Raw genomic sequence first — 112478 nt, forward strand, 5'->3', positions numbered from 1 at the left:
AGCTTCAGGTCCTTGGCGTAGTCCGGTATGGCGGACTTCAGGGAGTCGAGCGACATGTCAGGTCACTCCCCGGCCAGCAGCGCGACCGGGTCGAGCGTCTCGTCGCCCTTGGTCCAGTTGCAGGGGCACAGCTCGTCGGTCTGCAGGGCGTCCAGGACCCGCAGGACCTCCTTCGGGTTCCGGCCGACGGAGCCCGCGGTCACCATGGTGAACTGGATCTCGTTGTTCTGGTCGACGATGAAGACCGCGCGCTGCGCGAAGCCGTCCTCGCCCTCGATGCCGAGCGCGCGCATCAGCTCGTGCTTGGGGTCGGCCATCATCGGGAACGGCAGGTCGGTCAGGTCCGGGTGGTCCTTGCGCCAGGCGTGGTGGACGAACTCCGAGTCACCGGAGAAGCCCAGGATCTGCGCGTCGCGGTCGGCGAACTCGTCGTTCAGCTTGCCGAAGGCCGCGATCTCGGTCGGGCACACGAAGGTGAAGTCCTTCGGCCAGGCGAAGACGACCTTCCACTTGCCCTCGTAGGTCTTGTGGGTGATCGTCTCGAACTCCTTGCCCTTCTCCAGCGAGACGCAGGCGGTCAGTTCGAACTCGGGGAACTTGTCACCGACAGTGAGCACACGCTCTCCTTGCAGCGAAGAAACACTCAGTTTGCGAGTGTTTCCCATGGGTTGGACGTTGCCGATGTTGGCACAGGCCGCATTGATTAGGGAAATAGCTACACTCGGTCGAGTTGATCGACGGTTGCTATCAGTGATCGCAAATATGTGCAAGGATCCTGGAGGTACGGCCGTGGGAATGACCACGGGAAAGAGGCGCCAGCCCAGCCTGGCCCAGCTCCGCGCCTTCGCGGCCGTCGCCGAGCACCTGCACTTCCGTGACGCCGCCGCCGCGATCGGCATGAGCCAGCCCGCCCTGTCCGGCGCCGTCTCCGCCCTGGAGGAGACACTCGGTGTCACCCTCCTGGAGCGTACGACGCGCAAGGTCCTGCTCTCGACCGCGGGTGAGCGGCTCGCCGTCCGGGCCAAGGCGGTGCTGGCGGAGGTCGGGGCGCTCATGGAGGAGGCGGAGGCGGTCCGGGCGCCGTTCACCGGTGTGCTGCGCCTGGGCGTGATCCCGACCGTGGCGCCGTACCTGCTGCCCACCGTGCTGCGCCTGGTCCACGAGCGCTACCCGGCCCTGGACCTCCAGGTCCACGAGGAACAGACCGCCAGCCTGCTCGACGGGCTGACCGGCGGGCGGCTGGACCTGCTGCTCCTGGCCGTGCCGCTCGGCGTGCCCGGCGTCACCGAGCTCCCCCTGTTCGACGAGGACTTCGTGCTCGTCACGCCCCTGGACCATCCGCTCGGGGGCCGCGAGGGCATATCCCGCTCGGCGCTGCGCGAGCTGAAGCTGCTCCTCCTCGACGAGGGGCACTGCCTGCGCGACCAGGCGCTGGAGATCTGCCGGGAGGCCGGACGCGAGGACGTCCCGGCCACCACCACGGCGGCCGGGCTGTCGACGCTGGTGCAACTGGTGGCGGGCGGCCTGGGCGTGACACTGCTGCCGCGCACCGCGGTCCGGGTGGAGACCACCCGCTCCAGCCAGCTCCTCACCGGCTTCTTCGCCGACCCCGCGCCCGGCCGCCGCATCGCCCTCGCCATGCGCACGGGCGCCGCCCGCGGCGCGGAGTACGAGGAGCTGGCGGCGGCCCTGCGCGAGGCCCTGCGCGGCCTGCCGGTACGGACCGTCGGCCCCTGAGACCCGGCGGACCCCGCGCGGCCGGCTTCCGTACCGGTCCGCCGGAGCCGGCGCCGCCACCGGCCCGGTCCCGGCGGTCACTCCGTGCGCAGCCCGTCCGGCCGCATCAGCCGCAGCAGCGGCGGCAGGCTGAGCAGCGTCACCAGCAGGACGACCGCCGCGCCGACGCCGGTCATCCCCAGCACGCCCGCCCAGTCCACGCGCACCGGCGCGGCCGACATCCTCAGCAGCACCGAGCCCAACGCGATCCCCACCACCGAGGCCAGCAGCAGGCCCAGGGCGACCGGAACGGCCGTCTGCCACAGCACCGACAGGCTCAGCGTGCGCCGCCGCGTGCCGAACGCGACCAGCGCCGACAGCAGCCTCCTGCGCTCGCGCAGCTGCTCCAGCTGTGCGACCAGCAGGCTCGCGCCGATCAGTGCCAGCACGCACGCGGCGCCGACGAACAGGCCGGTGCGGACGGAGGCGAACCGGGGGGACTGCTCGGTGGCCGTCCAGTTCGCGGTGTACGTCATCGGGCCGATGGCCGCCGCGGTGTTGCGCACGTGCTCCCGCGCGTCCCCCACCGACTCGTCCAGCGCCACGTACACCTGCCCGGACAGCGCCGGGACGGCCGCGGCGGGCAGCGCCCCCCGGGTGAGGAGGAGACCGCCCCGGTCGGAGCCGGTCAGCCGGGTGTCCGGACGGGCCTGCTTCAGGTCCCGCGGCACCGGCCAGGCGACCTGGGCGGAGTTCGGGTCGCCGCCGTAGGCCGGGTCGAGGTACAGCGTGCGGCCCGGCTCGGCGAGCTCCGGCGTGTCGGTGTCCCACTCCGCCCCCGCGACGGCGAACACGTCGCCGTCCCGGCAGGACGGCAGCTCGGCGATCTGCCGCAGGGCCGCGCAGTCGCCGGCCGTCACCTGCGTGCTGCGCCGCGGGTCCCGGCGCCGGTCGCCGAGGACCCCCTCGTAGTAGGCGTACGCCGTGCGCACGCCCTCGGTGCGCCGCAGCTTTTCGGCGGCGGCGTCCAGCGGCGCCGTCCCCGGCACGTCCACCTGCATCTGCGCCCGGGTCAGGTCCCGGCCGGTGTCCCTCGTGTAGTCGTCCTCGACGCCCGCGAACAGCATCTGCAGCGCGATCGCCCCGGCGACGGCCACCGCGATGCCGTTGACCATGCGGGCCGCCGTACCGCTGCTCAGCTGGAGCCGGCGCACGGCCAGCTGCCAGGACACCGCGCCGCCGCCGAGCCGGGCGACGACCGTCTCCACCAGCCACGGCAGCAGCGCGGTCACGCCGACCAGCAGCAGCATTACGCCGCCACCGACGAGGTACTGGTTGAAGTCGCCGTGGGAGCGGCCCTTGCCGAGCATCGGGTAGAGCATCGCGAGACCGGCCGGCGGCAGCAGCAGCCGCCACCACAGCCGGCGCCGCGCGGGCCTGGCCGTGCGGACCACGCCGAGCGGTTCGACGACCACGCCGCGCAGCGCCAGCAGCGTCACCAGGACGGCCGCCGCCGGGACCGCCACCGCGACCAGCAGGGCCAGCAGGGGCGAGGGGTTGAGGTAGCCCGGGAACACACTGACGCCGAACACCTCGGCCCGGCCCGCCGCCTGGCGCCCGATCAGGAAGAAGACCGCGCCGAAGGCCAGACCCAGCACCGAGCCCGCCAGCGCCTCGCCGGCGGCGATCCGCCGGGTCGTCCGGCCGTCGGCGCCCACCAGCCGCAGTGCCGCCAGCCGCCGGTCGCGCCGTTCGCCGCCGAAGCGGACGGCCGCGGCGACGAAGACGGCCACCGGCATCAGCAGCACCACGAAGACGACCAGGACGAGCAGGAGCAGGACCGGGTCCATCCGCTCGGTGGAGCCGTCCGCGTACCCGAACTCCTCCAGGCGGACCACCCGGCCGCCGTCGATGTGCGGGGCGAGCCCCTCGGCACCCCGGTAGAAGGCGAGCTCCGCCGAGCCGACCAGGCCGCTCTCGCCGATCGTGCCGACGATCCGGTCCGGCAGCCGCTCGCGCAGCAGCTCCCCGGAGTCCGACTCCAGCAGTTCCCCCAGGGCGGGGGAGACCACCATCTCACCGACCGCCGGGAACTCCTCCACGCCCGGCGGCAGCGGCGCCCGCGGCCCCTCGGGCTCCAGCGCGCGCCCCCGCACAGTCTTGTCGCGGAAGTCCGTGTCGGCGTGGGCGACCACCACGGTGCCGTCCCCGGCGGGGATCCGGCCGTCGTGGAACGGGATGTCCGCGCGGGCCGCCTCCCGGTCGTGCCGGACGTCGAGCGCGTTCGGGATCGCCGTGGTCAGCAGCAGCAGCGCCACGCCCAGCCCCACGCCGACGGCCGTCAGCAGCGCCCGGATCCGGCCCTCGCGCCCGCCGGCGAACGCGAACCGGACGCCCAGGGCCAGGTCCGCGCCCCACCGCCGGGCGCTCATACGGCGTGCTCCATGTCCCGGGACTTCCCGTCCCGCACGACGATCTCGCGGTCGGAGTAGGCGGCCACCCGCGCCTCGTGCGTGACCAGGACGACGGCGGCGCCCGCGGACCGGGCGGCGTCGGTGAGCAGCTCCATCACGCGTTCGCCGTTGAGGGAGTCCAGCGCGCCGGTCGGCTCGTCGGCGAACAGCACCCGGGGACCGGTGACCAGCGCCCGCGCCACGGCGACCCGCTGCCCCTGCCCGCCGGAGACCTCGCCGGGCCGCTTCCTGCGCAGGTCGTCGACCTCCAGCCGCTCCATCCAGGACAGGGCGGTCCGCTCGGCCTCCTTGCGGGAGGTGCCGTTCAGGCGCAGCGGCAGGGCGACGTTCTCCACACAGGTCAGTTCCGGCACGAGCTGCCCGAACTGGAACACGAACCCGAACTCGCTGCGCCGCAGCGCGCTGCGCCGGGCGTCGTTCATCGCGGACAGCTCGCGCCCGTCGTAGGTGATCGTCCCCGAGTCGGGGGTGACGATCCCGGCGAGGCAGTGCAGCAGCGTCGACTTGCCGGACCCGGAGGGGCCCATGACGGCGACGATCTCGCCGGGGTGGATGGAGAAGTCGGCGCCGTCGAGCGCCGTGGTCGGCCCGTAGGCCTTGCGCAGCCCTTCGGCGGCGAGCAGCGAGCCGGTGGGGAAGGTCATCGGGTCACCGCCGAACGGAGTTTGCCGAGCCGCGCCGCGGTCAGCTCCAGCCAGCGCAGGTCGGCCTCCAGGTGGAACAGGGCGTGGTCGCAGACGAGCTGGTCGGCCAGGTCGCCCTTGCGCTTGCGGTCGGTGAGGACGCGCATGCTGCGCAGGTGCTCCGAGCGCTGGGTGTCGAGGATCCCGGCCGCGTCGCGGTCGGTGAGCAGTGCCAGGACGACCTTGGTGTACAGGGTCGACTGGAGGTACGGCTCGGGCTTCTCCGGCGTGGCGAGCCACCGCTCGACGTCGGTGATCCCGGCGTCGGTGATCGCGTACCGCTTGCGCTCGGGCCCGTCGCCCGCCTCGATGCCGTCGACCTCGACGAGGCCGTTCCTCAGCAGGCGGGACATGGTCGAGTAGACCTGCCCGTAGTGCAGCGGCCGGTCGTGGCCGAACTTCTCGTCGAAGGCCCGCTTGAGGTCGTAGCCGTGGCGGGGGCCGGACTCCAGGAGCCCGAGGAGGGTGTGACCGATGGACATGCCGGTCACTCTACACACGGTGTATACACCGCGTGTATACATGGCGCGCGCAGAGCTCGAGGGAACGGTGAATCCGCAGCTCAGGGCCGGTTGTCACGGTTCCGTCACGGGCGCCCGGCGCTTTTTCCGATGCCCGCGGCGGAACCGGTCGTCACTCCTGCCGGTCCCCCGGTTCCGCCGGGCGGTCCGACGGCCCGGGAGCGGCGGGCGGCCGTCCCCGGCGGGGGAGCGGGCCGGTGCCGCCGGGCAGGCGGCCGGCCTCGGCCAGGGCCCGGCGCAGCAGGAACTCGATCTGGGCGTTGGCCGAGCGCAGCTCGTCGCCCGCCCAGCGGGCCAGCGCCTCGTACACCAGCGGGTCCAGCCGCAGCAGCACCTGCTTGCGCTGCTGCGGCCGGCGCCGCGGAGCGGGGTCCCCGGACGGCGCGGTCACTGGTAGAGCGTCCCCGTGTTCAGGACGGGCTGCGCGGCGCGGTCCCCGCACAGCACCACCATGAGGTTCGACACCATCGCCGCCTTCCGCTCCTCGTCCAGTTCCACGATGTCCTGCCGGGCGATCCGCTCGAGCGCCGCCTCGACCATCCCGACCGCCCCGTCCACGATCTGCCGCCGCGCCGCGACGACCGCCCCGGCCTGCTGCCGCTGGAGCATCGCCGAGGCGATCTCCGGAGCGTAGGCGAGGTGGGTGAAGCGGGACTCGATGATCTGCACCCCGGCCGCCTCCACGCGCGCGTGCAGCTCGGCGGCGAGCTTCTCGGTGATCTCCTCGGCGTTGCCGCGCAGCGACAGGCCGTCCTCGTCGTGGGCGTCGTAGGGGTACTCGATGGCGATGTGCCGCACGGCCGCCTCGGTCTGGGTGGAGACGAACTCGAGGTAGTCGTCCACCTCGAAGGTGGCCCGCGCGGTGTCCTCCACCCGCCACACCACGACGGCGGCCAGCTCGATCGGGTTGCCGTAGGCGTCGTTGACCTTCAGGACGGCGGTCTCGTGATTGCGCACCCGCGTGGAGATCTTGGTGCGCGAGGTGAGCGGGTTCACCCAGCGCAGCCCGTCCTGCCGGATCGTGCCCCGGTACCGCCCGAAGAGCTGGACCACCCGCGCCTCGCCCGGCGCGACCATGTTCAGTCCGCTCATGGCCAGGAACGCGGCGAACGCCACCAGGATGCCGGCGACGATCAGCACGGCCTTGACGCCGGCGGCCGGGACCGTCGTCGCGGCGACGATCAGGCCGGCGCCGGCCAGCAGCCCGGCCAGGCCCAGCAGCAGGGCGAGCCCGCCGCCGACGCTGTGGGCCGGGAACTCCCGGACGCGGGGTGCCGGCATCTCCGGGACGTCGGCGGCGGCCTGGGTGTCGTGCGTGGACATGGACGGGTCCCCCTTCTCGTGCGGCACTTCGCGCGGTGGCGTGCGCGCGGTGCCACGCATAGCGTTCATTTATCCAAGTGATATCACTTTAACCTGTCATGACAACCCCGCGCCACCCTCGTGCGTCGGTTCCGTTGGAGCGGGTGCTGATTGTCACGTCCGTAAAAGACCGGATCGGGCGCCCTTTGTCGTATCTGACGGTGTTAGCTTTCTGAGCTGACCTGAGCGTGAAACCTGTGTGACTGCTGAGCACACGTGGACGAATCGGAGCGGATCGGACCGATGGGACGAGCGGAAGAGAGACGAGCGCGGCAGCGCGGTGGCCGCCGCGCGGCGCCGAAGCGTCGCCGCTCGTCGGGCGCGGCCGGGAAGGGCGGCATACGCCGGCTGTTCACCTGGAAGAAGATCCTCGGCACGGTCTTCGGCCTGTGCCTGCTCGGCATGGGCGCCTTCGTCGTGCTGTACCTGGTGATCGACATCCCCGAGGGGAACGCCGACGCCAAGCTGCAGAGCAACGTCTACAAGTACGGCGACGGCTCGGTCATGGCCCGCGTCGGTGAGCGCAACCGCGAGATCGTCAACCTGGCCAAGGTGCCCAAGGACGTCCAGCACACCTTCGTCGCCGCCGAGAACAAGACCTTCTACAAGGACTCCGGCGTCGACCTCAAGGGCACCGCGCGCGGCGTGCTCAACACGCTCGCCGGCAAGGGCGCGCAGGGCGGCTCCACGATCACCCAGCAGTACGTCAAGAACTACTACCTCACCCAGGACCAGACCATCTCGCGCAAGCTGAAGGAACTGGTCATCTCCCTGAAGCTGGACCGCGAGAAGTCCAAGGACTACATCCTCGCCGGGTACATCAACACCAGCTACTACGGCCGCGGCGCCTACGGCATCCAGGCCGCCGCCCAGGCCTACTACCGCGTCGACGCCGAGGACCTCACCGTCGAGCAGGGCGCCTACCTGGCGGCCCTGCTCCAGGCGCCGAACCAGTACGACTGGGCGATCGCCTCCGACACCGGCAAGCGGCTGGTCCGGGAGCGGTGGGACTACGTCCTGGACAACATGGTCGAGCAGCACTGGCTGGACGCCGCCGAGCGCCGGGCCATGGAGTTCCCGGTGCCCAAGGAGCCCAAGCCCGCCCCCGGCATGGGCGGCCAGACCGGCTACCTGGTGGACGCGGCCAACGCCGCGCTGGAGCGGCAGCTGGTCGCGCAGGGCAGCGCCGAGGACATGAAGCAGGCCCAGGCCATGGTCGAGGCCGGCGGCTGGACCATCACCCTCAACATCGACAAGAAGAAGCAGGCGGCGCTGGAGCGGTCCGTCAAGGCCCAGCTGACCGACAAGCTGGACCCCGAGGGGAACGAGGTCGACGCCAGGGTCCAGGCGGGCGCGGTCTCCGTCGACCCGAAGACCGGCGCGGTCGTGGCGATGTACGGCGGCATCGACTACCTGAAGCACTACAGGAACAACGCCACCCGCGACGACTACCAGCCCGCCTCCACCTTCAAGCCGGTCATCCTGGCCGCCGCCGTCGACGAGGACGCCACCACCCAGGACGGCACGCCGATCACGGCGAGCACGGTCTACGACGGCACCAGCAAGCGCCCGGTCGTCGACCACGGCCGCCGCGTCGGGTTCGCCCCCGAGAACGAGGACGACCGCGACTACGGCGACATCACCGTCCAGGAGGCGATGAACAAGTCCGTCAACTCCGTCTTCGCGCAGATGGGCGTCGACGTCGGCATGGACGAGGTGGTGGAGGTCGCCGGCAAGCTCGGCATGGAGACGGAGGGCATGCAGGCGGTGCCCGCCCAGACCCTCGGCTCGATGGGCGCGAGCCCGCTGGAGATGGCCGGGGTCTACGCCACCCTCGACCACCACGGCAGGAAGGTCACCCCGGCCGTCGTGAAGTCGGTCGAGCACAACTCCCGCCGGGTCGAGTTCCCCGATCCGATCGGGGAGCAGGTCATCAGCCGGGAGGCCGCCGACACGGTCACCTCCGTGCTGACCGGCGTGGTCGACGACGGCACCGCCCGCGTCTCCGTCCGCGAGAACCCGCTGCGCGGCGGCCAGCAGGTCGCCGGCAAGACCGGCACGTCCGACAACAACAAGTCGGCCTGGTTCACCGGTTACACCCCGGACCTGGTCACCTCCGTCGGCCTGTTCGGCGAGGACCCCAAGACCTACGCGCAGGTCCCGATGTACGGCGCGGGCGGCGAGGACCGCGTCAACGGCGGCGGGTTCCCGGCGCAGATCTGGGCGGCGTACACCTTCGGCGTGCTGGACGGGATCAGCCGGTTCGACCTGGAGACCAAGCAGGGCGCGGCGGTCCAGCCGACCCGGACGCCCACCGCGCCGCCGCCGACGACCGAGGAGCCCACCTCCGCGCCGCCGACGACCGAGGAGCCCACCTCCACGCCGCCGACGACCGAGGAGCCCACCTCCGCGCCGCCGACGACCGAGGAGCCCACCTCCACGCCGCCGACGACCGAAGCGCCCACCCAGACGCCGACGACCCCGTCGCCGACGGGGGAGGAACCGGAGAACCCGCTGTTGCCGAACAGGGCCGACGAGGAACGCTGAGACACGTGGGGGGCGCCCGGCAGCCGCCGGGCGCCCCCCACGCCGTCGCGTCACCGGTTCAGCTCGAACCAGACCACCTTGCCGGTGCTCAGCCGGGTCGCGCCCCACCGCCGGGCCATCCGGTTGACCAGGTACAGCCCGCGCCCGCCCTCGTCCGTGGCCCGCGCCTGCCGCAGGCGCGGCAGCTGCGGCACGTCGTCGCCGACCTCGCAGCGCAGCACGCCCGTGCGCAGCAGCCGCAGGGTGACCGGCCGGGAGGCGTACCGCACGGCGTTGGTCACCACCTCGCTCACCAGCAGCTCCACGGAGTCGGTGAGCTCCTCCAGGCCCCAGCGGGCCAGCTCCCGGCGGGCCAGGCGCCGGGCCCGGCCGGGGGCGGTCTCCTCCGGCTCCAGCTCCCAGTACGCCACGTCGCTCGGCGCGATCCCGTCGAAGCGGGCGGCGAGCAGCGCGATGTCGTCGTCCCGGTCGCCCGGGCCGAGCATGTCCAGCACCTCGTCGCACAGCGCCTCCAGCGGCGGCGCGTGGTCGGCCCCGGTCAGCTCGGCGGTCGCCTCCAGCCTCTCCCGCAGCTGCTCTATGCCGGTCCACACGTCCCGCAGCCGGGACTCCACCAGACCGTCGGTGTACAGCAGCAGGGTGGCCCCGGCGGGCGCGTCCAGCTCCACCGCCTCGAAGTCGACGCCGCCGACCCCGATCGGGGCGCCCGCCGGCACCGACAGCACCTCCGCCCGGCCGCCCAGGTGCAGCAGGACGGGCGGCGGATGGCCGGCGTTGGCGACGGTGATGCGGTGGGCGACCGGGTCGTACACGGCGTACAGGCAGGTCGCCATGCGGTCGGTGCCCAGGCGCTGGGCCTGTTCGTCGAGGTGGTGCAGCACCTCCTGCGGCGGCAGGTCGAGCCCGGCCAGGGTCTGCGCGGTCGTGCGCAGCTGGCCCATGATCGCCGCCGAGGTCATGGAGTGGCCCATGACGTCGCCGACGACGAGGGCGACCCGGCTGCCGGGCAGCGGGATGGCGTCGTACCAGTCGCCGCCGACCCGCGCGGTCTCCGCGGCGGGCAGGTAGCGGGAGGCCAGCCGCACCCCGGTGCAGCGCGGCAGGGTCTCCGGCAGCATGGTGCGCTGCAGTTCGTCGGCGATGTACGCCTCGCGGCCGTAGAGCACCGCCTTGTCGATGCCGAGGGCGCTGTGCGTGGCGAGCTGGGCCGCCACCAGCAGGTCGTCGGCCTCGAACGCGATGCGTTCCGGGCCGCGCAGGAACAGCGCCGCCCCGATCACCCGGCGTCGCCCCCGCAGCGGCGCGAGGATGGCGCGCTGTCCACCGGGCACCGCGAACCCGCCCTCCTCGCCGAGCAGTTCGGGGAGCGCGGCGCGGGCGGCGGGCGCGTCCGTGAAGACCGGCCGCACCCCGCGCAGCACCTCGGCGAGCGCGCTGCCCGGCCGCACCTCGCACAGCTCGGAGCCGACCGAGTCCAGCTCGGACGGCTCCGGCTGCACCGCCGGCATGAACCCGCCCTCGGTGTCGCGGTCGGCCGGTATCCGGTCGGTGCGGCGCAGCCGCAGCACCAGCGGGCCCGACGGCCGCTCGTCGCCCACCGGCAGCGGCTCGCGCAGGTAGACGAGGATCGCGTCGGCGAACGTGGGCACGGTGGCCCGGCACAGGCCCATCACGATCTCGTCGAGGTCCATGCCCCGGGCGATCCGCCGGGTCGCGGCCCCCACGAACCTCAGCCGGTCCCCGTCCCGGCGCATCGGCGTGGGCCGGCCGGGCGCGGGGACCTGCCCGGTACGGCGCTCGGGTCCCGCCGGCATCCCGGCGGCCGGGGCCACGACGGCGCCCGGCTGGGCCGGAACGCCTTCGGGCGCGGGCCGCGGCCGGTGCGTGTCGGGCTCGGCCGCCTGCCCGGCGACCGGCTGGGAGTGCTCGAAGGAACCGGCCGGGCCCGGCTCCGGGCCGGGCGGCGCCTCCGAGGCCCGTCCCTGGGCGCCCGGAGCGGGTAAGGCCATCGCACCGGGCGTGTGCGCCGGAGCGGGGGCAGGAAGCAGCGCCCCGCGGGGATCCGCGGGGTCGACGCCCGCCGTGGGGCGTTCGGAGGAGGTCGGGTGCTCCGTCACGCGTGTCGAATCCATCCGTCCGGGGCCACGCGCCGCGCGCGCGGTTCGTCCCGCAGAAGTCCCGATACCCGGTATACCTGCCCCAGGAACGGAATTCCCGTGTGGTCAGAGGCTGTTTTCGTGCCGTCGGCGGACCATCTGCGGTCCGTTCCGGCGGTGCCCTCGTCCCTTTCGCTCACGTCCTGCCGCCCCTCGGTGACGATCGGTCAAGCCCAGCGCGTGTTCCGCTCGTTGCCGCCGCGCTCCCTTGCGGAGGACGATCCTACGTTTCCTGCCCGGGGGCGTATCAAGGGTCTCATGGGGACACGTGCGCGGGCGTGCGGTCCCAGTCCTCCGGCAACGACGGTACCGGCCACGAGGGGTCCGGGCGCCAGTCCTGCCAGCCGTCGCAGAACGGCGGCCCCCAGGCGTCGATCACCTCCACCGCGGACCGCCCCGCCCGGCGCACCCGCTCGGCGAGAGCGGCGTCCATCAGCCCGTCCCGCTGGGCCTGCGCGAACTCGTCCTCGTCCCGCCAGTGCCAACGGCCGTCCGGCTGGACGGAGATGTCCAGGAAGTGGTCCTCGGAGTCGACGCCGCCCGGCCAGCGGGCCAGCGGCTCCTCCAGGTTCACGTACCAGTTCTTGAACCGCCAGCCCGGCTCCCAGAACAGCCACACCGACCAGGGCTCGCCCGGCCGCGCCAGCTTCAGCACACCGGTGCCGAACCACCGGTCGCGCTGCACGGTCCGCGGCTTGGTGTAGCGCGAGGCCAGCGGCTCGTGGTGGACCGGGGTGCCGTCGGCGAGCGCCGGCTTCACGCACTCGGTGCCCGGCGCCATCCACACGGCGAGCAGATCGGCGTCGTCCCGTACGACGGTGACGGGGCGCGCGATGTGTATGCGCGGGCCGGCGTTCTCCCGGTACCGCCACAGGATCTGGCTCCCGGGCGCCCAGCGGGGCGCCGCCCCTCCCGCCCGGGCCGCCGCCTCGGCGGCTCCTGCCGCCGTACCGTCCGCGTGCGCCGCCGCGCCGCCCGTTCCCGCCGCTGCCGTCACCGCTTCACCGTCCGTCATGGCCAGATATTAGGCACCCGGTACAAAGGACGCTGCGGCGCGCGTCACGGTTCGCACACCGGGTGCGCGGGCGGCGCGGACCCGGTCAGGGACGCGTCATCCGCAGGACGTCCAGCGCCTCGTCCAGCTGATCCTCGGTCAGGTCGCCGCGCTCGACGTAACCGCCCTCGATCACCACCTGGCGGATCGTCTTCCGCTCGGCCAGCGCCCTCTTGGCGACCTTGGCGGCCTCCTCGTAGCCGAGGTACTTGTTGAGCGGGGTGACGACGGACGGCGACGACTCGGCGTACTCGCGCGCCCGGTCGCGGTGGGCCACGATGCCGTCGACGGTGCGGTCGGCCAGCAGCCGCGAGACGTTGGCGAGCAGCCGGACGGACTCCAGCACGTTCTTGGCGATGACCGGCAGCATCACGTTGAGCTCGAAGTTCCCGGCGGCCCCGGCGGTGGCGACGGTCGCGTCGTTGCCCACGACCTGCGCGCACACCATGAGCACGGCCTCGGGGACGACCGGGTTCACCTTCCCCGGCATGATCGACGAACCGGGCTGGAGATCGGGCAGGGAGATCTCCGCCAGGCCGGTGCGCGGCCCGGAGGACATCCAGCGCAGATCGTTGGCGATCTTCGTCAGGCCGACGGCGATCGTCCGCAGCTGCCCGCTGGTCTCCACGATCCCGTCCCGGGCGCCCTGCGCCTCGAAGTGGTCGCGCGCCTCGGTGAGCGGCAGCCCGGTCGCGCGGGCCACCTCCTCGATGACGGCGGCGGAGAAGCCGGGCGGGGTGTTGATGCCGGTGCCGACGGCGGTGCCGCCCAGGGGCAGCTCGGCGAGCCGGGGCAGGGAGGCCCTCAGCCGCTCCACGCCGTACCGGACCTGGGCGGCGTACCCGCCGAACTCCTGCCCCAGCGTCACGGGCGTGGCGTCCATCAGGTGCGTCCGCCCGGCCTTCACCACGTCGGCGAACTCCTGCGCCTTGCGCTCCAGCGCCGCCGCCAGGTGCTCCAGGGCCGGGACCAGGTCCCGCGTGACGGCGGCCGTGGCGGCGATGTGGATCGAGGAGGGGAAGACGTCGTTGGACGACTGGGAGGCGTTGACGTGGTCGTTGGGGTGCACGTCGCGGCCCAGGCGCTCACCGGCGAGCGTCGCGATGACCTCGTTGGCGTTCATGTTGGACGAGGTCCCGGAACCGGTCTGGAACACGTCGACGGGGAAGTGGTCGTCCCACCGCCCGGCGGCCACCTCGGCGGCGGCCTCCTGGATCGCCCGGGCGATCTCCCCGTCCAGGACGCCCAGCTCGGCGTTGACCTTCGCCGCCGCCTTCTTGATCTGCGCCAGTGCCTCGATGTGCGCGCGCTCGATGCGCTGCCCGGAGACGGGGAAGTTCTCCACCGCCCGCTGGGTCTGGGCCCGCCACTTGGCGTGGGCGGGCACCCGCACCTCGCCCATGGAGTCGTGCTCGATGCGGTACCCGGCCCGGCCGGTCCCGTCCTGTCCCTCGTCGGTCATCGACGATCACCTCCACGTCTCACAGCGTCCGCGACGGGACCACTGTTCCCCGTGGAGGCGAACCGTCACCGCGTCCGTCAGCCCAGGCCGGGACCGCGCACCGGGATGGACGTGAAGGTCGGCTGCGGAGCCGGGTCCTGGAAGAAGTCGTTGCCCTTGTCGTCGACGACGATGAAGGCGGGGAAGTCCTCCACCTCGATCTTCCAGACGGCCTCCATGCCGAGCTCCTCGTACTCCAGGACCTCGACCTTCTTGATGCAGTCCTGCGCCAGGCGGGCGGCGGGACCGCCGATGGAGCCCAGGTAGAAGCCGCCGTGCGCGGCGCACGCGTCGGTCACCTGCTTGCTGCGGTTGCCCTTGGCCAGCATCACCTTGGAGCCGCCGGCGGCCTGGAACTGCTCCACGTAGGAGTCCATGCGGCCGGCCGTCGTCGGACCGAAGGAGCCGGAGGCGTACCCCTCGGGGGTCTTGGCCGGGCCGGCGTAGTACACCGGGTGGTCCTTCAGGTACTGCGGCATCCCCTCGCCCGCGTCCAGCCGCTCCTTGATCTTGGCGTGCGCGATGTCGCGGGCCACCACCAGCGGGCCGGTCAGCGACAGCCGGGTCTTGACCGGGTACTTGGTCAGCTCGGCGAGGATCCGCTCCATCGGCTGGTTCAGGTCGATCCTCACCACGTCGCCCTCGTCGAGCTGGGCGTCGGTGGTGTCCGGCAGGAAGCGCGCCGGGTCCCTCTCCAGCTGCTCCAGGAAGACGCCCTCGGCGGTGATCTTGGCGACGGCCTGGCGGTCGGCGGAGCAGGAGACCGCGAGGGCGACCGGGCAGGAGGCGCCGTGGCGCGGCAGGCGGATCACGCGCACGTCGTGGCAGAAGTACTTGCCGCCGAACTGCGCGCCGATGCCGATCTTCTGGGTGAGCTCGAAGACCTTCTCCTCCAGCTCCTTGTCCCGGAAGCCGTGGCCGAGCGGCGAACCCTCGGTGGGCATGTTGTCCAGGTAGTGCGCGGAGGCGTACTTGGCGGTCTTCAGCGCGTACTCGGCGCTGGTGCCGCCGACGACGATCGCCAGGTGGTACGGCGGGCAGGCGGCCGTGCCCAGCGAGCGGATCTTCTCCTCCAGGAACTTCATCATGGAGGCCTCGTTCAGGACCGCCTTGGTCTCCTGGTAGAGGAAGGACTTGTTGGCGCTGCCGCCGCCCTTGGCCATGAACAGGAACTTGTAGGCGTCCCCGTCGGTGGCGTACAGCTCGATCTGGGCGGGGAGGTTGGAGCCGGTGTTCTTCTCCTCCCACATGGTCAGCGGCGCCATCTGCGAGTAGCGCAGGTTCAGCTTGGTGTAGGCGTCGTAGATGCCGCGCGAGAGGGCCTCCTCGTCGCGGCCCGCCGTCAGCACGTTCTGGCCGCGCTTGCCCATCACGATCGCCGTGCCGGTGTCCTGGCACATGGGGAGCACGCCGGCGGCGGCGATGTTGGCGTTCTTCAGCAGGTCCAGCGCCACGAACTTGTCGTTGCCCGACGCCTCGGGGTCGTCGATGATCCGGCGCAGCTGCGCCAGGTGCGCGGGACGCAGGTAGTGCTGGATGTCGTGGATGGCCTCCTCGGCCAGCTTGCGCAGCGCCTCCGGCTCCACCTTCAGGAACGTCCGCCCGTCCGGCCCCTCGACGGTGGAAACGCCCTCGGAGGTCACCAGCCGGTAGGGGGTGGTGTCCTCTCCCTGGGGAAGCAGATCGGTGTACGCGAACTCAGGCATCTCGCCCATTCCTCACTCGACGGACTGCGGCTGGCCTCCATGGGCAGCGCCCACCAGCGTAGAACCTGCCGCCGGCGGTGGATCTGTGAGGTAAGGCTCAGTTCGCCGCGCCCGGCCCGCCGCCGGATCGCCTCCACCCCTAGGGCCTCTCGTTCGGATCATGCCGGGCTCGCGGGGCCTGGTGCCGTGCCTCGCCGCGTTGTCGTCGGTTGCCATGGCTCCGCCATGGCGCCCTCCTCCGCCTTGCGACGCACGGCACCAGGTCCCGCTCCCTGATCCGACCTGATCCAAACGAAAGACCCTAGTCGCGATCTATCGCGTTTCGCTACGCTGCTGCCGTGGACCTTCACCAGCACACACCGCAGCCGCAGCAGCCCGCCGCCCCGCCCGTCTCCGGGCTGCGCGCCTCGGACGCCGACCGGGACCGCGTCGCCGACATGCTCCGCGAGGCCCTCGCCGAGGGCCGTCTCACCGCGGAGGAGCACGCCGAGCGCGTCGAGGGGGTGCTGGCCGCCAGGACCGTCGGCGAGCTGGACGCGTTCGTACGGGACCTGCCCGCCGCGCACGAGGACCGGGGCGGCCGGGCCCACGCGCCCGCCCCCGGCCGCCCCGGAGCCGGCGCCCTCCCGGCCGGCCCCGACGAGAACGTCGTCGCGGTGTTCGGCGGCGTCGTCCGCAAGGGCCGCCGGCGCGCGGGCCGGCGGATCCACGCCTGGGCGGTCTTCGGCAGCGTCGAGATCGACCTCAGCGAGGCGGTCTTCGAGTACCAGCAGGTGGTGATCAAGGCGTTCGCGATCTTCGGCAGCGTCGAGATCCGCGTTCCGCAGAACGTGTCGCTGCACGGCATGGGCGGCGGTGTGCTGGGCAGCTTCGAGGTGGACGCCCTCGACTCGGCCGAGGCGGAGGCCCCCGTCGTCCACGTCGACGGCTGGGCCGTGCTGGGCAGCGTCGAGGCGCGGCCCCGGCGGGGCAGGGTCGTCGCGGACATCCTCGACCGGGTCCACCGCAAGGTCGACCGGAGCCTGCGCAAACACCTGGATCATTGACGGTCGTGAATCCGGCCGGTCCCGCGGCGGCCCGGCCGGCTCCCGCGCGGGTGTGACGACCCCGCGGAGCCGACGGATGGGAACTCAGTGCATAGGCGCGCACACAGTGGGTAGGCCTTGCTGCATCGTCTCTCGCTCGCGAAGCCGTCGTCAGGAGTAGACCGTGCTGCAACCGCCGCATTCGTCCCTGCAGGTAGCTGCCGTTCCGGCCCAGCGGGTGCCCGTGCGAGACAGGGACCACGACGCCCCCTGGCACACCGAGGCGGTGTGCCGGCGCGACGAGGCCGGCCTGTTCTTCGCGCCCTCCAAGGAGCCCACGGCTGCCCGGCTCTCGCGGGAGGAAGCGGCCAAGCGCGTCTGCGCGCGCTGCCCGGTCATGGTCGAGTGCCGCGAGCACGCGCTGCTCCAGCCCGAGCCGTACGGCGTCTGGGGCGGCCTCACGGCCGCCGAACGCCGCGTGGTCCTGGCCCGGCGCCGGCGCCGCGAGGTGGAGCTGAAGAAAGCGGCGCGCACGACCGGCCGCATAGCGGCGGCCGGTTAGCCGGCCGCCGCGAGACGGACGGGAAGCGCCCGGGAACGTCCGGAGGAAGGGGCACCCCTGCGCGCGGAGGGTGCCTCCTCCGGTGCCGCGGGGGCGGCGCCCCGGGGCGCGGGGGCTACTTCGCCCGGTCGAAGTCGATCGCGCTGTAGGCGCGCAGCTTGCTCAGCCGGTGCTCGGAGTCGATCCGGCGGACCGTGCCCGACTTGGAGCGCATGACGATCGACGACGTCATGGCGGTCTCGGAGCGGTAGCGCACCCCGCGCAGCAGTTCGCCGTCGGTGATGCCGGTCGCCGCGAAGAAGACGTTGTCGCCGCGGACCAGGTCGTCGGTGGTCAGGACGCGGTCCAGGTCGTGCCCGGCGTCGACGGCCCGCTGCCGCTCCTCGTCGTCCTTCGGCCACAGCTTGCCCTGGATGGTGCCGCCCAGGCACTTCACCGCGCAGGCCGAGATGATGCCCTCGGGGGTGCCGCCGATGCCGAGCAGCAGGTCGATGCCGGTGCCCTCGCGCAGCGCCAGGATGGAGCCGGCGACGTCGCCGTCGGAGATCAGCTTGATGCGGGCGCCGGTCTGCCTGACCTGATCGATCAGGTCCTGGTGGCGGGGGCGGTCCAGGATGCAGACGGTGACGTCCTCGGGCGTGGACCGCTTGGCCTTGGCGACCCGGCGGATGTTCACCGCCACCGGGGCGTCGATGTCGACGAAGTCGGCGGCCTCCGGTCCGGTGACCAGCTTGTCCATGTAGAAGACGGCGGACGGGTCGAACATCGCCCCGCGCTCGGTGGCGGCGAGGACGGCGATCGCGTTCGGCATGCCCTTGGCCGTCAGCGTGGTGCCGTCGATCGGGTCGACGGCGATGTCGACCTCGGGCCCGGTCCCGTCACCCACGCGCTCCCCGTTGAAGAGCATCGGCGCCTCGTCCTTCTCGCCCTCGCCGATGACGACGACGCCGTTCATCGACACGGTGTGGACCAGGGTCCGCATGGCGCGCACCGCGGCGCCGTCGGCGCCGTTCTTGTCCCCGCGCCCGACCCAGCGGCCCGCGGCCATCGCCGCGGCCTCGGTGACCCGGACCAGCTCCAGCGCCAGGTTGCGGTCGGGGGCCTCGGAGGGGACGTCCAGCTCGGACGGCAGGTGATGGTGCTCGGTCATCGGAGCGCACCTTTCTGATACGACGACGGCCGGATGAGGGTGTTGGCCACGACTCTATCGTTAGGCAGACAAAATGAGCAGGGGACCCCACGGATGAGCGCTCCGGGCACCTGCGACGATAGGAGGCGTGGCAGGTACGAACGGCAAGCAGAAGACGGCGCGGGACATGATCCTCTCCCTGGCCGTCATCGTGCTCGTGGGCGGCGTCATGTGGCTCTTCATCCCGCACGACGACGACGCGGAACCCGACGTCAGAAGGGTCGACTACCGGGTCGAGCTGCTCACCGCGCGCCGGGCCGCGCCCTACCCGGTCGCCGCGCCCGAAGGCCTGCCCGAGGCGTGGAAGCCGACCTCGGTCCGCTTCCGGGGCGACGACTTCGACCGCTGGCACCTGGGCTACCACGCCCCGGACGGCGAGTACGTGGCGGTCGAGCAGTCCACGGAGAAGCGCTCCCGCTTCATCGAGGAGGCGAGCCAGGGCGCGCGGAAGACCGGGGTCACCCAGGAGATCGGCGGCCGGACGTGGGTCCGGTACACGGGCGGCCGGTACGACGCCCTGGTGCTGGAGGACTCCCCGGCGGACGAGGGGGCCGGCGGCAGCGCCGGGCGTGCGACGACCCTCGTGACCGGCACGGCGTCGTTCGACCAGTTGGCGAAGGTGGCCGCGGCCCTGAGGACGGCGTGAGCCCGGAAGGCGCACGAGGAAGGCCCCCGGCGGTGTGCCGGGGGCCTTCCTCGTGTCCGGGCGGGGCTCAGACGGTGGTGACGACCTGCTCGTAGGCCAGGCGCGGGGAGCGCGGGTACCAGGCGTCCGGGCCCGGCTTGCCGATGTTGACGACGATCAGCGGGGTGTGGTCGTCGTCGAGGAACTCCTTGCGGACGCCCTCGACGTCGAAACCGGTCATCGGGCCGGCGGCCAGGCCGGCGGCGCGGACGCCGACGATGAAGTAGGCGGCCTGGAGGGCGGCGTTCAGCGTGGCGGAGTTCTCGCGCACCGGCCGGTCGGCGAAGAAGGCGTCCTTGGCCTGCGGGAAGTGCGGGAAGAGCTCGGGCAGCTCCTCGTGGAACTCGTTGTCCGCCGACAGGATCGCGACCAGCGGGGCGGAGGCCGTCTTGGCCTGGTTGCCCTCGGCCATGTGCTTCACCAGGCGCTCGCGGGCCTCGGGGGAGCGGACCAGCGTGATGCGCAGCGGGGACTGGTTGAAGGCGGTCGGACCGTACTTGACCAAGTCGTAGATCGCCTGCACCTGCTCGTCGGTCACCGGCTCGTCGGTGAAGGTGTTCGCGGTGCGGGCCTCGCGGAACAGCAGATCCTGGGCGGCGGGGTCGAGGAGGAGAGACATGCGTGACTTTCTTTCCGTATGGGCCGGGTTACGGAGTCGACCTTACGCCAAGGAAGTTCAACGTTCAACCAATGGGGGACGGTGATCCGCTTCACATCCTCCGGGGAGTCAACCGAGTGACGCAGGACACACCCGATGGCCGATGACTCCGGCCGCCACGCCCGGTCGTACCAGGTGACACGCGACCGCACGCACCGGAGAGGGATCACGTCGGCATGACGAACACCGCGGACACCGCGAACGGCACGACGAGCGCGAAGGGGGCCGCCTACTTCCCGTCCATCGAGAAGAAGTACGGCCGTCCCGTCGCCGAGTGGAAGGAGCTGATCCGCGCCTCGCCCCTGACCCGGCACATGGAACTGGTCACCTGGCTCAAGACGGAGCACGGCCTGGGCCACGGGCACGCCAACGCCCTCGTCGCGCACACCCTCGCCGAGGCCGCGGGGAAGTAGCCGCCCGCTACGGGGCCCCAGGGTCCTCCCGCTCCCCGGCCACCGCCTCGGTCTCCTCCGCCAGGGCCGCGTCCAGCCGGGCCCGGGCCCCGTCCAGCCGGCTCCGGCAGATCCTCGCCAGCTCCTCGCCCCGCTCCCACAGGGCGAGGGACTCCTCCAGCGTCGTACCGCCCGCCTCCAGCCGCCGTACGACCTCGATCAGCTCGTCCCGGGCCTGCTCGTATCCGAGCGCCTCGGTCCGGGCCGCCGTCTGCTCCACCTCGCTGGTCATCTGTTCACCCTATGCGTCGACTCGTACGGAGAACTCACCCTCGGACACCCGCGCGCGCAGCGCCTCCCCGGCGCTCACCTCGCCCGGATCGCGCACGGCCTGCCCGCCGGCCCGCTGGAGCACCGCGTACCCCCGCTTGAGGGTCGCGGCGGGGGAGAGGGCCTCCACGCGCGCACGTGTGTGCGTCAGCTCGGAATCGGCGCGGTCGAGGTGGTGCCGCAGGCTGCGGCGGACCCGGTCGAGCAGGGACGCCACCTGCTCGGCCCGCTCGTCGACCATCCGGTACGGGTCCTGGACCGCGGGCCGCGCGAGCGCGTGGGCGAGTCCCCGCTCCTCCCGCTCCACCAGCGCCCGCACACAGCGCCGCGCCCGGTCCCGCAGCAGCCGTACGCGCTCGTGCTCCTCGCCGACGTCCGGCACCACCTTCTTCGCCGCGTCGGTGGGGGTAGAGGCGCGCACGTCGGCGACGTAGTCGAGCAGCGGGGTGTCCGGTTCGTGGCCGATCGCCGACACCACGGGCGTACGGCAGGCCGCGACCGTGCGCACCAGCTGCTCGTCGGAGAACGGCAGCAGATCCTCCACGCTGCCGCCGCCCCGCGCGACGACGATCACGTCCACGTCGTCGATCGCGTCGAGCTCCTCGACCGCCCGCACCACCTGCGGCACCGCGTGCACGCCCTGCACGGCCACGTTGCGCACCTCGAAGCGCACGGCCGGCCAGCGGCGCCGCGCGTTCTCCAGCACGTCCCGCTCGGCCGCCGAGGCCCGCCCGCACACCAGCCCGACGAGGTGGGGCAGGAACGGCAGCGGCTTCTTGCGCTCCGGCGCGAACAGGCCCTCCCGCGCGAGGGTCTTCTTCAGCTGCTCCAGGCGCGCCAGCAGCTCCCCGACCCCCACGGGCCTGATCTCGGCGGCCCGCAGCGACAGCTGCCCGCGCGGGGCGTACCACTCGGGCTTGGCGTGCACGACGACCCGGGCGCCCTCGCCGATCACATCGGCGACCGCGTCGAACACCTGCCGGTAGCAGGTCACGCTGACGGAGACGTCGTACGACGGGTCGCGCAGCGTCAGGAACACCACCCCCGCGCCCGGCCGCCGCGACAACTGCGTGATCTGCCCCTCGACCCACACCGCGCCGAGCCGGTCGATCCACCCCCCGATGAGCCGCGACACCTCACCGACGGGAAGGGGGGACTCGGGAGTCGTGTTCACAGCCATGCGCCCGAGCGTAACGGCAGGCGCCGACAACGCCCCGGCCCGCGCGCCCGCCCCGCCCCGGCCGGATCCCGCCCGCGCGCTCACCCCGCACCGGCCGGATCCCGCCCGCGCCCCCGGCCCTGGACCACCAGCACCACCAGCCCGGCCAGCAGCCAGACCGCACCCACCACCTGCGCCGCCCCGGACGCCTCCACGATCACGGCCACGGTGACCACCGCCCCCAGGACGGGGACCAGTACGTGCCGCCACCAGCTCACCGCCGGGCCCTCGCGCCGCACCGCGAACCAGCCCACCACGCTCGCGTGCAGCAGCGTGAACGCGGTCAGCGCGCCGATGTCGACCACCGACACCAGGTAGTCCATCCCGTCGTCGCGCCGCGCCGCCCACACCGCCGCCACCAGCGTGACCGCGGCCGCGCACAGCAGCGCCACCCGCGGCACCCCGGAGCCGGTCCGCGCCAGCACCCGGGGCAGCCGCCCCTCGCGCCCCATCGCGAACAGCAGCCGCCCGGCCGCCGCCTGCCCGGCCAGCGCCGCGAACGCGGCGCCGATCGCCTTGCTCGCCGCCACCAGGTCCCGCAGCCACGTCCCCACCGACGCCTCCACGGCGTCGTAGAACGCCGACCCCTGCCGCTGCGGCTCCGCCGCCAGCCGCGCCGACGGCACCGGCTCCAGCAGCGCCACCAGATACGTCTGCGCCACGAACAGCAGCCCCGCCAGCGCCAGGCAGAACAGCAGCGCCCGCGCCACCCGGTGCGACCCGCCGGTGGCCTCCTCCGCGAACGTGGCGATCGCGTCGAAGCCGAGGTACGACAGCACCGCCACCGACACCGCGCCGATCACCGCCGACAGCGCGAACGCCCCCTGCGAGCCGTCCCCGGTCAGCGGCGACAGCCAGCCCCGCTCCGCGCCGTCACGGGCGAGGACGACGAGCGCCGCCACGACGAACACCAGCAGGACGACGATCTCCATGGCCAGCACCAGGAAGCCCACGCGGGCCGCCGCCCGCACGCCCCACAGGTTCAGCAGGGTCGTGATCACCACCGCCAGCACCGTCCACACCCACCGCGGCACCCCCGGGACCAGCTCGTGCATCGCGATCCCGGAGAAGAGATAGGCGACGGCGGGGATCAGGACGTAGTCCAGCGCGGCCATCCAGCCGGCGACGAAACCGGCCCCCCTGCCCAGCCCCGCGCGCGCGTAGGCGAACACCGAGCCCGCCCGCGGGACCACCCGCACCATCTGGGCGTAGCTGAACGCGGTGAACGCCATCGCCACGGTCGCGATCAGGTACACCAGCGCGACCGCGCCGTGCGACCTGGCGTCCAGCGTGCCGAAGACACCGACCGGTGCCATCGGCGCGATGAACAGCAACCCGTAGACGACCAGGTCCCGGAAGCCGAGCGTGCGCCGCAGACCGCGCCCCCCACCGCCCTCCCGGTCCGCCGCGCCGCTCCCGGACGCCCCCTCCCTCCCCGACATCCCGGCCATCAGAGCCTCCGTCCCCGTCTCACCCGTCGCTCCGGCCTCCCGGCTCACGGCTCACGGCCAGTCTCCCCGGGAACGCGACGGCCACGCGATCTCCGACCCGCCGAACGCGGCCTTACGATGGTCCCCATGACCGCTTCGCCTGGCCGCCGTGTCCTGCTCGCCGCTCCCCGGGGCTACTGCGCGGGTGTGGACCGCGCCGTGATCGCCGTGGAGAAGGCCCTGGAGCAGTACGGGGCACCGATCTACGTCCGGCACGAGATCGTCCACAACAAGTACGTCGTCCAGACGCTGGAGAAGAAGGGCGCCGTCTTCGTCGAGCGGACGGAGGAGGTCCCCCCGGGGAACATCGTGATGTTCTCCGCGCACGGCGTGGCCCCCGCCGTCCACGAGGAGGCCCAGCGCGGCCGGCTCGCCACCATCGACGCGACCTGCCCCCTGGTCACCAAGGTCCACAAGGAGGCCGTCCGCTTCGCCAAGGAGGACTACGACATCCTCCTGATCGGCCACGAGGGCCACGAGGAGGTCATCGGCACCTCCGGCGAGGCCCCGGACCACATCCAGCTCGTCGACGGGCCGGGCGACGTGGACAAGGTCGAGGTCCGCGACCCGTCCAAGGTCGTCTGGCTCTCCCAGACCACGCTGTCCGTCGACGAGACCATGGAGACCGTCGACGCCCTGAAAGAGAAGTTCCCGCAGCTGGTCTCCCCGCCCAGCGACGACATCTGCTACGCCACGCAGAACCGCCAGCTCGCGGTGAAGCAGATGGGCGCCGAGGCCGACCTGGTGATCGTCGTCGGCTCCCGCAACTCCTCCAACTCCAAGCGGCTCGTCGAGGTCGCCGAGCAGGCCGGGGCCCGCGCCGCGTACCTGGTGGACTTCGCCGACGAGATCGACGAGACCTGGCTGGACGGGGTCTCCACGGTCGGCGTCACCTCCGGCGCCTCGGTCCCGGAGGTCCTGGTCGAGCAGGTGCTGGAGTGGCTCGCCCGGCGCGGTTTCGAGGACGTGGAGATCGTCAAGGCCGCCGAGGAGTCCATCACCTTCTCGCTCCCCAAGGAGCTGCGCCGCGACCTGCGCGACGAGGCGGCGGCGCTGGTGGCGGAGCGGGGCGGCGCGGGGGCCTCCGGCGCCGAGTGACGTCCGGCGGCGGGGCCGGCCGCCCGTCCCCGTCGGGCCGGCCGCCCGTCCCCGTCGGGCGGGCCGCCCGTTCCCGCCCGACGGACAGTGGGCGCCGGTCGTCCGTCGTACCGTAGGGCCATGCAGATCTTCGGCGTGGACATCGGCGGATCCGGCATCAAGGGCGCCCCCGTGGACCTCGACAGAGGTGACCTGGCGGCGGAGCGCCACAAGGTGCTCACCCCGCATCCGGCGACGCCCGACGGCGTGGCCGACGGCGTGAAGCAGGTCGTCGACCACTTCGGCTGGAGGGGACCGGTCGGCCTGACCTTCCCGGGCGTGGTCACCGACGGCGCCACCGTCCGTACGGCGGCGAACGTCGACCGCGGCTGGATCGGCACCGACGCCCGCGCGCTGTTCGGCGACCGGCTGGGCGGGCTGCCGGTGACGGTCGTCAACGACGCGGACGCGGCGGGCGTCGCCGAGATGCACTTCGGCGCCGGCCGCGGCCGCCGCGGCACCGTCGTCGTCCTCACCTTCGGCACCGGCATCGGCAGCGCCGTCTTCACCGACGGCGTCCTCGTCCCCAACACCGAGCTGGGCCACCTGGAGCTCGACGGCCACGAGGCGGAGAAGCGCGCCTCCGGCAAGGTCAAGGACGACCTCGACCTGTCGTGGGAGCAGTGGGCCCACCGGGTCCAGAGGTACCTGGCCCACGTCGAGATGCTGTTCTCGCCCGAGCTGTTCGTCATCGGCGGCGGCGTCAGCCGCAAGGCCCACAAGTTCCTGCACCACCTGGAGGGCATCAGGGCGGAGATCGTCCCGGCCCGGCTGCAGAACAACGCGGGGATCGTCGGGGCGGCGATGCGGGCGGCGGGCTGAGGGGGGCCTCAGCCCGGCGGGCGGCCCCGGGCGGCGCGGCGGCGGACCAGGCGGACCCTCCGCACGATCACGGTCAGCCCCGCGAGCAGCGTCCCCCCGTACAGCCACCCCGCCTCCGTGGCCAGCGCGGTCACCAGTCCCATCAGCCGCCCGCCGACGCCGTCCCCGCTCTCGGCGACGGCCGTCAGCCCCACGGCGAACGCGATCGGCACGACCACGGGCGCGGCCGACAGGTCGCCCCGGCGCACCCATAGCCCGGTCAGCACGCACACCGGCAGGAACAGCACGCCGTACAGCGTCGGGGAGGCCCCGAACAGCGCCCGGTCCAGACCCCCGAGCGCGGCCGCCGCGGCCGCGCAGAACAAGCCGCTGCCCAGCCCGGTCAGCCGGGGGTTGGGCATCCGCCGCACGGCGCGTACGGCCCGGGCGACCAGCGGCGGGCGTCCGGCCGGCACCGGGCGTCCGGTCCGCGCGGCGGAGGCACCGGACGGCCGCGCGGCCCCGGGCCGCCCGGCACCCCGCGCCGGCCTGTCCCGCCCGCCCCGGGGCCCCGGCCCGCCCGGCCGGCCCTTCGCTCCCGGCCCGCCCGGACCGGACCCCTTCTTCCCCTGCCGGACCAGCCCGGCGTCCGCCGCCCGCCCGTCCGGCCCGCCGCGCGGACCGGACACGCGGGGTCCGGGCGCCGCCCGGCGCCCGGACCCCGCGCCCCCTGCCGCCCGCGCCGGCGTCACCGGCCCCTCGCCCGTCCCGCGGCCCGCCGAGTCGCCGGCGGACCCGCGGCCCGTCTGCGGGGGCAGAGGAGGCCCGCTCCGTCGCTCGCCGTATCGCGGGGATCGCGTCCTGTGTTGCTCCACTGGACCAACTTAGGTCGGTTTATGTGCCGAATAGGCCCTCAGACACGCCGTCGGGCACGGCTTGGCCGACCGTTCGACGCCGCGCCGGGACCGGGCGGGGCACGCCGTAGACTGGTGGATCGGCCCGTGCGTCGTCCCTGCCAGCCGCGAGGGACCCGGGCCCAGGAAGCCGAAGTCCAGTTCCAAGTCCCAGTCCCCTCATCCTCACGTACGGGAAGTCGCAACGTGTCGCTCACGATCGGAATCGTCGGTCTGCCCAATGTCGGCAAGTCGACCCTGTTCAATGCCCTGACCAAGAACGACGTGCTGGCGGCCAACTACCCGTTCGCCACGATCGAGCCCAACGTCGGCGTCGTGGGCGTGCCGGACGCCCGGCTGGCCAAGCTGGCCGAGATCTTCTCCTCGGAGAAGGTCATCCCGGCCACCGTCGACTTCGTCGACATCGCCGGCATCGTGCGCGGCGCCAGCGAGGGCGAGGGCCTGGGCAACAAGTTCCTCGCGAACATCCGCGAGTCCGACGCGATCTGCCAGGTCATCCGCGCCTTCAAGGACGAGAACGTCGTCCACGTCGACGGCAAGGTCTCGCCCAAGGACGACATCGAGACGATCAACACCGAGCTGATCCTGGCCGACCTGCAGACCATCGAGAAGGTCCTTCCCCGCCTCCAGAAGGAGTCCCGGATCAAGAAGGACGTGGCGCCCAAGGTCAAGGCCGTCGAGGAGGCCAAGGAGATCCTGGAGAAGGGCGACACGCTCTTCGCCCACGGCATCGTCCAGGGCGGCGAGCGCGCCGAGCTCCTGCACGACCTGCACCTGCTGACGACGAAGCCGTTCCTCTACGTCTTCAACGTCGACGAGGACGAGCTGGTCGACGAGGACTTCAAGAACGAGCAGCGCGCGCTGGTCGCCCCCGCCGAGGCGATCTTCCTCAACGCCAAGCTGGAGGCCGACCTGGCCGAGCTCGACGAGGACGAGGCCCTCGAACTGCTCCAGTCCGTCGGCCAGGACGAGCCCGGCCTGGCCACCCTGGCCCGCGTGGGCTTCGACACCCTGGGCCTGCAGACCTACCTCACCGCCGGCCCCAAGGAATCCCGCGCCTGGACCATCAAGAAGGGCGCCACCGCCCCCGAGGCCGCCGGCGTCATCCACACCGACTTCCAGAAGGGCTTCATCAAGGCCGAGGTCATCTCCTTCGACGACCTGGTCGAGACCGGCTCGGTCGCCGAGGCCCGCGCCAAGGGCAAGGCCCGCATGGAGGGCAAGGACTACGTGATGCAGGACGGGGACGTGGTGGAGTTCCGCTTCAACGTGTAGGTGCGATTGCACTACGTCGATTCTGCCGAATGAACAGGCCGGGAGAGGCTCGGCTTGTCGGAATCGGCGCGTAGGTCAGGGCCGTACCAGGGGATCGCTCTCCTCGCCGATGGCGTCCCCTGCCGCGGCGACCGTGTAGATCCGCATCACCTCGGGCGTTGTCACGTTGTTGGGCGGGCAGGTGTCTGATGGTGCGTCGTGGTGTGGTGGAGCCCGGTTCCGGGTTGTGCTCAGGCCGTGGCAGCGGCGCCGGCGACTCCGGTGATCTGCTCCCAGATTGCGAAGCGGACGGTCGTCTCGGCTCGGTAGTCGTGTGCGGGCATCAGATGGCGGCGGGGCCGGAAGGGGCGCGAGATGCCGCTGAACGCGGACAGGAACCGCTGTGCTCCGCCCACGGAGCGGAAGCCTTTCATCGCCCGTTCGCGCTGCTTGGTGGGCTGGTGGCTGTTCTCCGCCCTGTTGTTCAGGCCCTTGTGCGAGCGGTGCTCGACGGAAGGCATGACCTCGCGGTGGGCCGCGCCGTAGGAGCGGAGCTTGTCCGTGACGATCACCCGTGGCACCGTGCGCGTCTTCTTCATCGGGCGGCGGAAGAAGCGCCCGGCCGCGGCCTTGTCCCGCCGGTTCTGGACGAGGATGTCGAGTACGTTGCCGTCCTGGTCGACGGCACGCCACAAGTACTTCAGCTCACCGTTGACCTTGAGGAAGACTTCGTCCAGGTGCCACTTGTCCCCGGGCCGGGGCCGGCGGCGGCGCAGTCCGTTCGCGTGGGCCTGGCCGAACTTGGCGCACCAGCGACGCACTGTCTCGTAGGAGACGATGACGCCTCGCTGGAGCATCGGCTCCTGCACCTCACGGAAGCTGAGCGGGAACCGGAGGTACAGCCACACGCAGTGGGAGATCACCTCGACCGGGTACCGGTGCCCCTTGTACGACGGCGACGTACTCCCCACGGACGACCCCTCCCAGCGTGATCAACAAGGAGATCATCCCACTCGGCCAGTCAAGGTGACAGCGCCCGCCTCGGAGTCCGAGCGGCGGATGGTGGCCCGGCTCACCGCCGAGCACCCCCGGCTGCCCTGGGACCGGCTGCTGTTCAGCGCCAAGGAGGCCGTCTACAAGGCCTGGTTCCCGGCCACCCGCCGGTGGATCGGCACGGCCGCCGTCGAGGTCGCGTTCACGGCCGGGGGACTGCTGACGGCCGAGATCCGTCCCGGCCGTACGGCACGACCGGACCGTACGGCGGCGGCGCCGGTGCCGGCCGGGTGGCCCACGGGGGACGGCGAGCCGGCGGTGGCCCGCTGCGCGGGACGCTGGCGGATCGCCCGGGGTCTCGTGCTCACCGCCGTGGCGGTGCCGGCCGCGGCGGGATGACCCGCCGGGCCGGCCGGCCCGGCGGTCCCGGCGCTCGGCGGCCTCAGGGGCCGAGGACCACGGTCCGCCCGTCCGAACCGGCGGCCGGGGACTCCCGGGGCCGCTTGCCCCGGCGGAACTCCTGCGGGCTGACGCCCCGTTCGCGCTTGAACGCGGCGCTCAGCGCGAACGGCCCCGAGTACCCCACCTTCGCGGCGATGCTGGCGACCGAGAGACTCGGGTCCCGCAGCATTTCGGAGGCGAGCGTCAGCCGCCATCCGGTCAGGTAGGAGATCGGCGGCTCACCGACCAGTTCGGTGAAGTGCCGGGCGAGCGCGGCCCGGGAGACACCGACGGCGGACGCGAGCGAGGCCACCGTCCAGGGCTCGCTGGGCCGCTCGTGCAGCAGCCGCAGCGCCCGTCCCACCGCCGGGTCGCTCTGCGCCCGGAACCAGAGCGGCGCACCTGTCCCCGGTTCCATCAGCCAGGTGCGCAGGACGTTGATGAGCAGCAGGTCGAGCAGCCGGTCGAGGACGACCTCCTGGCCGATGTCCTCCTTGTCGACCTCGGCGGCGAGCATGCCGATCAGCGGGGTCCGCGCGGCCGACGCGGGCTGGACGAGCATCGCGGGCAGGCTGGCGAGCAGCCTGCGCCCGACCTCGTTGGGCGCCTGGTAGGTGCCGCTGAGCATCACGGTCGACCCGGCGCGGTGCGGCTCGCCCCAGGTGCGCACGCCCAGGGACATCGACCGGGCGACGTCCTGTCCCGTGGCGGTGGTGCAACGCTGCTCCGGGTCGACGGTGATGGTGGGAGGCGTCGCCGGGTCGTCGACGAGCGTGTACGGCTCGGGCCCCCGCATCACGGCCACGTCCCCGGCCGTGATGCGTACCGGCTCGCTGCCCTCGCGGAGCACCCACGCCGAGCCGTGCAACAAGGTGACCAGCGACAGGGCCGCGCGGTCCTCGATGCGCAGCCCCCACGGAGGGTTGAACACCGATTTCAGCAGGAAGGCACCGCGCGCCTTGGGACTCTCCAGCAGCCCGCTGAGCGTATCCATCACCATCACCCCGTACCGTCGTGGATCACGTGCGTGTGCCCAGTGTGTCAACGCCCGGTGTCAACGCGCCACGGAATCACGCCTGTTCGCCATCACACCGGTCAGCAGGGCGAGCGCGCCCAGACAGGCGGCCGTACGGACGGCGTTGGCGCGGCGCCAGGGGAGCTCGTACGCCGCCCGCGCCTCGGCCAGGGCGGTGGCCGAGGCGCCGGGGGCGGCGCGCAGCCGGCGGTTGAGGGGGAGGTTGACGCAGACCGTCGTCACGACGCTGAGGCCGTACAGCACGGCGGCGGCCCGGACCCGCCGGGCGGCGTCGCCGCGGCCCGCGCGGGCGAGTCTGCGGGCGGCGAGGCCGGTCGCCACGAACACCCCGAGGAAGAGCGTGCCGAAGGCGGCGTCGTCGTCCAGGGCGTCGTTGGCCCGGCGCATCGCGGCGACGAAGCGCTCGTCCTCGCGGCGGCCGAGGACGGGCATCACCCCGATGTCGAAGGCGAGGTAGAGGCCGGCCATCAGACCGGTGCCGAGGGTCGCCGCGACCAGCACGGGATCCTTGGGAGCGGCAGAATTCACGACGTGTTCCTCCGATCGGCGCCGGCCGGCCGGCGCCGGGTACGGCTCACCGCGGTTCCAGGATTCCGGTGAGCGTGCGGCGATAGGCACCGCCCAGCACGGTCCGCCCCATCAGGCGCACCGGTGCGGGCATCACCCCGTCCGGCTGCGGGAGCGCGTCCAGCAGCCAGGGCGGCAGGACGCGTTTGACGTGGAAGGGCGCCGCCGCGAGGACACGGCGCTCCAGGGCTGCGAACACGTGCGCCGGTACCCGGACGAAGACGGGGAAGGTCAGCTCCTCCTCCTCGTGCAGATGCCGGTGGAGGACGGTGTCGAAGGTGTCGACGGGACCGCCGATCAACTCGGCGCGTCCGCCCTCCAGGGCCTCGGTCACCCGGAGCATCGAATCGTCCAGCGCCACGTGGTCCTGCACCATCCGGTGGGAACCGGCGGCGATCTCCGGCACGTGTTCGATCAGCCCCGGCCAGAGGATCTCGTCCTCCGTGCGGTGGTGCCAGTCCAGGATGGCCCGCAGTTGCCGCCACCACTGCGCGGCCCGGGGGAGGCCGGCGGCAGTCAGCAGCGGTGCGGCGGCCACCAGCCGTCTGGAGTCACGCCGCAGCGCGAGGTGCGTCTGCGCGAATCCCCGCAGGTGACGGGGGAGCCCGGCCACGCCCTTGCCTCCCCACAGCAGCCCGTCCATCGCGTCCCTCTCCTCTCTGGGCCCCGGCACTTCGCCGCCGGAGCGCCTGGGCTCGGCCGGCCCGTCGCCGAGCACGGCCGGTACGGTGGTCCGCCGGCTGCCGGATCCACCGGGCCCGGCGGACCACCGCTGTGCGACACCGTCCCGCCGGGTGGCTCGGTCAGACGTCCCAGACGCCGGTGGCCGCGGTCTCCTTGGCGTAGTCCGCGAAGTCCTTGGGCTCCCGCCCGAGCGCCTCGCGGACGCCGTGCACCAGGCTGGCGTTGCGCCCGTCGACGATGAGGGTGAAGAGGTCGGCGAACTCCTCCGGCTCGCCCAGCTCGCGCAGGGCCGCGCGGTAGTCGTCGGCGCTGACCGGGATGTAGGTGATGGTCCGGCCGGTGGCCTCCGACAGTTCGCGGGCGATGTCGGTGAAGCTCAGCAGGCGCGGGCCGGACAGCTCGTAGGTCTTGCCGATGTGCCGGTCGTCGGTGAGCGCGGCGACCGCCACGTCGGCGATGTCGTCGGCGTCGACGAACGGTTCGACGGCGTCACCGGTGGGCAGGGCCAGCTCGCCGGAGCGGACCGGGTCGAGGAAGAAGCTCTCGCTGAAGTTCTGGTTGAACCAGTTGGCGCGGACGACGGTCCAGTCGCAGCCGGACGCCTTGAGGGCGTCCTCGCTGGCGACGGCGCCCTCCTCGCCACGGCCGGAGAGCAGCACCAGGCGGCGGACGCCCCGCTCGACGGCGACGGCGGCGAAGCGCCCGACCGCTTCCCTGGCCCCGGGGAAGGCGAGGTCCGGGTAGTAGGTCACGTACGCGGCGCCGGCTCCGTCGAGCGCGGCACCCCACGTGCTCTCGTCCTCCCAGACGAAGGGGGTCTCACTGCTGCGCGAGCCGACCCGGACCGCGCGGCCGAGCCCCCTCAGGCGCTCGACGACGCGCCGTCCGGTCTTGCCGGTGCCGCCGATGACGAGGGTGGGTGCGGTGCTCTGTGTCTGAGTGCTCATGAAGTCCATTGAAGTCTTCAAGCAGCAGACGGAACATAGCTCCTGGGCTCACCTTCATACGCGATCGTCTCGCCGCGTGAGTGCGATGCGTAGGCACACAGGGCGTTGCGCGCGGCTCACCGGCCGACGGCGACGGCCATCAGGACGAAGGCGGCGACGGCGAACAGGGTCCGCACCCCGTGCAGGGCGTTCCACCGCCCCTCGAACGCCGTGCGGGCGGCCCGTTCGTCGCCCCGGTCCCGCGAGGACTCCAGGGCATTGTTCAGCGGGACGTTGCCGCCCGAGGTGATCAGGTGCCCCACGAGCGCGCAGACCGCGGCGATGCCCACGAGGGTTCCGGCGCCTGCCTCACGCCCGTCCGGGGCGACGAACCAGGAGGCGGCCGGGAAGACCAGCGACCCGAGGAAGAGCAGGAGGAAGAGCGGCCCGGGTACTTTCCGGTTGATGCCCCGCATGACGAGGGTGAAGGGGGCGTCGTCCACCTCCTTCAGGGCGGGCATGACACCCGAGAGGAAGGCGAACATGTAACCGGCGTAGAGCCCGGTGCAGACGAGGGCGAGGATTTCGAGGGTCTCCGACATGCCGATCATCATCGCCACCCCGCCCCCGTCTTCGCAGGGCTTGCCGCGAACCGGCGCCGGGGGCCGGCCGCCGGCCCGTCGCCGCCTCGTCCTCGGAGCGCACCGCGGCTCCTGTGGACCCGGCGTCGAGACGCCGTGTACAACGCCACGCATCCGGCGGTGACGGACTCGGACGAGAGGGTCCTCGCGGCGTGGCGCGCTGGGCGACGGGGGGCGAGACGCCGGAGGGGAGCGGCGGAGGCGCCGCAGGCACCGCCGTACGCCAGGCCCGCGGCCGGACACCGCCTGCGGCGCCTGAGGCCCGGCCGCCCGGTCCGTTTCCCCGTGCCACTCGCCGGACCCGGCGGGCGGCTTCCACCGCGCCGGGGCCGGACTCCCGGTTCAGGTGCGCAGGTGGGACGCGCCGTTGAGGTCGACGATGGTTCCCGAGGCCCACGCCGCCGCCGGGGACGCGAGGAAACGCACGGTGGCGGCGATCTCCTCCGGTGTGCCGACCCGTCCGAACGGACTCTCCGCACGCAGGCGCTCGCCCTCCGGGCCGGACAGTTTCGCCGCCTGCCGTTCGGTGGCCACGAACCCGGGCGCGACGGAGGTGACCGCGATGCCGTGCGGGGCCAGCGCCACGGCCAGCGACTGGCCGAGGGCGTGCAGCGCCGCCTTGGTCGCCCCGTAGGCGGGGAAGTCCGGTTCGCCCCGGAACGCTCCGCGCGAGCCGATGTTCACGATCGCGCCGCCGGCGCCCCGGCCGACGAGGTGACGGGCCGTGGCCCAGCTCAGGTCGGCCGCGCCCAGGAGGTTGACGTCCACCATCCGCCGCCAGACCCGCTGCCAGTGCGCCAGCGGGGTCTGTGCGATCGGGTGCCGGGTGTCCGCCGCGGGCGCCACGGCCGCGTTGTTCACCAGCACGTCCACCGCGCCGAGTGCGGCCACCGCCTCGGCCACGACCCGCTCGGCCGCGCCGGGTTCGCCCAGGTCGGCCTGGATCAGCGTGTGTCCGGTGCCGGGCAGTTCCCGCAGGGTCCGTTCGGCGTCCGTACGGCGGCCCGCGTACTGCACCGCGACCCGGTCACCGTCGGCGGCGAAGGCCGTCGCGACGGCGCGGCCGATGCCCCGCGATCCGCCGGTGACCAGGACGCCCCTCATCGGGCGAACACCATCGACTCGTCCCGGAAGGACTTGAACTCCAGGGCGTTGCCCGCGGGATCACGGAAGAACGCGGTCCACTGCTCACCGGGCTCGCCGGGGAAGCGAAGGTGCGGCTCGATGTCGAACGGCACCCCGGCGGCGCGCAGCCGCTCGGTGAACCGGTGGAAGCGCTGTTCGTCCAGCAGCAGGCCGTAGTGCGGGATCGGCACCCGGTGCCGTCCCACCAGGCTGGTGCCGGCCGGCCGCGGCGCCGTCGGCACGAGGTGGGTCACCAGCTGGTGGCCCTCGAGGTTCCAGTCCACCCAGTGCTCGGTGCTGCGTCCCTCGGGCAGGCCCAGCACCCTCCCGTAGAAGTCACGGGCGGCGACCAGGTCGTCGACCGGGATGGCCAGGTGGACAGCGGGTCGGTGAGACATCGGGGCCCTCCGGTGGGCTCGGTGACCGCAGCAGCGTGACCGAGACGATGTCCTAATGTCAACATTGAGACATTGCTTTCGGTGGCTTCGAATGCCGGGTTGGCGTCGATCATTGTCCGGATGTCAACATTGGTTCCATGTCATCCGCACTGCCGAAGGCAACCCGGCGCGGCCTGGCCGACGAAGCCGCCGACCTGGTGCGCGCGGCCATCTTCTCCGGCCACTTCGCGCCCGGAGCCGCGCTGCGCGAAGTGGAGCTGGCCGAACGCCTCGGGGTCAGCCGCGGCTCGGTCCGGGAAGGACTGGCCCGGCTGGCGCAGGAAGGGTTGGTACGCGGCGGCTGGCACCGCGGTACCACCGTCATCGAGGTGACGGCCGAGGACGTGCAGGAGGTGTACGCGCTGCGGGCCGCACTGGACCGCCTGGCCGCGACCACCGCGCGGCGAGCCGCGACCGAGGAGCACCTCTCCGGGCTGGACCGGCTGGTGGCCGAGATGACGGCCGAGATCGCCGGGGACGGCGACGCCCACCGGCTGGTGGCCCTGGACATCGCCTTCCACGACCAGATCTACGCCGCCGCCGGGAACCGCAGGCTCACCACCGCCTGGCGGACGATCCGCTCCCAGGTGCACCTGTTCCACCTGCGTCGCGTCGACGCGGCCTACGACCACTACCGCGCGCGCGTGGTCGACGAGCACCGCGAACTCGCCGCTCTCCTGCGCTCGGGCGACAGCCGGACCCTGGCCCGCCGGGCCGAGGAGCACGTGGACTCCGCACGGCGCAGCCTGCTGGCCGGCTTGCCGGCCCGCGCGGTGGCGGGGAGCGCCGAGGCGTCCGGCCACCACTGAGCGCGGTGCACCCGCGCAGCCGTCGGCGCGGGCTGGCCACCCGTGCGCCCGGCCGCCCGCGACGCGGCCGGGAAGACACTCCTCCGGCTCAGCCCGGGGGCCCGGGGACGGTCCACGGTCCGGCCTCCACCCACGGGCGTCCTCGTGAGGACTCGATCCCGCGGGAGGTGCCCGTTCACCGCGGCGTCGACCGGCCGCTCCGGGCACCGGTGCCCGGAGCGGCCGGCCTCGACGGGCATTCCGTGTGACCTGCCGGCCGCGCGCGGCGACCCGCGGCGGAGGAGGCCGGGCCGTCGTCCCCCGGTGCGGGCTTACCGGGAGGCGCACCCACGATCGCGGGCGGGACGGACGAGTCCCCCCGGTGCGGTGAACCCGGAACGCGCGAGGGGCCGCGACCGTGGATCACCGGGACCTCACCACCGTCCGAGCGCTGGTTCCGCCTTGCCGTTTTGCGCACCGGCGGCCGCCGGGGCCGTTCCTCAGGGGGCGTCGCGGGCAGCGGAGCCGACCATGGGTGCCGCGCACCCGGGAACGCAGCGGCCTGGTTCGGGCTCCGCGGTGCGACGAATCTGATGGTCGTGCAGGTGCCGCGATCGCCGGGCAGCTGCCCACCCGCATCGGCGCCCGCCCGGTTCGCCGGGCCGGCCGAAGAGCCGTACTCCCGAACTCCCCCGAGGAACACCATGACCATCACCGACACCGGCACCGGCACCGTGAGCTGGAACCCGGAGGCCCTGGCCGAGATCGTCTCGAACGACGGCGGCCGGCCCGTCCTGTTCACCAACGCCCGGGTCATGACGATGGACCCGCTGATCGGGACCATGACCGGGGCCGACCTCCTGTTCGTCGGCCCCCTGATCGTGGGCGTCGGCCCCTCCCTCGTCACCGCGGCACAGGACGACGACGCCATCGTCGTCGACTGCGCGGGCATGACCATCGTCCCCGCCGTCGTGGACACCGTCGCCCTGGCCGGCGGACGCGGCCGGCGCTCGGAGTGCGTCGCGACGCTGACCCCGGGCAACACCACCGACTTCCTGGTGGTGCCCGACGAACTCGCCGCCGACGTGCCGAGCGCGGTGACCACCCTCATCTCCCGCCCGGAGCGGGTCCGCGCTCTGGTCGCAGCCGGCCGGCCCGTCCTGTGGGCGGGCACCGACGCCCCCGGCCGGGTCACCGCCCCCGAGACGGGCGTCCCCGCCGTACCGGACCTGACCGGCAGCCCGCGGCTCGGCGTCTGGATCGACCGGAAGGACTTCCTGCACCAGGAGCTCACCGCCGACGGCCGCTACGACGAGACACGGGGCGGTCGCCCCCACGCCTACCGGGGCCGGTTCTGGATCGACGGCGACCGCATCGATTACCTGGACGACCTCGGCTTCTGGGCCTACGGGGAGTTCAAGGGCGACGAACTGCACCACGCGGGCTACGTCATGAAGCAGAGCTGACCGCCGGCCGCCGTGCGGCGGACACGGCGGCCCGGCCCCGCGCAGGCCACGCACGACCGGTTCCGGAACCCCGCCCGTCCCCGCCCCGCTCCCGGGCGCGCGGCACCCGGGGAAACGGCGCCCCGGCCGCCGTGGCCGGGACGGCCGGGACCGGAAACCGGGCAGCGCCGGTGCCGCCGACATCCCACCCCCCTCCTCGAGTCATGGAAAGCGGATCCCTCATGCACGCCGACGACACCACCGGCGCGGCCGTCCTCGAACAGATCCGCCGCCGCCCCCCGAACGAGCGGCGCATCCTGTTCACCGGCGCGACCATCGTCACCATGGACCCCGCTCTGGGCGTCCTGCACAACGCCGACCTGCTCGTCGAAGGCGACAGCATCGCCGCCGTCGGCCCGGACCTCGACGCCGGCGACGCCGTGGCCGTCGACGCCGTCGGCACCGTTCTGAGCCCCGGCTTCGTCGACACCCACCGGCACGCCTGGGAGGCGCAACTGCGCCGGATCATGCCGGACGTCGACGACCTCGGCGCCTACGTCAGGTCCACCCTGGCCGGCTACGCCACGGTCTACCGGCCCGAGGACATGTACATCGGCACCAGGCTGGCCGCCCTCACCGCGCTCGACGGCGGCATCACGACCATGCTCGACTTCTCCCACAACTCCCGTACCCCCGAACACTCCGACGCCGCCGTCGAGGCCCTCCTCGACACCGGCATCCGCGGTGTGCACGCCTCCATGGGCCCGCACTTCGGCGACTGGGACGAGCAGTGGCCCGGCGACCTGACCCGCCTCAAGGAGCGGTACTTCAGCAGCGACGACCAGCTGCTGACCCTGCGCCTGGCGGCGCTCGCCACCGACGAGATCGCCGGACCGGCGCTCGCCTACGGCCCCGAACTCGCCGGCGTCGCGCGGGACCTGGGCATCGGAGTGAGCGTGGACGCGGTCTTCGGCACGGCCTCCTCCGAGGCGATCCTGCGCTGGGCCGAGGACGGCATCCTCGGCGCCGGCGTCACCCTCATCCACGCCACCGGACTGACCCCCGAGGCGTGGAGGGCGATGGGGGAGACCGGCACCACCGTGGCGCTCGCCCCCACCTCCGACGCCCAGATCGGCCTGGAGACCGCGATCCCCGCCGTCGACGAGGCCCTGTCCGCCGGCATCCGCCCCGGACTGAGCGTCGACGTCGAAGTGGCCCTGGCCAGCGACATGTTCACGCAGATGCGTTCCCTGCACGCCATCCAGCGGATGCGGGCCGTCGACGCCGTCCACGGCACCGGCCGGGAGCCCCGCCGCATCACCACCCGCGACGTCCTGGACTTCGCCACCCTCCAGGGCGCCCGCACCAACGGACTGGACGGCGTCACCGGCTCGCTCACCCCGGGCAAGAAGGCCGACGTGCTGGTCATCCAGGCCGAGGACCTCAACAACATGCCGCTCAACGACCCCATCGGCACCGTCGTGCTGGGCTCCGACGCCCGCAACATCGGCACCGTCCTCGTGGGCGGCGAGGTACGCAAGTGGAACGGCCGCGTCCTCGACGTCGACCTGCCCGCCCTGCGCCGCGAAGTCCACGCCTCGCGCGAGCACGTGCTGAACACACCGGCTGCCTGAGCATCCCCTCCGCCGCCCCCGGCCGGCCCTCCTCCGGCCGGGGCGCCCACCGGCCCCGACGCCGTCACCGGCCGATCCCGTGGTGCGACGGGCGGAGCGGACGGACGCTCACACGCCGAAGTCCTGGTGGTGGGCGTGGCGGTCGGCGCGTGTGCCCCGGAAGGTCCTGGTCAGCCGGAGGGCCGACGCGACGAGCACGGCGAACAGGAGGCCTACGCTGATCAGGAAGGTCCACTCGGCCCACGCGGCGCCGGCCCGACCGGACTCAAGTGCCGAGAACAGCTTCGCGCCCACGGGGTAGGAGACCGCGCAGACGATGACGAGCTGCCAGAACGGCAGCACCCTGAGCGGCTTGGACCATGCGGTGACGGCAAGGGTCAGAGCGGCGGTCAGGGCGACGACGACATCGATTCGATCCATGGGCCGATCCTTTCGCGCGGAACCCGCCGAGACGTCGGTCACCAGGAGGAACCTCGTCTAGACCGCAAGGTATAGACCGGCGGTACGGCACCGGGACCGACCCCGGGCAGACACCCGGACCGGTCCGGGCGCCGGTGACACCGGACCTCCCGAAGCAGGGCGCCGGGATCCACCCGCCCGCAAACGAAGAGAACTCCCGTTGCAGAAGAATGACTTCATGGTTGATCCCACGCACACCTCCGCCGACCAGCCGGGCCCGCACCGCGTGGCGGTCCTCAGCCACGACGGTGTCGGAGCGTTCGAGGTCGCCCTGGCCGTGCAGGCTTTCGCAGCGGCGAACGACCACGCGCGTGACGTGCTGTACGAAGTCGCCGTGGCCGGACCCGAACGTGCCCTCGTCACGCGTACCGGATACGCCACGAGTTTCCGTCTGGTCCCCGACCGCCCCCTGTCCTGGGCGGAGTCGGCACACACCCTGATCGTGCCGGCGTACCCCGAACAACTGCGTACGCCGACCGCCCTCATCGAGACGGTCCGCCGCGCGCACGCCGGGGGTACGCGCGTCGTGTCCCTGTGCCTGGGAACCTTCCTCGTCGCGGCTGCGGGCCTGCTCGACGGCCTGAGGGCCACGACGCACTGGCACTGGGCCGACCGGCTCGCAGCGCTCCACCCGATGGTGCGGGTGCAACCGGAACGCCTGTTCGTCGAGGACGGCGGCCTCTTCACGTCGGGAGGCGGCACGGCGGCCCTGGACCTGGTGCTGCACCTGATCGAACAGGACCACGGATCGGCGCTCGCGGCGGAGATCGCACGGTTCATGGTCGTCCCGCTCCGCCGCGACGGCGACCAGACGCAGTACGCGAGATGGGAGGTGCCCGGCCGGACGCGCTCCCTGCAGGACACCCTGCGGTGGGCGGAGGAGCACCTCGACGAGGCGTCCACGGTCGCCGCGCTCGCGGAGCACGCGCGCATGAGCACGCGCACGTTCACGCGCCGGTTCCGCGAGGTGGTCGGCGTCTCACCGATGGAATGGCTGCAACGCGTCAAGGTGCGCCGGGCGCAGGAGCTGCTGCAGCGCACCACCTGGACCATGGACCGGATCGCCGAAGCCAGCGGCTTCGGTTCGGAGGCGGCCCTCCGCTACCACTTCACCCGGCTCACGCAGATGCCGCCCGGCCGCTACCGCCGCACCTTCGGCACCGCGCGCGGGCGGCGTCCCGAGACGGCCGGAGTGGCGTGATGTTCAACTTTTGCGTCCGTCATTGCGTGGCCCGTGCCGGACCAGCACGTCGATCATGGACGACATGAACGACGTACAGAAGCGGATCGAGCGGTCCGGCACCGTCCGGATCGGCGACCGCACGGTTCACCGCATGTCCTTCGGCGCGATGCGCCTCGCCGGCAAGGACGTCTGGGGACCACCCGCCGACCGCGCGAACGCGGTTCGAGTCGCGCGTCGTGCGGTCGAACTCGGCGTCGACCACATCGACACCGCGGACTCCTACGCCTTCGGCGTGACCGAGGAGATCCTGCGCGAGGCTCTGCACCCCTACCCCGACGATCTGCTGATCGCGACCAAGGCGGGCCAGGTTCAGGTCCGGCCGGGGGTGTGGGAACCCCTCGGACGCCCCGCGTACCTGCGCCAGCAGTGCGAGGCGAGCCTGCGGCGTCTGGGCCGGGAGCGGATAGACCTCTTCTACCTGCACCGTGTCGATCCGCGGGTGCCGTTCGACGAGCAGGTGGGGGCGATGAGGGAACTCCAGGACGAGGGGAAGATCGCCCACTTCGGACTGTCGAGCGTCACCGTCGACCAGATCGAGTCCGCGCGGAAGATCATCGACGTGGCGGCCGTGCAGAACATGTTCAACGTGGCGGCCCGTGTGGGCGAGGACGTGCTCGAACACTGCGAACGGGAACGGATTCCGTTCGTCGCGTGGTTTCCGATCATGAGCGGTGACCTGGCCCGCGCCGACCACCTCGTCGCCGACGTGGCGGCGGACCTGAACGCGACACCCGCGCAGGTCGCCCTCGCCTGGCTGCTGGCCCGGTCACCCGTGATCTGCCCCATCCCCGGCACTTCCTCGATCGAGCATCTCGAGGAGAACGTCGCCGCGTCCACGCTGCGACTCGCCGATGAGCACCTCGCCCGCCTCGCCTCGTTGCAGCTGACCGACGACGAACTCGCGGCGCTCGCCGCGGTCGGATCCGCTCCGAAGAGCTGATCGAGGCCGTCCGCTCCGGCTGCTTCGCCGCGCTGCCCACCGGGTCCACCGAAGCGGAGGACCCCGCCACCGGGCCCGCCACCTCCACCGACGCGACACTCCGGCGGGGCCAGGGCATCACCGGTATGCGCCCCGCCATCGGGAGCACCGGCCGCACCATGCCGTCCCGCACCGCCGCGCGGTGCGCGGCCACGACGAATCCCCGGAGCGGCCGGATGCGGAACGCCGCCCTCCCGCCACGGTGACGACCGGCGGCCGCCCTGGACACGGGGGCGGGCTCGACCGCGCGGCGACGGGCCCGCCGTTCGCACACCGGCCGCGCTCCGGCCCCGCCGGCCGGGCGGAGCGCGGCGTCACCAGCCACCCCACGGGAAAGAACGATCCATGTCCTTACCTCCCCTGCACATACCGCCGGACGGCGGGTCACCGGTGTTCCTGGTCGGGGACACCTACACCACCCTGCTCGGCGCCGCCGACACCGGCGGAGAGCTCTCCCTGGCCGAAGCCGTCGTCCCGGCCGACGCCGGACCCCCGCCGCACACGCACCACGGGGAATCCGAGACGTTCGTCCTCCTCGACGGCACCCTTCGCGTGACCGCCGGGGACGAGGAGTTCGACGTCGAACCCGGAGGGGTCGTCTACGTCCCCAAGGGCGTTCGCCACTCCTTCCGCAACACCAGCCCGGGCCACCCCGCCCGCATGTACTTCCTCTACGTTCCCGGCGGCATGGACGGCATGTTCCAGGAGATCGGCCGCCCCGGTGTCCGGGGCCGAGTCGGTCCTCCCCCCGACCCCGCCGACGTGGCCGCCATGGCGGAGGTGGCCGGGAAGTACGGCTACACCCTCGGCTGAGCGACCCTCCCGCCGTGGCGCCCGGCCCCGCCCCGCCCCGGCCCGTTTCGCCACCCGGCACACCCGATCGACGCCGGCCCCCGCCCGCCGCGGGGAGCGGTGCCTGCAATCCGGGCACTGAACCGCAGTGCCGTCCCCTCATGTGAAGGAGCTTCGCCGTGAAGCGTGTCAGTCTGCGCATGTCGCTCGCCGTGGTCACCGCCGGGGCGCTGGCGGCCCTTGTGCCCGCGAGTCCCGCCGCCGCGATGAACAGGACCGACTGCGGGGACCGAACCGATTTCGTGAAGGTCTGGTACAACCACGGCAGCCAGGTCGTCTGCTTCGCCAACGCGGGTGTCCAGGACGTCCACCTCCCCAACGCCGTCAAGGTCTCGTCCGGCAACAACAGCATCCGCATGGTTCTGGGCGGGGAGGTCCACACCATGCCCAAGTGGGCGACCAAGCGGGATGTCGACGGCTCCGCCAAGCTGCTGAGCCGTCTGCGCATCTTCTGATCGAAAAGCGCGGGGCGGTGCGCCGGCCCGCCCGGCCGCGGCCCGTCCCGCTCCACCCCGCCGGCTCGGCGCACGCCGCGCAGGGCACCGGGAGAGGGACCGGCCGGCGACCGCGCTCGTCGTCATCGCCGTCGCCTGTGCCGGGGGAGCCGGACCGCTTCCCGCCGGGGCGATGGCGGTGCCCGGGCCGCGGGCACCGCTCCCGCCCTGTTCACGATGGCGGCCGAACGAGACGCCTTCACCGCCCCGGTCCCGGCCCTCGGCGGCACGGTCGCCACCCGGCCACCGGACCGGCCGGCCCGACCGTGCCCTTCGCGCGGACCAGGACGCCCCGGGCCACCGCGAACACATCACCGGCCACCCGCGAACAGGGCGGGCGGGAGCGGAGGAACCCGTGAGCATCAGAGTGCTGGTCGCCGATGCCCAGGGCGTCGTACGGGCGGGCTTCGCCGCCGTGATCGACGAAGAGGAGGACATGACCGTCGTCGGGGAGTCCCCCGACGGGGCGACCGCAGTGCGGCTGGCCGAGGAACTGGCACCCGACGTGGTCGTCATGGACGTGCGCATGCCCGAACTGGACGGTCTCTCCGCCACCCGGACCATCACCGGTCGCCAGGACGCGCCCAGGGTCCTGATGCTGACCACGTTCGATCTCGACGGCTACGTGTTCGACGCACTGCGCTCCGGCGCCTCCGGCTTCCTGCTCAAGGACGTACACCCCTCCGAACTGCTGCAAGCCATCAGGGTGGTGGCCGCGGGCGAAGGCGTGCTCTCCCCGACCGCGACCCGCCGGCTCATCGGCCACTACGCCGCCACGGCCGCACCCGCCACCGGCATCGGCCCCGGAGCCGCGGACGCCATGCGCGAGCTGAACAGCCTGACCGGCCGCGAACGCGACGTCCTGACCCTGATCGCAACCGGGCTCACCAACAGGGAGGTCGCCGAGCGACTCGGCATCGCCGTGGGCACGGTGAAGACCCACGTGAACGCGCTGCTGCGCAAGCTGGGACTGCGCGACCGGGTGCAGGCGACCATCCTCGCCTACGACCTCGGCCTCGTGCGACCCGTCCGCCCCGACCACTGCCCATGACCGGTTCGGCCCCCCGACGCGAACGAGGGCTGCACCGGGCTTTCCCACCGGGCGGCGACCCGGGCTTCGCGCTCGTCGTGCCCGTGGACCCGCGTGGCGACGGCCCGCCGCGTCCGCCGGGGCGGGTGAGGGCCCGTGTACGTGCCGTTCCGCCGCGGGGAGACCTCGCCCGACCCCGGCAGGCGCACCTTCCACGTGTACGACACCTCCGTCGGCCGGCTGGTCGCCGTCCACACGCGCGGCCTGCCGCCCCGCCCCCATCCGCACCTGGTCTTCGAGGCGTACACCCTGCGGGAGTCGGCCGACGGCCTCGCCGTCGACAACCGGACCCCGTGCCCGCTGCTCGCGTCGGCCGACGCGGAGGAGCGCCGGGTGCGGCGCGCGCTGCACGACGAGCACTGGGACGAGGACGGCCGCGCCTGCCGTCTCGTCGCCCTGCGCACCGGCGCGCCACCCGTCGGACCGCTCCCGCACGGCCTGGCCCTCGGCGCCCACATGTGCTGCGTCGACGGCGAGACCCGGAACGACCCGCACCACCACGGCCCGGGCCTGTCCATGGAGCACGAACGGCCCGCCAAGCGGGGGGACATCACCGGCCGGGCCGAATGGCAGGAGACCCGGCGTCGGCTCCTCGAACGGGACGTCACCCCCTGGTACGGGGAGTCCGTCCTGGACGCGCGCAACGCGCTCGCCCACCGGTGCACCGACGGGCGGCCACACGCCGTCGACGCCTCCGCCGAGGCCGTGAACGGGACGTGGAAGCTCAGGGCCGGTGACGACGCGACCCGGGACACCGGTCGCATCGACGCCTGGGCACTGCGGTTCCGACGTCCGCCCGGTGCCCCCCGTCCTCGCGGCACGGCTGTGGACCGGTGACCCGGACCGCCCGCCGCGGGGACGAGCCGTGTGCGCCGGAGGGGAGGGCGACGGCGGCGCGGAGGGGGCCCGGCGGCAGGGAGGTATCAGGGACGCCGCCGTGGGGGAGGAAGTGCCTGCGCAAAGCCTTGGGCCAGGGCATTTCATCACTTCGGGTGAATCTTTGGCCTTTACTTGCCCGGCGCAACCTGGAATTGCCACGCTGTTGCTGTCTGTACAACTGATGGGAGCGGCCAGTGACATTCGGTGAGCAGCCGGCGTACCTGCGCGTCGCGGGTGATCTCCGCAAGAAGATCGTCGACGGTCTGCTGCCGCCGCACACCCGCCTCCCGTCCCAGGCCCGCATCCGCGAGGAGTACGGCGTCTCGGACACCGTCGCCCTGGAGGCGCGCAAGGTGCTCATGGCCGAGGGCCTGGTCGAGGGCCGCTCCGGCTCGGGGACGTACGTGCGCGAGCGGCCCGTGCCCCGGCGCGTCGCCCGCTCCGGGTACCGCCCGGCCGACGGGGCCACGCCCTTCCGCCAGGAGCAGGCCGACACCGGGGTGCGCGGCACCTGGGAGTCGCGCAGCGAGCAGACCGAGGCGAGCGCCGCCGTGGCCGAGCGGCTGGGCATCGAGCCCGGCGACCGCGTGATGTGCACGAAGTACGTCTTCCGCGAGGGCGGCGAGGCGGTGATGCTCTCCACCTCCTGGGAGCCGCTGGCCCTGACGGGGCGCACGCCCGTGATGCTGCCCGAGGAGGGGCCGCTCGGCGGCATGGGCGTGGTCGAGCGCATGGCCGCCATCGGCGTCGTCGTCGACAACGTCACCGAGGAGGTCGGCGCCCGCCCCGGCCTCGCCGAGGAACTGCTCGCCCTGGGCGGGGTCCCCGGTCACGTCGTCCTCGTCGTCCACCGCACGTTCTACGCCTCGGGCCGCCCGGTGGAGACGGCCGACGTGGTGATCCCGGCGGACCGGTACCGGGTGGCGTACCACCTGCCCGTGAAGTAGGACGCGGTGGCCGCCGTCCCTTGCGGACGCCGGCGGCCCCGGTTCCGCGCGACCGGCGCACGCCTCCCGTGCGCCCCTCACGCCCCTCTCGCGTGCCCGCCGGTGGTTCCGGCGGGCACCGGCCGTTCCCGCGGCGCTGGAATCCGGTCGTTCTCGCAGGTCTTCCCCGGCCCTCCGGCGTGGCCCGACCGCAGGCGTCCGGCTGTGAAGGCGGCGCGTCCAGTGCTTTGCGCCCCCCGCCTCGTGGCTGGTTGCGTGCCTCTTCGTGAAAACCCGTATCCGGTGCGTAAAGGTAAGGCGTAGGCTCGGGCATATGCGGATCGGGGTTTCTTCGGTGGGCGGGGTCCGGCGCGGGCCGCGGGCGAGAAGGGGAGGGGCGCGATGAACGACAGCAAGGTCACTCTGCCCTGGCTTGTCATCCGGCAGGACGACAACGGCAACCGCTACCGCGTGGGCCGGTACGCGACCCGGGCCGAGGCCCAGCGGATCGCCGACAGCCTGGACGGCCGCGGTCACCAGCAGCTCTACTGGGTCGAGCGGATCGGCCAGAGCGGCACCGGCGCGGGCGACTGAACGGCGCGTGCGACCGGCACGCCGCGTGCGCGGGGCGCGCGGGGCCGGGGCGCCGACCGGCCGACGCCGGCCCACGAGGGCGCCCGTACCGCCCTCCCCGCCCCTCTCGCCCTCCCGTGTCCTCCGGCGCGTGACGGTACGGATCGTGGTGGGCGCCGCCCTGTTCGACGGCGGACGTCTCCTCGCCGCGCGCCGCAGCGCACCGGCCGAGCCGGCCGGCCGCCGGGAGCCGCCCGGCGTTCATTGGGCAAGTGGGTTGCCGGGTGCGGAGTCGTCGGACGCGGCGGCGGAGATCTTCGGTCGACCGCTGCCGCGGCCGGTGGTCACCGGGAGCGCCGTGCGCCGGTACATCCCGGCAACGGCCGCGCACTGCAGGGCCATGGATACCGCCATGGCCACGCAGATGCCGGGCAGCCCTGACCCTGACAGGCCGTACGCGAGGGCCAGTTGAAGCAGCACCCCGCACGTGGTGATCCGCGCGAGGGCGGGACTGCCGCCGCTGCCTTCGAACACCCCGCCCAGCGCGATGAAACAGGCGAGCAACACCAGGTACGGCCCCAAGCACCGCAGGTAGAGCGTGCCGGCCTCGGCCACCGCGCCTTCACTGCCGAACGCCCGCATGATCCATGGCCCGGCAGCGAGCAGCGTCAGCGCGGCCGCGAGCCCCAGCGCCCCGGCGATGGTCAGCGCCTGCCGCCCGATGGCCCGTCGCTCGTCATGTCCGGCGCCGAGCAGATGGGCGGTGCGGATGGCGGCGGCTTGACGTACCGAGTAGAAGGCCATGGTCACGACGTACAGGGCCTTGGTTGCGATTCCATGGGCGGCGACTTCGGTGACACCGATCCGGGCGACGAGGGCCACCAGGGCGAGCGTGCCCGTCATCCGCACGACGAAATCGGCTGACATGGGCAACCCCGTTGCAGCGACCCTACGGGCATCGGAACCGAGTGACCCCGTCCGGTTCAGGGGCGCCCTGGCTGCCTGTCGTAGGACGGCGTTGCGGCGCAGCGCGACGAATCCGCAGGCGAGCGCAGCCGTCCGGCCCAGCACCGTGGCGATCGCAACCCCGCGGACCCCGAGGTCGAACCCGAGGATGAGCAGGGGATCCAGTGCGAGGATCAGTCCGTTGGCGAGCATGGCGAGTCTCATCGGGGTTCGGGTGTCGCCCGCGCCCTTGAGGATGCCGTCGATGACGTTGGTCGCGAAGAACACCGCGATTCCCGGCAGCGCGATCGAGAAGTAGTCGGTGGCGAGGGGGAGTGAGCTGTCTTCGCCGCCCCCGAGCACGAGTCGGGCGAGTGGCTCGCGGCACAGGAACCCGCCCATGGCGACGACGGGCGTGACGATCGCCCACAGTGTCCAGCCGCCGCGCACCGCGGAGCGCGTCGCTGCCGGATCCTCCGCGCCTCTGGCCCGCGCGACCAGCACGGTCGTGCCCGAGCCGGCGACGAGGATGACGCCGAGCAGCAGATTCTCCAGGTTGGTGGCGACGGCCACCGCGGCGACGGCCTCCCCGCCGAGCCTTGCCACCCAGACCATGTTGATGATCCCGGCTGTCACGCCCGCGAGCAGTTCGAAGTAGACCGGATACGCAAGCGACACCAGCGTGCGCCGGTGTTCTGCTGTCCGCACGACTGCACCCCCTCTTTTCGCTGTACCTCTGATCGAGGTATGGCGAAAAGAGGTAGCATGACTGCGCGGGGCGGGCAAGCGTCCGGATAGGCGCAGGAAGGGGTTCGGTCGCGTGCTGGAGCTGTCGATTCTGGGCTTCCTCTACGAAGAGCCCTTGCACGGATACGAGCTGAAGGCCCGCATCCAGGGCCTCAGCGGCCACATTCGCCCGGTCAGTGACGGTGCGCTCTACCCGGCCATCACCCGGCTGGTGAAGGCGGGCCTGATCGAGCAGCGCACCGAGCCCGGAAGCGGTGCGGCACCCCGGCGGATCCTCTCCCTCACCGAGGCGGGCCGCGTTGACCTGCAGGCCCGGCTCCGGCACCCCAAGGAAGTCGAAATCACCGATGGGCAGCGCTTCTTCACGCTGCTCTCGTTCCTGCGGCACCTCCCCGACCGGGCGGAGCAGGTCGCGGTCCTCCGCCGCCGGCAGGCCTTTCTCGACACTCCGGCGAGCTTCTTCTACCGCGACGGCGAGCCGGTGCGGGCCGAGGAGGCGCCGGATCTCTTCCGGCAGGGCATGCTGCGCATCGCCCGCGCGACCGGTGCCGAGGAGAAGCGGTGGCTGGCCGAGGCGATCGCGATCCTGGAGGGCTGATACTGGTCCGGCGAGCCGGTGCCGGTCTCGTCAAGGTCCTGCCTGACGCGGGGCTCGGAGTGCGAAGGCGGATTGATGACGATCCTGATCGACACAGTGGCGTGGGTGCGCGTGGAGAACGGCAGGATCCTCTGTGCCAGGCCCCGGGGAAAGGACGTCTTCTACATCCCCGGCGGTAAGCGGGAGGGCTCGGAGAGCGACCTGGAGACCCTGCTCCGTGAGATCAGGGAGGAGCTGACCGTGCTCCTCGACCCGGACAGCGCGCTGCACGTGGGCACGTACGAGGCCGAGGTGCCTGATCTGCCGGGCGGTGCCGTGGTGCGTATGAGCTGCTACACCGCGGACTACCAGGGGAGGTTGGAGGTGAGCAGTGAGATCGAGGAGATGGCCTGGTTCTCCTACGCGGACCGCCCGTTGGTGCCACCGGTCGATCAACTGCTCTTCGACGACCTCAAGACCGGCGGCGAATTGTGGTGACGCGGTGTCGAGCCGGGTCCTCCCACTGGACGGACTCTTGTCCGGATCCGAGCTGCTCGCGGTGCTTGTGTTCACCTGCGGGGAGGCCGGCGGCGCGCGGGCGAGCCGGTGACTCGGGCCGGCCCATCGCCCTCGCGGGCGGCATGCGGCTCCAGGTCGAGGTTCGGCCGGGGTGCTGCCCGCCTCCGGTTCATCCGCGCGGTACGGTTCGCAGAGGGGTCACGCAGGTCCGACGGGTCTGTGGATCCCCGTACCGGGACGCGGAGGTCCGGATGTGCCCGGCCGTGATGTCCGACGGACGCTTCGGTGACGGTTCGCACCCGTGAGGGACTGAGCGAAGTCCCGTACGACCTGGTAGCCGCGCGGAAGGACTTCGCGCGTTTCGCTCCGCTGCGGGCCCCCGCGCGCTCGGCCGGCCGCCGGACCAGCCAGTCCCGTACCGGCTCTGCCACCGGCACGTCGCGACAGTCGAACCGGACGGTTCGCCCGGTGCTCTCCTCGTGCGACAGCACCACCGCGCCCGACACCCCGTGCCGGCCGTCCGCCGGGTCCTCGCGCACCCCGGACCGGAGGCGGCCCCCGGCGGCTGAGGCGCGATGGGGGTGCGCGGCTTTCCCGCCCTCCGGCGTGAGCGCCCCCGTACGCCGTGCGCACCCCCGTGCGCCTTCGTCCGGTCCCGGGCGATACCGGTGGTGCGATGTCGGGTATGTGGTCATTGACCCCCCATGAAACAGGGCATCGGTGGGTTGGCTGGCCGGGGAAGTGATCGGCGTGACCGACATCGACGGCGACTGCGTCGAGTGGTCCTTTCCCGCGGAACCGGACACCGTCCGGGCCGCCCGGTCCCTCGTCCGCGGCCGGCTGCGCGGCTGGGGCCTCGACAGCGTGGGCGACCTCACCGTCCTGCTGGTCAGCGAGCTCGTCACCAACGCCCTGCGGTACGCCACCGGCCCCATCGGCCTCCGCCTCGTCGCGCCCTCCGCCCTGGACGGCGTCCTGCGCGTCGAGGTGTCCGACTCGCTCCCCGTCATGCCCCACGAACGGTTCGCCCGCCCCGAGGACGAGGGCGGACGCGGCCTGCAGATGGTGGCCTCCTCCAGCCGCCGCTGGGGCACCCGGCCCGACGAGGCGGGCAAGACGGTCTGGTTCGAGCTCGCCGTGCCCGGATGACGGGCGGGGCGGGGCGGGCGCCGGCACCCGAGGCCGAAAGGCGTGATTCGAGGGCGTGTCCGCTGGTTAGAAGACTGGGAGTGTTGTCACGGTCCGGTCCACAAAGCATCGGGATCGTGCTGTGATCGTGAACACCGTGTCGTGCGGCACCGTAGTGCTGGATACTGCGGGCAGCCGCCCCCGGTGACCGGTGCCGGACGCGGTGAGCTGGAGGGGACGGTTCGCGTGAGCGAGATACCAGCGAGGGCCACGAGCTCCGACGACCCGGCGGTCCGCCCGTCGGACGGCGCGAGGGCGGTGGTCGCGGACGGGCGACAGGCCGGCGCGCTGCCGCCCGGGGACGCGATGTGGCAGAGCAGCCCGCCCGGCTCCCTCTACGACTACATCAAGGTCGCGTCCTTCTCCATCGGCCCCGACGGGCTCGTCGACCAGTGGAGCCTGCGCGCGGAGCAGCTCTTCGGCATCCCCGCCGGGCGCGCCGTCGGCACGGACCCCATCGAGCTCTTCGTCGACCCCGACCTGCGCGAGCGGGGCCAGCGCAAGATGGCCGAGATCCTCGACGGGCGCGAGTGGACCGGAGTGGTCCCCTTCCGGCTGCCCGACGACGCCGACGGGACGTGCGGCGGGCGCGGACTGGCCGAGGTCTACGTCATGCCGACGCGCACCGAGGACGGCGAGAGGGCCGCCGTGTGCATCGTCGTCGACGTGCGCAACCTGCGCACCATCGAGACCGACCTCGCCGCCTCGCAGGCCATATTCGGGCAGTCCCCCTTCGGTTTCCTGCTGATCGACACCGACCTGCGGATCCGCCGCGCCAACCAGCGCTTCGCGTCCGTCTTCGGCGGCACCCCCGACGACCACCGCGGCAAGGGCGTCCACGACTACCTGCCGCGCGGCGAGGCCGAGCGCGTCGCAGCGACCCTGCGCCGGGTGCTGGAGAGCGGCGACTCCGTCACGGACATGCACGTCACCGGTTACGTCCCGGGCTCCGACGAGCGCCGCAACTGGTCCGTCAACCTCTACCGCGTCCACAGCGGCACCGGCCGCCCCATCGGCATCGCCTGGCTCGGCACCGACATCACCGCCCGCCGCGCCGCCGCCCGCGAGGCCGCCGCCGCCCGGCGCAACCTCGCCCTCCTCAACGAGGCGGGCGCCCGCATCGGCAACTCCCTGGACCTGGAGACCACCGCCCGCGAACTCCTCGACGTCGTCGTCCCCGGCTTCTGCGACCTGGCCACCGTCGACCTGTACCAGGGCCTGCTGGCCGGTGACGAGACCCCGCCGGGACTGGCCGACGGCAGCGCCGAGCTGCGCCGCGTCGCCTTCGCCAGCGCCGTCTCCGACGTCCCCTTCCTCGGCTCCGGCCAGCGGGTCCCGGTCGGTGCCGTCCACCACTTCCCCTTCAACTCGCCCTGCGCCGACGCCCTGCGCACCGCCCGCCCGCGGTCGGTCCCCGCCGAGGACGGCGGCCTGGTGCAGTCCACGCTCGCCGTACCGATGGTCGCGCACGACACGGTCGTGGGGCTCGCGCAGTTCGCCCGGACCAAGGGCAGCGAGCCGTTCGGCGACCGCGACCGCGAGCTCGCCGTGGAACTGGCCGCGCGGGCCGCCGTCTGCATCGACAACGCCCGCCTGTACCGGCGCGAGCACGAACGCGCCCTGATACTCCAGCGGTCCCTGCTCCCGCCCGGCGACCCGGAGGCCTCCGGCCTGGACATCGCCTGCCGCTACCTGCCCGGCAACGCGGCCACCGGGCGGCCCAGCGAGGTCGGCGGCGACTGGTTCGACGTCATCGAACTGCCCGGCCACCGCACCGCGCTGGTCGTCGGTGACGTCATGGGCCGCGGCCTGCGCGCCGCCGTCGCGATGGGCGAACTGCGCACGGCGGTGCGCACCCTGGCCCAACTCGACCTCGAACCGGCGGAAGTCCTCGCCCAGTTGGACGAGATCGCCCGCGGGCTCGGCGCCCCCGGCGGCCCCGCCCAGGCCTTCGGGGGAGGCGTCCGGCAGGCCACCCGCGCCGCCCGCCGCCCCCGCGAGGCCGACCTGTCCGAGGTGTACCTGGCGACCTGCGTCTACGCCGTCTACGACGCCGTCACCCGGCGCTGCACCTTCGCCAACGCCGGCCACCTGCCGCCCGTCCTGGTCGAACCCGGCGAACGGGCCCTCATGCTCGACGTGCCGCCCGGCATGCCGCTCGGCGTCGGCGGGGAACCCTTCGAGGAGGTGGAGGTCGAACTCCCCGAGGGCTCGCTCCTGGCCCTCTACACGGACGGCCTGGTCGAATCCCGCGACCACCCCCTGGACGAGGGCCTCCAGGCCTTCGTCGGCGCCCTCACCGACCCCGCCCGCCCCCTGGAGGACGTCTGCGACCGCGTCCTCGACACCCTCGGCACCCACCACGGCGAGGACGACATCGCCCTGCTCATGGCCCGCGTGCAGGGCCTGCCCGCCGGGAACGTCGGCGACTGGACCCTGCCGCGCGAGCCGCGCAGCGTGGGCCGGGCCCGCGAGCACACGCGCGAGCGGCTGCTCGCCTGGGACCTGGAACCCCTGGTGGACACCACCGAGTTGCTCGTCAGCGAGCTGGTCACCAACGCGCTGCGCTACGGCGAGGGGGAGATCAGGCTGCGGCTGCTCCTGGACCGCACGCTGGTGTGCGAGGTCTGGGACTCCGGCCTGGTCCAGCCGCGCCGCCGCCGCGCCCGCGACACCGACGAGGGCGGCCGGGGCCTGCAACTCGTCGGCCTGCTCAGCGCCGCCTGGGGCTCCCGGCGCACCCCGCGCGGCAAGACCGTCTGGTTCGAACTGCCCCTGCCGGGCGAGGACGACGGCCCGGCGGACCCGACGGAGGCGTTGCTGAGCCTGTTCTGACCAGGGCCCGGCGCGGGGGCGCCGGCGGCGTCACTCCCCCCGGAGCGTCCTCCGCGCCCTCGTGCGCGGTCCGCCGAAGCTCGCGGGCGGGCCGCCGTCCGGGTCACCGCCCAGCAGGATGCCGGCGAGGACGGCCCCGTCCGCCCAGCTCACGTCCCCGGCGGCGGACGGCCCGCGGCCTTCGGCGGACCGCTGCACGTCCCGGACGGCGAGCTCCCGCGCCCGGCGGGCCAGCGCGTCGGCGGCCTGCGGCTCCGCCGGGCGCGCGGCCAGGAGCCGCTCGGCCTCCGCGAGCCGGGTGCGGGCCTCGGCGCCCACCGCGCCCCGGTGCGTGACGAGGAAGGCGGCGGTGGCGGCGGTGGTGGCGCGGGCGCACAGCAGCGCGGCGGCGGACAGCACCCCCTCGCGCCCGGCTCCCGGCACCGCGACGGCCCGCACGATCCGCCGCAGCGCGTCGAGCGGGTCGTACGGCCCGCCCGTCACCTCCTCCCGTACGGCGGCCAGGGCGCCGTCGGCCTCCCCCAGCCGTGCCCGCGGCTGTCCGAAGGGTGCCTCCTCCTCGGCCCGCAGGGCCGCCAGCTCCGCCTCCGCCCCGGTCAGCGCGGCCGGCACCAGCCGTGCCGCCGCCGCCAGGTCCGCCGCGAACCGCTCGACGGCGCCCACCAGCACGCCGGCCTGGGCCACGGCGCCCTCGGCGGCCCGCAGGTGCCCGGCCGCCCGGGGCAGGTCGCCCGTGTCGGCGGCCTGACGGGCGAGGTTGAGCCGGGCGGTGGCGAAGACCAGCCGGTCCTCGGCCCCTTCGGGGTACCGGGCGACCGGGGCGGCGGCGGACGGCGGGTACCGCCGGGCGAGCTCTGCGAGCGCGGCGGTCGCGGCCGACGTACGGGAGGTCAGCTCCCGGAACCGGGACTCCGCCTCCCTCAGCGCCTTCGCGGGGTCGCGCTCCAGGCCGCGCGCCCGGTCGAGACCGGCGGCCGCCGCGTCCAGCCGCCGCCCCGCCTCCAGACACCGCCCGGTCATGCCCGCCAGGGCGTGCCGCCGGGCCGTGGCCTCCTCCGGGACGCCGTCGTCGTAGCGCTGCCGCATCCGGAAGGCCGCCGACAGTTCGGTCCGCGCAGCCCGCAGGGCCGCCGCGAAGGGCTGCGCCGCCGGCCCGAGGAGCCCTTCGGCGAAGTCCAGTTCCTCACGGCTGGTGCGGACGCAGTCGTCGGCCTCGACCAGCGCCGCCCGGGCGCGGGCGTCGAGCTCGGCGACCGGCGGCTGGGGCGGGGGGACGGGCGTGCCGCCGGGGGTGGTCCTGGTCCGGGCGCGGCGGGTGCGCCGTACGTAGCCGTAGCCCGCCAGCGCCGCCGCGGCGCTCGCCGCGAGGAGGGGGAGGGCGAGGTCGGCGGTGGGGGCGTCGTCCCGCGCACCGGCCGGCGCGCCCGCCGCGGCGGCCGGTGCGGCGCTCGCCGCCGGGAGGTCACCGGTGAGCGCAACCGGAACGTCGGTCCGGGCCGTCATCCCCGGCAACACCAGCCACACCAGTCCGGTCGCACCGCCCAGCACGGCGTGCGCCACCCGCACGGATATGTGCGCTGCGGCGCCACGCGGCCGGCCCCGTATCAAGGATGGCGTCACATTCCGGAGCGTATGAGCTGGAGTGCGGCTCCGCGACCGGGGCGCCGGGTGGCCGGCACATGAGGGGCGGGCCGATGGAGCGTGCGGAGCCGGACGGGGAAGGGGCGGAGGCCACCCCGCCCGCCACCGACCTGCTGACGGGCCCGCCCTTCTTCCACGAGAACCGCTTCGGCCACTGGGCCCGCGCCGGGACCGCCCCGGCCGCCGTCCGCGGCGTCCGCCCCGGCCTGTCCCGCACGGCCGCCGGCCGCGCCCGCTTCGGCGTGGCCCTGTACACCGACTTCGCGGCGACGGAGGCGGACCGGCGGGCGTACCGGGAGGGCTGGGTGCGGTGAGGGCCGCGCGCCCCGGACGCCGGGACGCCCGGACCAGGGGCTAGGACCGCCGCCTGATCCTCGATCCCAGCCACACCAGCGGGTCGTACTTGCGGTCGACGGCCCGCTCCTTCAGCGGGATCAGCGCATTGTCGGTGATCTTGATGCCCTCGGGGCAGACCTCGGTGCAGCACTTGGTGATGTTGCAGTAGCCGAGGCCGTGCTCGTCCTGGGCGGTGCTCCTGCGGTCCAGGCCCGCCTCGTCCGCCGCGTCCAGGGGGTGCATGTCCAGCTCGGCGACGCGCATCAGGAAGCGGGGACCGGCGAACGCCCGCTTGTTCTCCTCGTGGTCGCGGACGACGTGGCAGGTGTCCTGGCACAGGAAGCACTCGATGCACTTGCGGAACTCCTGCGGGCGGTCCACGTCCTCCTGCCGCATGCGGTACTCACCCGGCCCGAGCCCGGCCGGCGGGACGAACGCCGGGACCTGCCGGGCCTTGGCGTAGTTGTAGCCGACGTCCGTCACCAGGTCGCGGATCACGGGGAAGGCGCGCAGCGGGGTGAGGGTGACCGTCTCGTCCCGGGCGAAGACGGACATGCGGGTCATGCACATCAGGCGCGGCCGTCCGTTGATCTCCGCCGAGCACGAGCCGCACTTGCCCGCCTTGCAGTTCCAGCGCACGGCGAGGTCGGGGGCCCGGGTGGCCTGGATCCGGTGGACGATGTCGAGGACCACCTCGCCGTCGTTCACCTCGACCGTGAAGTCCTCCAGGCCGCCGCCCCCGGCGTCTCCCCGCCACACCTTGAAGCGGGCCTCGTAGCCGCTCATTCGATCAGCTCCTCTTCGGCCAGGTACTTGACCAGCTCCTCCTTCTCGAAGAGGGCGAGCAGGTCGGGGCGGACGGGTTCGGTGGTCTCGCGGGTGAGGCGGATGTGGCCGCGGGCGGGGTCGGGCACCGGCAGGTCGCCGGCCGGTCCCACCGCCGTGCCCCCGTCCGCCGGGCCGGCGAGCCGGCACAGCAGGTTGATCCGGCGCCACTTGCGGTCCATCGACGGGAAGTCCTCGCGGGTGTGCCCGCCGCGCGACTCCGTGCGCTCCAGCGCGGCTCGCGCCACGCACTCGCTGACCAGCAGCATGTTCCGCAGGTCCAGGGCGAGGTGCCAGCCGGGGTTGAACTGCCGGTGCCCCTCGACGCCGACCCGGCGCGCCCGGCCGCGCAGCTCGGCCAGCTTCTCCAGGGCCTGCTTCACCTCCGCCTCCCGGCGGATGATGCCGACCAGGTCGTTCATCGTCTGCTGGAGTTCCTGGTGGAGGGTGTACGGGTTCTCCGGTGGGCCGCCGGCCGGCTCCTCGGTCTGCGCCTCGGCGGAGAAGGGCCGCAGCGCCTCGGCGGCGGCGCCGCTCACCTGCCCGTCGTCCACCCGGGGGCGGGCCCCGGCCAGGCCCGCCGCGTACTCGGCGGCGTACCGGCCCGCCCGCCGCCCGAACACCAGCAGGTCGGACAGCGAGTTCCCGCCGAGCCGGTTGGAGCCGTGCATGCCGCCGGCGACCTCACCGGCCGCGTACAGCCCCGGCACCCCGCGCGCGGCGGCCGTGTCGGAGTCGACGGCGACACCGCCCATCACGTAGTGGCAGGTGGGCCCGACCTCCATCGCCTCCGCCGTGATGTCGACGTCGGCCAGCTCCTTGAACTGGTGGTACATGGAGGGCAGCCGGCGTTTGATCACCTCGGCGGGCATCCGGGTCGACACGTCGAGGAAGACACCGCCGTGCGGGGAGCCCCGGCCCTCCTTCACCTCGGTGTTGATGGCCCGTGCCACCTCGTCGCGGGGCAGCAGCTCGGGCGGGCGCCTGTTGCGGTCCGGGTCGTCGTACCAGCGGTCGGCCTCGTCCTCCGTCTCGGCGTATTTGTCCTTGAAGACGTCGGGGACGTAGTCGAACATGAACCGCTTGCCGTCGCTGTTGCGCAGCACCCCGCCGTCGCCGCGCACCGACTCGGTGACGAGGATGCCCTTCACGGACGGCGGCCAGACCATGCCCGTCGGGTGGAACTGCACGAACTCCATGTTCAGCAGGGGCGCCCCCGCCAGCAGCGCCAGCGCGTGGCCGTCGCCGGTGTACTCCCACGAGTTCGACGTGACCTTGAAGGACTTGCCGATGCCGCCGGTGGCGATCACCACCGAGGGCGCCTCCAGCACGAAGAAGCGGCCGGTCTCGCGCTCGTAGGCGAAGACGCCCGAGACGCGGCCGCCGTCCTTCAGGACCCGGGTGACCGTGCACTCCTGGAAGACCTTCAGCCGGGACTCGTAGTCGCCGGTCCTGCGGTGGTCCTCCTGCTGGAGCGCCACCACCTTCTGCTGCAGGGTGCGGATCAGCTCCAGGCCCGTGCGGTCGCCGACGTGCGCCAGGCGCGGGTACTCGTGGCCGCCGAAGTTGCGCTGCGAGATCCGGCCGTCCTCCGTGCGGTCGAACAGCGCGCCCCAGGTCTCCAGCTCCCAGACCCGCTCCGGCGCCTCCCGTGCGTGCAGCTCCGCCATCCGCCACTGGTTGAGGAACTTGCCGCCGCGCAGGGTGTCGCGGAAGTGGACCTGCCAGTTGTCCCCGGCGTTGACGTTGCCCATCGCCGCCGCGATGCCGCCCTCGGCCATCACCGTGTGCGCCTTGCCGAACAGCGACTTGCAGACCACCGCCGTACGGGCGCCCCGCTCGCGCGCCTCGATCGCGGCGCGCAGCCCGGCGCCGCCCGCGCCCACCACGACGACGTCCCACTCCTGCCGGTCGACCACGGACATCACAGGACCTCACTCATCGGGGTTCGTCAGAAGAAGCGCGGGTCGTCGAGGACGCCGGACGCGACGAGGTACACGTAGAAGTCGGCGAGCGCCACGCTCACCAGGGACGCCCAGGCCAGCTGCATGTGCCGGGCGTTGAGCCTCCCCGCCAGCCGCCACATGCGGTAGCGCACGGGGTGCTTGGAGAAGTGCTTGAGCTTGCCGCCGACGATGTGCCGGCAGGAGTGGCAGGACAGGGTGTACGCCCAGATCAGCGCGATGTTGACGAGGAACACCAGGGTGCCGAGCCCCATGTGGCCCCACGCGTAGTGCTCGTCGCGGAAGGCGAGCACGGTGTCGTAGGTGAGGATCAGCGCGACCAGGAGGGCGGCGTAGAAGAAGTACCGGTGGAGGTTCTGCAGGATCAGCGGGAAGCGGGTCTCGCCGGTGTACTTCCTGTGCGGCTCGGCGACCGCGCAGGCCGGCGGGGACGCCCAGAAGCCCCGGTAGTACGCCTTGCGGTAGTAGTAGCAGGTCAGGCGGAAGCCGAGCGGGAAGACCAGGATGATGATCGCGGGTGAGAGGCCCCACCAGGGGCCGAGGAGCTCCCAGTTCGGGCCGGAGCGCATCGGCACGCAGTTCTCCGCCAGGCACGGGGAGTAGAACGGCGAGACGTACGGCGCCGCGTAGTAGTCCGCGTTCGCGAAGGCCCGCCACGTCGAGTAGGCGACGAAGGCCAGCAGCCCGGCGGCGGTGGCGGCCGGGGCCAGCCACCAGCGGTCGGTCCGCAGGTGCCGGGCGGCGATGGCGGCGCGCGTCGGGGTGTGGACGCCGCCGCGGGGGCGGGGCGCCGCGGCGGGGGGTGGTTCCGTACCGGTGGCCAAGGTGACTCCCCTTACTCGAGGGTTCAGGGGGCGCGGCGGTCGCGGGCGCCGAGGCCCTCGTCGTCCGAGTCCGTCCACAGCGAGAGGTCGTAGGGCGTGTCGGAGATGGTGACGAGGTCGGGCCGCGTCCGCGGGGCCGCGCTCGCCGCCTGCCGCAGCAGCGCGACGCTCTCGCGCAGGTGGTCGGCGTCGGTGCGGACCCGGCGGATCTCCAGGCCGCCGCTGCCGAGCTGCTGTTCCAGGCGGCCGACGGACCGGGACAGGTCGTCGAGGCAGCGCTGGACCGACGTGAGTTCGTCGTAAACGGACATGACCTGTCCTCACTTCCGCGGGTCCTTCGGGACCCAGGACGGCAACGTTCACGCGCCTGCGAGTGTCGCGCGTCACACCGCGCCCTGGGAAGGGACGTGCGCCGGCCGGCCGGGGCGCGGGGGGCGCACGCCCGGGAGCGCTGCGCCGGACGGGTGACCTTGCCGCCGGTGGCCGACGTGTCGCTCCGCGTCGCAGAACCCTTTCCTCTTCAGTGGCCGCATACATCTAATGAGCACCATATTGCCCTATATATGGCTAAAAGGGATCGTAGCTCCCGTGGCCTTCCGGAGGTAGCACAGATGTCCCACGTCGGCGCCGGACCGCGCGCGGTCACGCGCTCGGTCGCCTTCCTCACCGCGGGCGTGCTCGCGGTGTCCGCCCTGGCGGCCTGCACCTCCGAGGACGACGCGGCCGGCCGGCCGGCGGCCGCACAGGACCTCGCCCCCGCCGCCCGCTCCCGCGTCGCCGACGGCGGCACCCTGCGCTGGGCCGTGGACTCCGTCCCCGACACCCTGAACACCTTCCAGGCCGACGCCGACGCGACCACCACCCGCGTCACCCAGGCCGTGCTGCCCTCGATGTACCGGATGGACGCCACCGGCCGCCCGGTGCGCAACCCCGACTACCTGGAGTCGGCGAAGGTCGTCGAGACCGAGCCCAAGCAGGTCGTCCTCTACAGGCTCAACCAGCAGGCCGTCTGGAGCGACGGCAGGGAGATCGGCGCCGCCGACTTCGCCGCCCAGTGGCGCGCCCTCTCCGGCCGCGACAGCGCCTACTGGACCGCCCGCAACGCGGGGTACGAGCGCATCGAGAGGGTCGAGCGCGGCAGGAACGACCTGGAGGTCCGGGTCACCTTCAGCCGCCCCTACGCCGACTGGAAGTCGCTGTTCACCCCGCTGTACCCGAAGGACGTCATGGGCACCCCGGACTCCTTCAACGACGGCGCGCGGCGGGAGCTCGAGGTCACCGCCGGCCCCTTCGCGGTCCGGGAGGTCGACCACGAGGAGGACGAGGTGGTCCTCACCCGCAACCCGCGCTGGTGGGGCGACCAGGCCAAGGTGTCGCGGATCGTGCTGCGCGCGCTGCCGCGCGAGGAGCGGACGGCCGCGCTGGTGGCCGGCGAGGTCGACCTGGCCGAGATCGACCCGGACGCGGCCCGGGAGGTCGGGCTCTCCGCCGCGCCCCCGCGCCGCGCGAGCTCCGGCGCCCCGCTGATGGGCCCGGACGGTTCCCTCTTCGCGGACCCGGACGACACGGCGGCGGACGGCTCGGGAGCCCCGCCGGCGGCCGGTCCGGGCGGCACCCGGTCGGCCGCCCGGGCGCTGCGCTCCTGGGCCGTGGCCAACGGCTCCGACGAGGAGGCCGCCTACGAGGAGATCCTCGCCCGCCGGGAGCGGAGCGAGGCCCGTGCCGCCCGGGAACGCCGGCAGCGGGCCCTGCGCCGTTACGAGGTGCGCAAGTCCCTGGAGCCCGCCCACACCCAGCTCGCCCTCAACGGCGCCGAGGGTCCGCTCGCCGACGAACGGGTCCGCCGGGCCGTGGCCCGCGCCCTGGACCGCGAGGAGCTCGCCCGGACCGTCCTGAAGCCCCTCGGCCTGCCCGCCGTACCCGTCGGCAGCCACCTCGCGCTGTCCGGACAGGCCGCCTACGCCGACGGCAGCGGAGCGCTCGGCGGCCAGGACACCAAGGAGGCGCGGGCCCTGCTCGCGGACGCCGGGTGGGTGCCGGGCGGGCCCGTGGAGGAGGGCGAGGAGACGGCCGGCGGGCAGGGCGAGGAGGCCGAGGAGGGGGAGGAGGCGCAGGAGGAGTCGCCGGGCGGTGACGACGGGACGTACATCGTCGGGGAGGACGACAAGGGCGGCGGGGGCGACCGGGACAAGGAGAAGAAGGAGAAGAAGGAGAAGAGCAAGGAGAAGAAGGAGAAGAAGGACAAGGGCGAGAAGGGCAAGGGGGAGAAGGGCAAGGGCGAGAAGGGCAAGGGGGAGAAGGGCAAGGGCGAGAAGGGCAAGGGGGAGAAGGGCAAGGGCGAGAAGGAAAGGAAGGGCAAAGGCGAGAAGGGCACGGGCGAGAAGGAGAAGAAGGAGAGGAAAGAGAAGAAGGGGGAGAGGGACGCCGCGAAGAACGCCGAGAGGAGCGGGGAGGGGGAGGGCAGGGCGCAGAGCGCCCCCGGCGCCTACGCCCCGAAGGGCACCGCCGCCCCGGTGGGCTCGGCGCCGGCACCGCTCGCCAAGGACGGCAAATCGCTCACGCTCCGCTTCGTCGTCCCCTCCGGCCCCGAATCCCGGGCGCTGCGCACGGTGGCGGACCGCATCTCCCGCATGCTGGAGCGGGTCGGCATCCGCACCGACCTCACCAAGGTCTCCGACGCGAGCTACTTCAAGGACCACATCGTGTCCGGCCAGTACGACCTCGCCCTGTACTCCTGGCCCGCCTCCGCCTTCCCCGCCACCGACGCGCGCCCCATCTACGCCAAGCCGGTCCCGGCCGCCGACGGCTCCCTGAACGTCGAGCAGAACTACACCCGCGTCGGCACCGACCAGGTCGACCAGCTCTTCGACCAGGCCCTCGCCACGCTGGACGAGGAGGAGTCGCGCGCGCTGCTGCGCAAGGCCGATTCCCGCATCTGGGCGGCGGCCGGCTCCCTCCCCCTCTACCAGCGCCCCCAGCTCGTCGCCGCGCGCAAGGACCTCGCCAACGCCGGTGCCTTCGGCTTCGAGACGCCGGTGTACGAGGACATGGGCTTCCTGAAGGGGGGCGCCCGCGGGGCGCGGCCGTCGGCGGGCCCGTCGGCCTGAGCCGGACCGCGCGAGCCGGGCGCCGTGAGCTGCGCCGACGTACCCGGCAAGCCGTTCCGGCGGCGGCCCCGTACCATGGGGTGAGGCCGTGGCATGTTCAGCCCGGCAGGGCCCGCGCAACACAGACGTACGCGCAGGGCATTCCTCACACTCCGGGAGTACGCCGCAATATGGCCGTGTCCACCACACGTCATGACATCCGCAACGTCGCCATCGTCGCCCACGTCGACCACGGCAAGACCACCATCGTCGACGGCATGCTGAAGCAGGCCGGCGCCTTCGCCGCCCACCAGCTCGACTCCGTCGACGACCGCATGATGGACTCGAACGACCTGGAGCGTGAGAAGGGCATCACGATCCTCGCCAAGAACACCGCGGTGAAGTACCACCCGAAGGACGGCGGGGACCCGATCACCATCAACATCATCGACACCCCCGGCCACGCCGACTTCGGCGGCGAGGTCGAGCGCGGCCTGTCGATGGTGGACGGCGTCGTCCTGCTGGTGGACGCCTCCGAGGGTCCGCTGCCGCAGACCCGCTTCGTGCTGCGCAAGGCGCTCCAGCAGCGGCTGCCGATCATCCTGTGCATCAACAAGACGGACCGGCCGGACTCCCGGATCGACGAGGTCGTCAACGAGACCTACGACCTCTTCCTCGACCTGGACGCCGACGAGGAGCAGATCGAGTTCCCGATCGTCTACGCCTGCGGCCGGGACGGCGTCGCGTCCCTGACCAAGCCGGAGGACGGCACCGTCCCGGCCGACTCCACCTCCCTGGAGCCGTTCTTCTCCACGATCCTGGAGCACATCCCGGCCCCCACCTACGAGGAGGGCGCCCCGCTCCAGGCCCACGTGACCAACCTGGACGCCGACAACTTCCTCGGCCGCATCGCGCTGCTCCGCGTCCACCAGGGCGAGCTGAAGAAGGGCCAGACGGTCGCGTGGATGAAGCGCGACGGGTCCGTGCAGAACGTGCGCATCAGCGAGCTGATGATGACCGAGGCGCTCACCCGCAAGCCCGCCGAGAAGGCCGGTCCCGGTGACATCTGCGCGGTCGCCGGCATCCCGGACATCATGATCGGCGAGACGCTCGCGGACCCGGAGAACCCGATTCCGCTGCCGCTGATCACGGTCGACGAGCCCGCGATCTCCATGACCATCGGCACCAACACCTCCCCGCTGGTCGGCCGCGGCGGCTCCGGCAAGGGCGCCGACGCGAAGGCGGCCGTCAAGGACCGCAAGGTCACCGCCCGCCAGGTCAAGGACCGCCTGGACCGCGAGCTGATCGGCAACGTCTCGCTGCGCGTGCTGGAGACCGACCGTCCCGACGCCTGGGAGGTGCAGGGCCGCGGTGAGCTGGCGCTGGCCATCCTGGTCGAGCAGATGCGCCGCGAGGGCTACGAGCTGACCGTCGGCAAGCCGCAGGTCGTCACCAAGGTGGTCGACGGCAAGGTCTACGAGCCGGTCGAGCGCCTGACGATCGACGTGCCCGAGGAGCACATGGGCGCGGTCACGCAGCTCATGGGCGTCCGCAAGGGCCGCATGGACAACATGTCCAACCACGGCTCCGGCTGGGTGCGCATGGAGTTCGTCGTGCCCTCCCGCGGTCTGATCGGCTTCCGGACGGAGTTCCTGACCCAGACCCGCGGCACCGGCATCGCGCACTCCATCCACGAGGGCCACGAGCCCTGGTTCGGCACTCTCACCACCCGCAACAACGGCTCGCTGGTCGCCGACCGCGCCGGTGTCGTCACCGCGTTCGCGATGACGAACCTCCAGGAGCGCGGCGTGCTGTTCGTGGAGCCCGGCACCGAGGTGTACGAGGGCATGATCGTCGGTGAGAACTCCCGCTCCGACGACATGGACGTCAACATCACCAAGGAGAAGAAGCTCACCAACATGCGGTCGTCCACGGCCGACGTGGCCGAGTCGATCGTCCCGCCGCGCAAGCTGTCGCTGGAGCAGTCGCTGGAGTTCTGCCGCGACGACGAGTGCGTCGAGGTCACCCCGGAGGCCGTGCGCATCCGCAAGGTGAACCTGGACGCCCGCGAGCGCGCCCGCGCCGCCTCGCGCGCCAAGCACGGCTGACCCGCCACCGCGCGTCGGCAGGCCGGCTCCCGCTCCTTCGGGGCGGGAGCCGGCCTTTCGTGTATGCCTCGGTGTCGTCAAGTGGGCCTGCTCCCACGCCAGTCGGCCCCGGTCCGGCGGAAGCCGCCCCGGCCCGGCCGTGTCGTGACCGGCCCGCGCCCCGTTCACGCGCGGTGGCCGCCCGGGTGACCTCTGTCATCGGTGAGGGCGTGCCTCTCCTGCCGCGCAACTCATTAAGTCGACACCGGTGTCCGATATGCGGTGAGCTTCGGTCGATAGATATGTAACACGTCCGTTTCGCGGTCATCTATCTACGATTGATTTGCCCGGATTTCAGGAGAAGTACGTCTCAGGTGTGATCGAACCGAGACCGAAGAACTGTGGTCGAGACCGCCGCCGTGACTAATAGTTGACCGCGTAGAGCTCGGGTCAATGGGTCACGCGCTGTGGGGAGCGCCGACTCACGAGCACACTGGGGCACCGCACGGATCCTCGCCAGGTGGCGGAATCTACGCGCGTACCCCCTCGCGGTGAACAAGTGGACTCATGAGGAGGAGCCCCATGCGTGGTGCCAAGAGCGCCAAGTGGGTCGCGGGTGCGATAGTCGTTGCTCTGGCTGCCACCGCCTGCGGCGGCGGTGACAACGGGTCGGAGAAGAAGGGTTCCGGACCCGCGGGCTACGTCTCGATCGACGTCGGCGAGCCTCAGAGGCCTCTGATCCCGGCCGACACCAACGAGGAAAACGGCTCGTACGTCATCCAGGCCCTCTTCACTCAGCTCCTGGACTTCGACGCCAAGGGCGAGATCGTCTACACGAACGCCGAGTCGGTCACCACCGAGGACTCCAAGACGTGGACGGTCAAGCTCAAGAAGGGCTGGAAGTTCCACAACGGCGAAGAGGTCACCTCCCAGTCGTACATCGACGCCTGGAACTGGTACGCCAACATCAAGAACAACCAGCAGAACTCCTTCTGGTTCCAGGACATCAAGGGCTACGACGACGTCCACCCGGAGAAGGGCGACCCGAAGGCCGAGACCATGTCCGGTCTGAAGGCCGTGGACGACCACACCTTCACCATCGAGCTGAAGTACACGATGCCGTACTTCAACTACAAGCTGGGTTACGCCACGTGGGCGCCGCTGCCCAAGGTCTTCTACGACGACCCGAAGGCCTTCGGACAGAAGCCGGTCGGCAACGGCCCCTACGTCTTCGAGAAGTGGGACCACAAGAAGCTCATCCAGGTCAAGGCCTGGGACGGCTACAAGGGCCCGAACAAGGCGAAGAACAAGGGCGTCCAGTTCAAGAACTACACGACGGTCGAAGCCGCCTACAAGGACGTCGTCTCCGGCAACCTGGACATGATCCGCCAGGTCGGCCCGACGGACCTGCCGAAGTACAAGCAGGACCTGGGTGACGGCGCCATCGAGCAGCCGTACGCGGCCATCCAGACGCTGACCCCGGCGTTCTACTCCAAGACCTTCAAGGACATCGACCCGAAGGTCCTGCAGGGCCTGTCGATGGCGATCGACCGAGAGACGATCACCAAGACGGTTCTGAACAACACCCGCACGCCGGCCAAGGGCTTTACGCCGCCGGGCGTCAAGGGCTACCAGGACCTGGACACGGACGTGTTCACGTACAACCCGGCGAAGGCCAAGCAGCTCATCAAGGAGGGTGGCGGCGTCCCGGGCAACAGGTTCACCATCCAGTACAACACCGACGGCGGGCACAAGGAGTGGGTGACCGCGGTCTGCGAGTCCATTCGCAAGGCCACCGGCGTCGACTGCGTCGGCGACCCGAAGCCGGACTTTGCCACGGACCTCGAGGCCCGTGACAACGACCAGGTGAAGGGCATGTACCGCGGTGGCTGGGTCGCCGACTACCCGGTCAACGCCAACTTCATGAAGGAGCTCTACCACTCCACCGCCGAGGCCAACAACGGTCGCTTCTCCAACAAGGAGATCGACGAGCTGATGAACAAGGCCGACCAGGCCAAGTCCCTCGAAGGGTCGGTGAAGGCCTTCCAGGAGGTCGAGAAGAAGCTGGTCGAGCACATGCCGGCCATCCCGCTCTGGTACTACCGCATGAACGGCGGCCACGGCAAGAACGTCGACAACGTCAACGTCGACTTCCACGGTGACCTCGAAGTGTGGGCCGTCACCACCAAGTAAGAGGAGCCCTTCCGGCTCTTCCCGCTCGGCCGTAAGCCCGCCGCCGCCCAGGTGGCGGTGGGAGGTGTGCGGGGCCGTCTCGTCACCAAGGGACGGCCCCCACCTGCGTTAAACCCTCACGGAGGCACCTATGGGGCGCTATGTCGCACGACGACTGCTCCAGATGATCCCGGTCTTCATCGGGTCAACTTTGATCATTTTCTGCATGATGTACGCCCTGCCCGGTGACCCTGTCCGGGCGATGATGGGGGACCAGGCGTACGACCCGACGGTGGTCGCGAGCATCAAGAAGGAACTCGGTCTCGACCAGCCGCTCCTGCAGCAGTACGCGAACTACATGGCCGGACTGGTCCAGGGCGACTTCGGCACTCAGATCGCCAGCCAGCGGCCCATCGCGGACGTCATCGCCGACGCGTTCCCGGTGACGATCAGGCTGACGGTCTTCGCCTTCTCCTTCGTCACCCTCGTGGGTATCGGCCTCGGTGTCGTCGCCGGCCTGCGCCCCGACACGATGCGAGACCGCGGACTGCTGACGCTGACCCTGTTGCTCGTCTCGATGCCGTCCTTCGTGCTGGGCTTCCTGCTGCAGTACCTGCTCGCGTTCAAGTGGTCGGTCACCACGCCCACGGTGACCGACTCGGCGGACTTCTCCCAGCTCGTACTCCCCGCGACCGTGCTGGCGTCGCTGTCACTCGCCTACGTCGCCCGACTGACCCGCACGTCGATCGCGGAGAACCTGCGTTCCGACTACATGCGCACCGCCGTGGCCAAGGGGCTGCCGCGCCGCCGTGTCATCGGCGTCCACCTGATGCGCAACTCGCTGATTCCCGTGGTCACCTTCCTCGGCATCGAGATCGGCAGCCTGATGACCGGCGCCATCGTGACCGAGGGCATCTTCAACGTGCGGGGCATCGGTATCGAGATCTACGAGGCACTCAGCCGGCGTGAGGGCGCCACGGTCGTGGGGATCGCCTCGCTGATGGTGCTCATCTACCTCGCCGCCAGCTTGATCGTGGACCTGCTCTACGCGGTCCTGGACCCGAGGATCCGGTATGCCTGACAAGACCATCGAGAAGAGTGTCGAGGCCCTTCCCGGTGACACCGCGAGCACTGCCGGCGTCGTCGTGACCGACTCCGGCCCGGCTCCCGACAAGGCGCGCAGCCTGTGGTCCGACGCCTGGCACGACCTGCGGCGCAACCCGCTGTTCCTGGTCTCGGCCGTGCTGATCGTGTTCCTGCTGGTGATGGCGGCCTGGCCGGGGCTGTTCACCAGCGCCTCGCCGCGCGACGCCGACCTGGCCAACCACTACCTGGCCAAGCCGAACTGGGGCCACGTCTTCGCCCCGGACTGGCTCGGCTACGACGTCCAGGGCCGTTCGATCTACGCCCGGGTCGTCTACGGTGCCCGCGCCTCGATCACCGTCGGTGTGGGAGTCACTCTCGCCGTCACCGTCCTCGGCACGCTCATCGGCATGATCGCCGGTTACTTCGGCGGCTGGACCGACACCCTGCTCTCGCGGCTGACCGACATCTTCCTCGGCATCCCGTTCCTGCTCGGCGCCCTGGTGGTGCTCAACTCCTTCGACAACCGAACCGTCTGGGTCGTCATCATGGCCCTCGCCTTCCTCGGCTGGACCCAGATCGCCCGTGTCGCCCGCGGTGCCGTGATCACCATCAAGCAGTCGGACTACGTGGTGGCCGCCAAGGCACTTGGTGCCTCGACGTCCCGGATCCTGCTCCGGCACATCCTGCCCAACGTGCTCGCGCCCATCATCGTCGTGGCGACCATCGCGCTCGGTGGTTACATCGCGGCCGAAGCCACCCTGTCCTTCCTGGGCGTGGGCCTCGGTGACACGGCCGTGTCCTGGGGCGGCGACGTGGCGCGAGGACGCGAGCAACTCCGTATCGCCCCCCACACCCTGATCATCCCGTCGGTGATGGTGTCGATCACGGTGCTCTCGTTCCTCATGTTCGGCGACGCTGTACGCGAAGCCCTCGACCCGAAGCTGCGCTGAGGGAGGCGTACATGACCACCACCACGCCCGCGAACGTCCCCGCCCCCCGCTCGGGCGAGGACGACGGCGGCACGCTGCTCGAAGTGCGCGACCTGTACGTCGAGTTCCACACCCGCGACGGCGTCGTCAAGGCCGTCAACGGCGTCAACTACTCCGTGAACGCCGGCGAGACCCTCGCGGTGCTCGGCGAGTCCGGCTCCGGCAAGTCCGTGACCGCCCAGGCGATCATGGGCATCCTCGACATGCCGCCGGGGAGGATCCCGCAGGGCGAGATCCTCTTCCGCGGCCAGGACATGCTGAGGATGTCGGGCGAGGAGCGCCGGAAGCTGCGCGGCAGCAAGATCGCGATGATCTTCCAGGACGCGCTGTCGTCGCTCAACCCCGTGCTCTCGGTGGGCTACCAGCTCGGCGAGATGTACCGCGTCCACCAGGGCCTGAGCAAGAAGGAAGCCAAGGCCAAGGCCATCGAGCTGATGGACCGGGTGAAGATCCCCGCGGCCAGGGAGCGCGTCGGCGACTACCCGCACCAGTTCTCCGGCGGCATGCGCCAGCGCATCATGATCGCGATGGCGCTCGCCCTGGAGCCGGACCTGATCATCGCGGACGAGCCGACCACGGCCCTCGACGTGACCGTGCAGGCCCAGGTCATGGACCTCCTCGCGGAGCTCCAGCGCGAGTACAACATGGGCCTGATCCTGATCACCCACGACCTGGGCGTCGTCGCGGACGTCGCCGACAAGATCGCGGTGATGTACGCGGGCCGCATCGTCGAGCAGGCGCCCGTGCACGAGCTGTACAAGCGCCCGGCCCACCCCTACACCCGGGGCCTGCTCGACTCGATCCCGCGCCTGGACCAGAAGGGCCAGGAACTGTACGCGATCAAGGGACTGCCGCCCAACCTCCTGAAGATCCCCAGTGGCTGCGCGTTCAACCCGCGATGCCCCAAGGCGCAGGACGTCTGCCGCACCGACGCTCCGCCGCTGGTGCAGGTGACCGAACGGGACGGCACCGAGATCGCCGGGCGCGCCAGCGCCTGCCACTTCTGGAAGGAGACGATCCATGGCTGAGCCCGGCAAGAACGGGGGGCCGCAGGACGCCACACCGAACGTCTCCGGGGTCGAGGTCGTGGACGCCGCGACCGAGACCGCCGCGGTCGCCGCCGTCGAGGCGCCGGTCGACCGGGGCGAGCCGATCCTCCAGGTCCGCAACCTGGTGAAGCACTTCCCGCTCACCCAGGGCATCCTGATCAAGAAGCAGGTCGGCGCGGTCAAGGCGGTCGACGGGATCTCCTTCGACCTCCACCAGGGCGAGACCCTGGGCATCGTGGGCGAGTCCGGCTGCGGCAAGTCCACCGTCGCCAAGCTCCTGATGATGCTGGAGACGGCGACCGCGGGCGAGATCTTCTACAAGGGCCAGGACATCACCAAGCTGTCCGGGCGCGCCCTGAAGGCCGTACGCCGCAACATCCAGATGGTGTTCCAGGACCCTTACACGTCCCTGAACCCCAGGATGACGGTGGGTGACATCATCGGGGAGCCCTTCGAGATCCACCCCGAGGCGGCCCCCAAGGGCGACCGGCGCCGCAGGGTGCAGGAGCTGCTGGACGTGGTCGGGCTCAACCCCGAGTACATCAACCGCTACCCGCACCAGTTCTCCGGCGGCCAGCGCCAGCGCATCGGCATCGCCCGCGGCCTCGCGCTCAACCCGGAGATCATCATCTGCGACGAGCCGGTGTCCGCGCTGGACGTGTCCGTCCAGGCACAGGTCATCAACCTGATGGAGAGGCTGCAGGACGAGTTCGACCTCTCCTACCTCTTCATCGCCCACGACCTGTCGATCGTCCGGCACATCTCCGACCGCGTCGGCGTGATGTACCTCGGCAAGATGGCCGAGATCGGCACCGACACGGAGATCTACGACCACCCCACGCACCCGTACACCCAGGCGCTGCTCTCCGCCGTCCCGGTCCCCGACCCGGAGACCCGGGAGGGGCGCGAGCGGATCATCCTCACCGGCGACGTGCCGTCCCCGGCCAACCCGCCCTCGGGCTGCCGCTTCCGCACCCGCTGCTGGAAGGCCCAGGACAAGTGCGCCGAGGAGGTCCCGCTGCTCGCGGTCCCCGAGCGGTTCCGGGGCACGGACTCCCCGGCGGCCCACGAGTCGGCCTGCCACTTCGCGGAGGAGAAGGACGTGGTCCACGCGGCCTGACCCCCCGCGGCCCCGCCCCGGTTCCCGGCACCCGCCCTCGGGTGCCGGGAACCGGCCTTCTCACCGCTCCTCCTCAGGCGGACGCCGCGGCCCGTGCCCAGTGACAGGCCACCCGGGGTCCGTCGTCCCCCGCCGGTTCGCCGCTGCCCGCCAGGAGGTCCGGGTCCCGCGTGCGGCAGTGCCCGGCCACGCCCGCCCGATCCGCCTCGCCCGAGGCGAGGACGGGGCAGCGGGGCCGGAAGCGGCAGCCGGTGGGGACGCGGGAGGGGTCCGGGGGCTCGCCGGAGAGCACCACCGGATCCCCGGGAGCCTCCGGCAGGACCGACAGCAGGGCCCGGGTGTAGGGGTGCCGGGGGGCCGTCAGGACCTGTTCGACCCCGCCCGTCTCCACGATGCGGCCCAGGTACATCACCGCCACCCGGTCGGCGATGTTCCAGGCCAGGCCCAGGTCGTGCGTCACCACCAGGGCCGCCAGGCCCAGTTCGTCCCGCAGCCGCAGCAGCAGCGCCAGGATCTCCCCCCGCACGGAGGCGTCCAGGGAGGCCACCGGCTCGTCGGCGACGAGGAGGTCGGGCTCCAGGACCAGCGCGCCCGCGATCACCACACGCTGGCGCTGGCCGCCGGACAGCTCGTGCGGGTACCGCAGGAAGAAGCGCTCGGGCGGGCGCAGGCCCGCGCGGGACAGGGCCCCGGCGACCGCCGCCCGCTCGTCGCCGCCGCGGCCGTGGATCCTCAGCCCCTCGGCCACCGCGTCGTACACCGTGTGCCGCGGGTTCAGCGAGCCGCTCGGGTCCTGGAGGACCAGCTGGGCCCGCCTGCGGTACGCCTTCAGGGCGCGCGAGGTGTACTCCAGCGGCCGCCCGGCGAAGCCGACCCGCCCCGCCGTCGGCTTCACCAGGCCCAGCAGCGAACGCGCCAGCGTCGTCTTGCCGCAGCCCGACTCGCCGACCAGCGCCACGATCTCACCGGGCCGGATGTCGAGGTCGACGCCGTCCACCGCCCGCGCGGGCGCGTCGCCGCGCCGGCCGGGATACGTCACGTGCAGTGCCCGGGCGCTGAGCAGCGGTTCGGGTGTCGTCATGGGGCGCTCCCGGTGTCCGTCGGGTTCCGGGCCGGCGCGGTGCCCGCCACGTGCACGCAGGCCGCCCGCCTGCCCGCGCCCGCCTCCCGCAGCGCCTGGTCCCGCGTGCCGCAGCTCTCCAGGGCCACCGCGCAGCGCGGGTGGAAGGCGCAGCCGGACGGCAGCGCGGCGGGGTCGGGCGGATCGCCCGGCAGGCCGTGCGGGGCGAGGCGGGAGGCCGGGTCGCCGATGCGCGGGAACGCGGCCGACAGGGCCCCGGCATAGGGGTGCCGGGCGTCCTCGTACACCGCCCGGGCGGGCCCCTCCTCGACCACCCGGCCCGCGTACATCACCGCCAGCCGGTCGCAGGTGTCGGCGAGGACCGCCAGATCATGACTGATCATGATCAGACCGAGGTCCCGCTCGGCGACCGACCGCTCGATCAGCCGCAGGATCTGCGCCTGGACCATCACGTCCAGCGCGGTGGTCGGCTCGTCCGCGACGATCAGCCGCGGATCGCAGGCCAGCGCCATCGCGATCATCACGCGCTGCCGCTGCCCGCCGGACAGCTCGTGCGGGTACGCCGACGCCCGCGCCGCCGGCAGCCCCACCCGCTCCAGCAGCTCGCCCGCCCGCCGGCGCGCGGCGGCGGCGGTCGCCCGGCGGTGCAGCAGGACCGGCTCGGCGATCTGGTCGCCGACCCGGTGGACGGGGTTCAGCGCGTGCATCGCCCCCTGGAAGACGATCGAGGCGCCGGCCCAGCGGACCGCCCGCACCCGGCCCCACTTCATCGTCAGCACGTCCTCGCCGTCCAGCAGGATCCGTCCGCCGACCCGCGTCCCGGCCGGCAGCAGCCGCAGCAGCGCCAGGGCCAGCGTGGACTTGCCGCAGCCCGACTCGCCCGCGACGCCCAGCTTCCGCCCGGCGTCCAGCCGCAGGTCCACGCCCCGCACGGCGGCCACCCCGCCCGGATACGTCACCTCCAGGCCCTCGACCTCCAGCAGCGTCAACGGGCCACCCCCGCCCTCGGGTTGAGAACGGACTCCACCGCGCGCCCGCACAGGGTGAACGCCAGGGCCACCGCCGCGACGGCGATGCCGGGCGGTACCAGGTACCACCAGTCGCCGGAGCTGACCGCGCCCGCCTCCCGCGCGTCCTGCAGCAGCCCGCCCCAGGACACCACCGTCGGATCGCCGAGCCCGAGGAAGGCCAGCGTCGCCTCGGCCAGGATGGAGGCGGACACCATCAGCGTGGTCTGCGCCAGCACCAGCGGCATCACGTTCGGCAGCACGTGCCGGGCCATGATGTGGCCGTGCCCGCCGCCGAGCGCCTTGGCGCGTTCGATGTACGGCCGCGACTCCACCGCCAGCGTCTGGGCCCGCACCAACCGGGCCGTGGTCGGCCACGTCGTCACGCCGATCGCCAGGATCACCGTGCCCAGCGAGCGGGACATCACCGTGGCGAGCGCGATGGCGAGCACCAGCGTCGGCATCACCAGGAACCAGTCGGTGATCCGCATGACCACGGTCGCGTACGCCCCCCGGAAGTGCCCGGCGGTGATGCCGACCACCGCGCCGATCGCCACCGACAGCACCGCCGCGAGCAGTCCGACCAGCAGCGAGACCCGCGAGCCCCACACCACCAGTCCCAGCACGTCGCGCCCGAACCGGTCCGTTCCGAGGGGGAAGCGGCCGCTCGGGCTCTCCAGGGGCCGGCCCGGCGCGTCCGTCACCCCGGACACGTCGGAGCCGACCGTCAGCGGAGCGGTCAGCGCCACCAGCGCGAACAGGGCGAGTGCGGCCAGGCCCACGAGCCCCGCGCGGTGGGCGCGGTACCGCCGCCACAGCCGTGCGGCGGCCCGGCGGCGGCGCTGCCGGGCGAGCCGGCGCGGCGAGGACCGCGCCGCCGGAGCGGCCGTCATCGGCCCACCCGGGGGTCGAGCAGCGGATAGACCAGGTCGGCCAGCGTGTTCATGAGGATCACCGCCGAGGCGAAGAAGAGGAACAGGCCCTGGACCAAGGGCAGGTCGGGCACGCTCAGGGCCTGGTAGAACAGGCCGCCCAGACCGGGCCAGGAGAACACCGTCTCGACGAGGATCACCCCCGCGACCGTCCGGCCCAGGTTGACGAAGACCAGCGTCACGGTCGGCAGCAGCGCGTTCGGCACGGCGTGCCGGCGCCGCACCAGGTCGTCCCTGAGCCCCTTGGCGCGGGCGGTCGTCAGGTAGTCGCCGCCCATCTCGTCCAGCAGCGCGGAACGGGTGACCAGCAGCGTCTGCCCGTACTCGACCGCGACCAGGGTGAGCACCGGCAGGATCAGGTGGTGGGCGACGTCGAGGACGCGGGCGAGGCCCTCCTCGCCGCCCGACTCCATGCCCCCGGTCGGGAACAGCCCGGGGACGGGACCGACCCCCACCGAGAACACGATGATGAGCAGCAGCCCCAGCCAGAAGGACGGGACGGAGTACAGGAGCAGCGCCAGGCCGGTGTTCAGCCGGTCCCCGAGCCGGCCGCGCCGCCAGGCGGACCGGGTGCCGAGGACGATGCCGAGCAGGGTGTACAGCACGAAGGCGGTGCCGGTGAGCAGCAGGGTGTTCGGGAGCGCCTCGGCGATCTTCCCGGTGACCGGCGCCCGGAACTGGTACGAGGTGCCCAGGTCCCCGGTGAGCGCCTTGCCGCAGTAGTCCGTGAACTGCCGCCACAAGGGCAGGTCGAGCCCGAACTCCCGCCGGTAGGCGGCCAGCTGCTCGGCCGAGACCGGGCGCCCGCCGGTCATCGTCTTGACCGGGTCGCCCGGGATCAGCCGGAACAGGAAGAAGCCGGTGACGAGGACGGCGGCCAGGGAGACCAGGGCGCCGCCCGCCTTCTGGGCCCCGTAGCGCAGGTACGCGGCGGCCGTGCGCGCCCGCGGCCCGCGGGGCGCCGGGGCGGCCCCGGCGGCCGGTACGGAGGGGGTGGCGGTGGTCATGGGCGGCCGCCGGTGCGGTGAGCCGGTCGGTTCATCGGCTACTCGCGGTCCTCGGCCGTGGCCCGCCGCCGCATCGCCAGGAACCCGCCGGCGCCCGCGAGCAGGACGAGGCCCGCGACGATCCCGGTGACGACGGCCGCCGAGCCGGCTCCGTCCCCGGAGCCGCCGGACTCGGCCGGGACCGCCGACCACCAGCTCCAGTAGCCGTCCTGGCCGTAGATGTTGCCCGCGGCCTTCGGCATCGTCTCGATGGAGGCGATCTGGTCGGTGCGGTAGGCCTCCACGGCGTTCGGGTACGCCATGACGTTCATGTACCCGAGGTCGTACAGCCGGGACTGGAGCTGTTTGACGAGGGCGGCCCGCTTGTCCGGGTCGTACTCGGCGAGCTGCCGGGCGTACAGGCGGTCGTACGTCTCGTCGCAGACGAAGTTGTCGGTCGCGCCGGTGTCCTCGGGGGTGGCGGGCAGGGCGGCGCAGGTGTGGATCGACAGCACGAAGTCGGGGTCGGGATTGACCGACCAGCCGTCGAAGGCGAGGTCGTAGGTGCCCGCGAGCCAGGGGTCGCTGACATTGTCCAGGCAGTCGAGCCGCACGCCGATGCCGAGCTCGCCCCACCACTCCTCCAGGTACTGGCCGACCGCCTTGTCGTTGGGGTCGGTGGCGTGGCACAGGACGCGGTAGGTGATCGGCTTGCCGTCCTCGCCCAGGCGCCTGCCCTCGCCGTCCTTGCGGTAGCCGGCCTCGTCGAGCAGCCGCGCCGCCCTGGCCGGGTCGTGGGCCAGCTCCTGGCCCGGCGAGGGTTTCCAGAAGTAGCGCGAGAAGCGGGGCGGGATGTATCCGGCGCCCTCGACCGCGTGGCCCTGGAAGACCTTGTCGACGAGGGCCTTGCGGTCGACGGCGAGGAACAGCGCGTGCCGCACCCGCCGGTCGAGCAGGGACGGGTGGCCGTCGCCGAAGCGCTCCCCGTTCCCGGCCCGGGCGCCCGGGTTGACGGCGAGGGCGTAGAAGCGGCGGCCGGGCGCGTCGTTGACCTCGATGTTCTTCTGGCCCTCGAGGGAGTCGGCCTGGGCGGGTGTCAGGGAGGGCGAGCCGGCCACGAAGGAGACCTCGCCCTTGCGCAGGGCGGCCACCGCGGCGTCCTGGTCCTTGTAGTAGCGGAAGACCAGCTCGTCGAACTTGGGTGCCCCGCGCCAGAACCGGTCGTTGGCCTTCAGGCGCACGTAGCTGTCGGGCTTGTAGCCGGTGAGCACGAACGGGCCGCTGCCGACGACGGGGAAGTCCCCGGTGTTGTGGAACGCGGAGAGGTCCCCGACCTTCTCCCACACGTGCTTGGGCACGATCGGCACGTCGAGGGCGGTCATCGTGGCCTGCGGCTTGTCGAGCCGGATGACCAGTTCGGTGGGGCTCGGGGCGGTCACCTTCTCGAAGTTGGCGACGAAGCTGCCGTTGGCGGTGCCCGCCGCCTCGTCGGTCATCATCGTGTTGAACGTCCAGGCCGCGTCCTCGGCGGTGATCCTGCGGCCGTCCGACCAGCGGGCGTCGGAGCGGATCGTGTAGGTCCAGGTGAGTTTGTCCGCGGACGGCTTCCACGCGGTGGCGAGCCCCGGGACCGCGCGGGCGTCCTCGGTGTCGTAGCCGGTCAGGTACTCGTACATCAGCCGGTTGATGCTCGTGCTGACCAGGCGCGTCGCCAGGAACGGGCTCAGTGAGTCGACGCTCTGCGCGACCGCGACGGTGAGCACCTTCTTGCCGTCCTCGGCCCGGGCCTGCCCGGGGGACAGGGCGGACGTGAGGAGCAGGGCGGCGGCACCGGCGGCGACGAGCCGGGGGAGGGCGCCCCCTCTGCCGTGTCGGTCTGGTGTGCTCATATGTCCTGACCTCGCGTCATCGCTCGCACGCCGCTTGGGTTGATGAGTGTGTCTATCAGCGCGTCCTGTACGCGTCAACGGTGCCTTGCCCCCCATATGGCCTGCAAAAACAGGGAGTTGACGGCTCGGTGCAACCAGTGGTCCAGACCGGTGAAGCGTCGCTGGTGGCGGGCCGGCGGCCGTGTCGCCCGGCGTGCGGACCGCGTGCCGCCGGACGGGGGACGGGTGCCCCGGACGGATGCGCTGAATGAGTGCCGTGTCTGGTTTCGATGGATAGTGGCGGATGACGGATCAGCGTGTCGGGCAGCACAGAGGAGGCACTCCATGCGCGGAGCCATGCACGCCGGCCGCGCCGTGTGCGCGGCGGCGATGGTCCTCGCCGCCGCGGCCTGCGGAGGCGGGGGGACCGGTGGCGGGGCCGACGCGGTGCTCTCCTCCTCCTGGGGCGACCCGCCGAACCCACTGGAGCCGGCCAACACCAACGAGGTGCAGGGCGGCAAGGTCCTCGACATGATCTTCCGCGGGCTGAAGCGGTACCACCCCGAGACCGGCGAGGCCGAGGACATGCTCGCCGAGAGGATCGAGACCGCGGACTCGCGGAACTTCACCATCACCGTCAAGGACGGCTGGACCTTCAGCAACGGCGAGAAGATCACCGCCAAGTCCTTCGTCGACGCCTGGAACTACGGCGCGAGCCTCAGGAACAACCAGCGCAACGCCTACTTCTTCAGCTACATCGACGGCTACGACAAGGTCCACCCGGAGAGCGGCAGGCAGACCGCCGACACCCTCTCCGGCCTGAAGGTCACCGGCGAGCGCACCTTCACCGTCCGGCTCGGCCAGAAGTTCTCGACGTTCCCCGAGACCCTCGGCTACCCCGCCTTCGCGCCCCTGCCCCGCCTCTTCTTCGACGACCACGACGCCTGGCTGGAGAAGCCCGTCGGCAACGGCCCGTACCGGGTCGAGAACTACGCCCGGGGCTCCCAGATGTCCCTGCGCGCGTGGGAGGGGTACCCCGGCGACGACAAGGCGCGCAACGGCGGCGTCGACCTGAAGGTCTACACCGACAACAACACCGCCTACACCGACCTCATGGCCGGCAACCTCGACCTGGTCGACGACGTCCCCGCCGCCCAGCTGCGGAACGTCGGCACCGACCTCGGCGACCGGTACATCAACGCCCCGGCCGGCATCCTCCAGACCCTCGCCTTCCCCTTCTACGACCGCGACTGGAACAAGCCCGGCATGGAGAAGGTGCGCACGGGCCTGTCCAAGGCGATCGACCGCGAGCGGATCACCGGGACGATCTTCCACGGAACCCGCACCCCGGCCACCGACTGGACCTCACCCGTCCTCGGCGAGGACGGCGGCTACCGGGACGGCCTGTGCGGGGACGCCTGCCGGTACGACCCCGACGAGGCCAAGCGGCTGATCGAGGAGGGCGGCGGGCTGCCCGGCGGCCAGGTGAGGATCACGTACAACGCCGACACCGGCTCCCACAAGCAGTGGGTGGACGCCGTGTGCAACTCCGTCAACAACGCCCTCGGCGACGACCGCGCCTGCGTCGGCAACCCGGTCGGCACCTTCGCCGACTTCCGCGGCCGGATCACCGACCGCAAGATGCCCGGCCCGTTCCGCGCCGGCTGGCAGATGGACTACCCGCTCATCCAGAACTTCCTCCAGCCGCTGTACTACACCAACGCCTCCTCCAACGACGGCAAGTGGTCGAACGAGGAGTTCGACGACCTCGTGGACCGGGCCAACGCCGAGACCGACACCGCCAGGGCCGTCGGCCTGTTCCGGCAGGCCGAGGAGGTGGTCCGGGACAACATGGCCGCCATCCCCCTGTGGTACCAGAACGGCAGCGCCGGCTACTCCGAGCGCCTGTCCGACGTGAAGCTCAACCCCTTCAGCGTCCCCGTCTACGACCAGATCAAGGTCGGCTGAGGCGGCGCCATGGGACGGTACGTCGTCCGGCGGCTGCTGCAGATGATCCCGGTCTTCGCCGGGGCCACGCTGCTGATCTTCCTGATGGTCCACGTCATGGGCGACCCGATCGCCGGCCTGTGCGGCGAGCGCGAGTGCGACCCGGCCACCGCCGCCCGGCTGCGCCGGGAATTCGGCCTCGACCGGCCCGTGTGGCAGCAGTACCTGACCTACATGGGCAACGTCCTCACCGGCGACTTCGGCACCGCCTTCAACGGCCGGCCGGTCACCGAGCTGATGGGGTCCGCCTTCCCGGTCACCATCCGGCTGACCCTCGTGGCGATCGCCTTCGAGATCGTCGTCGGCGTCATCCTCGGCGTCGTCACCGGCCTGCGCCGCGGCCGGCCCGTCGACACCACGGTGCTGCTGCTCACCCTCGTCGTCATCTCCGTCCCCACCTTCGTCACCGGCCTGCTGGTCCAGCTCCTGCTCGGCGTGAAGTGGGGCTGGGTCAAGCCGTCCGTCTCCCCCGAGGCCCCCGTCGGCGAACTGATCGTCCCCGGCCTGGTCCTCGCCTCCGTCTCCCTCGCCTACGTGACCCGGCTGACCCGCACCTCCATCGCCGAGAACCGGCGCTCGGACTACGTCCGCACGGCGATCGCCAAGGGCCTGCCGCGCCACCGGGTCGTCGTCCGGCACCTGCTGCGCAACTCCCTCATCCCCGTCGTCACCTTCATCGGCACCGACGTGGGCGCCCTGATGGGCGGGGCGATCGTCACCGAGCGGATCTTCAACATCCACGGCGTCGGCTACCAGCTCTACCAGGGCATCCTCCGGCAGAACACCCAGACCGTCGTCGGCTTCGTCACCGTCCTGGTCCTGGTGTTCCTGGCCGCCAACCTCCTCGTCGACCTCCTGTACGCCGTACTCGACCCGAGGATCCGCTATGCCTGAGCGGCCCTACGAACCCGAGCGCGCCGTCGCCGGCACCGGCATGGGCGGGCAGATGGACCTCGCGGCCAGCGAGGCGGTGACCCTGGGGGAGACGCCCCCGGGCCCGCGGGGCGCCGGAGGGCGGGACAGGGCCCGCAGCCTGTGGTCCGACGCCTGGCACGACCTGCGCCGCAACCCCGTCTTCCTCGTCTCCGCGCTGGTGATCTGCTTCCTGGTCGTCATCTCCCTGTGGCCGTCCCTGATCACCTCCGGCAACCCCCTCGCCTGCGACCTGGCCAGGGCCCAGGAGGGCTCCCGGCCGGGCCACCCCTTCGGCTTCAACGGCCAGGGCTGCGACGTCTACACCCGCACCGTCTACGGCGCCCGCACCTCCGTGACGGTCGGCGTCTGCGCCACGCTCGGGGTCACCGTCCTCGGCAGCGTGCTCGGCGGGCTCGCCGGCTTCTTCGGCGGGGCGTGGGACGGGTTCCTGTCCCGGATCACCGACGTCTTCTTCGCGATCCCGGTCGTCCTCGGCGGCCTGGTCCTGCTGTCGGTGGTGACCGGCAACAGCGTCTGGCCGGTCGTCGGGTTCATGGTGCTGCTGGGCTGGCCGCAGATCTCCCGCATCGCCCGCGGCACCGCCATCGCCGTCAAGCACAACGACTACGTGCAGGCCGCCCGGGCGCTGGGCGCCTCCCCCGCCCGCCTGCTGCTGCGGCACATCGCGCCCAACGCCGTCGCCCCCGTCATCGTCGTGGCCACCATCGCGCTCGGCACGTACATCGCGCTGGAGGCGACCCTGTCCTACCTCGGCGTCGGCCTGAAACCGCCGAGCGTGTCCTGGGGCATCGACATCTCCGCCGCCTCGCCCTACGTCCGCAACGCCCCGCACGCCCTGCTGTGGCCCTCGGGGGCGCTGGCGGTCACCGTGCTGGCGTTCATCATGCTCGGCGACGCGGTGCGCGACGCCCTCGACCCGAAACTGAGGTGAGCCGCCGCCATGCTGCTGCAAGTGCGCGACCTGCACGTGGAGTTCCACACCCGCGAGGGCGTCGCGCGGGCCGTCAACGGCGTGGACTGCGCCGTGGACGCCGGCGAGACCCTCGCCGTGCTGGGCGAGTCCGGCTCCGGCAAGTCCGTCACCGCCCAGGCCGTCATGGGCATCCTCGACACGCCGCCGGGCCGCATCACCCGCGGCGAGGTGCTGTTCGAGGGCCGGGACCTGCTGAAGCTCGGGGAGGAGGCGCGGCGCAGGGTGCGCGGCGCCGAGATGGCGATGGTCTTCCAGGACGCCCTGTCCTCCCTCAACCCCGTGCTCACCGTCGGCGACCAGCTCGCCGAGATGTTCACCGTCCACCGGGGCATGTCGAGGAAGGACGCGCGGGCGCGGGCCGTCGAGCTGATGGACCGGGTGCGCATCCCGGCCGCCGGGGAGCGGGTGAAGCAGTACCCGCACCAGTTCTCCGGCGGCATGCGCCAGCGCATCATGATCGCCATGGCGCTGGCCCTGGAGCCGAAGCTGATCATCGCCGACGAGCCCACCACCGCCCTCGACGTCACCGTCCAGGCCCAGGTCATGGACCTGCTCGCGGAGCTCCGGCGCGAGTACGACATGGGCCTGATCCTGATCACCCACGACCTGGGCGTGGTCGCGGACGTCGCCGACAAGATCGCGGTGATGTACGCGGGCCGGATCGTGGAGACGGCACCGGTGCACGCCCTCTACAAGGCGCCGGCCCACCCCTACACCCGGGGCCTGCTCGACTCCGTCCCGCGCCTGGACCGCAAGGGCCGCGAGCTGTACGCCATCAAGGGCCTGCCGCCCAGCCTCCTGCACGTCCCTCCCGGCTGCCCCTTCCACCCCCGCTGCCCCATGGCCCGGGACGTGTGCCGCACCGACGTGCCCCCGCTGTACGAGGTCACCGAACCGGAGCCGCGGGCGCGGCCGGACCGGGGCAGTGCCTGCCACTTCTGGCGGGAGTGCCTGCATGGCTGAGCCGATCCTCCGGGTCCGGGGCCTGGTCAAGCACTACCCGCTCACCACCGGCGTCCTCTTCGGGAAGCAGGTCGGCGCGGTGAGGGCCGTCGACGGGGTGGACTTCGACCTGGCCCGGGGCGAGACCCTCGGCATCGTCGGCGAGTCCGGCTGCGGCAAGTCCACGGTCGCCCGGATGCTGGTCAGCCTGGAGAAGCCGACGGCCGGCGAGATCCGCTACAAGGGCGAGGACGTCACCAGGCTCTCGGGCCGGGCCCTGAAGGCGGTCCGCCGCAACATCCAGATGGTCTTCCAGGACCCGTACACCTCCCTCAACCCCCGCATGACGGTCGGCGACATCATCGGGGAGGCGTACGACATCCACCCCGAGGCGGCCCCCAAGGGCGACCGGCGCCGCAGGGTGCGGGAGCTGCTGGACGTGGTCGGGCTCAACCCCGAGTACGTCAACCGCTACCCGCACCAGTTCTCCGGCGGCCAGCGTCAGCGCATCGGCATCGCCCGCGGGCTCGCCCTGCGTCCCGAGATCATCGTCGCCGACGAGCCGGTCTCCGCCCTGGACGTGTCGGTGCAGGCGCAGGTGATCAACCTGATGGGGCGGCTGCAGGACGAGTTCGGCCTCTCCTACGTCTTCATCGCCCACGACCTGTCGATCGTGCGGCACATCTCCGACCGGGTGGCGGTGATGTACCTCGGGCGGATCGTGGAGACCGGCACCGACACGGAGATCTACGACCATCCGACCCATCCCTACACCCAGGCGCTGCTGTCCGCCGTGCCCGTGCCCGACCCCGAGGCGCGCGAGCACCGCGAGCGGATCATCCTCGCCGGCGACGTGCCCTCCCCGGCGAACGTCCCCTCCGGCTGCCGCTTCCGCACCCGCTGCTGGAAGGCGCGCGAGCGCTGCGCCCGGGAGGTCCCGGTCCTCGCGGTCCCGGAGGCGCTGCGGCACACCGCCGGACCCGCCGCCCACGACTCGGCCTGCCACTTCGCGCAGGAGGCCGTGGCGGCCGGGCGCTCCGCGCCGCAGGTGGCTCCGTCCGGTGAGGGCGGCACCGTCCCCGGCTGAGCGCCCCCGGCCGAGCGCCCCCGGCCGGGACGGACGGCCGGCTCCGGCCGGGGAGGCACGGCAACGGGCCGGGGCGACATGGCGCGCCCCGGCCCGTTCACGGCACCCGCACGGCCGTACGCGGTACAGCCTTCCGCGTGCCCGTATCGGCGCCGCTTCCGGCGGGTTGCGCGCGCGTTAACGCGGTTCGGGTGCCTTTGCGGCGGTGTGGGGGAGTGCCAGGGCCCGCTTGAGGAAGTCCACCTGGAGCAGCAGCAGGTTCTCCGCCACCTGCTCCTGCGGCGTCATGTGGGTCACCCCGGACAGCGGCAGCACCTCGTGCGGGCGGCCGGCGGCCAGCAGGGCGGAGGACAGGCGCAGGGAGTGGGCGAAGACCACGTTGTCGTCGGCCGTGCCGTGCACGATCATCAGCGGCCGGTGCGGCCCGGCGGGTGCGGACAGCCCGTCGTCGGTGACCAGGGAACTGCGCGCGTACGCCGCCGGGTCCGCCGCCGGGTCGCCCAGGTACCGCTCGGTGTAGTGGGTGTCGTACAGCCGCCAGTCGGTCACCGGGGCGCCCGCGATGCCGGCGTGGAAGACGTCCGGGCGGCGCAGGACGGCGAGGGCGGCCAGGTAACCGCCGTAGGACCAGCCGCGGATGGCCACCCGCGACAGGTCGAGGGGATGGGACTTCGCGAGGTCCCGCAACGCCTCGATCTGGTCGTCGAGGGAGACGGTGAAGTCCCGGTGGACCGCCTTCTCCCACGCGGGCGAGCGTCCCGGAGTGCCGCGCCCGTCGGCGACGACCACCGCGAACCCCTGGTCGGCGAACCACTGGGAGGTGAGGTGGGCGTTGTGCGCGGCCACCACCCGCTGCCCGTGCGGACCACCGTAGGGGTCCATCAGGACGGGGAGGGGAGTGTCACCGGGGTAGTCCGTTGGCATAAGCACGGCGCACGGAATGCGGCGTGCGCCCCCCTGGGTGAGCCGTACGCGCGGGGACAGACCGGGATCTTCGGCGTACGAGGGGATGGCCGCCACACGCTTCCCCTCCCGCAGGACCTCCACCCGGGCGCCCGGCCGGTCGAGCGCCGCGGAGACCAGCACGGTCACGCCCCCGGCGCGCACCGCCGAGTGCACGCCGGGCTCCTGTGACAGGCGCTCCACGCCCAGCTCGTTCACCCGGTACACGTGCACCTCGCCGGTCTGCGGGTCGGCCGCCTCCGCACCGGCGGACGCCGAGACCAGCACGTCGTCGTCGGAGACGTCCAGCACCGCCCTGATGTGCAACTGGGCCCCGGTCAGCGGGCGGTCGCCGACCGCCAGCACCCGCGCGCCGCCCTCGTCGGCGATCCGCACCAGCCGCCCGGACGGACTCCAGCAGGGCACCCCGGCGAAAAGTTCCAGCCAAATCGAATCCTCGTCGGCGTGGACCATCCGGGTCGTACCGGACTCGGGGTCCACCGCCAGGAAGAGCTGACCGCGTTGGTCGCGCGACTGCACGAGCAGCAATGGCGCACCCGCCGCCGACCAGTGCACACGGGCCAGGTAGGGGTAGCGGCCGCGGTCCCAGACCACCTCGGTCCGCGCCCCGTCCAGGCCCAGCACGAACAGGCGGACCTCCGCGTTGGGGGTGCCCGCCGCCGGATACGGCACGTGATGTGGGTCACGTTCCGGGTGGGCCGGGTCGGAGATCCACCACCGCCGCACGGGCGTGTCGTCCGCGCGCGCCACCAGCAGCCGGTCCGACTCCGGCGCCCACCAGAACCCCCGCGTCCGGCCCATCTCCTCGGCGGCGACGAACTCCGCCAGGCCGTAGGTGACGCCCTCCGCCTCCGGCGCGGCCAGCACCCGGTCGCCCCCTCCCTCGGCGCCCACGACCCGCAGGGCGCCCTGCGCGACGTACGCGACGTGCCGCCCGTCGGGGGAGGGGCGCGGGTCGATCACCGGCCCCGAAACGGGCAGCTCACGTGCGGTCCCGGCCCGCAACTCGGCCGCGAAAAGCCGCCCTGACAAGGCGAAAGCGGCCAACTCCACGGCCGCGTCGGTGGCGTAGCCGACGATGCCGGCGCCGCCCTCGCGGCTGCGCTCGCGCCGCGCCCGTTCCTCGGGCGGCAGGCGCTCCTCGGCCCCGCCCAGCAGGGCGCGCGGATCGGCCGCCACGCGTTCCCCGCCCTCCGCGAGGTCCAGGACCCACAGCGCGTTCGCCCGGTCGGTACCGGAGGACGAGCGCAGGAACACGACCCGGGAACCGTCGGGTGCCACGGTGAACGAACGCGGCGCGCCGAGCGTGAACCGCTGGGTGCGGGCGTGCCGTCTGGGGAAGGAGTCAGCCTCGGTCGTCATGACCCGACCATATTGGCCATGCGCCCCCTTGTGCGGCCGTGCGCCGATCGACGCGCGCGTACGGATAGTTATGATCACTAGCGCACAGTGGGTATCAACTCGCTGCCCGCTGTGTGGATTTATCCGCCCCCATAAGGTTCGACCGGCCCGTCCGTCCCGTAGTCCCGACACGGCCCGCCCGTGTCCGACCCCCCACGTCCCTGGGTTCTTTGGAGGTGAGCCGCCGTGGCACTCTCGATTTCGGCGGTGGTGCTGCTGGCGATCATCGTGTTCCTGCTGATCAGGAAGTCAGGGTTGAAGGCCGGGCATGCGATCGTCTGCATGCTCCTCGGCTTCTACCTCGCCTCCTCGACCGTGGCCCCCACGATCAGCGAGCTCACGTCGAACATCGCGGGGATGATCGGCAGCATCAGGTTCTGATCCCGGCCGGCCCCCCCCCGCGGCCGGAGCGCCGGGCCGCGGGGGAGCCGTCGGGAGAGGGCGGGCGCCTCGTAGGGTGGGGACCATGACCGAACTGCCCGCCCGTCGTCTGCTGCTGGTGCACGCGCACCCGGACGACGAGTCGATCAACAACGGCGCCACCATGGCCAGATACGCGGCCGAAGGCGCCCACGTGACCCTGGTGACCTGCACCCTCGGCGAGCGCGGCGAGGTCATCCCGCCGGCACTGCGCCACCTGACCGGCGTCGCCCTCGGCAGGCACCGGCTGGGCGAGCTGACGGAGGCGATGCGCGCGCTCGGCGTCGGGGACGCCCGGCTGCTCGGCGGACCGGGCCGGTACGCGGACTCCGGGATGATGGGCCTGCCCGACAACGACGACCCCGCCTGCTTCTGGCAGGCCGACGTCGAGGAGGCCGCCGCCCTCCTCGTCGAGGTGATCCGCGAGGTGCGCCCCCAGGTCATGGTCGCCTACGACCCCGACGGCGGCTACGGCCACCCCGACCACATCCAGGCCCACCGCGTCGCGATGCGCGCCGCCGACCTGGCCGCGGAGGCGGGCTGCCCGATCGCCAAGGTGTACTGGAACCGCGTGCCCCGCTCCGTCGCCGAGCGGTCCTTCGCCCGGCTGCGCGAGGAACTGCCCGGCCTCCCCTTCGCCGAGCCGGCCACCCTCGACGACGTACCCGGTGTCGTCGACGACGCCCGGATCACCACGGAGATCGACGGCACCGCGTACGCCGCCGCCAAGGCCGCGGCGATGCGGGCGCACGCCACCCAGATCGAGGTCGCCGGGCCGTACTTCGCGCTCTCCAACGAACTGGCGCAGCCGATCTTCACCACCGAGTACTACGAACTGGTGCGCGGCGAGCGCGCCCCCGGCGCGCGGGAGACCGACCTGTTCGCCGGGATCGCCACCGCCCCGGAGGGACAGGCGCCGTGAACGACCGGACCTCACCGCTCGCCCAGCCGCTGCGTCCGCCCTCCCCGGGGCGGGCCCTGCTCCACCTGGGCCTGCTCCTGGGCGGAGCCGTGACCGGCGCGGCCGGGGCGCTGGTGCAGCCCGCCTGGTTCCCGGGCGGATTGCTGCTCGCCCTCGCCGGCGAAGCCGGGCTCTGCCTGGGGGCCGCGCGGGCCGTCGGCGCCCGGAGCGCGGCCGTCGCGGCCGCCGTCGGCTGGGCGATCGCCGTCCTCCTGCTCACCGCCAGCCGCCCCGAGGGCGACTTCCTCTTCGCCGCCGGCAGCGGCTCCTACGTCTTCCTGCTCGGCGGCATCGCCCTCGCTGTGATGTGCGCCACCCTCGCGCCGGTGCGGCAACGGGACGGCGGCACCGCCCGACTTGACAAGTGACGTACCACTTCGCCGTACCAGACAAGAGCGCGCCGGGTGGGCATTTCCCCGGCGGTCCGGGAAACGCCGAGGAAGCGGCCAGTATGGTGGTGCGCGCCGCCGAGCCTTCCCCGAGCTCCTGAGCAGGGGAACCCCACCGTGAGATCGTGACGGGCGGCGGAGCCAACCGGGAGAACCTGCCTTGAGTCGTGAAACTGACAGTCCGTCCTCCGGGCCCCACGGGCGCGGTGGTACCGCCTATCCCTCGGGTACGCCGCCCTACGGGACCCCCACGGCTGCCGACGGCGGTACGGACGCGGGCCGTGCGGCCGGGCGGCCGGACGAACGCAAGACCGAAACCACGCTGACCACCCGGGTCCGGATCAACATTCCCGGATCCCGGCCCATCCCGCCGGTCGTCGTGCGCAAGCCCGTCGGGGGGGCCGAGGACGGCGCCGCCGACGGGGAGGAGACGGCCGCCGGGGCGCCGGGCCCCGCCGCCCCCGCGGGCACCGCCGAGCCGCCCGCCGCCCCGGCGCAGCCGGCCGGGGAGAAGACGACCAGCGACTGGTTCGCACCGCGCAGGCCCCCGTCGGCCAAGGGCGGCCCGGCCAACGGGACCGGTGCGGGCGGTGGTTCGGGTCCCTCGGGCGCGGGCTCCGGTCCCGGGACGACGGGCGCCGGACTTTCCGGCGCGACCGGTGGCCGGCCCGGCGGCCCGAACGGACCGGGCGGCTCCCGGTCCGGCGGCTCGAACGGTGCGGGGCTGCCCGGTGCGACCGGCGGCCCCGTGGCGCCGGGACACGGCGGCGGCACGGGCTCCTTCGACGTGACCGAGGCGCTGACGGCGGGTCCGCTGGGCGGCGGTTCCCGCCCGGGCGCCGGACAGCGCCGCGACGACCTGCCGTACACGTCGCCGAACGGGCAGGCCGCGCGCAGCGGTCCGGGCGGTCCCGGCGGGCCGGGCGCCCCCGACGCCTTCCTGCGTCCCGGCGGTCCCACCGGCCCGCAGGGCCCCGCGGGCCCGACGACCGGTCCGGTCACCGGCGACGGACGGCTGACGCCCTCGCCCGGCGGCGGACCGGGCACGTCCGGCGGACTCGGCGCGCCCGGCGCGCCGAACCCGTCCGCCGGGACCGGCGGCCCGGACGGCCCCGGCGGCCCGGGAGCCCCCGGCGGTACGCACGGCCCCGGCTCCTCCCCGGCCGGGCCCGGCGCTCCCCGCCCCGGCGGCGGCCTGAGCGACGACACCGCCATCCTCACCCCGCAGAAGCCGGCCCCCGAACGGGGCGGGCCGGGGTACGGCACTGCCGCGGACAACGTCTCCGGGCACACCGTCACCAGCGGCGTCCCCGTGGTGCCCGGTGACCGGCAGGGACCGTTCGGACCCGGCTCGCCCGCCGGCGGACCCCGGCCGCACACGCCCCCGAAGGCGCCCGAGCCGGCCCCGCAGTCCCCGGCGGGCCCCGCGAAGCCGAAGCCGCCGAAGAAGAAGGGGCGCAGCAAGCTGGTCCTGCTCGGCGGCGGCGTGATCGTCCTCGCCGGTGTCGCCTACGGCGCCGGGCTGCTGATGAACCACTCCGACGTGCCCAAGGGCACCACCGTGCTCGGTGTCGACATCGGCGGCGGCACCCGCGACGACGCCGTCGAGAAGCTGGACGCCGCCTTCGAGAGCCGGGTGGACAAGCCGCTGGAGCTCACCGTCGGCGGTGACACCGTCACGCTCAAGCCCGAGCAGGCGGGACTCCAGTTCGACACGCAGGCCACGGTCGGCGTCGCCGCGAAGAGCGACTACAACCCCGTCTCCGTCATCGGCTCCCTCTTCGGCAACCACCGGGTCGTCGACCCGGTCATGCCGGTCGACGAGGAGAAGCTGCACGCCGCCCTGCGCAGCGCGGCCGGCGGCGCCGGTTCGGTCACCGAGGGCACGATCAGGTTCGAGCCCGGCAGGGCCGTCCCCGTGTACGGCAAGCCGGGCACGGGCATCGACGTCGACAAGTCGGCCGAGGCGGTGGAGAAGGCCTTCCGCACCCAGGTGGAGACCGGCACCTCCAGCCCGGTGAACGTCCCGACGACCGCCCAGCAGCCCACGGTCTCCAAGGCCGAGGTCGACCGGATGATGAAGGAGTTCGCCGAACCGGCGATGTCGGCCAACGTGACCGTGCAGACCGACGCGGCGCACGCGGTCCCGATGAGTCCGCAGAAGTCGCTGTGGAAGTTCCTCAGGGTGACGGCGGTCGACGGCAAGCTGGTCGACAAGCCCGACCTGGCGGCCCTGGAGGGGCTCTACGGCCAGGCGTTCGACGGTGTGCTCATCACCCGGGGCAACGGCAAGAAGACGCCCGTCACCCCCGAGGACGTCTATGCCGCCCTCCGCCAGGCGCTGACGAGCGAGACCGACCGGGTCGCGGTCATCGAGACGGATCCGAGCTAGCGCCCCGGCAGGCGGCGTCCGGCACTGCCCCCGCCGCGCCGGCCAAGAGCCCCCGACACGCCCGTCCGGGGGCTTTCGGCCGGCCCGCCGGGAGCACGCGCCGGACGCCGCTTCCCCGGCGGGCGAACGCTGCCCGCCGTGGTACGAGGGGGCGCCCACCGGGTGCCCCCCGGCCCCGTCCGTCACCCGGGCCACGACCGGGCGGAGGCGGACCGCGCCGCCCGCGGGAAGGGCCGGCCGCACCCCTGCCCGCCCGGTCCGCGGCTCAGTTCAGCAGCGCCCGCGCCGCCCGCGCCTGCTCCCGCACCCGCTGCGCCGCCGGCTCGTCCACCGCCGCGAGGACGTCGGCGTACGCGTCCAGCTCCGCCGCGCCCCGCAGGAACTCACCCCGCTGCACGAGCAGCTGCGCCCGCTCGTGGCGCAGCCGCGCCGGGTGCGAGGGCAGCAGCAGCGCCAGCTCCACCGCCCACAGCGCCACGTCCGTCCGCTCGGGCCGGGCCGCCGCCCACGCCCGGATGTTGTTCAAGATCCGCAGCACCATGTCCAGCGGATCGGCCGGCGTCAGCATCGACGGCTCCAGCGGCGCCCCCGTGACCCCCGCCACCAGCAGTTCCGCGTCGGCGCCCGTCAGCACCCGCCCCCCGTCGAAGGGGTCCGCGAGCACCTGCTCCTCCCCCGGCCCGAACCCGACCACGAAGTGCCCGGGCAGCGCCACCCCGTACACCGGGGCCCCCGCCCGGCGGGCCACCTCCATCCACACCACCGACAGCAGGATCGGCAGCCCGCGCCGCCGCCGCAGCACCTCGTGCAGCAGCGACGACTCCAGGTGCCGGTAGTCCGCGGCCGTGCCGTGGAAGCCGTACCGGTCGCCCAGCAGCTCCCGCAGCGCCACCGCCCAGGCCCGCGGCCCGCCCGGCCGGAAGGGCAACCGCCCGGCCAGCCGGTCCAGCTCCACCTGGGCGGCGTCCAGGCCCGCCTCGTCCAGGGCGCCGTCCGCCTGCGCGCCCACCAGCAGGCACAGCACGGCCAGATCGGGCCGCCCGGACCGGGCCTCCTCGGCGAACCGCCGCCGCAGTTCGGCGGAGCGTCCGGACGGCGGGGGCTGGGGGGAGGGCAGGGCGGGTCCGTGTCCTGTCACGACGCTCCGCCCCCTCCGGGCCCGGAGCCCGGCTCGCGGTAGTGGTGGTAGGCGTGGTGCGCCGAGAAGCCCATCCCGGCGTACAGCGCCCGGGCCGCCGCGTTGCCGGTCTCGACCTGGAGCCACGCGGCCGACGCGCCCTCCTCCAGCGCCCGCCGGGCCAGCGCGGCCATGACCGCCGTGGCCAGGCCCCGCCGCCGCGCCGCCGGATCGACCTCGACGGCCGCGAAGCCGGCCCACCGCCCGTCCACGGCACACCGCCCGATCGCGGCCGGCGCCCCCTCGCCCGGCACCGTCGCGAACCACACCGACGGTCCCTCCCCGCTCCCGGCCCCGCCCGGGCGGGAGGACCTCCCTTCCAGCACCCGCAGCGCCACCTCGCTCACGCCCCTGCGCCGGTACCGGGCCAGCCACGCCTCGTCCGCCGTCCGCGACAGCACGACCCGCGCCCCCTCGGCCCGGTCGGCGACCGGGGCCAGTCCTCCGGTCCACAGCTCGGCGGTCGCCTCCCGCGTCCAGCCGCGCCGCTCCAGCTCCGCGCAGAGCGGCTCCTGGGCGCCCTGCGCCCCGGTCGCGGTCTGCACGTACGCGGGCAGCCCGCGCTCGCCGTACCACCGCCGTACGGCGGCCAGCGCCTCGTCGAGGGGGAGCCCCGGGTCACCGAGCGGCAGCACCGAGTTGGCCCGCCGCGTGAACCCGGCCGCCGCCCGCAGCTCCCACCCGCCGAGCCGCTCGCTCTCCACCGGCCGCCACGCCCGGGCGGCCACCCGTGCCAGTTCCCCGTACGAGGCGGCCGGGCCGCGCCGCCGCGCCGGCGCGGCCGCCCCGTGGCGCGGATCGCCCGTTCGAGGGGCGGCGACCGGATGGCGGGCGGGCACCACCTTGCCCGCGACCAGCGACGATTCCGGGATGCGGACGGTCTCGCCACTCCTGCGTGTGATCAGCAGCACACCGTCGTCCCATGATGTGAGAACACCGACCGTGTCGGTGAACTTCCCACCCGGCGCGTCCTGTCCGGTCAGCCGCCGCACCGAGACCCGTTTTCCCACGTCAGCGGCGGTGATACGGACCTCCAGGCGCCCGGCGGCAGAGATTTCCACGGGTCGGTTCACCCCTCCTGTTCGGATCATGCCCAAGAACGGAGATACTAGGGGCGGGCATCGACGACGCCGCGCTCCCGCGCGCCAGGCGGCGGAGCCTGTGGAGGCCCGCCAGCGCCCTATCGAGGAGGAACGACAGCGTGACCTACGTCATCGCGCAGCCTTGTGTCGACGTCAAGGACAAGGCGTGCATCGAGGAGTGCCCGGTCGACTGCATCTACGAGGGCCAGCGGTCCTTGTACATCCACCCGGACGAATGCGTCGACTGTGGTGCCTGTGAACCGGTCTGCCCGGTCGAAGCGATCTTCTACGAGGACGACGTGCCGGAGGAGTGGAAGGACTACTACAAGGCGAACGTCGAGTTCTTCGACGAGCTCGGCTCGCCCGGCGGCGCCAGCAAGCTGGGGCTGATCGAGCGCGACCACCCGTTCGTCGCCGCGCTGCCGCCGCAGGGCGAGTAAGTCCCGGGCGGCCCCCCGGCGGCCCGCACTCCCCCGGTTCCGGCTCCGCCCGGCATCCGGGGGACCTCCGGTGCCGCCTCGGTCCCGTACGGCCCGATCGCCTCCGATCGCCGTACGGGACCGAGGCGTTTGCCGCACAGCAGAAAGTGAGCCAGACAACCGTGTCCGCAGTCACCGACCGCCTTCCCGCCTTCCCCTGGGACAAGCTGGCGCCCTACAAGGAGAGGGCCGCCGCCCACCCGGACGGCATCGTCGACCTCTCCGTCGGCACCCCGGTCGACCCGGTCCCCGAGCTGATCCGGAAGGCGCTGGTCGAGGCGGCCGACTCGCCGGGCTACCCGACCGTCTGGGGCACCCCCGCGCTGCGCGACGCGATCACCGGCTGGGTCGGGCGCCGCCTCGGCGCCCGGGACGTCACCCACCACCACGTCCTGCCGATCGTCGGCTCCAAGGAACTGGTCGCCTGGCTCCCCACCCAGCTCGGCCTCGGCCCCGGCGACAAGGTGGCCTTCCCGCGCCTGGCCTACCCGACGTACGAGGTCGGCGCCCGCCTGGCCCGGGCGGAGTACGAGGTCTACGACGACCCGACCGAGCTGGACCCGGCGCACCTGAAGCTCCTGTGGCTCAACTCCCCGTCCAACCCCACCGGCAGGGTCCTGTCCCGGGGCGAGCTGACCCGGATCGTCGCCTGGGCCCGCGAGCACGGCGTGCTGGTCTTCTCCGACGAGTGCTACCTGGAGCTGGGCTGGGAGGCCGACCCGGTCTCGGTCCTGCACCCGGACGTCAACGGCGGCTCCTACGACGGCGTCGTCGCCGTCCACTCCCTGTCCAAGCGCTCCAACCTGGCGGGCTACCGGGCCGCCTTCCTCGCGGGCGACCCGGCCGTCCTCGGCCCCCTGCTGGAGATCCGCAAGCACGGCGGCATGATGACGTCGGCGCCCACCCAGGCGGCCGTGGTGGCGGCGCTCGGCGACGACGAGCACGTCCGGGAGCAGCGGGAGCGCTACGCCGCCCGCCGCACCGCCCTGCGCGAGGCCCTGACCGCCCACGGCTTCCGCATCGAGCACAGCGAGGCCAGCCTCTACCTGTGGGCCACGCGCGGCGAGTCCTGCTGGGACACCGTCGCCCACCTCGCCGAACGCGGCATCCTCGTGGCGCCGGGCGACTTCTACGGCCCCGCGGGCGAGCGGTTCGTACGGGTCGCCTTCACGGCGACCGACGAGCGGGTGCGGGCCGCGGTGGAGCGGCTGGCGTAACGCCGTCCGGCGGCGGCCGGAGACGACCGGGAACGAACGACGGGGTCCGGGAGGACCCCGGACCCCGTCGTCGTGCGCGCCTGGCTCACGCCGGCCGTCAGGCGAGCGGCAGCCCCTGGACCGGCAGCCCGCCCTTGCCCAGCGCGTCCGTCGGCAGGCCGCCCTTGGTGGCGGTCCGCGCGGTGTCCCCGACGATGTCACCGGTGGAGCCGGCCACCTCCCCGGCGGCCTTCTGCGCGGCCGGCGTGGCCTTCTTCACGGTCGCGCCGCCGGTCTTGCCCGCGGCCGGCACGGTCTTCTTCACGGCCTTGCTGCCGGTGTCGCCCGCGAGCCCGGTGCTCTTCCGCGCCGCGTCGTCGACGGTGGTGCCGACGTTCGCCCCGTCCAGGGCGGTCAGCCCGCCGAGGTTCGGGGTGGCCGGCAGCTCGGGGGCAGCGTTGGCGGAGCCGGCCGCACCGACCCCGGCAGCCGCTCCCGCAGCGACGAGCAGCGCGGCACGGGCGATCCGGCGGGTCAGGGGGAGGGACATGTTGCTCCTTCGACGGAGTGAACGGTGGAGAATCCGACCGTGCCCGGCGCTGGACCGGCCGGGCTCGGACGCAGTGACTACCGCTCGAAGCCCGCGAAGGTTGCGGCGGCGCAACGTAAAGGGTCGGTAATATGTCGCATGATCGAATGTGTGGAAAACGGGTGAAAGGGGCGCCGCGGGAGAGGCTGCCGAATCCTTACGGCACCGCGTTTCCACGGGTTCCGAGGGGCCTGGGGCGGTCCTTCGGAAACGCGTGCGGCCCGTCGCCCGCACGGCGGGCCCCGTGACCCTTCCGGGTGAACACTCGCACTAGGGACCAGTGACGATCCGGACCGCTCCCGCACCCTGCTCGGCACCCGAGGCACCCGAGGCCTCCACGGCGCCGCCGTCGGCCGGGCGCCACCGGCTGTCGGTGTTCCCGGCGGTCCACTCCCGCCCGGCGTACGTGACCCGCTTGATGTGCAGCGCGGAGGCGTTGGCCACCGCCCAGTGCGCCAGCTGCCAGCCGCGCTGCCCCGCACTGCGCCCGGCCGCCGCCGAGTCCGCCGTCACCGGCAGCGTCACGGTCCGCCCGTCGGACCCGTCGGACCCGTTCGCGCCGTCGCCCCGCGCGCCGGCCGGCTGGAGCACGTCGCGCCCGAAGTCCCGCACCAGCGCCGCGCGCACGGAGCCGGCGCCTTCGGCCCGGGTGGCGTCCGGGCGCCCCTCGCAGGTCAGCGTGGCCGCGGACCGCCCGGTGAGGGCGGCGGCCAGCAGTGTGGCGTCCGGCTCGTGCTTGGCGTACGCCTGCGGGAAGCCGCTGCGCTGCACGCGCTGCGCGGCGACGGTCAGCGGCAGCCGCGTGTAACCGGGCACCTCGGCCAGGTGGTCGTAGAACTTCCCCGCCGCGTACGCCGGGTCCATGATCTGCTCCGGCGTGCCCCAGCCCTGCGAGGGCCGCTGCTGGAACAGGCCGAGGGAGTCGCGGTCGCCGTGGCGGATGTTCCGCAGCGCCGACTCCTGCAGCGCGGTCGCCAGCGCGATCGTCACGGCCCGCTCCGGCAGGCCGCGCGCGGTGCCCACCGCGGTGATCGTCGCCGCGTTCACCGCCTGCTCCGGCGTGAACTCGTACGTCGCCCCGTCGCCCTCGCCGGAGACGACCTTGCACCCAGGCGCGCCCGTGCCGCCCGTGACGTACTGCACCACGAGGTAACCGACGACCGCGAGCAGGACCACGAAGGCCGCCCCGATACGCAGGAGGCGGCCGCGACGGGTGACGGCGGGGGTGGGGGACGGCTCTGACACGGATACAAGGTACTGGAGGAAATCGTGACCCCCGCGCCCGGTGGGGGCCGTGGGCGGGCGGTGGCCCGGGGACCGGCGCGCTAGGGTCGACGGCATGGCCGACACCCCGCTTGACCTCGCCCTGGACGCAGCGGAGCTCACCGCCCGGCTCGTCGACTTCCCCTCCGTCAGCGGCTCCGAGAAGCCGCTCGCGGACGCGATCGAGACCGCGCTGCGCGCCCTGCCGCACCTCACCGTCGACCGGTACGGCAACAACGTCGTCGCCCGCACGAACCTGGGACGGCCCCAGCGCGTGATCCTCGCCGGGCACATCGACACCGTGCCCATCGCGGACAACGTGCCCTCGCGGCTGGACGAGGACGGGGTGCTGTGGGGGTGCGGCACCTGCGACATGAAGGCGGGCGTCGCCGTGCAGCTGCGCATCGCGGCGACCGTCCCGGCCCCCAACCGCGACCTGACCTTCGTCTTCTACGACAACGAGGAGGTCGCCTCCGACCTCAACGGGCTGGGGCACGTGGCCGCGGCCCACCCCGATTGGCTCCAGGGCGACTTCGCGGTGCTGCTGGAGCCGTCGGACGGCCAGGTGGAGGGCGGCTGCCAGGGCACCCTGCGGGTGCTGCTGAGGACCGCGGGCGAGCGCGCCCACTCCGCGCGCGGCTGGATGGGCTCCAACGCGATCCACGCCGCGGCGCCGATCCTGGCGAGGCTGGCCGCGTACGAGCCCCGGTACCCGGTCATCGACGGCCTGGAGTACCGCGAGGGCCTCAACGCGGTGGGCATCTCGGGCGGGGTGGCCGGGAACGTCATCCCCGACGAGTGCGTGGTGACCGTCAACTTCCGCTACGCGCCGGACCGTACGCCCGAGGACGCCCTCGCCCACGTCCGCGAGGTGTTCGCCGACTGCGGGGTCGCCGAGTTCGTCGTCGACGACCACAGCCCCGGCGCGCTGCCCGGCCTGTCCCACCCGGCCGCCGCGGCCTTCGTCGAGGCGGTCGGCGGCACCCCGCGGCCCAAGTACGGCTGGACGGACGTCTCCCGCTTCTCCGCCCTGGGCGTCCCGGCGGTCAACTACGGCCCGGGCAACCCGCACTTGGCCCACAAGCGCGACGAACGCGTGGAGGTCGCCAAGATCCTGGCGGGAGAGGAGCGGCTGAGGGCCTGGCTGACCGCCTGACCTGCCCGGCCGTCCCGGAACGGGTTTCACGGCGCTGCGTGGCGGACATGCTGAGGTACCCCGTACGTAACCCGCGTAGATCTACGCTGAGGCGCACGAAACCGCAAGCGGAGGGAGCTCACATGGCTACCGGCAATCCCGAGGGCAAGAAGCGTCCGCCCGAGGAGCGGCGGCTGGGACCGGTCCTTCGCCGGCGCGGCCAGGTCCAGTCCAGCACGACGGACCAGCGCCTGCTGGACGAGCGGGAGCCCACCGACTGGGTGCACACCGACCCCTGGCGGGTGCTGCGCATCCAGTCGGAGTTCGTCGAGGGCTTCGGCACGCTCGCCGAACTCCCACCCGCGATCAGCGTCTTCGGATCCGCCCGGACCCCGGCGGACTCGCCCGAGTACAAGGCGGGCGTCCAGCTGGGGCGCGGCCTGGTGGAGGCCGGTTTCGCGGTGATCACCGGCGGCGGTCCCGGCGCCATGGAGGCGGCCAACCGGGGCGCCTGCGAGGCGGGCGGCACCTCCGTGGGCCTGGGCATCGAGCTGCCCTTCGAACAAGGGCTGAACCAGTACGTCGACATCGGCCTGAACTTCCGTTACTTCTTCGTCCGGAAGATGATGTTCGTCAAGTACGCGCAGGGCTTCGTCGTCCTGCCCGGCGGCCTGGGCACCCTCGACGAGCTCTTCGAGGCCCTCACCCTGGTGCAGACCCACAAGGTGACCCGCTTCCCCATCGTCCTGTTCGGCAGCGCCTACTGGGGCGGCCTCGTCGACTGGCTCCGCGGCACGGTGATCGCCCAGGGCAAGGCCGCCGAGGAGGACCTGCTGCTGTTCCACGTGACGGACGACGTGGACGAGGCGGTGGCGCTGGTGTCGAAGGAGGCGGGCCGCTAGGGGCCGGCAGGAGCCCGGAGGGCCGGGGCGGCACCGGGGGCCCCTGGGCCCTGTCGTCGAACTCCCGTCCGCCCCGTGACGCCATGCGCGCTCCCCCGGAGGGGCACCCCCACTCGCCGCGCCGGGCCCTGACCCGGGTACCTCCAGTACGAGGGAGAGGACCCGGCACGCCGGGAGCACGCGCCTGACGCCACGGGACCGCCCTCCGGGCGATGACGGGAGCTCGACGACAGGACCTAGGCCAGCCCCCGCCGGGCCACCGCCGGGGGACGGTGCCCGGCGATCGACGCCACCATGTCCAGCACCTGCCGGGTCTCCGCCACCTCGTGCACCCGGTAGACCTGCGCGCCGAGCCACGCGGAGACCGCCGTCGTCGCCAGCGTGCCCAGCACCCGCTCCTTCACGGGCTTGTCCAGCGTCTCCCCGACAAAGTCCTTGTTGGACAGCGACACCAGCACCGGCCACCCGGTCTCCACCATCTCCCCGAGCCGCCGCGTCGCCTCCAGGCTGTGCCGCGTGTTCTTGCCGAAGTCGTGCCCGGGGTCGATCAGCACCGACTCCCGGGGCACGCCCAGTCCCACCGCCCGCTCGGCCAGCGACAGGGTCACCCGCAGGATGTCGGCCATGACGTCGTCGTACGTCACCCGGTGCGGCCGGGTCCGCGGCTGCGCGCCGCCCGCGTGGGTGCACACCAGTCCCACCCGGTGGCGCGCGGCGACCTCCGCGAGCTTGGGGTCGACACCGCCCCACGCGTCGTTCAGCAGGTCCGCGCCCGCCTCGCACACGGCCTCGCCGACCTCGTGGCGCCAGGTGTCCACGCTGATCACGACGTCGGGGAAGCGCCGCCGCACCTCCGCGACGAACCCGACCGTGCGCCGCGCCTCCTCCTCGGCCGTGACCTCCTCGCCGGGACCGGCCTTCACCCCGCCGATGTCGATGATCGCGGCGCCCTCGGCCACCGCCTGCTCCACGCGAGCGAGCGCCGGCTCGTCGCGGAAGGTGGCGCCCTGGTCGTAGAAGGAGTCCGGGGTCCGGTTCACGATCGCCATGATCACCGGCTCGTGCGGCTCGAATTCCCGCCTGCCCAGCCTGAGCATCCCCTGTGACCCCTCCTCGTACGTGCCGGTACCCCGCCGGGTACGCCCCCGGTGTCCTCCGGGGCCCTGCCGGGTCCCTCCCGGTCTTCGGCCGCCTGCGACCCTAGCGGTCGGCGCCGCATGGCACGATCGGACCCTGACACATTCGACTCCGGCGCGCGGCTTCGGCACCGTCGGCCGGGCCGGAGTCGACTCGACACTTCCTCGCCGGCGCCGTGCGCGCCGGCACCGAGCGTGGGGGCCTCAAGCGATGGTTATGTTCCTGTTCCTGGTCGTCGCCCTCGCCGTCGTGGTCGCCGCGGTGACACTCGCCGTGGTGGGCGGCGGGGGGAGCGGCCCGCTGCCCGAGGCGGTGCCCGACCGGCTCCGGGACCTCCTGCCCCCCGACCGCCCGGTCGGCCGCGCGGACGTGGAGCACCTCCGCTTCCCCCTCGCCGTGCGCGGCTACCGCATGGCCGACGTCGACGACGCCCTGGGCCGCCTCGGTGCCGAGCTCGCCGAACGCGACGCCCGGATCGCCGGCCTGGAGGCAACCCTGGCGGGCGCCCGCGCCGCCGCGCCCGCCTTCGGAGAGGAGCCCGCACCCGCCCGCGCGGGGGAGGCCGAGCGCGCCCCTGCGGAGAGGGCGGGGCGCGAGGACGGCGAGAAGGAGGGCGGGGAGTGAGCCCCGGCGGAGCCGTCGCGGGCCCGGACGGCGTGCCGCGCTGCCCCTGGGCGCTGTCCGCGGCCGACTACGTGACGTACCACGACGAGGAGTGGGGCCGCCCGGTCCACGGCGACGACGCGCTGTTCGAACGCCTCAGCCTGGAGGCGTTCCAGTCCGGCCTGTCCTGGATCACCGTCCTGCGCCGCCGCCCCGGCTTCCGCGCCGCCTTCGCCGGCTTCCGGATCGGCGAGGTGGCCGCCTTCACGGACGCCGACCGCGAGCGCCTGCTCGCCGACACCGGCATCATCCGCAACCGCGCCAAGATCGACGCGACGCTCGCCAACGCGCGCGTGCTCGCCGGGTGGGCGCCCGGCGAGCTGGACGAACTGATCTGGTCCCACGCACCCGACCCGGCCGGACGCCCCCTACCGAAGACCCTCGCGGACGTTCCGGCCCTCACCCCGGAGTCGGCCGCGCTGTCCAAGGCGCTGAAGAAGCGGGGGCTGCGCTTCGTGGGACCGACGACGGCGTACGCGCTGATGCAGGCGTGCGGGCTGGTCGACGACCACCTGGCGGACTGCGCCGCGCGCCGCCGCTGAGCCGGCCCGCCGCGGGTCAGCGCCCGAGATACCTCGGCTTCTCCTTGCCCACGAACGCCCGCACCGCGATCGCGTGGTCCTCGGAGGCCCCGGCGCGCGTCTGGAGCTCGTCCTCCTTCTCCAGCGTCTCCTCCAGGGAGTGCGTCAGCCCGAACGCCATGGACTCCTTGAGCGCCGCGTACGCCACCGTGGGCCCCGCGGCCAGCGCCCGCGCCACCTGCTCGGCCTCGGCACGCAGCTCGGCGGCCGGGACGACCCGGTTGGCGATGCCCAGCTCGTACGCCTCCCGGGCGGGGATGCTGCGCGGGAAGAGCAGCAGGTCGGCGGCGCGGCCGGGGCCGACCACGCGCGGCAGCGTCCAGGAGACGCCGGAGTCGGCGGTGAGCGCGACGCCCGCGAAGGAGGTGTTGAACGCCGCCGTGTCCGCGACGACGCGGTAGTCGGCGGCGAGCGCGAAACCGAAGCCCGCCCCGGCCGCCACGCCGTTCACGGCGGCGACCACCGGCTTGGGCGCCCCGGCCAGCGCCCGCACGATCGGGTTGTAGTGCTCCCGCACCGTGCTCATCGTCCCCCCGGAGCCCGCCTCCCGGTCGGCACCGAGCAGCCCGATGTGCTCCTTGAGGTCCTGCCCGACGCAGAACGCCCTGTCCCCGGCGGCGGTCAGCAGCACCGCCCGCACGGCGCCGTCCGCCGCCGCGGACCGCACCGCGTCCCTGAGGGCGACCTTGGTGGCGGTGTCCAGCGCGTTCATCGCCTCCGGGCGGTTCAGCGTGATCGTCGCGAGCCCGTCGCTCACCTCGTAGAGCACGGTGTCGGCCATGGCGTATCCCCTCCGTGTCGCGGCTGCGGGCGTACCGCTCGGTACGTCCGGTGTCTGCAGCACAGCATGACGGAGATCATCGACAGTGGACCGCGGAGAGGATGTGACCTGCGTCAAAGAGGTCCGGTCCGGAACCATTCGGCGGATGTGGGCGCGGGTGCGCAGTATCGCAGCAGCATCGCCGAATTGAGTGGTTTTGCTCGCGCGCGTTGTCCAAGCGATGCCGACTGATGTTGGTCATGGGGTCCTGCGATGCGGGATAATGGTGTGGAAGCAATGTGTTCGATGCCGGTGTCGCGTGTCCCTTGCCGGACCGCGCGTGCCCTTCTGGGGCCGTCGGCTGTGACGTGAGCTGGTATCAGGAAGGGGAACGAGCATGGCGGCCATGAAGCCGCGGACGGGCGACGGCCCGCTCGAGGTGACCAAGGAGGGGCGGGGCATCGTCATGCGCGTTCCGCTCGAAGGCGGCGGTCGGCTCGTCGTCGAGCTGACCCCTGACGAGGCCGACGCGCTCGGCGACGCCCTCAAGAAGGTCGTCGGCTGACGCGCAAGCGTCCATACCCGTTCAGTCGCCCCGGTACCGCGTGCGGTACCGGGGCGACTGTGCTCCCGGGTTCCCGCGTCTCCGCCTTCCCGCCCTTCCCGGCTTCCCGGGTTTCCGCGTCCCGGCAGGCCGCTACCGCTTCACCGCGCACAGCAGGCCGTCGCCCACCGGCAGCAGCGACGGCACCAGCTCCTGGCTCTCCCGCACCGTCCGCAGCAGTTCCCGCAGCCGCAGCACCTCCGTGGGCTGCGGGCCCGAGTCCACCGTCCGCCCGTTCGCGAAGGCGCCCTCGAAGACGACGAGCCCGCCCGGGCGCAGCAGACGCAACGATTCGGCGAAGTAGTCCGGATACTCCAGACGGTCGCCGTCGCAGAAGACCAGGTCGTAGCCGGCGTCCGCGAGGCGCGGCAGGACGTCCAGCGCCCGGCCGGGGATGAAGCGGGCCCGGTTGCTGGCGAAGCCCGCGGCGCGGAAGGCCTGGCGGGCGAACTGCTGGTGCTCCGGCTCCGTGTCGACCGTGGTGAGGACCCCGTCCGGCCGCATGCCGTGCAGCAGATGGATCCCGGACACGCCGCAGCCGGTCCCGATCTCCGCGACCGCCTTGGCGTCCACGGTGGCGGCCAGCAACCGCAGTGCCGCACCCGTGCCGGGCGACACCGAGCGCAGTCCCGCCTCCTGGGCCCGGTCGCGGGCCCAGAGCAGCGCGTCGCCCTCGGCGACATAGGCGTCGGCGAACGCCCAGCTCGTCTGCCGGTTGCCGGTAATGACCCTCTCCCGTCCCCTGATTGCCTCGGCGTGACTGTATCCGTTGGCGTCGGGAACCCGCAGATGGGACCGGTCGTTCGAAGGGGAGGAAGACGAAGGAGCCGAAAGGTCCGAGAGGGCCGAGAGGCCGCGAGGACACAGGGACGGCCGGGCTGCGTCGGGAGGCGGCGAATGGGCGGACACCCCGGGAGCGCGCCGGCGAGGCCGCACGAGCCGGACCGGCCCAGATCAAATTCTCGTAAAACCGCTTATCCGGAGCTAACGGGCGAGGTGGCTATGGTAGGGGCTCCACTGGACACCACCAGAGCCGACAGGGGAGGTGCGGCCGCGCCTGTGGATCGGGAAGGAGTGCTGCGGCGCCTTCTCAGGTCGGCGGGCGGGCCGAAATCCGTGAACGACACCGCTGCTGACCCCAGCCACGCCGCCGTCCGGCCCGGTGCCGGCCGCGCCCAGACCGCGACCTTCTCCACCGACGCGGACGGGCCGGCGTGGACTCCGCCCACCTGGGAGGAGATCGTCAGTACGCACAGCGGCCGGGTCTACCGGCTCGCCTACCGCCTCACCGGCAACCAGCACGACGCCGAGGACCTCACCCAGGAGGTCTTCGTCCGCGTCTTCCGCTCGCTGTCGACCTACACGCCGGGCACCTTCGAGGGCTGGCTGCACCGCATCACCACCAACCTCTTCCTGGACATGGTCCGCCGCAAGCAGCGCATCCGCTTCGACGCGCTCGGGGAGGACGCGGCCGAGCGGCTGCCCAGCAAGGAGCCCACGCCGCAGCAGGCGTTCAACGACGCGCACTTCGACGCGGACGTCCAGCAGGCCCTCGACACCCTCGCCCCCGAGTTCCGCGCCGCGGTCGTCCTGTGCGACATCGAGGGACTGTCGTACGAGGAGATCGCCGCGACGCTCGGCGTCAAGCTGGGCACGGTCCGCTCCCGGATCCACCGCGGCCGCTCCCAGCTGCGCAAGGCCCTCGCGCACCGGTCCCCGCAGGCGCGTGCCGAACGCCGCACCTTCGTGCCCCGCGTTCCCGCACTGGGAGGAGGGGGCGCGAGCGCGTGAGCGGATCACGACCCACCTCCGAGGGACACCTCGCGGAGCAGCATCTGGGGGACCGACTCGCCGCCCTGGTGGACGGCGAGCTCGGTCATGACGCGCGTGAGCGCGTGCTGGCACACGTGGCCACCTGCCCGAAGTGCAAGGCGGAGGTCGACGCGCAGCGCCGGCTCAAGAGCGTCTTCGCGCAGGCAGCGCCACCACCGCCGTCCGAGAGCCTCCTGGCCCGCCTCCAGGGCCTGCCGGGGGCGAGCGGCGCCCACGACGGCGGCTCGCCGCTGGGCGGAGGCGGACGTTCCGGGCCCTTGGGGCCGTCCGGACGGCCCGGCGGCGCCGGGGTCTTCGGCGAGAAGCGCGGCGAGCGTTTCGAGTTCGGTCGCGCGCCCTCCCGGTCGCACCCCTCCGCCCTGCCGGTCTCCTCGCCGAGCCGGGGCTTCGCCGTCCACGGCGTCGGCCGGCACGAGAGCGACCGGTCCGCCTCGCGCGGTCTGCGGTTCGCGTTCGTCGCGGCCGGGGCCGTGTCACTGGCCGCGATCGCGTTGGGCGGCGTCACCGCCGGCTCCCCGGACACCACCTCGGAGGCGCGCCGCGGCTCCGGGTCCGGCAGCAACGTCACTCCGGCCCGCACCCAGGGCGCGACCGCCCTCCCCGAATCCCAGCGCCGCCGCTCGGCCGGCCCGCTGCTGGGGCAGGCGCAGGGCCAGCGGTTGCTCGGCGACATCCCGGCGGCCCCGGCCACGGTGTCCGCGCCGCTCCTGCCGGGACCGCCCGTCATCGAAACCGGCCGGAAGCAGGAGGGGAGCGCGCGGGCGCCGGCCGCCTCTCCGCCACCCGGTGACGCCCTGCTGTCCCCGCTGATACGTCCGCTCGAAGCCGCCCCGCCGCTCGTCCTGGCCTCCTGGCCCGTGGTCCCGCAGGTCACCGTTCCCGGCCTGTTCGCCGCCCCCGGCCCCGCCCCGGCCGGAGAGGCGCCCTCCGCCTCCGCCCGGCCGGCCCCCTGACCGGGATCTACGCGCGCAGGCGCGGACCTGGTTGAATCCGGTGTGGCGCCCCGGAGGCGAACCACGCCTGCGGGCCGAGGAGCTGCGGACACCGCCGACGAGCCGTGCCGCGGCCGGTTGTGGGGAGAGCATGAACGAGGGGAAGCCGACGAAGGCGAACTGGTGGAGCCGGCCTCGTCCGCAGGTCCCCGCCGGACCGGACGGGACTTCGGGCGGATCCGGGACCGACGGCGACTACGAGCTGGAGCGGCCCGCGTCGGAAGCGGGACTCCGCCCGGCGGCCGACGGGGAAGGCGACGCCGGGACATCCGGGTCCGGTGCCGGGACCTCCCGGTCCGGTACCGGTACGGACCGCTCCGGCGCCGGTCACCCGACCGAGGCCGAGGCCGCCCACGCCGCCGAGCGGCCCCCGCACGACCCGGAGCAGCACCGCACCCCGCCCTACGGCCAACCGGGCCCCTGGGCCCCCGCGCCGCCCGTCCGGCACCCCGCGGCGCCCCCCGCGCAGGGCACCCCCCTGCTCCCGCCGTACCCGCCGCCGCCCCCGGCCACCGTCGCCGCGCCCGGACCGGGCGCGGCGACGGGCCCCGCGGGGGCCCCGGCACACGGTGCGACGGTGCCTTCGCCGGATCCGGCACAGCCCGCCGCACCGGCCGCCGCGGCGGCGCCCGGCCCCGCCACCCCTCCGCAGGTCCCCCCGTCGGCCGCCTTCCCGCAGCCCGCCGCCCCTCCGTCCGCCGCCGTACCCGACCCCTGGCAGCGCTACGACCCCTGGGCCGCGGCCGCCGTGTCCGCGCCGCTCCAGCAGACCGGGGCCGCCGTTCCCGGCCGCGGGCAGCGGCGCCGGCGGGCGCGGACCGCGCTCGTCGGCGGGGCCGTGCTGCTCGCCGCCGTCTCCGGGATCACCGGCGGTGTCGTAGGGGTTCAGCTGGAGCGGAACGGCGGCGTGGGCGCGGTGGAGCTCCCGCAGGCGGGGAAGGAACCGGCCGGGCGGGACCCGGACAGCGTGGCCGGGATCGCCGCCCGGGCCCTGCCCAGCGTCGTGACGCTCCACGTGAGCGGGGCCGGGGAGCAGGGCACCGGCACCGGCTTCGTCCTCGACGGCCGCGGCCACATCCTCACCAACGACCACGTCGTCGAGCCCGCCGGGGACGGCGGCGGGATCTCCGTCACGTTCCACAGCGGCGCCACCGCCGAGGCCGAGGTCGTCGGCCGGGACAGCGGGTACGACCTCGCCGTCGTCAAGGTGAAGGGCGTGCGCGGCCTCACCCCCCTGCCCCTCGGCAACTCCGACAACGTGCGGGTGGGCGACCCCGTCGTCGCCATCGGCTCCCCCTTCGACCTGGAAGGCACGGTCACCTCCGGCATCATCAGCGCCAAGGAGCGGCCCATCACGGCCGGCGGCGAGGGGGGCGACGGAGACGACGTGTCGTACGTCGACGCCCTGCAGACCGACGCGCCCATCAACCCCGGCAACTCCGGCGGCCCGCTGCTGGACTCCCGGGGCCGTGTCGTCGGCATCAACTCCGCCATCCGCTCCGCCGACGGCGGCACCGGCCCGGACGGCGGCCGGGCCGGCTCCATAGGGCTCGGCTTCGCCATCCCCGTCAACCAGGGCCGCCGGGTCGCCGAGGAGCTGATCAACAACGGCCGGGCGACCCACCCGGTGATCGGCGTCACGCTCGACATGAGCTACCCGGGCGACGGCGCCCGGGTCGGTGCCGAGGGCAGCGACGGCGGCCCCCCGGTCACCGCGGGCGGCCCCGGCGCCAAGGCCGGGATCAAACCGGGCGACGTCATCACCGCGGTCGACGGACAGCGCGTCCACTCCGGCGAGGAACTCATCGTCAAGACCCGCGCCCACCGCCCCGGCGACCGCCTGGAGCTGACCCTGGAGCGCGGCGGCGAGGAGCGGAAGGTGTCGCTGGTGCTCGGTTCCTCCACCGGTGACTGAGAGGCGAACAATCCGCAAAGCGAGCACTGACACACACCCGGAGGTCACAGGACGGTACCGGTCGGGCGGGATCGGCGGGTACCGTGGACCCGGCCCGGACCACGGAGGATCCGCGCACCGCCGCACAGATCAGGCACCGCCGCACAGACCAGCCCGAGGGCCGAGGACTCAGGACATCGCAAGGAGCTTCAGGTGTTCAACGACATAGGGATGCTCGAGCTGGTGACGCTCGTCGTCCTCGCCGTGCTCGTCTTCGGCCCGGACAAGCTCCCCAAGGTCATCCAGGACGTGATGCGCACGCTCCGGAAGATCCGCGAGTTCTCGGAGAGCGCCAAGCAGGACATCCGGCAGGAGCTCGGACCCGAGTTCAAGGACTTCGAGTTCGAGGACCTCAACCCCAAGACGTTCCTCCGCAAGCAGCTGGACAACGACGACCTGGGACTGAAGGAGATCCGCAGCAGCTTCGACCTGAAGAAGGAGATGGCCGAGGTCACGGACGCGGTCCACGGCCGTGACGCCGAGGCCTCCCCGGGCTCCGCCGGCGCCTCCGGCGGCCGGATCGACATGACCAAGAAGTCCGGAGCCGCCGCCCTCGACGAGCGCCCGCCCTTCGACGCGGACGCCACCTGAGCGCAGCCGCCCGGCGCCCTTCCCGGCCTCCGGTGCCGGGCGCGCCCCGGCCCGCGGCCCCGGCACCGCCGTACGGCCGGAGCAGCTCCCCGCCGCGCGCGTCGCCCCCTGTGCTCCATTCCGGTCGCGCGCGGCTCGAACACGGCGCCCGGGCGACCCTTGTGCCGGGCGTTTCCCTGCCGCTTCCGGCGGTGTGGTTATGCTGCCGAATTGTTGTGCGGGCCGTGTGTGAACCAACAGCGTCGCCCGATGGGGGGCGGGCCGTTCCGGCCCGACGAGAGCAAGGAGGCGTCCGGGAACATGGAGACGACGAGTCGGGCGGTCGCGCAGACGCCGGGCGAGGAGGGCGCGCAACAGGCCCCCTCCGCCCGGGGTACGGTCGACGGCTACCTGCGGGCGCCCTTCCCGTGGTACGGCCTCGACGAGGCCTTCACCGGGCCGCGCTGGCTGGTGCAGGTCGGCACGGCGGCCGACGGGACCGTGGAGCACGGTTCGGTCGGACACGGCGACGAGCCGTCGGTGCGCAACGAGTACGTGCCCGGCGGTGACAAGGACGCCAGGGGGAAGTTCGCGGTCGTCGTCACCGTCGCCGCCAACCCCGTGCGGCGCAGCGCGGACGGCACCGGCCTGCTGGAGGCCACGTCGGTGTCCTCGGCGGCCTGGCTGGCCGGTGTGGGGCTGCTGTCGTTCACCTGGCCCGGCCAGATGGACCACTCCCTGCGCGACGACTGGCTGGAGCAGCAGACGGAGACCGCCTGGACGCTCGCCGACGACCTCGACGGCCCGGACTGGTCGACGCTGTCCCTCCCCGTGGACGGCGAACCCACGACCTTCCACCACCGGGAGTCCGAGCTCGGCTGGGTGCTCGCCGGGTCCACGCGGCAGGGCGTCCACCTGGGGGCGTACGGCAGGGGCATGAGCCCCTACGGGCTGGGCTTCGCCGTGATCGAGGACATCACGGCCTACGCGCGGCAGGAGTGAGGAAGGGGGCGCCGTCCGGTCGGACGGCGCCCCCGGCACCGGACCCGCGGAGTCCGCGGAACCGGCGGAGTCCGCGGGACTAGAACTTGTTGCGCGGCGTGATCCCCAGCGACAGGCCCGCCAGCCCCCGCTGCCGCCCGCCGAGCTTGCCCGCGATGGTGCGCAGCGCCGCGCCCGCGGGGGACTCCGGGTCGGACAGGACGACCGGCCTGCCCTCGTCGCCGCCCTCGCGCAGCCGGACGTCGATCGGGATGGAGCCGAGCACCGGCACGTTCGTCCCGGTCGTGCGGGTCAGGCCGTCGGCGACCAGCCGGCCGCCGCCGGTGCCGAAGACGTCGACCATCTCGCCGCAGTGCGGGCAGGGCAGGCCGGACATGTTCTCGACCACGCCGACGATCTTCTGGTGGGTCTGGACGGCGATGGAGCCGGCCCGCTCGGCGACCTCGGCCGCCGCCTGCTGGGGCGTCGTGACCACCAGGATCTCGGCGTTCGGGACCAGCTGGGCGACCGAGATCGCGATGTCGCCCGTGCCGGGGGGCAGGTCCAGCAGCAGCACGTCCAGATCGCCCCAGTACACGTCGGCCAGGAACTGCTGGAGCGCGCGGTGCAGCATCGGGCCGCGCCAGACGACCGGCGCGTTGCCCGGGGTGAACATGCCGATGGAGATGACCTTCACGCCGTTCGCGGACGGCGGCATGATCATGTTCTCGACCTGGGTGGGACGCCCGTCGGCGCCCAGCATGCGCGGCACGGAGTGGCCGTAGATGTCGGCGTCCACGACACCGACCTTCAGACCGTCGGCCGCCATGGCCGCGGCCAGGTTCACCGTCACCGAGGACTTGCCGACGCCGCCCTTGCCGGAGGCGACCGCGTACACGCGCGTGAGGCTGCCCGGCTTGGCGAAGGGGACCTCGCGCTCGGTCTGGCCGCCGCGCAGGGCCGTCGCGAGCTCCTTGCGCTGCTCGTCGCTCATGACGTCGAGCGTGACGTCGACGCGTGCGACGCCCTCCACCCGCGAGACCGCCTCCGTCACGCGCTGCGTGATGGTGTCCCGCATGGGGCAGCCGGAGACCGTCAGGTACACGGTGACCGCGACCGCCCCGTCCGCGCCGATCTCCACCGACTTGACCATCCCGAGTTCCGTGATGGGCCGGTTGATCTCGGGGTCGTTCACCGTCGCCAGTGCCTCGCGCACCGCGTCTTCCGTAGCCATAGCAATGATGGTACGGCGCCGCCCGTACCCCCCGGAAAGCCCTGTCAGCGGTCGTGTACGTCACCCCCGTCCGGCCGCTCCGGCGGGAATACGCCCGCCTTGGCGTGGTGGCCGTTGCGCCGCTCCTCCAGTTCCTTGACCACGTCCTGGAGTTCGGAGCGGATCCAGTCCCGGGTGGCGACCTCGCCGAGGCCGACGCGCAGGGCGGCGATCTCGCGGGTCAGGTACTCGGTGTCCGCGATCGACCGTTCGTTCTGCTTGCGGTCCTGCTCCAGGTTGACCCGGTCCCGGTCGTCCTGCCGGTTCTGCGCCAGCAGGATCAGCGGGGCGGCGTAGGAGGCCTGCAGGGACAGCGCCAGCGTCAGGAAGATGAACGGGTACTCGTCGAACCGCAGGCTCGCGGGGGCGCTGACGTTCCAGACCACCCACACGATGATCACGACGGTCATCCAGACGAGGAACCGCCCGGTGCCGATGAAGCGCGCGATCCGCTCCGACAGCCGCCCGAAGGCGTCCGGGTCCCACTCGGGCAGCACCCGGCGCCGCGGCGGGCGCGGCTGGTCCAGACGGGGGCCCCGGGGCCGGCCGGTGGCCGTCGCCCCCGCCACCGCGCGCTCCCGGGGCGTCTCCCGCTCAGGCACCATCGGCACCCGCCCCCTCCTCCAGGTGGTACTCGGTCTCCCGCCAGTCCTCGGGCAGCAGGTGGTCCAGGACGTCGTCCACGGTGACCACCCCCAGCAGCGACCCGGTCTCGTCGACGACGGGCGCCGCCACCATGTCGTACGTGGCGAAGAACCCGGCGACCACCGGCAGTGCCGCTTCCGGCTCCAGCGGCTGGAGGTCGTCGTCGATGATCGAGCCGACCAGCGTGTACGGCGGGTCGCGCAGCAGGCGCTGGAAGTGGACGGTGCCCAGGTACTTGCCGGTGGGCGTCTCGTCGGGCGGGCGGCAGACGTAGACCTGGGCGGCGAGGGCGGGGGACAGGTCGGGGTTGCGGACGCGGGCGAGGGCGTCGGCGACGGTGGCGTCCGGACGCAGCACGACGGGCTCGGTGGTCATCAGACCGCCCGCGGTGTGCTCCTCGTAGGCCATCAGGCGCCGCATGTCGGCCGCGTCGGAGGGCTGCATCAGGCTCAGCAGCCGCTCCTTGTCCTCCTCCGGCAGCTCGCCGAGCAGGTCGGCCGCGTCGTCGGGGTCCATCGCCTCCAGGACGTCCGCGGCGCGCTCCTCCGCCAGCTTGCCGAGGATCTCGATCTGGTCGTCCTCCGGCAGCTCCTCCAGCACGTCGGCCAGGCGCTCGTCGTCGAGGGCGGCGGCGACCTCGGCGCGGCGCTTGGCGGACAGGTGGTGCAGGACGTTGGCGAGGTCGGCGGGGCGCAGCTGCTCGAAGGTGGCGAGCAGGTTCTCGGCGCCCTGCCCGTGCTCCTCCAGCGAGAAGCCGGTGACGTCGGACCACTCGACGGTCAGGGTCTCGCCCTTGGCCCGCCGGAAGGCGCCCCCCTTCCTGCCCTTGCGCACGAACACCCGGTCGATCTCCCAGTCCCGGCGGGGCAGCTGCTGCACCGACAGGTCCAGGACGGTGACCTCCTCGCCGGTCCCGGTGAGCGTGACCCGCCGGTCGAGCAGCTCGCCGAAGACGAGCCGCTCGGTGGGCCGCTGCTCGAACCGCCGCACGTTGAGCACGCCGGTGGTGAGCACCTGGCCGGAGTGGATGCCGGTGACGCGGGTCATGGGCAGGAAGATGCGGCGGCGCGTGGCCAGTTCCACGACCAGGCCCAGCAGCCGCGGGGGCTTGCGGCCGACGCGGAGCATGACGACCAGATCGCGCACGCGCCCCACCTGGTCGCCGTTCGGGTCGAAGACGGCGACACCGGCGAGGTGCGAGACGAAGATCCGGGAGGCGCCCGCTGCCATGGCCGCGGCTCCTTTTCGTATCCGTACGGGTTGGTTCGTCGAAGGGTGTCGGTGAGTGCGTTCCTTATCCGGATTGCCCGCTCGGGTGGGCTTAAGGCTAGCCCGTACCGATCGGCTCCGCCCTGGTGAGCGGGCCGGACGGACCGGCTCCGACCGGCCGGCACGGCACCGGTACTCTGCGGTACGCCGTCGAGGATCCCCGTCAGGAAGGCAGTCCCACCCGTGACCGCGATTCACCAGGGCCGTAATCGCAGGGCCGCGCTGGCGAGCGCGATGTGCGCGCTGATGGTGACGGGGGCGGCGCTGACGGGGTGCGGCGGCGAGGACCCGGACGCGGGCACCAACGGGGTCGGCAAGCTGTCCGCCGGCCAGATCCAGCGCAAGACCCGGGCCGCCGCCGAGTCCGCCGATGCCGTACACCTGCACGGGTCCGTGGTCACCAGCGGACGCACCTACAAACTCGACATGCGGCTGAAATCCGAGGGCGGCACCGGCTCGGTCACCTCGCAGGGGACCACGTTCCGGCTGCTGCGGGTCGGCGAGCAGCTGTTCCTCAAGGCCGACGCCGGTTTCTGGAGCCACGACGGCGACGCGGACACCGCCGCGGCCGAGAAGCTGGCCGGCAAGTACGTGAAGGTGCCGCAGGGCGACCCCTCGTACAAGAAGTTCAGCGGTTTCACCTACAAGGACGTCCTCCTGGACGGCCTGCTGACCCTGCACGGCAAGGTGGAGACCGACGGCCGGCACGAGCAGGCCGGGGTCCGCACCATCCGCATCACCGGTGACCGGGGCGCCGGCGGCACGCTGGACGTCTCCTTGGAGGGCACGCCGTATCCGCTGCGCCTGGTGCGGGCCGGCAGCGCGGGCACGCTCGGCTTCTCCGACTGGGGCCGGGACTTCCCGCTCCAGGAGCCGGCGAAGGACGAGACCCTCGACTACGGCGGCCAGCTGCCCCGGTCGTAGCGGGCCGGCGGCGGCCGGAGCCGGGGGATCAGCGCCGCTTGCGCCGCTTGAGCAGCAGCCGGGGCAGCGCCGCGGGCACCGGCCGGCGCGTCGTCGCCGGCGTCGGCACCGGCGCCTCGGCCAGGGAGCCGTCGGGCAGCGGCCGGGTGGTTCCCGTGGGCTCCAGGCGCAGCACCCGGCACTCGCGGGCCCACCGCTGCGGCATCGCCTCGCCGTCGGGGGCGTTGAGCCGCTTGCCCTTGAGCTCGGCGACCGCCGCCTGCCACGCCTCGGAACCGGACGCCAGTTCCACCACCGTCGCCGTCCAGGAGACCAGCCGGCCGCCCTTGTCCTTGCTGCGGACCGTCACCTCGGCCGTGGTCCCGTCGGCCAGTCCCGCCAGCGGCTGCTCGCCCGGGCCGTCGCCGACCACGCACGCCGCGCCCTCGTGCCAGACGTGCCACAGCGCACGGGCCGGGCCCGCCGGTCCCTTGACCCAGACGAGGCCGGACTTCTTGGTGGCCTCCTCGATGAGGGCCTGGTCGAGCAGCTCGCTTGTCATGGGCCCAGCCTAACCAGGCGTCCTCACAGCCAGCCGTTGCGCTTGAGCGTGCGGTGGATGCCGAGGCAGATGGCGACCGTGACGCCGAGGACCAGCGGATAGCCGTAGCGCCAGTGCAGCTCCGGCATGTGTTCGAAGTTCATGCCGTACACGCCGCAGACCATCGTGGGCACGGCGATGATCGCGGCCCACGAGGTGATCTTGCGCATGTCCTCGTTCTGCGCGACGGACGCCTGGGCGAGGTTGGCCTGGAGGATGGAGTTCAGCAGTTCGTCGAAGCCGACGACCTGCTCCTGGACCCGGGCCAGGTGGTCGGCGACGTCCCGGAAGTACTTCTGGATGTCGGGGTCGATCAGCCGCATCGGACGCTCGCTCAGCAGCTGCATGGGGCGCAGCAGCGGCGAAACCGCCCGCTTGAACTCCAGCACCTCGCGCTTGAGTTGGTAGATGCGGCCGGCGTCCGTGCCGCGCGGGGCGCCCTTGCGGCCCGGGGAGAACACCTCCGTCTCGACCTCGTCGATGTCGTCCTGCACCGCGTCGGCGACCGCGATGTAGCCGTCGACGACGTGGTCGGCGATGGCGTGCAGCACGGCGGAAGGGCCCTTGGCGAGCAGCTCCGGGTCGTCCTGGAGGCGGCGGCGCAGGCCGCGCAGCGAGCCCTGCCCGCCGTGCCGGACGGTGATGAAGAAGTCCCGTCCGGTGAAGCACATCACCTCACCGGTCTCGACGACCTCGCTGTTGGCGGTGAGCCGGGCGTGGTCGACGTAGTGGATCGTCTTGAAGACCGTGAACAGCGAGTCGTCGTAGCGCTCCAGCTTGGGCCGCTGGTGGGCCTGGACGGCGTCCTCCACGGCCAGCGGGTGCAGCCCGAACTCCCGTGCGATTCCCGCGAATTCGTCCTCCGTGGGCTCGTGCAGGCCGATCCACGCGAATCCGCCGTCCCGGCGCACCAGGCGCATCGCCTCCTGCGGGCCGAGCGGAGCGCCGGTCTCCACCCGCCGGCCGTCGCGGTAGACGGCGCAGTCGACGACCGCGGAGGCCGTCGCGGGGTCACGGGTGGTGTCGTACGTGCCGGTTTCCTTGCGCAGCGAGACACGGGACGACGGACGCACGACGGCACGCAGGTCACGGATCATCGACATGGCAGGCTCCTTCGCGACGGGCAGCGAGCGGCGCCGGCGACGGGTGGAACTACCCGGAATGAGGACGTCCGCACCAGGGTCTCCCGCCCTTCGGGCAGGAGGATGTTTGGCGCGTCCACAAAGCGGGGAGCACCGCACCGTCGCGGTGGCGGCAGGTCACTGCTGATGGCTACCGATGGCTACGGATTCAGCTACTGACGCGGACCAGAGGGGACTGGACCGATCAGGCAAAACGAGACGAAGTGCTCTTCCGCGTGAAGGCGCGAGCGCAAGAGGCGGCGGCCGGCCAAACCGGGTCGGGCCGGCGGAACCGGAGCGGCTGCATCAGCGGCCGGAAGAGCGGGTGGTACTGCACGGTCGACTTCGATCCATGACAGCCCCACCTCCTCCGGCCGGTCCCTCGTGAGGGACGATCCACACCCCTGTAGGGGTTCCCCGTAGGGGAGATTTCATCTGCGCCGGGGCCTGATACCGGACGCTTCTGCGTGCGGCCCCGAACCACCGGCCCAGAGTATCAGCCACCCGGTGTGTCAAGGTGCCGCTTTGCCCGCCGCCGACGAGTTCTATGCTCGCCGCATGGCAGATGTTCTCCCTCTGGTCGAAGCCCGGTTGCGTACGGCGCTGGGCGAGCCGGACGCCCGCGCGGCGGTCACCTTCCTCGGCACGGACCGCATCGAGGTGCTCCGCTTCCCCGGCTCCGGCCCCGAGGGGGACATCGTGCGCTACGCCACGCTCGGCATGTCGGCGCACCCCATGACGGACCCCACGGCGATGCTCGCCGACCCGGTCAAGGGCCCCCGCGCCGAGCTGGTCCTCTCCGTGCGGGCCGGGCAGGCGGACACCGACAAGGTGCTCCGCCCGCT

The 112478-nt window shown here is 73.0% G+C and carries 104 protein-coding genes and 3 pseudogenes (2 of these 107 cut by a window edge); 57 read left to right on the forward strand and 50 right to left on the reverse strand.

What is annotated here, in order from left to right; translation table 11 throughout:
- Both ACSU6Z_RS18790 and ACSU6Z_RS18795 read right to left on the reverse strand, forming a co-directional pair.
- Positions 1–56 carry the beginning of an alkyl hydroperoxide reductase gene (locus ACSU6Z_RS18790; RefSeq protein ID WP_437047136.1) on the reverse strand. Its footprint begins 478 nt before the window's first position, so the window shows 56 of its 534 coding nt (coding positions 1–56); it begins with the start codon at positions 54–56; the stop codon falls past the left edge of the window.
- Positions 57–62: 6 nt separating this feature from the next.
- Positions 63–617: a peroxiredoxin gene (locus ACSU6Z_RS18795; RefSeq protein WP_437016700.1), complete on the reverse strand. Its 555-nt coding sequence runs from the start codon at positions 615–617 to the stop codon at positions 63–65.
- A 178-nt stretch (positions 618–795) separates the two neighbouring features.
- On the opposite strand from ACSU6Z_RS18795, the gene ACSU6Z_RS18800 reads away from it, so the two are divergent.
- On the forward strand, positions 796–1737 hold the full coding sequence (locus tag ACSU6Z_RS18800; RefSeq protein ID WP_437047138.1) for a LysR substrate-binding domain-containing protein: 942 nt from the start codon (positions 796–798) through the stop codon (positions 1735–1737).
- 77 nt (positions 1738–1814) lie between these two features.
- Here the strand turns inward: ACSU6Z_RS18800 and ACSU6Z_RS18805 are convergent, their stop codons facing one another.
- The 5 genes from ACSU6Z_RS18805 to ACSU6Z_RS18825 form a co-directional block, all read right to left on the reverse strand.
- Positions 1815–4148 (reverse strand): ABC transporter permease, encoded by a 2334-nt coding sequence (locus ACSU6Z_RS18805; protein ID WP_437047140.1) that lies wholly within the window; start codon positions 4146–4148, stop codon positions 1815–1817.
- On the reverse strand, positions 4145–4834 hold the full coding sequence (locus ACSU6Z_RS18810; protein WP_437047142.1) for an ABC transporter ATP-binding protein: 690 nt from the start codon (positions 4832–4834) through the stop codon (positions 4145–4147). Before ACSU6Z_RS18810 ends, ACSU6Z_RS18805 begins: the two co-directional genes overlap by 4 nt.
- Positions 4831–5355, reverse strand: coding sequence for a PadR family transcriptional regulator (locus ACSU6Z_RS18815; protein WP_437047144.1), 525 nt, complete (start codon positions 5353–5355; stop codon positions 4831–4833). Before ACSU6Z_RS18815 ends, ACSU6Z_RS18810 begins: the two co-directional genes overlap by 4 nt.
- Positions 5356–5506: 151 nt before the next feature.
- Complete coding sequence (locus ACSU6Z_RS18820) at positions 5507–5785, reverse strand: hypothetical protein (protein ID WP_437047145.1); 279 nt, start codon at positions 5783–5785, stop codon at positions 5507–5509.
- Positions 5782–6717 carry an SPFH domain-containing protein gene (locus ACSU6Z_RS18825; RefSeq protein WP_437047146.1) on the reverse strand — a complete coding sequence of 312 codons (936 nt, stop codon included), beginning with the start codon at positions 6715–6717 and terminating at the stop codon, positions 5782–5784. The genes ACSU6Z_RS18820 and ACSU6Z_RS18825 overlap by 4 nt, the downstream gene beginning before the upstream one ends.
- Positions 6718–6999: 282 nt before the next feature.
- Between ACSU6Z_RS18825 and ACSU6Z_RS18830 the strand changes: the two genes are divergently transcribed.
- Positions 7000–9303, forward strand: a complete 2304-nt coding sequence (locus tag ACSU6Z_RS18830; protein ID WP_437047148.1) for a transglycosylase domain-containing protein — start codon at positions 7000–7002, stop codon at positions 9301–9303.
- A gap of 50 nt (positions 9304–9353) precedes the next feature.
- Here the strand turns inward: ACSU6Z_RS18830 and ACSU6Z_RS18835 are convergent, their stop codons facing one another.
- From ACSU6Z_RS18835 to ACSU6Z_RS18850, 4 genes are all read right to left on the reverse strand, one after another.
- On the reverse strand, positions 9354–11435 hold the full coding sequence (locus tag ACSU6Z_RS18835; protein WP_437047150.1) for a SpoIIE family protein phosphatase: 2082 nt from the start codon (positions 11433–11435) through the stop codon (positions 9354–9356).
- A gap of 280 nt (positions 11436–11715) precedes the next feature.
- Complete coding sequence (fomD, locus tag ACSU6Z_RS18840) at positions 11716–12474, reverse strand: cytidylyl-2-hydroxypropylphosphonate hydrolase (RefSeq protein WP_437047152.1); 759 nt, start codon at positions 12472–12474, stop codon at positions 11716–11718.
- Between the two features lie 85 nt (positions 12475–12559).
- Positions 12560–13975, reverse strand: a complete 1416-nt coding sequence (locus tag ACSU6Z_RS18845) for a class II fumarate hydratase (RefSeq protein ID WP_437047154.1) — start codon at positions 13973–13975, stop codon at positions 12560–12562.
- 77 nt (positions 13976–14052) lie between these two features.
- Positions 14053–15729: a fumarate hydratase gene (locus ACSU6Z_RS18850; protein WP_437047156.1), complete on the reverse strand. Its 1677-nt coding sequence runs from the start codon at positions 15727–15729 to the stop codon at positions 14053–14055.
- Between the two features lie 329 nt (positions 15730–16058).
- Here ACSU6Z_RS18850 and ACSU6Z_RS18855 point away from each other — a divergent pair, with 329 nt between their 5' ends.
- Together ACSU6Z_RS18855 and ACSU6Z_RS18860 are read left to right on the forward strand one after the other, a co-directional pair.
- Positions 16059–16766: a DUF1707 SHOCT-like domain-containing protein gene (locus tag ACSU6Z_RS18855; RefSeq protein ID WP_437047157.1), complete on the forward strand. Its 708-nt coding sequence runs from the start codon at positions 16059–16061 to the stop codon at positions 16764–16766.
- Positions 16767–16929: 163 nt separating this feature from the next.
- The gene (locus ACSU6Z_RS18860) at positions 16930–17307 is read left to right on the forward strand and encodes a WhiB family transcriptional regulator (RefSeq protein ID WP_437016678.1); all 378 of its coding nucleotides are present in this window, start codon (positions 16930–16932) and stop codon (positions 17305–17307) included.
- 115 nt (positions 17308–17422) lie between these two features.
- Here the strand turns inward: ACSU6Z_RS18860 and glpX are convergent, their stop codons facing one another.
- Positions 17423–18457 carry a class II fructose-bisphosphatase gene (glpX, locus tag ACSU6Z_RS18865; RefSeq protein ID WP_437047159.1) on the reverse strand — a complete coding sequence of 345 codons (1035 nt, stop codon included), beginning with the start codon at positions 18455–18457 and terminating at the stop codon, positions 17423–17425.
- Between the two features lie 127 nt (positions 18458–18584).
- Between glpX and ACSU6Z_RS18870 the strand changes: the two genes are divergently transcribed.
- Positions 18585–19142, forward strand: a complete 558-nt coding sequence (locus ACSU6Z_RS18870) for a DUF4245 domain-containing protein (protein WP_437047161.1) — start codon at positions 18585–18587, stop codon at positions 19140–19142.
- Positions 19143–19209: 67 nt separating this feature from the next.
- On the opposite strand, the gene ACSU6Z_RS18875 is transcribed toward ACSU6Z_RS18870, so the two are convergent.
- On the reverse strand, positions 19210–19800 hold the full coding sequence (locus tag ACSU6Z_RS18875) for a malonic semialdehyde reductase (RefSeq protein WP_437047163.1): 591 nt from the start codon (positions 19798–19800) through the stop codon (positions 19210–19212).
- Positions 19801–20015: 215 nt separating this feature from the next.
- Between ACSU6Z_RS18875 and ACSU6Z_RS18880 the strand changes: the two genes are divergently transcribed.
- The gene (locus tag ACSU6Z_RS18880; protein ID WP_437047165.1) at positions 20016–20252 is read left to right on the forward strand and encodes a DUF4287 domain-containing protein; all 237 of its coding nucleotides are present in this window, start codon (positions 20016–20018) and stop codon (positions 20250–20252) included.
- Between the two features lie 7 nt (positions 20253–20259).
- On the opposite strand, the gene ACSU6Z_RS18885 is transcribed toward ACSU6Z_RS18880, so the two are convergent.
- The 3 genes from ACSU6Z_RS18885 to ACSU6Z_RS18895 form a co-directional block, all read right to left on the reverse strand.
- Entirely contained in the window at positions 20260–20523 is a 264-nt protein-coding gene (locus tag ACSU6Z_RS18885; protein ID WP_437047167.1) for an exodeoxyribonuclease VII small subunit, read from the reverse strand.
- A 9-nt stretch (positions 20524–20532) separates the two neighbouring features.
- The gene (gene xseA / locus ACSU6Z_RS18890; RefSeq protein WP_437047168.1) at positions 20533–21741 is read right to left on the reverse strand and encodes an exodeoxyribonuclease VII large subunit; all 1209 of its coding nucleotides are present in this window, start codon (positions 21739–21741) and stop codon (positions 20533–20535) included.
- An 80-nt stretch (positions 21742–21821) separates the two neighbouring features.
- Positions 21822–23222 carry an APC family permease gene (locus ACSU6Z_RS18895; protein ID WP_437050385.1) on the reverse strand — a complete coding sequence of 467 codons (1401 nt, stop codon included), beginning with the start codon at positions 23220–23222 and terminating at the stop codon, positions 21822–21824.
- Positions 23223–23348: 126 nt separating this feature from the next.
- On the opposite strand from ACSU6Z_RS18895, the gene ACSU6Z_RS18900 reads away from it, so the two are divergent.
- Both ACSU6Z_RS18900 and ppgK read left to right on the forward strand, forming a co-directional pair.
- On the forward strand, positions 23349–24368 hold the full coding sequence (locus ACSU6Z_RS18900) for a 4-hydroxy-3-methylbut-2-enyl diphosphate reductase (RefSeq protein WP_437047170.1): 1020 nt from the start codon (positions 23349–23351) through the stop codon (positions 24366–24368).
- Positions 24369–24488: 120 nt separating this feature from the next.
- Entirely contained in the window at positions 24489–25229 is a 741-nt protein-coding gene (gene ppgK / locus ACSU6Z_RS18905) for a polyphosphate--glucose phosphotransferase (protein ID WP_437047171.1), read from the forward strand.
- An 8-nt stretch (positions 25230–25237) separates the two neighbouring features.
- On the opposite strand, the gene ACSU6Z_RS18910 is transcribed toward ppgK, so the two are convergent.
- Positions 25238–25684 carry a DUF6542 domain-containing protein gene (locus ACSU6Z_RS18910; protein ID WP_437047173.1) on the reverse strand — a complete coding sequence of 149 codons (447 nt, stop codon included), beginning with the start codon at positions 25682–25684 and terminating at the stop codon, positions 25238–25240.
- 624 nt (positions 25685–26308) lie between these two features.
- Here ACSU6Z_RS18910 and ychF point away from each other — a divergent pair.
- Complete coding sequence (gene ychF, locus ACSU6Z_RS18915) at positions 26309–27397, forward strand: redox-regulated ATPase YchF (RefSeq protein ID WP_437047174.1); 1089 nt, start codon at positions 26309–26311, stop codon at positions 27395–27397.
- Positions 27398–27627: 230 nt separating this feature from the next.
- Here the strand turns inward: ychF and ACSU6Z_RS18920 are convergent, their stop codons facing one another.
- Entirely contained in the window at positions 27628–28347 is a 720-nt protein-coding gene (locus ACSU6Z_RS18920; RefSeq protein WP_437047175.1) for an IS6 family transposase, read from the reverse strand.
- 55 nt (positions 28348–28402) lie between these two features.
- Between ACSU6Z_RS18920 and ACSU6Z_RS18925 the strand changes: the two genes are divergently transcribed.
- Complete coding sequence (locus tag ACSU6Z_RS18925) at positions 28403–28768, forward strand: 4'-phosphopantetheinyl transferase superfamily protein (RefSeq protein WP_437047177.1); 366 nt, start codon at positions 28403–28405, stop codon at positions 28766–28768.
- 43 nt (positions 28769–28811) lie between these two features.
- Here ACSU6Z_RS18925 and ACSU6Z_RS18930 read toward each other — a convergent pair whose 3' ends face one another.
- The 7 genes from ACSU6Z_RS18930 to ACSU6Z_RS18960 form a co-directional block, all read right to left on the reverse strand.
- Entirely contained in the window at positions 28812–29804 is a 993-nt protein-coding gene (locus ACSU6Z_RS18930; protein WP_437047179.1) for an AraC family transcriptional regulator, read from the reverse strand.
- A gap of 60 nt (positions 29805–29864) precedes the next feature.
- Entirely contained in the window at positions 29865–30374 is a 510-nt protein-coding gene (locus tag ACSU6Z_RS18935; protein WP_437047180.1) for an anthrone oxygenase family protein, read from the reverse strand.
- Positions 30375–30420: 46 nt separating this feature from the next.
- Positions 30421–31056: a hemerythrin domain-containing protein gene (locus tag ACSU6Z_RS18940; protein WP_437047182.1), complete on the reverse strand. Its 636-nt coding sequence runs from the start codon at positions 31054–31056 to the stop codon at positions 30421–30423.
- Positions 31057–31216: 160 nt separating this feature from the next.
- Positions 31217–32044, reverse strand: a complete 828-nt coding sequence (locus ACSU6Z_RS18945; RefSeq protein ID WP_437047183.1) for an NmrA family NAD(P)-binding protein — start codon at positions 32042–32044, stop codon at positions 31217–31219.
- A 116-nt stretch (positions 32045–32160) separates the two neighbouring features.
- Positions 32161–32625, reverse strand: a complete 465-nt coding sequence (locus ACSU6Z_RS18950; RefSeq protein WP_437047185.1) for a DUF1772 domain-containing protein — start codon at positions 32623–32625, stop codon at positions 32161–32163.
- Between the two features lie 381 nt (positions 32626–33006).
- Positions 33007–33768, reverse strand: a complete 762-nt coding sequence (locus ACSU6Z_RS18955; RefSeq protein WP_437047187.1) for an SDR family NAD(P)-dependent oxidoreductase — start codon at positions 33766–33768, stop codon at positions 33007–33009.
- A complete protein-coding gene (locus tag ACSU6Z_RS18960; RefSeq protein ID WP_437047189.1) occupies positions 33765–34187 on the reverse strand; it encodes a VOC family protein in 423 nt (140 codons plus the stop codon). The genes ACSU6Z_RS18955 and ACSU6Z_RS18960 overlap by 4 nt, the downstream gene beginning before the upstream one ends.
- Before the next feature lie 137 nt (positions 34188–34324).
- Between ACSU6Z_RS18960 and ACSU6Z_RS18965 the strand changes: the two genes are divergently transcribed.
- The 3 genes from ACSU6Z_RS18965 (at position 34325) to ACSU6Z_RS18975 (ending at position 38093) form a co-directional block, all read left to right on the forward strand.
- Positions 34325–35035 carry a GntR family transcriptional regulator gene (locus ACSU6Z_RS18965; RefSeq protein ID WP_437047190.1) on the forward strand — a complete coding sequence of 237 codons (711 nt, stop codon included), beginning with the start codon at positions 34325–34327 and terminating at the stop codon, positions 35033–35035.
- Between the two features lie 683 nt (positions 35036–35718).
- Entirely contained in the window at positions 35719–36480 is a 762-nt protein-coding gene (locus ACSU6Z_RS18970; RefSeq protein ID WP_437047192.1) for an Atu4866 domain-containing protein, read from the forward strand.
- Between the two features lie 221 nt (positions 36481–36701).
- The gene (locus tag ACSU6Z_RS18975) at positions 36702–38093 is read left to right on the forward strand and encodes an amidohydrolase family protein (RefSeq protein WP_437050387.1); all 1392 of its coding nucleotides are present in this window, start codon (positions 36702–36704) and stop codon (positions 38091–38093) included.
- A 108-nt stretch (positions 38094–38201) separates the two neighbouring features.
- Here the strand turns inward: ACSU6Z_RS18975 and ACSU6Z_RS18980 are convergent, their stop codons facing one another.
- On the reverse strand, positions 38202–38513 hold the full coding sequence (locus ACSU6Z_RS18980; protein WP_437047193.1) for a hypothetical protein: 312 nt from the start codon (positions 38511–38513) through the stop codon (positions 38202–38204).
- A 217-nt stretch (positions 38514–38730) separates the two neighbouring features.
- On the opposite strand from ACSU6Z_RS18980, the gene ACSU6Z_RS18985 reads away from it, so the two are divergent.
- From ACSU6Z_RS18985 to ACSU6Z_RS19025, 9 genes and pseudogenes are all read left to right on the forward strand, one after another.
- Entirely contained in the window at positions 38731–39753 is a 1023-nt protein-coding gene (locus tag ACSU6Z_RS18985) for a GlxA family transcriptional regulator (RefSeq protein WP_437047195.1), read from the forward strand.
- Between the two features lie 64 nt (positions 39754–39817).
- Entirely contained in the window at positions 39818–40735 is a 918-nt protein-coding gene (locus ACSU6Z_RS18990) for an aldo/keto reductase (protein ID WP_437047197.1), read from the forward strand.
- 384 nt (positions 40736–41119) lie between these two features.
- Positions 41120–41587 carry a cupin domain-containing protein gene (locus ACSU6Z_RS18995; RefSeq protein ID WP_437047199.1) on the forward strand — a complete coding sequence of 156 codons (468 nt, stop codon included), beginning with the start codon at positions 41120–41122 and terminating at the stop codon, positions 41585–41587.
- 158 nt (positions 41588–41745) lie between these two features.
- On the forward strand, positions 41746–42081 hold the full coding sequence (locus ACSU6Z_RS19000; RefSeq protein WP_437047200.1) for a beta/gamma crystallin domain-containing protein: 336 nt from the start codon (positions 41746–41748) through the stop codon (positions 42079–42081).
- A gap of 394 nt (positions 42082–42475) precedes the next feature.
- On the forward strand, positions 42476–43171 hold the full coding sequence (locus ACSU6Z_RS19005; RefSeq protein WP_437047201.1) for a response regulator: 696 nt from the start codon (positions 42476–42478) through the stop codon (positions 43169–43171).
- A 135-nt stretch (positions 43172–43306) separates the two neighbouring features.
- The gene (locus tag ACSU6Z_RS19010; protein WP_437047203.1) at positions 43307–44047 is read left to right on the forward strand and encodes a proprotein convertase P-domain-containing protein; all 741 of its coding nucleotides are present in this window, start codon (positions 43307–43309) and stop codon (positions 44045–44047) included.
- Between the two features lie 236 nt (positions 44048–44283).
- Complete coding sequence (locus ACSU6Z_RS19015) at positions 44284–45036, forward strand: GntR family transcriptional regulator (RefSeq protein WP_437047205.1); 753 nt, start codon at positions 44284–44286, stop codon at positions 45034–45036.
- Between the two features lie 351 nt (positions 45037–45387).
- A pseudogene (locus ACSU6Z_RS19020) lies at positions 45388–45609 on the forward strand (SPOR domain-containing protein); the annotation flags it as partial.
- Positions 45610–45739: 130 nt separating this feature from the next.
- Positions 45740–45847 (forward strand): annotated as a pseudogene (locus ACSU6Z_RS19025) (DNA mismatch repair protein MutT); the annotation flags it as partial.
- A gap of 2 nt (positions 45848–45849) precedes the next feature.
- Here the strand turns inward: ACSU6Z_RS19025 and ACSU6Z_RS19030 are convergent.
- Positions 45850–47241, reverse strand: coding sequence for an MATE family efflux transporter (locus tag ACSU6Z_RS19030; RefSeq protein ID WP_437047206.1), 1392 nt, complete (start codon positions 47239–47241; stop codon positions 45850–45852).
- Between the two features lie 112 nt (positions 47242–47353).
- On the opposite strand from ACSU6Z_RS19030, the gene ACSU6Z_RS19035 reads away from it, so the two are divergent.
- The 4 genes from ACSU6Z_RS19035 (at position 47354) to ACSU6Z_RS19050 (ending at position 52399) form a co-directional block, all read left to right on the forward strand.
- A complete protein-coding gene (locus ACSU6Z_RS19035; protein WP_437047208.1) occupies positions 47354–47878 on the forward strand; it encodes a PadR family transcriptional regulator in 525 nt (174 codons plus the stop codon).
- A gap of 75 nt (positions 47879–47953) precedes the next feature.
- The gene (locus ACSU6Z_RS19040) at positions 47954–48355 is read left to right on the forward strand and encodes an NUDIX hydrolase (RefSeq protein ID WP_437047210.1); all 402 of its coding nucleotides are present in this window, start codon (positions 47954–47956) and stop codon (positions 48353–48355) included.
- Positions 48356–49096: 741 nt separating this feature from the next.
- Positions 49097–49525, forward strand: a complete 429-nt coding sequence (locus ACSU6Z_RS19045) for an ATP-binding protein (RefSeq protein ID WP_437047211.1) — start codon at positions 49097–49099, stop codon at positions 49523–49525.
- A gap of 225 nt (positions 49526–49750) precedes the next feature.
- The gene (locus ACSU6Z_RS19050; RefSeq protein ID WP_437047213.1) at positions 49751–52399 is read left to right on the forward strand and encodes a SpoIIE family protein phosphatase; all 2649 of its coding nucleotides are present in this window, start codon (positions 49751–49753) and stop codon (positions 52397–52399) included.
- A gap of 30 nt (positions 52400–52429) precedes the next feature.
- Here the strand turns inward: ACSU6Z_RS19050 and ACSU6Z_RS19055 are convergent, their stop codons facing one another.
- On the reverse strand, positions 52430–54019 hold the full coding sequence (locus ACSU6Z_RS19055) for a hypothetical protein (RefSeq protein ID WP_437047214.1): 1590 nt from the start codon (positions 54017–54019) through the stop codon (positions 52430–52432).
- Between the two features lie 107 nt (positions 54020–54126).
- Between ACSU6Z_RS19055 and ACSU6Z_RS19060 the strand changes: the two are divergent.
- A pseudogene (locus ACSU6Z_RS19060) lies at positions 54127–54354 on the forward strand (hypothetical protein); the annotation flags it as partial.
- Between the two features lie 40 nt (positions 54355–54394).
- Here the strand turns inward: ACSU6Z_RS19060 and ACSU6Z_RS19065 are convergent.
- Genes ACSU6Z_RS19065 through ACSU6Z_RS19080 form a run of 4 tightly spaced genes read right to left on the reverse strand, consistent with a single transcriptional unit; the run spans position 54395 to position 58300 of the window.
- Complete coding sequence (locus tag ACSU6Z_RS19065) at positions 54395–55162, reverse strand: succinate dehydrogenase/fumarate reductase iron-sulfur subunit (RefSeq protein WP_437047216.1); 768 nt, start codon at positions 55160–55162, stop codon at positions 54395–54397.
- Complete coding sequence (locus ACSU6Z_RS19070) at positions 55159–57126, reverse strand: fumarate reductase/succinate dehydrogenase flavoprotein subunit (RefSeq protein ID WP_437047218.1); 1968 nt, start codon at positions 57124–57126, stop codon at positions 55159–55161. The genes ACSU6Z_RS19065 and ACSU6Z_RS19070 overlap by 4 nt, the downstream gene beginning before the upstream one ends.
- Before the next feature lie 26 nt (positions 57127–57152).
- Complete coding sequence (locus tag ACSU6Z_RS19075; protein ID WP_437047220.1) at positions 57153–57989, reverse strand: hypothetical protein; 837 nt, start codon at positions 57987–57989, stop codon at positions 57153–57155.
- Positions 57990–58012: 23 nt separating this feature from the next.
- Positions 58013–58300: a hypothetical protein gene (locus ACSU6Z_RS19080; RefSeq protein WP_437047221.1), complete on the reverse strand. Its 288-nt coding sequence runs from the start codon at positions 58298–58300 to the stop codon at positions 58013–58015.
- 300 nt (positions 58301–58600) lie between these two features.
- Here ACSU6Z_RS19080 and ACSU6Z_RS19085 point away from each other — a divergent pair, with 300 nt between their 5' ends.
- From ACSU6Z_RS19085 to ACSU6Z_RS19115, 7 genes are all read left to right on the forward strand, one after another.
- Positions 58601–61096, forward strand: a complete 2496-nt coding sequence (locus tag ACSU6Z_RS19085; protein ID WP_437047223.1) for an ABC transporter family substrate-binding protein — start codon at positions 58601–58603, stop codon at positions 61094–61096.
- A gap of 170 nt (positions 61097–61266) precedes the next feature.
- Complete coding sequence (gene typA, locus ACSU6Z_RS19090; RefSeq protein ID WP_437016630.1) at positions 61267–63183, forward strand: translational GTPase TypA; 1917 nt, start codon at positions 61267–61269, stop codon at positions 63181–63183.
- Positions 63184–63744: 561 nt separating this feature from the next.
- Entirely contained in the window at positions 63745–65355 is a 1611-nt protein-coding gene (locus ACSU6Z_RS19095) for a peptide ABC transporter substrate-binding protein (RefSeq protein WP_437047225.1), read from the forward strand.
- Positions 65356–65485: 130 nt separating this feature from the next.
- On the forward strand, positions 65486–66415 hold the full coding sequence (locus ACSU6Z_RS19100) for an ABC transporter permease (protein ID WP_437047227.1): 930 nt from the start codon (positions 65486–65488) through the stop codon (positions 66413–66415).
- A complete protein-coding gene (locus ACSU6Z_RS19105; protein ID WP_437047229.1) occupies positions 66408–67370 on the forward strand; it encodes an ABC transporter permease in 963 nt (320 codons plus the stop codon). The genes ACSU6Z_RS19100 and ACSU6Z_RS19105 overlap by 8 nt, the downstream gene beginning before the upstream one ends.
- 11 nt (positions 67371–67381) lie before the next feature.
- On the forward strand, positions 67382–68437 hold the full coding sequence (locus ACSU6Z_RS19110) for an ABC transporter ATP-binding protein (RefSeq protein WP_437047230.1): 1056 nt from the start codon (positions 67382–67384) through the stop codon (positions 68435–68437).
- A complete protein-coding gene (locus ACSU6Z_RS19115) occupies positions 68430–69578 on the forward strand; it encodes an ABC transporter ATP-binding protein (RefSeq protein ID WP_437047232.1) in 1149 nt (382 codons plus the stop codon). The genes ACSU6Z_RS19110 and ACSU6Z_RS19115 overlap by 8 nt, the downstream gene beginning before the upstream one ends.
- A 73-nt stretch (positions 69579–69651) precedes the next feature.
- Here the strand turns inward: ACSU6Z_RS19115 and ACSU6Z_RS19120 are convergent, their stop codons facing one another.
- The 5 genes from ACSU6Z_RS19120 to ACSU6Z_RS19140 are packed head-to-tail and all read right to left on the reverse strand — an operon-like array spanning position 69652 to position 75473.
- The gene (locus tag ACSU6Z_RS19120; protein WP_437047233.1) at positions 69652–70659 is read right to left on the reverse strand and encodes an ABC transporter ATP-binding protein; all 1008 of its coding nucleotides are present in this window, start codon (positions 70657–70659) and stop codon (positions 69652–69654) included.
- Positions 70656–71648, reverse strand: a complete 993-nt coding sequence (locus ACSU6Z_RS19125) for an ABC transporter ATP-binding protein (RefSeq protein ID WP_437047235.1) — start codon at positions 71646–71648, stop codon at positions 70656–70658. The genes ACSU6Z_RS19120 and ACSU6Z_RS19125 overlap by 4 nt, the downstream gene beginning before the upstream one ends.
- A complete protein-coding gene (locus ACSU6Z_RS19130) occupies positions 71645–72559 on the reverse strand; it encodes an ABC transporter permease (protein WP_437047237.1) in 915 nt (304 codons plus the stop codon). Before ACSU6Z_RS19130 ends, ACSU6Z_RS19125 begins: the two co-directional genes overlap by 4 nt.
- Entirely contained in the window at positions 72556–73605 is a 1050-nt protein-coding gene (locus ACSU6Z_RS19135; protein ID WP_437047239.1) for an ABC transporter permease, read from the reverse strand. Before ACSU6Z_RS19135 ends, ACSU6Z_RS19130 begins: the two co-directional genes overlap by 4 nt.
- Positions 73606–73643: 38 nt before the next feature.
- Positions 73644–75473, reverse strand: coding sequence for an ABC transporter substrate-binding protein (locus ACSU6Z_RS19140; RefSeq protein WP_437047241.1), 1830 nt, complete (start codon positions 75471–75473; stop codon positions 73644–73646).
- Positions 75474–75797: 324 nt separating this feature from the next.
- On the opposite strand from ACSU6Z_RS19140, the gene ACSU6Z_RS19145 reads away from it, so the two are divergent.
- The 5 genes from ACSU6Z_RS19145 to ACSU6Z_RS19165 are packed head-to-tail and all read left to right on the forward strand — an operon-like array spanning position 75798 to position 81397.
- Entirely contained in the window at positions 75798–77420 is a 1623-nt protein-coding gene (locus tag ACSU6Z_RS19145; RefSeq protein ID WP_437047243.1) for a peptide ABC transporter substrate-binding protein, read from the forward strand.
- A gap of 9 nt (positions 77421–77429) precedes the next feature.
- A complete protein-coding gene (locus tag ACSU6Z_RS19150; protein ID WP_437047244.1) occupies positions 77430–78353 on the forward strand; it encodes an ABC transporter permease in 924 nt (307 codons plus the stop codon).
- Positions 78346–79326, forward strand: coding sequence for an ABC transporter permease (locus tag ACSU6Z_RS19155; protein ID WP_437047246.1), 981 nt, complete (start codon positions 78346–78348; stop codon positions 79324–79326). The genes ACSU6Z_RS19150 and ACSU6Z_RS19155 overlap by 8 nt, the downstream gene beginning before the upstream one ends.
- A gap of 9 nt (positions 79327–79335) precedes the next feature.
- The gene (locus ACSU6Z_RS19160) at positions 79336–80331 is read left to right on the forward strand and encodes an ABC transporter ATP-binding protein (RefSeq protein WP_437047247.1); all 996 of its coding nucleotides are present in this window, start codon (positions 79336–79338) and stop codon (positions 80329–80331) included.
- Positions 80324–81397, forward strand: coding sequence for an ABC transporter ATP-binding protein (locus ACSU6Z_RS19165; RefSeq protein WP_437047249.1), 1074 nt, complete (start codon positions 80324–80326; stop codon positions 81395–81397). Before ACSU6Z_RS19160 ends, ACSU6Z_RS19165 begins: the two co-directional genes overlap by 8 nt.
- 177 nt (positions 81398–81574) lie before the next feature.
- Here the strand turns inward: ACSU6Z_RS19165 and ACSU6Z_RS19170 are convergent, their stop codons facing one another.
- The gene (locus ACSU6Z_RS19170; protein WP_437047250.1) at positions 81575–83722 is read right to left on the reverse strand and encodes a prolyl oligopeptidase family serine peptidase; all 2148 of its coding nucleotides are present in this window, start codon (positions 83720–83722) and stop codon (positions 81575–81577) included.
- Between the two features lie 225 nt (positions 83723–83947).
- On the opposite strand from ACSU6Z_RS19170, the gene ACSU6Z_RS19175 reads away from it, so the two are divergent.
- The 4 genes from ACSU6Z_RS19175 to ACSU6Z_RS19190 all read left to right on the forward strand — a co-directional run bounded on the left by ACSU6Z_RS19175 (position 83948) and on the right by ACSU6Z_RS19190 (position 87923).
- Complete coding sequence (locus ACSU6Z_RS19175) at positions 83948–84142, forward strand: hypothetical protein (protein ID WP_437047251.1); 195 nt, start codon at positions 83948–83950, stop codon at positions 84140–84142.
- Between the two features lie 85 nt (positions 84143–84227).
- Positions 84228–85103 carry an N-acetyl-1-D-myo-inositol-2-amino-2-deoxy-alpha-D-glucopyranoside deacetylase gene (mshB, locus tag ACSU6Z_RS19180; protein ID WP_437047252.1) on the forward strand — a complete coding sequence of 292 codons (876 nt, stop codon included), beginning with the start codon at positions 84228–84230 and terminating at the stop codon, positions 85101–85103.
- Entirely contained in the window at positions 85100–85510 is a 411-nt protein-coding gene (locus ACSU6Z_RS19185) for a DUF6113 family protein (RefSeq protein ID WP_437047254.1), read from the forward strand. The genes mshB and ACSU6Z_RS19185 overlap by 4 nt, the downstream gene beginning before the upstream one ends.
- Before the next feature lie 181 nt (positions 85511–85691).
- Positions 85692–87923 carry a hypothetical protein gene (locus ACSU6Z_RS19190; protein ID WP_437047255.1) on the forward strand — a complete coding sequence of 744 codons (2232 nt, stop codon included), beginning with the start codon at positions 85692–85694 and terminating at the stop codon, positions 87921–87923.
- Between the two features lie 265 nt (positions 87924–88188).
- On the opposite strand, the gene ACSU6Z_RS19195 is transcribed toward ACSU6Z_RS19190, so the two are convergent.
- Together ACSU6Z_RS19195 and ACSU6Z_RS19200 are read right to left on the reverse strand one after the other, a co-directional pair.
- Positions 88189–89061 (reverse strand): transglutaminase family protein, encoded by an 873-nt coding sequence (locus ACSU6Z_RS19195; RefSeq protein WP_437047257.1) that lies wholly within the window; start codon positions 89059–89061, stop codon positions 88189–88191.
- The gene (locus tag ACSU6Z_RS19200; RefSeq protein WP_437047259.1) at positions 89058–90161 is read right to left on the reverse strand and encodes a GNAT family N-acetyltransferase; all 1104 of its coding nucleotides are present in this window, start codon (positions 90159–90161) and stop codon (positions 89058–89060) included. The genes ACSU6Z_RS19195 and ACSU6Z_RS19200 overlap by 4 nt, the downstream gene beginning before the upstream one ends.
- Positions 90162–90301: 140 nt before the next feature.
- Between ACSU6Z_RS19200 and fdxA the strand changes: the two genes are divergently transcribed.
- A complete protein-coding gene (fdxA, locus tag ACSU6Z_RS19205) occupies positions 90302–90622 on the forward strand; it encodes a ferredoxin (protein ID WP_014674796.1) in 321 nt (106 codons plus the stop codon).
- A gap of 161 nt (positions 90623–90783) precedes the next feature.
- A complete protein-coding gene (locus ACSU6Z_RS19210; protein WP_437047261.1) occupies positions 90784–91878 on the forward strand; it encodes a bifunctional succinyldiaminopimelate transaminase/glutamate-prephenate aminotransferase in 1095 nt (364 codons plus the stop codon).
- A gap of 97 nt (positions 91879–91975) precedes the next feature.
- Here the strand turns inward: ACSU6Z_RS19210 and ACSU6Z_RS19215 are convergent, their stop codons facing one another.
- Together ACSU6Z_RS19215 and ACSU6Z_RS19220 are read right to left on the reverse strand one after the other, a co-directional pair.
- Positions 91976–92407, reverse strand: a complete 432-nt coding sequence (locus ACSU6Z_RS19215) for an ATP-binding protein (RefSeq protein ID WP_437047262.1) — start codon at positions 92405–92407, stop codon at positions 91976–91978.
- A 309-nt stretch (positions 92408–92716) separates the two neighbouring features.
- Positions 92717–93691: a heavy metal transporter gene (locus ACSU6Z_RS19220; RefSeq protein ID WP_437047264.1), complete on the reverse strand. Its 975-nt coding sequence runs from the start codon at positions 93689–93691 to the stop codon at positions 92717–92719.
- A gap of 94 nt (positions 93692–93785) precedes the next feature.
- On the opposite strand from ACSU6Z_RS19220, the gene dapE reads away from it, so the two are divergent.
- Together dapE and ACSU6Z_RS19230 are read left to right on the forward strand one after the other, a co-directional pair.
- Complete coding sequence (gene dapE / locus ACSU6Z_RS19225; protein WP_437047266.1) at positions 93786–94865, forward strand: succinyl-diaminopimelate desuccinylase; 1080 nt, start codon at positions 93786–93788, stop codon at positions 94863–94865.
- Between the two features lie 122 nt (positions 94866–94987).
- On the forward strand, positions 94988–95746 hold the full coding sequence (locus ACSU6Z_RS19230) for a TIGR00730 family Rossman fold protein (RefSeq protein ID WP_437047268.1): 759 nt from the start codon (positions 94988–94990) through the stop codon (positions 95744–95746).
- Between the two features lie 236 nt (positions 95747–95982).
- Here the strand turns inward: ACSU6Z_RS19230 and folP are convergent, their stop codons facing one another.
- On the reverse strand, positions 95983–96843 hold the full coding sequence (gene folP, locus ACSU6Z_RS19235) for a dihydropteroate synthase (protein ID WP_437047269.1): 861 nt from the start codon (positions 96841–96843) through the stop codon (positions 95983–95985).
- Positions 96844–97093: 250 nt separating this feature from the next.
- Between folP and ACSU6Z_RS19240 the strand changes: the two genes are divergently transcribed.
- Together ACSU6Z_RS19240 and ACSU6Z_RS19245 are read left to right on the forward strand one after the other, a co-directional pair.
- On the forward strand, positions 97094–97507 hold the full coding sequence (locus ACSU6Z_RS19240) for a DivIVA domain-containing protein (RefSeq protein WP_437047271.1): 414 nt from the start codon (positions 97094–97096) through the stop codon (positions 97505–97507).
- Complete coding sequence (locus ACSU6Z_RS19245) at positions 97504–98088, forward strand: DNA-3-methyladenine glycosylase I (protein ID WP_437047272.1); 585 nt, start codon at positions 97504–97506, stop codon at positions 98086–98088. The genes ACSU6Z_RS19240 and ACSU6Z_RS19245 overlap by 4 nt, the downstream gene beginning before the upstream one ends.
- Before the next feature lie 16 nt (positions 98089–98104).
- Here the strand turns inward: ACSU6Z_RS19245 and ACSU6Z_RS19250 are convergent, their stop codons facing one another.
- Positions 98105–98908 (reverse strand): enoyl-CoA hydratase/isomerase family protein, encoded by an 804-nt coding sequence (locus ACSU6Z_RS19250; protein ID WP_437047273.1) that lies wholly within the window; start codon positions 98906–98908, stop codon positions 98105–98107.
- Positions 98909–99284: 376 nt separating this feature from the next.
- On the opposite strand from ACSU6Z_RS19250, the gene ACSU6Z_RS19255 reads away from it, so the two are divergent.
- Complete coding sequence (locus tag ACSU6Z_RS19255) at positions 99285–99452, forward strand: DUF3117 domain-containing protein (RefSeq protein ID WP_003966491.1); 168 nt, start codon at positions 99285–99287, stop codon at positions 99450–99452.
- Positions 99453–99584: 132 nt separating this feature from the next.
- Here ACSU6Z_RS19255 and ACSU6Z_RS19260 read toward each other — a convergent pair whose 3' ends face one another.
- Positions 99585–100238 (reverse strand): O-methyltransferase, encoded by a 654-nt coding sequence (locus ACSU6Z_RS19260; protein ID WP_437050389.1) that lies wholly within the window; start codon positions 100236–100238, stop codon positions 99585–99587.
- Positions 100239–100493: 255 nt separating this feature from the next.
- On the opposite strand from ACSU6Z_RS19260, the gene sigE reads away from it, so the two are divergent.
- The 5 genes from sigE to ACSU6Z_RS19285 all read left to right on the forward strand — a co-directional run bounded on the left by sigE (position 100494) and on the right by ACSU6Z_RS19285 (position 105842).
- Positions 100494–101282, forward strand: coding sequence for an RNA polymerase sigma factor SigE (sigE, locus tag ACSU6Z_RS19265; RefSeq protein WP_437047274.1), 789 nt, complete (start codon positions 100494–100496; stop codon positions 101280–101282).
- Positions 101279–102277, forward strand: coding sequence for an anti-sigma factor family protein (locus tag ACSU6Z_RS19270; RefSeq protein ID WP_437047275.1), 999 nt, complete (start codon positions 101279–101281; stop codon positions 102275–102277). Before sigE ends, ACSU6Z_RS19270 begins: the two co-directional genes overlap by 4 nt.
- A 130-nt stretch (positions 102278–102407) precedes the next feature.
- Positions 102408–104231 (forward strand): S1C family serine protease, encoded by a 1824-nt coding sequence (locus tag ACSU6Z_RS19275; RefSeq protein WP_437047277.1) that lies wholly within the window; start codon positions 102408–102410, stop codon positions 104229–104231.
- A 192-nt stretch (positions 104232–104423) separates the two neighbouring features.
- Entirely contained in the window at positions 104424–104861 is a 438-nt protein-coding gene (locus ACSU6Z_RS19280) for a sec-independent translocase (protein ID WP_437047278.1), read from the forward strand.
- Positions 104862–105161: 300 nt separating this feature from the next.
- Positions 105162–105842 carry a hypothetical protein gene (locus ACSU6Z_RS19285; RefSeq protein WP_437047280.1) on the forward strand — a complete coding sequence of 227 codons (681 nt, stop codon included), beginning with the start codon at positions 105162–105164 and terminating at the stop codon, positions 105840–105842.
- 79 nt (positions 105843–105921) lie between these two features.
- Here ACSU6Z_RS19285 and ACSU6Z_RS19290 read toward each other — a convergent pair whose 3' ends face one another.
- From ACSU6Z_RS19290 to ACSU6Z_RS19300, 3 genes are read right to left on the reverse strand one after another with little or no spacing between them, the layout of a single operon-like run.
- On the reverse strand, positions 105922–107055 hold the full coding sequence (locus tag ACSU6Z_RS19290; RefSeq protein WP_437047281.1) for an Mrp/NBP35 family ATP-binding protein: 1134 nt from the start codon (positions 107053–107055) through the stop codon (positions 105922–105924).
- A 44-nt stretch (positions 107056–107099) separates the two neighbouring features.
- Positions 107100–107699 (reverse strand): DUF1003 domain-containing protein, encoded by a 600-nt coding sequence (locus ACSU6Z_RS19295; protein ID WP_437050391.1) that lies wholly within the window; start codon positions 107697–107699, stop codon positions 107100–107102.
- Positions 107689–108969 carry a magnesium transporter MgtE N-terminal domain-containing protein gene (locus ACSU6Z_RS19300; protein ID WP_437047283.1) on the reverse strand — a complete coding sequence of 427 codons (1281 nt, stop codon included), beginning with the start codon at positions 108967–108969 and terminating at the stop codon, positions 107689–107691. Before ACSU6Z_RS19300 ends, ACSU6Z_RS19295 begins: the two co-directional genes overlap by 11 nt.
- Before the next feature lie 222 nt (positions 108970–109191).
- On the opposite strand from ACSU6Z_RS19300, the gene ACSU6Z_RS19305 reads away from it, so the two are divergent.
- Positions 109192–109932, forward strand: a complete 741-nt coding sequence (locus ACSU6Z_RS19305; RefSeq protein WP_437047284.1) for a hypothetical protein — start codon at positions 109192–109194, stop codon at positions 109930–109932.
- A gap of 28 nt (positions 109933–109960) precedes the next feature.
- Here ACSU6Z_RS19305 and ACSU6Z_RS19310 read toward each other — a convergent pair whose 3' ends face one another.
- The gene (locus ACSU6Z_RS19310) at positions 109961–110473 is read right to left on the reverse strand and encodes a hypothetical protein (protein ID WP_437047286.1); all 513 of its coding nucleotides are present in this window, start codon (positions 110471–110473) and stop codon (positions 109961–109963) included.
- A 23-nt stretch (positions 110474–110496) separates the two neighbouring features.
- Entirely contained in the window at positions 110497–111615 is a 1119-nt protein-coding gene (locus ACSU6Z_RS19315; RefSeq protein WP_437047288.1) for a magnesium and cobalt transport protein CorA, read from the reverse strand.
- Positions 111616–112191: 576 nt separating this feature from the next.
- Here ACSU6Z_RS19315 and ACSU6Z_RS19320 point away from each other — a divergent pair.
- Positions 112192–112478 carry the beginning of a suppressor of fused domain protein gene (locus ACSU6Z_RS19320; protein WP_437047289.1) on the forward strand. It continues 310 nt past the right edge of the window, so only the first 287 of its 597 coding nucleotides appear in the window; the start codon lies at positions 112192–112194; its stop codon lies off the right edge, out of view.

Origin of the sequence: Streptomyces sp. enrichment culture (assembly GCF_964273145.1) — a bacterium.
GTDB lineage: Bacteria > Actinomycetota > Actinomycetes > Streptomycetales > Streptomycetaceae > Streptomyces.

Excerpts from the sequence above, each read along its gene's own strand:
- ACSU6Z_RS18800 (WP_437047138.1), top strand. The coding sequence starts at position 796 with ATGACCACGGGAAAGAGGCGCCAGCCCAGCCTGGCCCAGCTCCGCGCC.
- ACSU6Z_RS18805 (WP_437047140.1), bottom strand. The coding sequence starts at position 4,148 with ATGAGCGCCCGGCGGTGGGGCGCGGACCTGGCCCTGGGCGTCCGGTTC.
- ACSU6Z_RS18810 (WP_437047142.1), bottom strand. The coding sequence starts at position 4,834 with ATGACCTTCCCCACCGGCTCGCTGCTCGCCGCCGAAGGGCTGCGCAAG.
- ACSU6Z_RS18815 (WP_437047144.1), bottom strand. The coding sequence starts at position 5,355 with ATGTCCATCGGTCACACCCTCCTCGGGCTCCTGGAGTCCGGCCCCCGC.
- ACSU6Z_RS18825 (WP_437047146.1), bottom strand. The coding sequence starts at position 6,717 with ATGTCCACGCACGACACCCAGGCCGCCGCCGACGTCCCGGAGATGCCG.
- ACSU6Z_RS18830 (WP_437047148.1), top strand. The coding sequence starts at position 7,000 with ATGGGACGAGCGGAAGAGAGACGAGCGCGGCAGCGCGGTGGCCGCCGC.
- ACSU6Z_RS18835 (WP_437047150.1), bottom strand. The coding sequence starts at position 11,435 with ATGGATTCGACACGCGTGACGGAGCACCCGACCTCCTCCGAACGCCCC.
- fomD (WP_437047152.1), bottom strand. The coding sequence starts at position 12,474 with ATGACGGACGGTGAAGCGGTGACGGCAGCGGCGGGAACGGGCGGCGCG.
- ACSU6Z_RS18845 (WP_437047154.1), bottom strand. The coding sequence starts at position 13,975 with ATGACCGACGAGGGACAGGACGGGACCGGCCGGGCCGGGTACCGCATC.
- ACSU6Z_RS18850 (WP_437047156.1), bottom strand. The coding sequence starts at position 15,729 with ATGGGCGAGATGCCTGAGTTCGCGTACACCGATCTGCTTCCCCAGGGA.
- glpX (WP_437047159.1), bottom strand. The coding sequence starts at position 18,457 with ATGACCGAGCACCATCACCTGCCGTCCGAGCTGGACGTCCCCTCCGAG.
- ACSU6Z_RS18875 (WP_437047163.1), bottom strand. The coding sequence starts at position 19,800 with ATGTCTCTCCTCCTCGACCCCGCCGCCCAGGATCTGCTGTTCCGCGAG.
- ACSU6Z_RS18880 (WP_437047165.1), top strand. The coding sequence starts at position 20,016 with ATGACGAACACCGCGGACACCGCGAACGGCACGACGAGCGCGAAGGGG.
- ACSU6Z_RS18885 (WP_437047167.1), bottom strand. The coding sequence starts at position 20,523 with ATGACCAGCGAGGTGGAGCAGACGGCGGCCCGGACCGAGGCGCTCGGA.
- xseA (WP_437047168.1), bottom strand. The coding sequence starts at position 21,741 with ATGGCTGTGAACACGACTCCCGAGTCCCCCCTTCCCGTCGGTGAGGTG.
- ACSU6Z_RS18895 (WP_437050385.1), bottom strand. The coding sequence starts at position 23,222 with ATGTCGGGGAGGGAGGGGGCGTCCGGGAGCGGCGCGGCGGACCGGGAG.
- ACSU6Z_RS18900 (WP_437047170.1), top strand. The coding sequence starts at position 23,349 with ATGGTCCCCATGACCGCTTCGCCTGGCCGCCGTGTCCTGCTCGCCGCT.
- ppgK (WP_437047171.1), top strand. The coding sequence starts at position 24,489 with ATGCAGATCTTCGGCGTGGACATCGGCGGATCCGGCATCAAGGGCGCC.
- ACSU6Z_RS18930 (WP_437047179.1), bottom strand. The coding sequence starts at position 29,804 with ATGGATACGCTCAGCGGGCTGCTGGAGAGTCCCAAGGCGCGCGGTGCC.
- ACSU6Z_RS18940 (WP_437047182.1), bottom strand. The coding sequence starts at position 31,056 with ATGGACGGGCTGCTGTGGGGAGGCAAGGGCGTGGCCGGGCTCCCCCGT.
- ACSU6Z_RS18945 (WP_437047183.1), bottom strand. The coding sequence starts at position 32,044 with ATGAGCACTCAGACACAGAGCACCGCACCCACCCTCGTCATCGGCGGC.
- ACSU6Z_RS18950 (WP_437047185.1), bottom strand. The coding sequence starts at position 32,625 with ATGTCGGAGACCCTCGAAATCCTCGCCCTCGTCTGCACCGGGCTCTAC.
- ACSU6Z_RS18955 (WP_437047187.1), bottom strand. The coding sequence starts at position 33,768 with ATGAGGGGCGTCCTGGTCACCGGCGGATCGCGGGGCATCGGCCGCGCC.
- ACSU6Z_RS18960 (WP_437047189.1), bottom strand. The coding sequence starts at position 34,187 with ATGTCTCACCGACCCGCTGTCCACCTGGCCATCCCGGTCGACGACCTG.
- ACSU6Z_RS18965 (WP_437047190.1), top strand. The coding sequence starts at position 34,325 with ATGTCATCCGCACTGCCGAAGGCAACCCGGCGCGGCCTGGCCGACGAA.
- ACSU6Z_RS18970 (WP_437047192.1), top strand. The coding sequence starts at position 35,719 with ATGACCATCACCGACACCGGCACCGGCACCGTGAGCTGGAACCCGGAG.
- ACSU6Z_RS18975 (WP_437050387.1), top strand. The coding sequence starts at position 36,702 with ATGCACGCCGACGACACCACCGGCGCGGCCGTCCTCGAACAGATCCGC.
- ACSU6Z_RS18980 (WP_437047193.1), bottom strand. The coding sequence starts at position 38,513 with ATGGATCGAATCGATGTCGTCGTCGCCCTGACCGCCGCTCTGACCCTT.
- ACSU6Z_RS18985 (WP_437047195.1), top strand. The coding sequence starts at position 38,731 with ATGGTTGATCCCACGCACACCTCCGCCGACCAGCCGGGCCCGCACCGC.
- ACSU6Z_RS18990 (WP_437047197.1), top strand. The coding sequence starts at position 39,818 with ATGAACGACGTACAGAAGCGGATCGAGCGGTCCGGCACCGTCCGGATC.
- ACSU6Z_RS18995 (WP_437047199.1), top strand. The coding sequence starts at position 41,120 with ATGTCCTTACCTCCCCTGCACATACCGCCGGACGGCGGGTCACCGGTG.
- ACSU6Z_RS19040 (WP_437047210.1), top strand. The coding sequence starts at position 47,954 with ATGACGATCCTGATCGACACAGTGGCGTGGGTGCGCGTGGAGAACGGC.
- ACSU6Z_RS19065 (WP_437047216.1), bottom strand. The coding sequence starts at position 55,162 with ATGAGCGGCTACGAGGCCCGCTTCAAGGTGTGGCGGGGAGACGCCGGG.
- ACSU6Z_RS19070 (WP_437047218.1), bottom strand. The coding sequence starts at position 57,126 with ATGTCCGTGGTCGACCGGCAGGAGTGGGACGTCGTCGTGGTGGGCGCG.
- ACSU6Z_RS19080 (WP_437047221.1), bottom strand. The coding sequence starts at position 58,300 with ATGTCCGTTTACGACGAACTCACGTCGGTCCAGCGCTGCCTCGACGAC.
- ACSU6Z_RS19085 (WP_437047223.1), top strand. The coding sequence starts at position 58,601 with ATGTCCCACGTCGGCGCCGGACCGCGCGCGGTCACGCGCTCGGTCGCC.
- typA (WP_437016630.1), top strand. The coding sequence starts at position 61,267 with ATGGCCGTGTCCACCACACGTCATGACATCCGCAACGTCGCCATCGTC.
- ACSU6Z_RS19095 (WP_437047225.1), top strand. The coding sequence starts at position 63,745 with ATGCGTGGTGCCAAGAGCGCCAAGTGGGTCGCGGGTGCGATAGTCGTT.
- ACSU6Z_RS19100 (WP_437047227.1), top strand. The coding sequence starts at position 65,486 with ATGGGGCGCTATGTCGCACGACGACTGCTCCAGATGATCCCGGTCTTC.
- ACSU6Z_RS19105 (WP_437047229.1), top strand. The coding sequence starts at position 66,408 with ATGCCTGACAAGACCATCGAGAAGAGTGTCGAGGCCCTTCCCGGTGAC.
- ACSU6Z_RS19110 (WP_437047230.1), top strand. The coding sequence starts at position 67,382 with ATGACCACCACCACGCCCGCGAACGTCCCCGCCCCCCGCTCGGGCGAG.
- ACSU6Z_RS19115 (WP_437047232.1), top strand. The coding sequence starts at position 68,430 with ATGGCTGAGCCCGGCAAGAACGGGGGGCCGCAGGACGCCACACCGAAC.
- ACSU6Z_RS19120 (WP_437047233.1), bottom strand. The coding sequence starts at position 70,659 with ATGACGACACCCGAACCGCTGCTCAGCGCCCGGGCACTGCACGTGACG.
- ACSU6Z_RS19130 (WP_437047237.1), bottom strand. The coding sequence starts at position 72,559 with ATGACGGCCGCTCCGGCGGCGCGGTCCTCGCCGCGCCGGCTCGCCCGG.
- ACSU6Z_RS19135 (WP_437047239.1), bottom strand. The coding sequence starts at position 73,605 with ATGACCACCGCCACCCCCTCCGTACCGGCCGCCGGGGCCGCCCCGGCG.
- ACSU6Z_RS19140 (WP_437047241.1), bottom strand. The coding sequence starts at position 75,473 with ATGAGCACACCAGACCGACACGGCAGAGGGGGCGCCCTCCCCCGGCTC.
- ACSU6Z_RS19145 (WP_437047243.1), top strand. The coding sequence starts at position 75,798 with ATGCGCGGAGCCATGCACGCCGGCCGCGCCGTGTGCGCGGCGGCGATG.
- ACSU6Z_RS19150 (WP_437047244.1), top strand. The coding sequence starts at position 77,430 with ATGGGACGGTACGTCGTCCGGCGGCTGCTGCAGATGATCCCGGTCTTC.
- ACSU6Z_RS19155 (WP_437047246.1), top strand. The coding sequence starts at position 78,346 with ATGCCTGAGCGGCCCTACGAACCCGAGCGCGCCGTCGCCGGCACCGGC.
- ACSU6Z_RS19160 (WP_437047247.1), top strand. The coding sequence starts at position 79,336 with ATGCTGCTGCAAGTGCGCGACCTGCACGTGGAGTTCCACACCCGCGAG.
- ACSU6Z_RS19165 (WP_437047249.1), top strand. The coding sequence starts at position 80,324 with ATGGCTGAGCCGATCCTCCGGGTCCGGGGCCTGGTCAAGCACTACCCG.
- ACSU6Z_RS19170 (WP_437047250.1), bottom strand. The coding sequence starts at position 83,722 with ATGACGACCGAGGCTGACTCCTTCCCCAGACGGCACGCCCGCACCCAG.
- mshB (WP_437047252.1), top strand. The coding sequence starts at position 84,228 with ATGACCGAACTGCCCGCCCGTCGTCTGCTGCTGGTGCACGCGCACCCG.
- ACSU6Z_RS19215 (WP_437047262.1), bottom strand. The coding sequence starts at position 92,407 with ATGTCCCTCCCCCTGACCCGCCGGATCGCCCGTGCCGCGCTGCTCGTC.
- dapE (WP_437047266.1), top strand. The coding sequence starts at position 93,786 with ATGGCCGACACCCCGCTTGACCTCGCCCTGGACGCAGCGGAGCTCACC.
- ACSU6Z_RS19230 (WP_437047268.1), top strand. The coding sequence starts at position 94,988 with ATGGCTACCGGCAATCCCGAGGGCAAGAAGCGTCCGCCCGAGGAGCGG.
- folP (WP_437047269.1), bottom strand. The coding sequence starts at position 96,843 with ATGCTCAGGCTGGGCAGGCGGGAATTCGAGCCGCACGAGCCGGTGATC.
- ACSU6Z_RS19240 (WP_437047271.1), top strand. The coding sequence starts at position 97,094 with ATGGTTATGTTCCTGTTCCTGGTCGTCGCCCTCGCCGTCGTGGTCGCC.
- ACSU6Z_RS19250 (WP_437047273.1), bottom strand. The coding sequence starts at position 98,908 with ATGGCCGACACCGTGCTCTACGAGGTGAGCGACGGGCTCGCGACGATC.
- ACSU6Z_RS19255 (WP_003966491.1), top strand. The coding sequence starts at position 99,285 with ATGGCGGCCATGAAGCCGCGGACGGGCGACGGCCCGCTCGAGGTGACC.
- sigE (WP_437047274.1), top strand. The coding sequence starts at position 100,494 with ATGGTAGGGGCTCCACTGGACACCACCAGAGCCGACAGGGGAGGTGCG.
- ACSU6Z_RS19275 (WP_437047277.1), top strand. The coding sequence starts at position 102,408 with ATGAACGAGGGGAAGCCGACGAAGGCGAACTGGTGGAGCCGGCCTCGT.
- ACSU6Z_RS19285 (WP_437047280.1), top strand. The coding sequence starts at position 105,162 with ATGGAGACGACGAGTCGGGCGGTCGCGCAGACGCCGGGCGAGGAGGGC.
- ACSU6Z_RS19290 (WP_437047281.1), bottom strand. The coding sequence starts at position 107,055 with ATGGCTACGGAAGACGCGGTGCGCGAGGCACTGGCGACGGTGAACGAC.
- ACSU6Z_RS19295 (WP_437050391.1), bottom strand. The coding sequence starts at position 107,699 with ATGGTGCCTGAGCGGGAGACGCCCCGGGAGCGCGCGGTGGCGGGGGCG.
- ACSU6Z_RS19300 (WP_437047283.1), bottom strand. The coding sequence starts at position 108,969 with ATGGCAGCGGGCGCCTCCCGGATCTTCGTCTCGCACCTCGCCGGTGTC.
- ACSU6Z_RS19310 (WP_437047286.1), bottom strand. The coding sequence starts at position 110,473 with ATGACAAGCGAGCTGCTCGACCAGGCCCTCATCGAGGAGGCCACCAAG.
- ACSU6Z_RS19315 (WP_437047288.1), bottom strand. The coding sequence starts at position 111,615 with ATGTCGATGATCCGTGACCTGCGTGCCGTCGTGCGTCCGTCGTCCCGT.